Origin of the sequence: Bacillus sp. RHFS10 (assembly GCF_016757475.1) — a bacterium.
GTDB lineage: Bacteria > Bacillota > Bacilli > Bacillales > Bacillaceae > Bacillus > Bacillus subtilis_G.
This window is the reverse complement of record NZ_JAESPO010000002.1, coordinates 918,582-1,033,924: the sequence shown is the minus strand read 5'-3', so window position 1 is coordinate 1,033,924 and position 115,343 is coordinate 918,582. Positions and strand designations below refer to the sequence as shown.

The 115,343-nt window shown below is 45.3% G+C and carries 114 protein-coding genes and 4 pseudogenes (1 of these 118 only partly in view); 38 read left to right on the top strand and 80 right to left on the bottom strand.

Translation table 11 applies throughout. The features are described from left to right. Window positions 1–5 precede the first annotated feature (5 nt). The 3 genes from maeL to maeN all read left to right on the top strand — a co-directional run bounded on the left by maeL (window position 6) and on the right by maeN (window position 3,953). Window positions 6–1,607, top strand: coding sequence for a two-component system sensor histidine kinase MaeL (gene maeL / locus JMN17_RS11920; protein ID WP_087993396.1), 1,602 nt, complete (start codon window positions 6–8; stop codon window positions 1,605–1,607). Further along, window positions 1,600–2,307 (top strand): two-component system response regulator MaeM, encoded by a 708-nt coding sequence (gene maeM, locus JMN17_RS11915; protein WP_087993397.1) that lies wholly within the window; start codon window positions 1,600–1,602, stop codon window positions 2,305–2,307. Before maeL ends, maeM begins: the two co-directional genes overlap by 8 nt. Window positions 2,308–2,606: 299 nt before the next feature. After that, window positions 2,607–3,953 carry a sodium/malate symporter MaeN gene (gene maeN, locus JMN17_RS11910; protein WP_202328146.1) on the top strand — a complete coding sequence of 449 codons (1,347 nt, stop codon included), beginning with the start codon at window positions 2,607–2,609 and terminating at the stop codon, window positions 3,951–3,953. A 37-nt stretch (window positions 3,954–3,990) separates the two neighbouring features. Here maeN and JMN17_RS11905 read toward each other — a convergent pair whose 3' ends face one another. Further along, entirely contained in the window at window positions 3,991–4,206 is a 216-nt protein-coding gene (locus tag JMN17_RS11905) for a hypothetical protein (protein ID WP_087993399.1), read from the bottom strand. Window positions 4,207–4,435: 229 nt separating this feature from the next. On the opposite strand from JMN17_RS11905, the gene JMN17_RS11900 reads away from it, so the two are divergent. From JMN17_RS11900 to mnhG, 7 genes are read left to right on the top strand one after another with little or no spacing between them, the layout of a single operon-like run. After that, a complete protein-coding gene (locus JMN17_RS11900) occupies window positions 4,436–6,841 on the top strand; it encodes a Na+/H+ antiporter subunit A (RefSeq protein WP_202328145.1) in 2,406 nt (801 codons plus the stop codon). Beyond that, complete coding sequence (locus JMN17_RS11895) at window positions 6,834–7,265, top strand: Na(+)/H(+) antiporter subunit B (RefSeq protein ID WP_148963957.1); 432 nt, start codon at window positions 6,834–6,836, stop codon at window positions 7,263–7,265. The genes JMN17_RS11900 and JMN17_RS11895 overlap by 8 nt, the downstream gene beginning before the upstream one ends. After that, a complete protein-coding gene (locus JMN17_RS11890; protein ID WP_010329900.1) occupies window positions 7,265–7,606 on the top strand; it encodes a Na(+)/H(+) antiporter subunit C in 342 nt (113 codons plus the stop codon). Before JMN17_RS11895 ends, JMN17_RS11890 begins: the two co-directional genes overlap by 1 nt. Next, on the top strand, window positions 7,599–9,080 hold the full coding sequence (locus JMN17_RS11885; protein ID WP_087993402.1) for a Na+/H+ antiporter subunit D: 1,482 nt from the start codon (window positions 7,599–7,601) through the stop codon (window positions 9,078–9,080). Before JMN17_RS11890 ends, JMN17_RS11885 begins: the two co-directional genes overlap by 8 nt. 5 nt (window positions 9,081–9,085) lie before the next feature. Continuing rightward, window positions 9,086–9,562: a Na+/H+ antiporter subunit E gene (locus JMN17_RS11880; protein WP_087993403.1), complete on the top strand. Its 477-nt coding sequence runs from the start codon at window positions 9,086–9,088 to the stop codon at window positions 9,560–9,562. Beyond that, the gene (locus JMN17_RS11875; protein ID WP_087993404.1) at window positions 9,562–9,846 is read left to right on the top strand and encodes a Na(+)/H(+) antiporter subunit F1; all 285 of its coding nucleotides are present in this window, start codon (window positions 9,562–9,564) and stop codon (window positions 9,844–9,846) included. Before JMN17_RS11880 ends, JMN17_RS11875 begins: the two co-directional genes overlap by 1 nt. Then, window positions 9,830–10,204 carry a monovalent cation/H(+) antiporter subunit G gene (gene mnhG / locus JMN17_RS11870; protein ID WP_087993405.1) on the top strand — a complete coding sequence of 125 codons (375 nt, stop codon included), beginning with the start codon at window positions 9,830–9,832 and terminating at the stop codon, window positions 10,202–10,204. The genes JMN17_RS11875 and mnhG overlap by 17 nt, the downstream gene beginning before the upstream one ends. 39 nt (window positions 10,205–10,243) lie before the next feature. Here the strand turns inward: mnhG and JMN17_RS11865 are convergent, their stop codons facing one another. The 7 genes from JMN17_RS11865 to JMN17_RS11835 all read right to left on the bottom strand — a co-directional run bounded on the left by JMN17_RS11865 (window position 10,244) and on the right by JMN17_RS11835 (window position 15,461). Further along, window positions 10,244–10,624 (bottom strand): hotdog fold thioesterase, encoded by a 381-nt coding sequence (locus JMN17_RS11865; protein ID WP_087993406.1) that lies wholly within the window; start codon window positions 10,622–10,624, stop codon window positions 10,244–10,246. Window positions 10,625–10,642: 18 nt separating this feature from the next. After that, entirely contained in the window at window positions 10,643–11,287 is a 645-nt protein-coding gene (gene comA / locus JMN17_RS11860) for a two-component system response regulator ComA (protein WP_202328144.1), read from the bottom strand. 80 nt (window positions 11,288–11,367) lie between these two features. After that, entirely contained in the window at window positions 11,368–13,665 is a 2,298-nt protein-coding gene (locus JMN17_RS11855; RefSeq protein WP_202328143.1) for a histidine kinase, read from the bottom strand. A 7-nt stretch (window positions 13,666–13,672) separates the two neighbouring features. Further along, window positions 13,673–13,834 carry a competence pheromone ComX gene (comX, locus tag JMN17_RS11850; protein WP_003241045.1) on the bottom strand — a complete coding sequence of 54 codons (162 nt, stop codon included), beginning with the start codon at window positions 13,832–13,834 and terminating at the stop codon, window positions 13,673–13,675. 14 nt (window positions 13,835–13,848) lie between these two features. Beyond that, the gene (locus JMN17_RS11845) at window positions 13,849–14,709 is read right to left on the bottom strand and encodes a polyprenyl synthetase family protein (RefSeq protein WP_087993340.1); all 861 of its coding nucleotides are present in this window, start codon (window positions 14,707–14,709) and stop codon (window positions 13,849–13,851) included. A gap of 184 nt (window positions 14,710–14,893) precedes the next feature. Continuing rightward, window positions 14,894–15,034, bottom strand: coding sequence for a degradation enzyme regulation protein DegQ (gene degQ / locus JMN17_RS11840; RefSeq protein WP_003220708.1), 141 nt, complete (start codon window positions 15,032–15,034; stop codon window positions 14,894–14,896). Between the two features lie 289 nt (window positions 15,035–15,323). Continuing rightward, on the bottom strand, window positions 15,324–15,461 hold the full coding sequence (locus JMN17_RS11835) for a hypothetical protein (protein WP_176365307.1): 138 nt from the start codon (window positions 15,459–15,461) through the stop codon (window positions 15,324–15,326). A 32-nt stretch (window positions 15,462–15,493) separates the two neighbouring features. Between JMN17_RS11835 and JMN17_RS11830 the strand changes: the two genes are divergently transcribed. Next, complete coding sequence (locus JMN17_RS11830; protein ID WP_087993278.1) at window positions 15,494–15,859, top strand: hypothetical protein; 366 nt, start codon at window positions 15,494–15,496, stop codon at window positions 15,857–15,859. On the opposite strand, the gene pdeH is transcribed toward JMN17_RS11830, so the two are convergent. The 7 genes from pdeH to JMN17_RS11795 all read right to left on the bottom strand — a co-directional run bounded on the left by pdeH (window position 15,838) and on the right by JMN17_RS11795 (window position 21,521). After that, window positions 15,838–17,067 (bottom strand): cyclic di-GMP phosphodiesterase, encoded by a 1,230-nt coding sequence (gene pdeH / locus JMN17_RS11825; RefSeq protein WP_087993279.1) that lies wholly within the window; start codon window positions 17,065–17,067, stop codon window positions 15,838–15,840. The two genes, JMN17_RS11830 and pdeH, sit on opposite strands and share 22 nt — an antisense overlap. 136 nt (window positions 17,068–17,203) lie before the next feature. After that, a complete protein-coding gene (locus tag JMN17_RS11820; RefSeq protein WP_202328142.1) occupies window positions 17,204–18,676 on the bottom strand; it encodes a nicotinate phosphoribosyltransferase in 1,473 nt (490 codons plus the stop codon). 15 nt (window positions 18,677–18,691) lie between these two features. Then, window positions 18,692–19,243 (bottom strand): cysteine hydrolase family protein, encoded by a 552-nt coding sequence (locus JMN17_RS11815; protein WP_202328141.1) that lies wholly within the window; start codon window positions 19,241–19,243, stop codon window positions 18,692–18,694. 96 nt (window positions 19,244–19,339) lie between these two features. Then, a complete protein-coding gene (locus tag JMN17_RS11810; protein ID WP_202328140.1) occupies window positions 19,340–19,738 on the bottom strand; it encodes a YueI family protein in 399 nt (132 codons plus the stop codon). A 71-nt stretch (window positions 19,739–19,809) separates the two neighbouring features. Further along, window positions 19,810–20,058, bottom strand: coding sequence for a YueH family protein (locus JMN17_RS11805; protein WP_202328139.1), 249 nt, complete (start codon window positions 20,056–20,058; stop codon window positions 19,810–19,812). Window positions 20,059–20,130: 72 nt separating this feature from the next. Next, a complete protein-coding gene (locus JMN17_RS11800; RefSeq protein ID WP_087993284.1) occupies window positions 20,131–20,352 on the bottom strand; it encodes a spore germination protein in 222 nt (73 codons plus the stop codon). Window positions 20,353–20,411: 59 nt separating this feature from the next. Then, on the bottom strand, window positions 20,412–21,521 hold the full coding sequence (locus JMN17_RS11795; RefSeq protein WP_148963972.1) for an AI-2E family transporter: 1,110 nt from the start codon (window positions 21,519–21,521) through the stop codon (window positions 20,412–20,414). A gap of 113 nt (window positions 21,522–21,634) precedes the next feature. On the opposite strand from JMN17_RS11795, the gene JMN17_RS11790 reads away from it, so the two are divergent. Continuing rightward, the gene (locus tag JMN17_RS11790; RefSeq protein ID WP_202328138.1) at window positions 21,635–22,024 is read left to right on the top strand and encodes a DUF2283 domain-containing protein; all 390 of its coding nucleotides are present in this window, start codon (window positions 21,635–21,637) and stop codon (window positions 22,022–22,024) included. Between the two features lie 40 nt (window positions 22,025–22,064). On the opposite strand, the gene JMN17_RS11785 is transcribed toward JMN17_RS11790, so the two are convergent. From JMN17_RS11785 to JMN17_RS11745, 9 genes are all read right to left on the bottom strand, one after another. Next, entirely contained in the window at window positions 22,065–22,301 is a 237-nt protein-coding gene (locus JMN17_RS11785; RefSeq protein WP_087993285.1) for a YuzF family protein, read from the bottom strand. Window positions 22,302–22,491: 190 nt separating this feature from the next. Next, on the bottom strand, window positions 22,492–23,022 hold the full coding sequence (locus JMN17_RS11780) for an HD domain-containing protein (protein ID WP_202328137.1): 531 nt from the start codon (window positions 23,020–23,022) through the stop codon (window positions 22,492–22,494). A 196-nt stretch (window positions 23,023–23,218) separates the two neighbouring features. Further along, complete coding sequence (locus tag JMN17_RS11775) at window positions 23,219–23,950, bottom strand: (S)-benzoin forming benzil reductase (RefSeq protein ID WP_087993287.1); 732 nt, start codon at window positions 23,948–23,950, stop codon at window positions 23,219–23,221. A gap of 63 nt (window positions 23,951–24,013) precedes the next feature. Continuing rightward, window positions 24,014–24,469, bottom strand: coding sequence for a type VII secretion protein EssA (gene essA, locus JMN17_RS11770; RefSeq protein WP_087993288.1), 456 nt, complete (start codon window positions 24,467–24,469; stop codon window positions 24,014–24,016). 31 nt (window positions 24,470–24,500) lie between these two features. Continuing rightward, window positions 24,501–27,743: a type VII secretion protein EsaA gene (gene esaA / locus JMN17_RS11765; protein WP_202328136.1), complete on the bottom strand. Its 3,243-nt coding sequence runs from the start codon at window positions 27,741–27,743 to the stop codon at window positions 24,501–24,503. Continuing rightward, window positions 27,740–32,227, bottom strand: a complete 4,488-nt coding sequence (gene essC, locus JMN17_RS11760) for a type VII secretion protein EssC (RefSeq protein WP_202328135.1) — start codon at window positions 32,225–32,227, stop codon at window positions 27,740–27,742. The genes esaA and essC overlap by 4 nt, the downstream gene beginning before the upstream one ends. Window positions 32,228–32,287: 60 nt before the next feature. Then, entirely contained in the window at window positions 32,288–33,622 is a 1,335-nt protein-coding gene (gene essB / locus JMN17_RS11755; RefSeq protein WP_202328134.1) for a type VII secretion protein EssB, read from the bottom strand. Window positions 33,623–33,636: 14 nt separating this feature from the next. Continuing rightward, window positions 33,637–33,876 carry an ESX secretion system protein YukD gene (gene yukD, locus JMN17_RS11750; RefSeq protein WP_010329928.1) on the bottom strand — a complete coding sequence of 80 codons (240 nt, stop codon included), beginning with the start codon at window positions 33,874–33,876 and terminating at the stop codon, window positions 33,637–33,639. Window positions 33,877–33,946: 70 nt separating this feature from the next. Next, on the bottom strand, window positions 33,947–34,240 hold the full coding sequence (locus JMN17_RS11745; protein WP_003220661.1) for a WXG100 family type VII secretion target: 294 nt from the start codon (window positions 34,238–34,240) through the stop codon (window positions 33,947–33,949). Window positions 34,241–34,794: 554 nt separating this feature from the next. On the opposite strand from JMN17_RS11745, the gene JMN17_RS11740 reads away from it, so the two are divergent. From JMN17_RS11740 to JMN17_RS11730, 3 genes are all read left to right on the top strand, one after another. Further along, complete coding sequence (locus JMN17_RS11740; RefSeq protein WP_202328133.1) at window positions 34,795–36,018, top strand: helix-turn-helix domain-containing protein; 1,224 nt, start codon at window positions 34,795–34,797, stop codon at window positions 36,016–36,018. A gap of 101 nt (window positions 36,019–36,119) precedes the next feature. After that, entirely contained in the window at window positions 36,120–37,256 is a 1,137-nt protein-coding gene (ald, locus tag JMN17_RS11735) for an alanine dehydrogenase (protein WP_202328132.1), read from the top strand. A gap of 112 nt (window positions 37,257–37,368) precedes the next feature. Continuing rightward, complete coding sequence (locus tag JMN17_RS11730) at window positions 37,369–38,046, top strand: YukJ family protein (protein WP_202328131.1); 678 nt, start codon at window positions 37,369–37,371, stop codon at window positions 38,044–38,046. A 158-nt stretch (window positions 38,047–38,204) separates the two neighbouring features. On the opposite strand, the gene JMN17_RS11725 is transcribed toward JMN17_RS11730, so the two are convergent. From JMN17_RS11725 to JMN17_RS11690, 8 genes are all read right to left on the bottom strand, one after another. Beyond that, a complete protein-coding gene (locus JMN17_RS11725) occupies window positions 38,205–38,414 on the bottom strand; it encodes an MbtH family protein (RefSeq protein WP_202328130.1) in 210 nt (69 codons plus the stop codon). 15 nt (window positions 38,415–38,429) lie between these two features. After that, window positions 38,430–45,566 carry an amino acid adenylation domain-containing protein gene (locus tag JMN17_RS11720; RefSeq protein WP_202328129.1) on the bottom strand — a complete coding sequence of 2,379 codons (7,137 nt, stop codon included), beginning with the start codon at window positions 45,564–45,566 and terminating at the stop codon, window positions 38,430–38,432. Between the two features lie 19 nt (window positions 45,567–45,585). Next, window positions 45,586–46,521 (bottom strand): isochorismatase, encoded by a 936-nt coding sequence (locus JMN17_RS11715; protein ID WP_202328128.1) that lies wholly within the window; start codon window positions 46,519–46,521, stop codon window positions 45,586–45,588. A 31-nt stretch (window positions 46,522–46,552) separates the two neighbouring features. Then, complete coding sequence (locus JMN17_RS11710) at window positions 46,553–48,172, bottom strand: (2,3-dihydroxybenzoyl)adenylate synthase (protein WP_202328127.1); 1,620 nt, start codon at window positions 48,170–48,172, stop codon at window positions 46,553–46,555. Window positions 48,173–48,200: 28 nt separating this feature from the next. Further along, a complete protein-coding gene (dhbC, locus tag JMN17_RS11705; protein ID WP_202328126.1) occupies window positions 48,201–49,397 on the bottom strand; it encodes an isochorismate synthase DhbC in 1,197 nt (398 codons plus the stop codon). A gap of 25 nt (window positions 49,398–49,422) precedes the next feature. Continuing rightward, window positions 49,423–50,208: a 2,3-dihydro-2,3-dihydroxybenzoate dehydrogenase gene (locus tag JMN17_RS11700; protein WP_087993299.1), complete on the bottom strand. Its 786-nt coding sequence runs from the start codon at window positions 50,206–50,208 to the stop codon at window positions 49,423–49,425. A gap of 198 nt (window positions 50,209–50,406) precedes the next feature. Next, window positions 50,407–51,276, bottom strand: coding sequence for a ferri-bacillibactin esterase BesA (gene besA, locus JMN17_RS11695; protein WP_087993300.1), 870 nt, complete (start codon window positions 51,274–51,276; stop codon window positions 50,407–50,409). Between the two features lie 213 nt (window positions 51,277–51,489). Beyond that, window positions 51,490–52,086, bottom strand: a complete 597-nt coding sequence (locus JMN17_RS11690; RefSeq protein ID WP_087993301.1) for a sulfite oxidase-like oxidoreductase — start codon at window positions 52,084–52,086, stop codon at window positions 51,490–51,492. A 102-nt stretch (window positions 52,087–52,188) separates the two neighbouring features. Here JMN17_RS11690 and JMN17_RS11685 point away from each other — a divergent pair, with 102 nt between their 5' ends. After that, entirely contained in the window at window positions 52,189–52,791 is a 603-nt protein-coding gene (locus JMN17_RS11685) for a biotin transporter BioY (protein WP_087993302.1), read from the top strand. Window positions 52,792–52,861: 70 nt separating this feature from the next. On the opposite strand, the gene JMN17_RS11680 is transcribed toward JMN17_RS11685, so the two are convergent. Together JMN17_RS11680 and JMN17_RS11675 are read right to left on the bottom strand one after the other, a co-directional pair. Next, a complete protein-coding gene (locus JMN17_RS11680; protein WP_087993303.1) occupies window positions 52,862–54,190 on the bottom strand; it encodes a Na+/H+ antiporter family protein in 1,329 nt (442 codons plus the stop codon). A gap of 145 nt (window positions 54,191–54,335) precedes the next feature. After that, window positions 54,336–55,838: a leucyl aminopeptidase gene (locus JMN17_RS11675; protein ID WP_087993304.1), complete on the bottom strand. Its 1,503-nt coding sequence runs from the start codon at window positions 55,836–55,838 to the stop codon at window positions 54,336–54,338. A gap of 157 nt (window positions 55,839–55,995) precedes the next feature. Between JMN17_RS11675 and JMN17_RS11670 the strand changes: the two genes are divergently transcribed. Beyond that, window positions 55,996–56,472 carry a divergent PAP2 family protein gene (locus JMN17_RS11670; RefSeq protein ID WP_087993305.1) on the top strand — a complete coding sequence of 159 codons (477 nt, stop codon included), beginning with the start codon at window positions 55,996–55,998 and terminating at the stop codon, window positions 56,470–56,472. Window positions 56,473–56,500: 28 nt separating this feature from the next. Here the strand turns inward: JMN17_RS11670 and spsC are convergent, their stop codons facing one another. From spsC to JMN17_RS11650, 4 genes are all read right to left on the bottom strand, one after another. After that, on the bottom strand, window positions 56,501–57,157 hold the full coding sequence (gene spsC / locus JMN17_RS11665) for a stationary phase survival protein SpsC (protein ID WP_087993306.1): 657 nt from the start codon (window positions 57,155–57,157) through the stop codon (window positions 56,501–56,503). A gap of 103 nt (window positions 57,158–57,260) precedes the next feature. Continuing rightward, window positions 57,261–57,581: a YuiB family protein gene (locus JMN17_RS11660; protein ID WP_148963995.1), complete on the bottom strand. Its 321-nt coding sequence runs from the start codon at window positions 57,579–57,581 to the stop codon at window positions 57,261–57,263. Window positions 57,582–57,634: 53 nt separating this feature from the next. After that, a complete protein-coding gene (locus JMN17_RS11655) occupies window positions 57,635–57,778 on the bottom strand; it encodes a YuiA family protein (RefSeq protein ID WP_003243733.1) in 144 nt (47 codons plus the stop codon). A gap of 172 nt (window positions 57,779–57,950) precedes the next feature. Further along, window positions 57,951–59,171: an NAD(P)/FAD-dependent oxidoreductase gene (locus JMN17_RS11650; RefSeq protein WP_202328125.1), complete on the bottom strand. Its 1,221-nt coding sequence runs from the start codon at window positions 59,169–59,171 to the stop codon at window positions 57,951–57,953. A 330-nt stretch (window positions 59,172–59,501) separates the two neighbouring features. On the opposite strand from JMN17_RS11650, the gene yumC reads away from it, so the two are divergent. Continuing rightward, a complete protein-coding gene (gene yumC / locus JMN17_RS11645; RefSeq protein ID WP_087993309.1) occupies window positions 59,502–60,500 on the top strand; it encodes a ferredoxin--NADP reductase 2 in 999 nt (332 codons plus the stop codon). A gap of 38 nt (window positions 60,501–60,538) precedes the next feature. Here yumC and JMN17_RS11640 read toward each other — a convergent pair whose 3' ends face one another. Continuing rightward, the gene (locus JMN17_RS11640; RefSeq protein WP_087993310.1) at window positions 60,539–60,679 is read right to left on the bottom strand and encodes a hypothetical protein; all 141 of its coding nucleotides are present in this window, start codon (window positions 60,677–60,679) and stop codon (window positions 60,539–60,541) included. A 277-nt stretch (window positions 60,680–60,956) separates the two neighbouring features. Here JMN17_RS11640 and guaC point away from each other — a divergent pair, with 277 nt between their 5' ends. Further along, a complete protein-coding gene (gene guaC / locus JMN17_RS11635) occupies window positions 60,957–61,937 on the top strand; it encodes a GMP reductase (RefSeq protein ID WP_148963998.1) in 981 nt (326 codons plus the stop codon). A 53-nt stretch (window positions 61,938–61,990) separates the two neighbouring features. On the opposite strand, the gene JMN17_RS11630 is transcribed toward guaC, so the two are convergent. From JMN17_RS11630 to JMN17_RS11615, 4 genes are all read right to left on the bottom strand, one after another. After that, window positions 61,991–62,353 carry a HesB/IscA family protein gene (locus JMN17_RS11630; RefSeq protein ID WP_087993342.1) on the bottom strand — a complete coding sequence of 121 codons (363 nt, stop codon included), beginning with the start codon at window positions 62,351–62,353 and terminating at the stop codon, window positions 61,991–61,993. A 78-nt stretch (window positions 62,354–62,431) separates the two neighbouring features. Then, window positions 62,432–63,286 carry a diaminopimelate epimerase gene (gene dapF, locus JMN17_RS11625; RefSeq protein WP_087993315.1) on the bottom strand — a complete coding sequence of 285 codons (855 nt, stop codon included), beginning with the start codon at window positions 63,284–63,286 and terminating at the stop codon, window positions 62,432–62,434. 121 nt (window positions 63,287–63,407) lie between these two features. Continuing rightward, window positions 63,408–64,622, bottom strand: a complete 1,215-nt coding sequence (locus JMN17_RS11620) for a NupC/NupG family nucleoside CNT transporter (RefSeq protein WP_148964001.1) — start codon at window positions 64,620–64,622, stop codon at window positions 63,408–63,410. A 134-nt stretch (window positions 64,623–64,756) separates the two neighbouring features. Further along, the gene (locus tag JMN17_RS11615; RefSeq protein ID WP_087993317.1) at window positions 64,757–64,993 is read right to left on the bottom strand and encodes a YuzB family protein; all 237 of its coding nucleotides are present in this window, start codon (window positions 64,991–64,993) and stop codon (window positions 64,757–64,759) included. 262 nt (window positions 64,994–65,255) lie between these two features. On the opposite strand from JMN17_RS11615, the gene JMN17_RS11610 reads away from it, so the two are divergent. After that, window positions 65,256–66,323 (top strand): NAD(P)/FAD-dependent oxidoreductase, encoded by a 1,068-nt coding sequence (locus JMN17_RS11610; RefSeq protein ID WP_087993318.1) that lies wholly within the window; start codon window positions 65,256–65,258, stop codon window positions 66,321–66,323. A 223-nt stretch (window positions 66,324–66,546) separates the two neighbouring features. Here JMN17_RS11610 and JMN17_RS11605 read toward each other — a convergent pair whose 3' ends face one another. After that, window positions 66,547–66,873, bottom strand: coding sequence for a YuzD family protein (locus JMN17_RS11605; RefSeq protein WP_087993319.1), 327 nt, complete (start codon window positions 66,871–66,873; stop codon window positions 66,547–66,549). 136 nt (window positions 66,874–67,009) lie between these two features. Here JMN17_RS11605 and JMN17_RS11600 point away from each other — a divergent pair, with 136 nt between their 5' ends. Next, window positions 67,010–67,306, top strand: a complete 297-nt coding sequence (locus tag JMN17_RS11600; protein ID WP_250621913.1) for a NifU family protein — start codon at window positions 67,010–67,012, stop codon at window positions 67,304–67,306. Window positions 67,307–67,347: 41 nt separating this feature from the next. On the opposite strand, the gene JMN17_RS11595 is transcribed toward JMN17_RS11600, so the two are convergent. The 5 genes from JMN17_RS11595 to cotNH all read right to left on the bottom strand — a co-directional run bounded on the left by JMN17_RS11595 (window position 67,348) and on the right by cotNH (window position 73,935). After that, window positions 67,348–69,321, bottom strand: coding sequence for a S9 family peptidase (locus JMN17_RS11595; protein ID WP_202328124.1), 1,974 nt, complete (start codon window positions 69,319–69,321; stop codon window positions 67,348–67,350). Window positions 69,322–69,429: 108 nt separating this feature from the next. Next, window positions 69,430–70,359 (bottom strand): homoserine kinase, encoded by a 930-nt coding sequence (gene thrB / locus JMN17_RS11590; RefSeq protein WP_087993321.1) that lies wholly within the window; start codon window positions 70,357–70,359, stop codon window positions 69,430–69,432. Next, entirely contained in the window at window positions 70,356–71,414 is a 1,059-nt protein-coding gene (gene thrC / locus JMN17_RS11585; protein ID WP_087993343.1) for a threonine synthase, read from the bottom strand. The genes thrB and thrC overlap by 4 nt, the downstream gene beginning before the upstream one ends. Beyond that, window positions 71,414–72,715: a homoserine dehydrogenase gene (locus JMN17_RS11580; protein ID WP_202328123.1), complete on the bottom strand. Its 1,302-nt coding sequence runs from the start codon at window positions 72,713–72,715 to the stop codon at window positions 71,414–71,416. The genes thrC and JMN17_RS11580 overlap by 1 nt, the downstream gene beginning before the upstream one ends. Before the next feature lie 200 nt (window positions 72,716–72,915). After that, window positions 72,916–73,935 carry a spore coat-associated protein CotNH gene (gene cotNH, locus JMN17_RS11575; RefSeq protein ID WP_202328122.1) on the bottom strand — a complete coding sequence of 340 codons (1,020 nt, stop codon included), beginning with the start codon at window positions 73,933–73,935 and terminating at the stop codon, window positions 72,916–72,918. Window positions 73,936–74,087: 152 nt separating this feature from the next. Between cotNH and JMN17_RS11570 the strand changes: the two genes are divergently transcribed. Beyond that, window positions 74,088–74,588 carry a phosphatidylglycerophosphatase A family protein gene (locus JMN17_RS11570; RefSeq protein ID WP_087993324.1) on the top strand — a complete coding sequence of 167 codons (501 nt, stop codon included), beginning with the start codon at window positions 74,088–74,090 and terminating at the stop codon, window positions 74,586–74,588. Between the two features lie 25 nt (window positions 74,589–74,613). On the opposite strand, the gene nucF is transcribed toward JMN17_RS11570, so the two are convergent. Genes nucF through JMN17_RS11555 form a run of 3 tightly spaced genes read right to left on the bottom strand, consistent with a single transcriptional unit; the run spans window position 74,614 to window position 76,146 of the window. Then, window positions 74,614–75,384, bottom strand: a complete 771-nt coding sequence (gene nucF, locus JMN17_RS11565) for a 5' nucleotidase NucF (RefSeq protein WP_087993325.1) — start codon at window positions 75,382–75,384, stop codon at window positions 74,614–74,616. Window positions 75,385–75,412: 28 nt separating this feature from the next. Next, window positions 75,413–75,847, bottom strand: a complete 435-nt coding sequence (locus JMN17_RS11560; RefSeq protein WP_087993326.1) for a DUF86 domain-containing protein — start codon at window positions 75,845–75,847, stop codon at window positions 75,413–75,415. A gap of 23 nt (window positions 75,848–75,870) precedes the next feature. Then, a complete protein-coding gene (locus JMN17_RS11555; protein ID WP_087993327.1) occupies window positions 75,871–76,146 on the bottom strand; it encodes a YutD family protein in 276 nt (91 codons plus the stop codon). A gap of 113 nt (window positions 76,147–76,259) precedes the next feature. Between JMN17_RS11555 and JMN17_RS11550 the strand changes: the two genes are divergently transcribed. Further along, the gene (locus JMN17_RS11550) at window positions 76,260–76,895 is read left to right on the top strand and encodes a YhcN/YlaJ family sporulation lipoprotein (RefSeq protein ID WP_202328121.1); all 636 of its coding nucleotides are present in this window, start codon (window positions 76,260–76,262) and stop codon (window positions 76,893–76,895) included. A gap of 15 nt (window positions 76,896–76,910) precedes the next feature. Here the strand turns inward: JMN17_RS11550 and lipA are convergent, their stop codons facing one another. Continuing rightward, window positions 76,911–77,807: a lipoyl synthase gene (lipA, locus tag JMN17_RS11545; protein WP_087993329.1), complete on the bottom strand. Its 897-nt coding sequence runs from the start codon at window positions 77,805–77,807 to the stop codon at window positions 76,911–76,913. Between the two features lie 236 nt (window positions 77,808–78,043). On the opposite strand from lipA, the gene lytH reads away from it, so the two are divergent. Beyond that, on the top strand, window positions 78,044–79,024 hold the full coding sequence (gene lytH / locus JMN17_RS11540) for an L-Ala--D-Glu endopeptidase (protein WP_087993330.1): 981 nt from the start codon (window positions 78,044–78,046) through the stop codon (window positions 79,022–79,024). Between the two features lie 27 nt (window positions 79,025–79,051). Here lytH and yunB read toward each other — a convergent pair whose 3' ends face one another. From yunB to JMN17_RS11510, 6 genes are all read right to left on the bottom strand, one after another. Then, on the bottom strand, window positions 79,052–79,819 hold the full coding sequence (yunB, locus tag JMN17_RS11535) for a sporulation protein YunB (protein WP_202328120.1): 768 nt from the start codon (window positions 79,817–79,819) through the stop codon (window positions 79,052–79,054). A 71-nt stretch (window positions 79,820–79,890) separates the two neighbouring features. Continuing rightward, complete coding sequence (locus JMN17_RS11530; RefSeq protein ID WP_003240935.1) at window positions 79,891–80,196, bottom strand: YunC family protein; 306 nt, start codon at window positions 80,194–80,196, stop codon at window positions 79,891–79,893. 64 nt (window positions 80,197–80,260) lie between these two features. Continuing rightward, the gene (locus JMN17_RS11525) at window positions 80,261–81,649 is read right to left on the bottom strand and encodes a bifunctional metallophosphatase/5'-nucleotidase (RefSeq protein ID WP_202328119.1); all 1,389 of its coding nucleotides are present in this window, start codon (window positions 81,647–81,649) and stop codon (window positions 80,261–80,263) included. A 19-nt stretch (window positions 81,650–81,668) separates the two neighbouring features. Next, entirely contained in the window at window positions 81,669–82,490 is an 822-nt protein-coding gene (locus JMN17_RS11520) for a sulfite exporter TauE/SafE family protein (protein WP_087993333.1), read from the bottom strand. A 17-nt stretch (window positions 82,491–82,507) separates the two neighbouring features. Beyond that, on the bottom strand, window positions 82,508–83,356 hold the full coding sequence (locus tag JMN17_RS11515) for a DUF72 domain-containing protein (protein WP_202328237.1): 849 nt from the start codon (window positions 83,354–83,356) through the stop codon (window positions 82,508–82,510). 37 nt (window positions 83,357–83,393) lie between these two features. Next, window positions 83,394–83,741 carry a YunG family protein gene (locus tag JMN17_RS11510; RefSeq protein WP_202328118.1) on the bottom strand — a complete coding sequence of 116 codons (348 nt, stop codon included), beginning with the start codon at window positions 83,739–83,741 and terminating at the stop codon, window positions 83,394–83,396. A gap of 108 nt (window positions 83,742–83,849) precedes the next feature. Here JMN17_RS11510 and JMN17_RS11505 point away from each other — a divergent pair, with 108 nt between their 5' ends. Continuing rightward, entirely contained in the window at window positions 83,850–85,118 is a 1,269-nt protein-coding gene (locus JMN17_RS11505) for a glycosyltransferase (protein ID WP_202328117.1), read from the top strand. 16 nt (window positions 85,119–85,134) lie between these two features. On the opposite strand, the gene JMN17_RS11500 is transcribed toward JMN17_RS11505, so the two are convergent. Then, a complete protein-coding gene (locus JMN17_RS11500) occupies window positions 85,135–86,478 on the bottom strand; it encodes an allantoinase (RefSeq protein WP_202328116.1) in 1,344 nt (447 codons plus the stop codon). Window positions 86,479–86,652: 174 nt separating this feature from the next. Here JMN17_RS11500 and pucR point away from each other — a divergent pair, with 174 nt between their 5' ends. The 3 genes and pseudogenes from pucR to JMN17_RS11485 form a co-directional block, all read left to right on the top strand. Next, complete coding sequence (pucR, locus tag JMN17_RS11495) at window positions 86,653–88,248, top strand: purine catabolism transcriptional regulator PucR (RefSeq protein WP_202328115.1); 1,596 nt, start codon at window positions 86,653–86,655, stop codon at window positions 88,246–88,248. Window positions 88,249–88,394: 146 nt separating this feature from the next. Beyond that, a pseudogene (locus tag JMN17_RS11490) lies at window positions 88,395–88,622 on the top strand (solute carrier family 23 protein); the annotation flags it as partial. Next, window positions 88,619–88,804 (top strand): annotated as a pseudogene (locus JMN17_RS11485) (hydroxyisourate hydrolase); the annotation flags it as partial. The pseudogenes JMN17_RS11490 and JMN17_RS11485, both read left to right, overlap by 4 nt. Window positions 88,805–89,000: 196 nt before the next feature. Here JMN17_RS11485 and JMN17_RS11480 read toward each other — a convergent pair. After that, window positions 89,001–89,693, bottom strand: a complete 693-nt coding sequence (locus tag JMN17_RS11480; RefSeq protein ID WP_087993337.1) for an aspartate/glutamate racemase family protein — start codon at window positions 89,691–89,693, stop codon at window positions 89,001–89,003. Between the two features lie 293 nt (window positions 89,694–89,986). On the opposite strand from JMN17_RS11480, the gene JMN17_RS11475 reads away from it, so the two are divergent. Next, a complete protein-coding gene (locus tag JMN17_RS11475; RefSeq protein WP_032732263.1) occupies window positions 89,987–90,085 on the top strand; it encodes a YjcZ family sporulation protein in 99 nt (32 codons plus the stop codon). Between the two features lie 320 nt (window positions 90,086–90,405). Here the strand turns inward: JMN17_RS11475 and JMN17_RS11470 are convergent, their stop codons facing one another. From JMN17_RS11470 to allC, 4 genes and pseudogenes are all read right to left on the bottom strand, one after another. Further along, a complete protein-coding gene (locus JMN17_RS11470) occupies window positions 90,406–91,533 on the bottom strand; it encodes a Rap family tetratricopeptide repeat protein (RefSeq protein ID WP_087993338.1) in 1,128 nt (375 codons plus the stop codon). 619 nt (window positions 91,534–92,152) lie between these two features. Continuing rightward, window positions 92,153–92,644 (bottom strand): annotated as a pseudogene (locus JMN17_RS11465) (XdhC family protein); the annotation flags it as partial. A gap of 228 nt (window positions 92,645–92,872) precedes the next feature. After that, window positions 92,873–94,123: a (S)-ureidoglycine--glyoxylate transaminase gene (gene pucG, locus JMN17_RS11460; RefSeq protein ID WP_202328113.1), complete on the bottom strand. Its 1,251-nt coding sequence runs from the start codon at window positions 94,121–94,123 to the stop codon at window positions 92,873–92,875. A 17-nt stretch (window positions 94,124–94,140) separates the two neighbouring features. Beyond that, window positions 94,141–95,379 carry an allantoate deiminase gene (allC, locus tag JMN17_RS11455; protein WP_202328112.1) on the bottom strand — a complete coding sequence of 413 codons (1,239 nt, stop codon included), beginning with the start codon at window positions 95,377–95,379 and terminating at the stop codon, window positions 94,141–94,143. Window positions 95,380–95,585: 206 nt separating this feature from the next. Here allC and JMN17_RS21740 point away from each other — a divergent pair. Beyond that, window positions 95,586–95,657: pseudogene (locus JMN17_RS21740) on the top strand (hypothetical protein); the annotation flags it as partial. Window positions 95,658–95,738: 81 nt separating this feature from the next. Continuing rightward, window positions 95,739–96,605: an endonuclease I family protein gene (locus tag JMN17_RS11450; RefSeq protein ID WP_202328111.1), complete on the top strand. Its 867-nt coding sequence runs from the start codon at window positions 95,739–95,741 to the stop codon at window positions 96,603–96,605. A 32-nt stretch (window positions 96,606–96,637) separates the two neighbouring features. On the opposite strand, the gene JMN17_RS11445 is transcribed toward JMN17_RS11450, so the two are convergent. After that, window positions 96,638–97,741, bottom strand: coding sequence for an ABC transporter ATP-binding protein (locus tag JMN17_RS11445; protein ID WP_202328110.1), 1,104 nt, complete (start codon window positions 97,739–97,741; stop codon window positions 96,638–96,640). A 180-nt stretch (window positions 97,742–97,921) separates the two neighbouring features. Here JMN17_RS11445 and frlR point away from each other — a divergent pair, with 180 nt between their 5' ends. Beyond that, entirely contained in the window at window positions 97,922–98,650 is a 729-nt protein-coding gene (frlR, locus tag JMN17_RS11440) for a transcriptional regulator FrlR (RefSeq protein WP_148964033.1), read from the top strand. Window positions 98,651–98,674: 24 nt separating this feature from the next. Here the strand turns inward: frlR and JMN17_RS11435 are convergent, their stop codons facing one another. From JMN17_RS11435 to JMN17_RS11405, 7 genes are all read right to left on the bottom strand, one after another. Beyond that, entirely contained in the window at window positions 98,675–99,529 is an 855-nt protein-coding gene (locus JMN17_RS11435; protein ID WP_087991054.1) for a fructoselysine 6-kinase, read from the bottom strand. 13 nt (window positions 99,530–99,542) lie between these two features. Beyond that, window positions 99,543–100,445, bottom strand: coding sequence for a carbohydrate ABC transporter permease (locus tag JMN17_RS11430; RefSeq protein WP_202328109.1), 903 nt, complete (start codon window positions 100,443–100,445; stop codon window positions 99,543–99,545). A 3-nt stretch (window positions 100,446–100,448) separates the two neighbouring features. Further along, window positions 100,449–101,327, bottom strand: a complete 879-nt coding sequence (locus JMN17_RS11425; RefSeq protein WP_087991056.1) for a carbohydrate ABC transporter permease — start codon at window positions 101,325–101,327, stop codon at window positions 100,449–100,451. 57 nt (window positions 101,328–101,384) lie between these two features. Then, window positions 101,385–102,653, bottom strand: coding sequence for an ABC transporter substrate-binding protein (locus JMN17_RS11420; RefSeq protein ID WP_202328108.1), 1,269 nt, complete (start codon window positions 102,651–102,653; stop codon window positions 101,385–101,387). Window positions 102,654–102,733: 80 nt separating this feature from the next. Further along, entirely contained in the window at window positions 102,734–103,720 is a 987-nt protein-coding gene (gene frlB, locus JMN17_RS11415) for a fructosamine deglycase FrlB (protein WP_202328107.1), read from the bottom strand. Window positions 103,721–103,920: 200 nt separating this feature from the next. Beyond that, window positions 103,921–104,295, bottom strand: a complete 375-nt coding sequence (locus JMN17_RS11410; protein WP_087991059.1) for a nucleotide excision repair endonuclease — start codon at window positions 104,293–104,295, stop codon at window positions 103,921–103,923. Between the two features lie 95 nt (window positions 104,296–104,390). Further along, on the bottom strand, window positions 104,391–105,515 hold the full coding sequence (locus JMN17_RS11405) for an NAD(P)/FAD-dependent oxidoreductase (protein ID WP_087991060.1): 1,125 nt from the start codon (window positions 105,513–105,515) through the stop codon (window positions 104,391–104,393). Window positions 105,516–105,673: 158 nt separating this feature from the next. On the opposite strand from JMN17_RS11405, the gene JMN17_RS11400 reads away from it, so the two are divergent. The 6 genes from JMN17_RS11400 to JMN17_RS11380 all read left to right on the top strand — a co-directional run bounded on the left by JMN17_RS11400 (window position 105,674) and on the right by JMN17_RS11380 (window position 107,799). Continuing rightward, window positions 105,674–105,814, top strand: a complete 141-nt coding sequence (locus JMN17_RS11400) for a spore protein (protein ID WP_202328106.1) — start codon at window positions 105,674–105,676, stop codon at window positions 105,812–105,814. Continuing rightward, the gene (locus JMN17_RS11395; RefSeq protein ID WP_087991062.1) at window positions 105,814–106,086 is read left to right on the top strand and encodes a hypothetical protein; all 273 of its coding nucleotides are present in this window, start codon (window positions 105,814–105,816) and stop codon (window positions 106,084–106,086) included. Before JMN17_RS11400 ends, JMN17_RS11395 begins: the two co-directional genes overlap by 1 nt. Window positions 106,087–106,379: 293 nt before the next feature. Beyond that, window positions 106,380–106,532 (top strand): hypothetical protein, encoded by a 153-nt coding sequence (locus JMN17_RS11390; protein WP_202328105.1) that lies wholly within the window; start codon window positions 106,380–106,382, stop codon window positions 106,530–106,532. A gap of 110 nt (window positions 106,533–106,642) precedes the next feature. Beyond that, window positions 106,643–106,831, top strand: a complete 189-nt coding sequence (locus JMN17_RS21735; protein ID WP_242519897.1) for a hypothetical protein — start codon at window positions 106,643–106,645, stop codon at window positions 106,829–106,831. Window positions 106,832–107,037: 206 nt separating this feature from the next. Continuing rightward, the gene (locus JMN17_RS11385; protein WP_202328104.1) at window positions 107,038–107,175 is read left to right on the top strand and encodes a hypothetical protein; all 138 of its coding nucleotides are present in this window, start codon (window positions 107,038–107,040) and stop codon (window positions 107,173–107,175) included. Between the two features lie 66 nt (window positions 107,176–107,241). Continuing rightward, window positions 107,242–107,799, top strand: a complete 558-nt coding sequence (locus JMN17_RS11380; protein WP_202328103.1) for a hypothetical protein — start codon at window positions 107,242–107,244, stop codon at window positions 107,797–107,799. 67 nt (window positions 107,800–107,866) lie between these two features. On the opposite strand, the gene JMN17_RS11375 is transcribed toward JMN17_RS11380, so the two are convergent. The 7 genes in view from JMN17_RS11375 to JMN17_RS11345 are tightly spaced (at most 50 nt apart) and all read right to left on the bottom strand, a layout consistent with a single transcriptional unit that may run on beyond the window. Continuing rightward, window positions 107,867–108,832: an N-acetylmuramoyl-L-alanine amidase gene (locus tag JMN17_RS11375; protein WP_202328102.1), complete on the bottom strand. Its 966-nt coding sequence runs from the start codon at window positions 108,830–108,832 to the stop codon at window positions 107,867–107,869. A 43-nt stretch (window positions 108,833–108,875) separates the two neighbouring features. Continuing rightward, window positions 108,876–109,298, bottom strand: a complete 423-nt coding sequence (locus tag JMN17_RS11370) for a phage holin family protein (RefSeq protein ID WP_046160686.1) — start codon at window positions 109,296–109,298, stop codon at window positions 108,876–108,878. Window positions 109,299–109,348: 50 nt separating this feature from the next. Continuing rightward, complete coding sequence (locus JMN17_RS11365) at window positions 109,349–109,558, bottom strand: XkdX family protein (RefSeq protein WP_202328101.1); 210 nt, start codon at window positions 109,556–109,558, stop codon at window positions 109,349–109,351. After that, complete coding sequence (locus JMN17_RS11360; RefSeq protein ID WP_202328100.1) at window positions 109,559–109,948, bottom strand: hypothetical protein; 390 nt, start codon at window positions 109,946–109,948, stop codon at window positions 109,559–109,561. It abuts the gene before it with no gap. An 11-nt stretch (window positions 109,949–109,959) separates the two neighbouring features. Then, entirely contained in the window at window positions 109,960–111,729 is a 1,770-nt protein-coding gene (locus JMN17_RS11355; RefSeq protein ID WP_202328099.1) for a phage baseplate upper protein, read from the bottom strand. A 12-nt stretch (window positions 111,730–111,741) separates the two neighbouring features. Beyond that, window positions 111,742–113,637 (bottom strand): phage baseplate protein, encoded by a 1,896-nt coding sequence (locus JMN17_RS11350; RefSeq protein WP_202328098.1) that lies wholly within the window; start codon window positions 113,635–113,637, stop codon window positions 111,742–111,744. Between the two features lie 10 nt (window positions 113,638–113,647). Further along, window positions 113,648–115,343: the 3' portion of a prophage endopeptidase tail family protein gene (locus JMN17_RS11345; RefSeq protein ID WP_242519896.1), read on the bottom strand. The gene runs 170 nt beyond the window's last position; only the last 1,696 of its 1,866 coding nucleotides appear in the window; the start codon falls outside the window, past its right edge — the gene reads right to left on this strand; its stop codon occupies window positions 113,648–113,650.

The window sequence follows — 115,343 nt, the reverse complement described above, 5'->3', positions numbered from 1 at the left end:
TTTATATGAAAAAAACATTAAAATTGCAAACCAGACTCACCATATTTGTTTGTATCGTTGTGTTAATCGCACTGCTCATTACATTTTTCACAGTCGGTGCCCAAACCACCCAACGGGTTAGAGATGAAGAAAAAACCACAGCGCTGCAGACTGCTGAAATGGTGGCCGAAGCGCCGATTACAGCCGTATCTTTAGAGAGCGGAGAAAAACAGAAGGAACTACAAAGCTACACAAAACGGGTTCAGAACATCACCGGCACGGAATTTGTTGTCGTCATGGATATGAACGGCATTCGCAAAACCCATCCTGACACGAGCAAAATTGGAAAAAAATTCATGGGCGGCGATGAATCCGAAGCATTAAAAGGACATGTTCATATCAGCACGGCCTCTGGCACGCTCGGGAAATCACAGAGGGCATTCGTCCCTGTCTACGCGGGGAATGGAAAACAAGTCGGTGCAGTCGCGGTCGGCATCACCGTAAATGAAATTGATGAAGTGATCAGCCATAGCTTACGTCCGCTCTACTTTATTATCTGCGTCAGCATTTTCGTCGGTGTGATCGGAGCTGTTATCGTTGCCCGTACGGTGAAAAATATCATGTACGGTCTTGAACCTTATGAAATTGCGACTCTTCTCGAAGAACGAAGTGCGATGCTGGAATCGACAAAGGAAGGAATACTCGCTGTCGATGAACACGGCAAAATTAAACTTGCCAATGCGGAAGCAAAGCGCCTATTCGTGAAAATGGGCATCAACACAAATCCTTTCGATCAGGATGTCAATGACATTCTGCCGAAAAGCCGCCTGAAAAAGGTCATTGAGACAAAAAAACCTCTTCAAGACAGAGACATCCGCATTAACGGACTGGAGCTTGTGTTTAATGAAGTTCCCATCCAGCTGAAAGGACAAACCGTCGGAGCGATTGCGACATTTCGTGACAAAACCGAGGTAAAACACTTAGCTGAACAGCTTTCCGGTGTTAAAATGTATGCAAACGCACTGAGAGCGCAGTCTCATGAATTTATGAACAAACTGCATGTCATATTAGGTCTCGTCCAGCTGAAAGAGTATGACGACCTTGAAGATTATATAAAAGATATTGCCATTCAGCAAAAGTCAGAAACAAGCGAAATTATAAATGATATCAAAAGCTCCGTGCTGGCCGGTTTTCTGCTTGGAAAACAGAGCTTCATACGGGAGCAGGGCGCAAATCTTGATATTGAATGCAGCGGTGTCATCCCGAACGCGGCAGACCCTTCAGTCATTCATGAACTCATTACAATCATCGGAAATCTCATCAACAACGGGCTGGACGCCGTTGCCAATATGCCGAAAAAACAAATCACCATGTCCATGCGTTTTCATAACAGCATACTGGACATTGAAATTACCGATACAGGTGCAGGCATGTCTGAAGAAGATCAAGCCAAAGTGTTTGAACAAGGCTATTCAACAAAGGGCAAGAACCGGGGATTCGGCCTTTCTTTTACACAGCAAAGCATCGAAAATTTAAAGGGCCAAATGATTCTCACAAGCGAAAAGAATGAAGGAACGACATTCAGTCTTCGCGTCCCGTACGAACCGAAGGAGGAAAATCATGATTAATGTACTAATAGTTGAAGATGACCCCATGGTGGGTGAATTAAATAAAAGATACTTAAGCCAAATAGAAGGCTTTCAGCTGAAAGGCATCGCCTCTTCCTTTCAAAGCGCTCTGCATATTTTAGGAGAGCATCACATCGACCTCATTTTGCTCGATATTTATATGCCGGGTAAAAACGGGCTGGAACTGCTAACGGAACTGAGAGCACAAAATGAAGCAGTTGACGTGATTGTGATCTCGGCGGCCAGTGAGCTTGACGTGATCAAGAAAACACTTCGTTACGGCGCTGTCGATTATTTAATCAAACCGTTTGAATTTGAACGTTTCCAAACAGCCCTGTCTGATTACAGGCGGAAACAAAAGGTTTATTCAACCCATCGCAACATGAGCCAAAAAGAACTGGACGCCGAGCTTTTTCAAAAGAAAGAAGCAACAGAAAAAGTACAGCTTCCTAAAGGCCTGACAAAAAGCACGCTGAATCTGATTTGGTCCAGTATCCAATCATTTGAAAATGAATCTTTTACGACAGAAGACTTAGCAAAGCATACAGAAATCTCTCAAGTATCCATACGAAAATACTTGAAATTTCTTGAAGATATACAGGTTCTGAATGTAGAAATGGCGTACGGAACAATCGGAAGACCTGTGTTTCAGTACAACGTCAACACAGGAAACTTTAACGGAATTAAGCAATATCTATAAGAAAACGCACTGTTCACTCTGAAGCGCCGTTAACTAAACCGTTATAAAAGCAACGGCTCACTCTAAAGACATATCTATGACTCTGATCTCTTAACAATTCTCGCTTGGCTAATGCCGGGCGTGCCTCGCATAAAAGGAAAACGATAAAACATTCTCCCTGGGAAGACGCTTCTCAGGGATTTTTTCTAATCCAAACGTCCTCATTAATTTAATTGTTTATCAGTTTTTTAACTTAAAAAAATATGAAGTGTTAACGCTTTCTTGTAGACTGTAACAAACAATACATGGGGGTGTATGACATGGGAGCAATTCCAAAATCAGGGGTAAATTCACCTGAACAAAAAGACCTACAGGAGAAAAACCTGTTTCAAAAAATATGGACTTGGGAAATCGGTGTGATTCCTTTGCCATTATACACAGTATTAGCTGTTATTATTATTCTTTCAGCGTATTACAATGAGCTGCCCGCAAATATGCTTGGCGGGTTTGCCATCATCATGATTCTGGGTGTGTTTCTTGGAGACATCGGCCAGCGCATTCCGATATTGAAGGATATTGGCGGCCCTGCCATTTTATCTTTGTTTGTCCCTTCATTTTTAGTCTTTTACAATGTGCTGAATCCAACATCTATAGACGCTGTAACCAATTTGATGAAAACGTCTAACTTCCTTTATTTTTATATCGCTTGTCTTGTTGTGGGAAGTATTCTCGGAATGAACAGAACTGTTTTAATACAAGGTTTTATCAGAATGTTCGTTCCACTGGTTGCGGGAACGACCGCGGCGGTTACAGCCGGCATACTTGTCGGATTTATTTTTGGCTACAGCGCCTATGATTCCTTTTTCTTTGTCGTTGTTCCGATTATTGCCGGGGGAATAGGTGAAGGCATTTTACCGCTTTCGATCGCCTATTCACAAATACTCGGTTCATCCGCTGATGTGTATGTGTCTCAGCTGGTTCCCGCCGCTATTATCGGAAACGTTTTTGCTATCATCTGTGCAGCTTTAATGAAAAAGCTTGGCGATAAGCGTCCAGATCTAAATGGAAACGGACGGCTTGTCAAATCTAAAAAAGCAAATGAGATTTTCAATCAAAAAGAAGCCGAAGCAAAAATTGATTTTAAACTGATGGGAGCCGGTGTTCTGCTCGCGTGTACATTCTTTATTTTCGGCGGGTTATTGGAGAAATTTATCTTCATCCCGGGCGCGATCTTGATGATTATTTCAGCTGCGGCTGTCAAGTATGCGAATATTCTTCCGAAAAAAATGGAAGATGGCGCCTACCAGCTTTATAAATTTGTTTCGTCCAGCTTTACATGGCCGCTGATGGTCGGTCTCGGGGTCCTCTTTATTCCGTTAGATGACGTGGCGGCTGTGATTTCTATTCCGTTTGTCATCATATGTATTTCAGTTGTTGTCGCAATGATTGCTTCTGGATATTTTGTGGGCAAGCTGATGAACATGTACCCGGTTGAATCCGCAATCGTGACCTGCTGCCACAGCGGTCTCGGGGGAACTGGTGATGTTGCGATTTTATCAGCGTCAGGAAGAATGGGCCTTATGCCGTTCGCCCAAATTTCCACCCGTCTCGGCGGTGCAGGCACAGTCATTTGCGCGACAGTTCTGCTTCGTTTTTTCACTTCATAAACAGTGAAAGAGTTCCGTTCTATGCGGAACTCTTTTTTTATCTGTTCACAATCCGAATATACTCTCGGGGAGCAAACGGCATATCCTTTGATTCCATCTCACTCATTCTGGCTGACAGGTGGTGCTCCAGTAAATACAGCTCCCACTCATCACTAGCCGCCGTACCGCTGCGCCCGTCATATTGATTTAAAATGAATGCACCCGTAAATACTGTGCAGAATAAACCCGAACATATCAAAACCTTTCTCTTCACATGACCAGCTCCTTACATTCAGCTTGAGCAGGAATGATTTTAAATATACAAATAGGTTTATTTTTGTTAGACTTATTTTAAGGTCAAAAGAACTCATAAAATCCTATTTTACAGTTCGAAGCATGGCGGCTTGCAGAAAAGTGCGATATAATTTGGACTAGGTCGTTTGACCGTATATTGATACATAGCGCATTTTTTAATTGAGAACAAGAAAAAGGAGGTCTTATCTTTGCAGCTCTTACATTTTGCTATTTTATCGCCTTTTTTATTTGCTCTTTTCATTCCCATCTTGGCAAAATACGCAAAAAGAGTGCACACGGGCTGGTTTGTGTTGATCCTGCCCGTCTTGCTGTTTATATACTTTCTCCCAATGATCAGGATGACACAATCGGGAGAAACATTGCGGTCGGTATTGGAGTGGATTCCTTCACTTGGCATTAATTTCACCGTTTATATAGACGGTCTCGGATTGTTATTCGCCTTGCTGATCACAGGCATCGGCTCTTTGGTCACTCTTTACAGCATTTTTTATTTATCAAAAGAAAAAGAACAGCTTGGGCCCTTTTATGTCTATTTATTGATGTTCATGGGCGCTATGCTTGGTGTCGTTCTTGTAGACAATGTCATGGTTCTCTATATGTTTTGGGAGCTTACCAGCCTTTCATCCTTTTTGCTGATCGGCTATTGGTATAAGCGTGAAAAGTCGCGCTACGGCGCAGCCAAATCACTTTTGATTACGGTCAGCGGCGGGCTGTGCATGCTCGGCGGATTTATTCTCCTCTATCTGATAACGAATTCCTTCAGTATTAGAGAGATGATCCATCAAGTTCAATTAATTGCCGGCCACGACTTGTTTATTCCGGCGATGATTCTCATTTTATTAGGGGCATTTACGAAATCCGCGCAATTCCCTTTTTATATCTGGCTGCCTGACGCAATGGAAGCTCCGACGCCTGTCAGCGCTTATCTTCATTCAGCTACGATGGTGAAAGCCGGCATTTATATCATTGCGAGGTTCAGTCCTATTTTCGCCTTTTCAGCCCAATGGTTTTGGATCGTTTCCCTCGTCGGGCTCATTACGATGGTCTGGAGTTCTTTCCAAGCCGTGAAACAAACCGATTTAAAATCGATTTTGGCGTTTTCAACCGTCAGCCAGCTCGGCATGATCATCTCCATGCTTGGTGCCAGTGCCGCGGCCCTTCATTACGGCCATACAGAATATTATACAGTTGCCGCCATGGCTGCCATTTTCCATTTAATCAACCACGCTACCTTTAAAGGAAGCTTGTTTATGGCAGTCGGCATTATCGATCACGAAACAGGCACACGGGATATCCGGAAGCTCGGCGGCTTGATGGCGATTATGCCGATTACGTTTACCATTTCCTTAATCGGGACATTTTCAATGGCCGGCCTTCCTCCGTTTAACGGATTTTTGAGTAAAGAAATGTTTTTCACAAGCATGCTTCGCGTGACACATTTCGATCTGTTCAACGTGCAGACATGGGGCATTCTATTCCCTGTTCTCGCCTGGGTCGGAAGCGTCTTTACATTTATCTACAGCATGAAATTGCTGTTTAAAACGTTCAGGGGAAATTACCAGCCTGAGCAGCTTAAAAAACAGGCTCACGAAGCGCCTGCGGGCATGCTCATAGCACCTGTCATTCTTGCCGCTTTGGTTGTCAGTCTCTTCTTTTTCCCGAATATATTGTCGTACAGCTTGATTGAGCCGGCGATGAACTCAATCTATCCGACGCTGCTGGACAGCCACGAGAAATTCCATGTGCACATTACACAATGGCATGGGCCGACAACAGAATTGAAAATGACAGCCGGCATCATTATTCTCGGCATCCTTGGATATGTGACATTGAATAAGTGGAAAGGATTCTATAAACTGTTTCCTTCGAAACTGACACTCAATCGGTTATACGATAAGCTTCTGGCCGTCATGGAAAAAGGCTCTTACCGAGTCACTAGACAATATATGACCGGGTTTTTAAGGGATTATTTGCTGTATATCTTCGCTGGTTTCATCATTTTGATGGGCGGAGCTATGATGATCAAAGGCGGATTTTCATTTACAACAGAAGGAATGGCTGAAATCGGCGGATACGAAATGATTCTGACGCTTGTCATGATCAGCGCCACAGCGGCCACTGTTTTTGCCCGTTCAAGATTGACAGCGATTATCTCTCTTGGTGTGGTCGGTTATACGCTCGCATTGTTTTTTGTGATTTTCAGAGCGCCGGACTTAGCATTGACTCAGCTTGTCATTGAAACCATTTCTGTGGCGCTGTTCCTGCTTTGTTTCTACCATCTGCCGCAATTGAGACTGAAAAGGAAAACGAGAACGTTCCGATTGACGAACTTTATCATTGCTTTAGGAGTCGGCATTATCGTTACCCTGCTTGGCATCGCATCTTCAAGCCAGCGGACAAAAGACAGCATTTCATCCTTCTTCTTAAAACACAGCCATGATCTCGGCGGAGGGGATAATGTTGTCAACGTCATCCTCGTTGATTTCAGGGGCTTTGATACAATGTTTGAAATAACGGTGCTGGCTGTTGCCGCTCTCGGCATCTACAGCATGATTAAAACAAAAGTAAAAGAGGAGGGGAGAAGCGGTGAATGAACAAAAAACAAATGACTTAATTCTTCAAACCGTGACAAAACTTGTATCCTTTATCATTTTGCTTTTCTCTTTCTATTTATTTTTATCAGGACACAACGCGCCTGGAGGAGGCTTTGTCGGCGGGCTGATCACATCCGCTTCCATCGTTCTGTTGCTCCTGGCATATGATTTAAAAACCGTCCGTGCGATTTTGCCGGTTAATTTCATTTACGTGGCGGGAGCCGGGCTTCTGCTCGCTGTATTAACCGGCGTTGGTTCCTTTGTATTCGGGGCTCCATTTTTAAGCCATACATTCGGGCACTTTCATCTGCTGATATTTGGAGAAACGGAGCTCGCCACGGCGACGATATTTGATTTAGGGGTTTATCTTGTTGTCGTAGGCATTACGATGACCATTATTCAAACGATTGGAGAGGAAGAATAATGGAAATCTTGATGTCTGTTTTAGCCGGTATTATCTTTATGGCTGCCACGTATTTACTGCTTTCGAAAAGCCTGCTTCGCGTTATTATCGGAACAGCACTTTTGAGCCATGGCGTTCATTTAATGCTTTTGACTATGGGAGGATTAAAGGAAGGCGCCGCTCCGATTTTAAGCAAGCATGTCAAATCATTTGTCGATCCGCTTCCGCAAGCCCTGATTTTGACAGCCATTGTCATTTCATTTGGCGTTACATCATTCCTTCTCGTCATGGCCTTCCGCGCTTATCAGGAATTGAAAACGGACGATATGGATCAAATGAGGGGAAATGATCAACATGAATAATTTTGTTATTTTGCCAATCCTGATCCCGCTCCTGTCGGCCATTCTGCTGATTTTCATGACGAAGAATCTTATGCTCATGCGGATCTTCAGCACTGCGGCATCGGCAATCGGGATTGTGATCAGTTGCATACTCGTACAGACTGTCTTTACAAATGGCATCCAGACACTCAGTTTGGGCGGCTGGAAAGCGCCGTACGGCATTGTGCTGGCAGCAGACCAGTTCGCCAGCCTGCTCGTTCTCACAACAGCGGTCGTCGGTTTATTGGTTGTCCTTTATTCCTTCCGTTCTGTCGGTGAAAAACGGGAGCGTTCCTTTTATTACTCCGGTGTTCAGTTTTTGCTTGCCGGTGTCAGCGGAGCGTTTTTAACAGGCGATTTATTCAACATGTACGTATTTTTTGAGCTTCTGCTTATCGCTTCCTATATGCTGATCGTATTAGGCGGCACAAAAATTCAGCTGCGGGAGTCCCTTAAATATATTGTGTTTAATATCGTATCGTCTGCCCTGTTTGTCATTGGCGTCGGCTATTTATACGCTGTAACCGGAACGTTAAACATGGCGGATCTAAGTGTGAAAATCAGCGAATCAGGACAAACCGGGCTGATCACTGTAATTGGTGTCCTGCTGCTTTTAGTATTCGGCATGAAGGGCGGAATCTTCCCCCTCTACTTTTGGCTTCCAGGCTCTTATTACGCGCCTCCGGCGGCAATCTCCGCGTTGTTCGGCGCTTTGCTGACAAAAGTCGGTTTATATGCGATTACTAGGGTTTTCACATTAATTTTTATTCATGACGCAGCCTTTACCCATCAGCTGATGATTTGGCTGGCGGCGCTGACTGTGACTTTCGGTGTGATCGGTTCACTCGCTTATGCGGATGTCATGAAAATTGTGATCTACAACATTATTACAGCTGTCGGCGTGATTTTGTTCGGTGTGGCAGTTCATACCCCCGCATCCATTCAAGGCGCGATTTATTATCTGATTCACGATATGCTGATTAAAGGCGCTTTATTTATGCTGGCGGGCACGCTGATTGCGTTGACTGGAACAGCGAGCCTGCACAAAATGGGCGGGCTGATCAAACGTTATCCACTTCTTGGATGGATGTTTTTCATTTCAGCGATTTCTCTCGCGGGCATCCCGCCTCTCAGCGGATTTATCGGCAAGTTCAAAATTGCGGAGGGCGGCTTCGCAGAAGGTGAATTTACGATTTCCATGCTGATTCTGCTTTCGAGTCTGCTCGTACTGTACTCTGTACTGAGGATCTTTATGCATGCGTTTTGGGGCGAAGAAAAAGAAACACCGAAACCAAATCATAAAACAGCTAAAGGACTTCTTTATCCGGCAGCTTTTTTTCTCTTACTATCTCTTCTCTTCGGGTTGGGTACAGAGTGGGTGTCACCTTACGTTGATCAAGCGGCCGAGACATTGCTGAATCCGGAAAAATATATTGAAGCTGTTTTGAAGGAGTAGATCGCATGGCATTTCAAATTTTATTAAATGTGTTTCTCGCTTTTTGCTGGATGTTCTTGAGCAATAGTCCAAGCGCCGCAGGGTTTATCACAGGCTATATTCTGGGAATGCTCTCTCTGTTTTTCTTCCGGCGCTTTTTTACTCGCCAGTTTTATCTATGGAAACTGATCTCTATCATCAAACTCTTTTTGATTTTTTTAAAGGAACTATACCTTGCCAACGTCAGTGTATTGAAATCCATTTTATCGCCAAAAATGAATATCAAACCGGGCATTTTCGCTTTTAAGACTGAACTGACGAAGGATTGGGAAATTACCCTACTTTCCCTGCTCATTACATTAACGCCCGGAACCTTGGTGATGGATATTTCCGATGACCAGACAATACTTTATATTCATGCGATGGATATTGAGGATGCGGAAAAAGCCATTTTTGATATTCGTGAGTCATTTGAAAAAGCCATACAGGAGGTGAGCCGCTGATGTTTACACTGATCCTGCAACTCGCGCTCGGCATTATGGCAGTGTCTACCTTTTTGTATGTCATTCGTGTCATTAAAGGGCCGACTGTGCCTGACCGGGTAGTGGCTCTGGATGCAATCGGCATCAACCTGATTGCGATCACGGCACTCGTCTCCATTTTGCTGAATACAAACGCGTTTCTGGATATTATTTTACTGCTGGGCATTTTAGCATTTATCGGAACAATTGCATTTTCCAAATTCCTGGAGAAAGGAGAGATTATCGAAAATGATCGAAATCGCTAAGGTCGTTGTGGCTGTATTCATTTTGCTTGGCGCTCTTGTATGCCTTGTTGCTTCATTTGGGATACTTCGCCTTCCCGATGTGTTTACACGCTCTCATGCTGCTTCTAAAGGCTCAACGTTGGGCGTCAATATGATTCTGCTCGGTGTCTTCTTCTATTTGTGGTTTGTGACGGGGAACATTTCCGCTAAAATCCTGCTCGGGATTCTGTTTATCTTTATTACGTCTCCTGTCGGGGGGCACTTGATTTGCCGTGCAGCGTACAACTCCGGCGTCAAGCTTGATAAGAGAAGTGTACAGGATGACTATAACGGAATCAGAAACTTTGTGATTAAACGAAAAGAGGATTCTTACCTATAAAAAATAAGCAGCCGGACAGGCAGAGTTCCGGCTGTTTTTTTATTTCTTGATGACAGCCAGCGTGCATCTGGATATACAGATCAGCCTCTCTTGCTCGTCATAAATGTGAATGTGATAGACAATCGTCGTTCTGCCTGTATGAACGGGTTCGGCTACAGCCTTTACCGTTCCTTCCTTTACGGATTTTAAATGATTGGCGTTAATCTCCAAACCGACACAAGCTTGTGCAGTGTGATCAATCAGATTTTGCGCGCCTGCGCTCGCCGCGGTCTCTGCCAGCGCCACTGAAGCGCCTCCATGCAAATAGCCGAACGGCTGCACCGTCCGATGATCCACCGGCATGACCGCAACGCATCGTTCCGCTGTGTTTTCAACAATCTTAATTCCAAGCGCTTCAAGCAATGTGTGTTTCGTGTCCATTCTATCCAACTCCCTTATTTAAAGTACACCGTCTGATTTCGCAATCAAAACCGCTTCCGTTCGGGAACCGACATTCAGCTTATTGAAAATCGATGTCAAGCTGTATTCGATGGACCGCTTGCTCAAATGAAGCGCATCTGCGATTTCTTGGTTTGTAAACCCCTTTTCAACTTCTTGAAGAATCAGGCATTCTCTGGGTGTGAGCACATCTTGTTCTTTTTGAGAGGAAGGAGCCGGCTTTGTTTTTTGCTGAGTCATCAGCTGTTTAAAGTAAGCAAAATCGACTAAAATTTCTCCGTTGAGTACGTGGTATATGTATTGGGTGATCTTTTCTTTAGATTCCGTTTTGCTGATGGCACCGTGCAGACCCGCACGAATCGCTTCCTCAAAATAATCCTCAACCTCGTAACCGGTATACACGATAATTTTACAATGAGGATTCTCTTGTAAAATCTGTTTAGAAAGCTCCATCCCATTGATCTCGCCGCCTAAATTCAGATCCATTAAAATGAGATCATATGACGAGAAATCATGCTGTTTGATAAACTGTTCGCTCGGTTCAGGACTGAGACAATCAACAGACAGATTCGAATCCGTTTCCAAAATTGTCTTGGTGCCTTCCATGACAGCCGGATGGTCATCAATCACTAGTATCTTTTTCATGTTTTCCTCCCTTTTACTCACTCTTTTCCATTTTATAAAAAAGACTTGGCTTGTGCCAAGTCGTTTCCGTTATAAAACCATTACAATTCGATTTCAATATCAGCCTTAAAGCCCTTTCCTTCACTTGTTTCAATCCGAAGGCGTCCATCTAAAGCCCTGACTCTCTCTTTAATGCCGGAAAGCCCCATACTCATGGAATGCTCATTATTTTTCTCTTGATCAAATCCTACACCATCGTCCTCATAATGCAGAACGATCCTGTTTTGAATACTGATGAGCATAATCAGCACATCCGTCGCCTGAGAGTGCTTGACCGCATTAGACAGAAACTCTTGAATGATCCGGTACAAATTCAGCTGCGAATCCAGATCAAGCGAAGCCGTAAATCTGCCGGTATTTAAACGGATATGAAACGGAACCCGTTCCTGCTGCTGAGCCACCAGCTTGGACAGCGCCTTCACAAGCCCAAGATCATACAGAAGCTGCGGCCGCAGTTCATGACACGTCTCCCTCGTCATCGAAATCACATCAGACATCTGCTCATTCATCTGTACAAGCTTGTCCTGCACATCTTCCCGGCACGGACTATCATCCTTCTTAAAATCAGCCAAAAACAGCTCGCACTGACGTTTTAATGAAATCAAATCCTGTAGAACCGAGTCGTGGAGATCGCGGGCGAGATCAGAGCGTTGTTTTTCTTCGATGGTGTACATGAGTTTTTTGAGCCAAACTGGGTTTGATTCTTGTTGTTTTATTTCTTCTAAATGACTCATCAGCTCTTCGATTTTCATAACGTTTTCGATCGATACGTTTGTATAAAACGCCAAGGTTTTCAGCCAAGAAAGTTCTTCAAGTGTGAGACGGGGCGTATTCATTTTAGATAAACAAAGGATCACAAATGATTTTCCGCCGCGTTCACCTATTTTCATGACAAAACCTTTATTGAATTCAACTATTTTCCCTATTTCGGATGTTACTTTTCTAAATTCTTTTTGATAGACTTTTTCGAATGAATTTACGGTCTCATCATCATATAGCTTAATACTTCCGTCTGCTGAAACTTCATATACATATGCTCGGCTAACTAGAGAGACCTCAAGTATAGTATTTTTCAGTTCTTCAAATACTTGAGTCAGGAATGTTGAATCTCTAATCAGCTGCGTAAATTTATATATACTATCTTGATAATTGAATTTTTCTGAGACCCTTTTTAATCTAAACCTGAAATCAAGTACTTCTTTATAATAAAAGACCGCCAACATGATAATATAAATTAAAAATGTTAGTTTAACACTATAAAAATCACTATCAGGACTACTAATTAATTCAATTGTAGTGATTAGAATAATTGTTGGCGTTAAAGCTAAAAAGCCATAATATCTTAATCTGCTTAAAATAAAATCCACATTATAGATTTTATTTGTCATAAATTGAAATACCAAGGAGAAAGGTATTAACATCATAAAAGAAGCTGCTAAAAAGGAAGAAACATAGTGCGCATTTAGAAACACATAAGGTATCAAATATAAACACAAAAAAGGTGCAAAAGAAAAGATATTAATAACTGTGAGGACCTTAATAATATGCGCTTGTTCAGTATCTTTATTTTTAATTAAAATGATACAGAAATAAATCACTACTATTATAAATAAAAAGAAAAAAGATAGTAAACTTAATTTAGGCACATAATCACGAAAGAAAAGATGTGAACGAAACATTTCACACACTACATTTATGATCGGTACTAAATATAAAATGAAAACTTTTTTATCAAATAAGGTAGTGCCTAACTCTCTAAAATAATGATAAAGAAATAGAAGGTAGTTTAGCGGTACAGATATTAATGTTACCACCATAATACATCTGCATAGTAGATCGCCTTTAACAGAAACTCCTGCGCTTATATAAGCAATAGCAGCAGATAACAAAAATATAATTAAAACTAAAGCAGATAGTAAATCCTTCGATTCATTTATTTTTAATATAAATAGGCAACAAAATAAACAAACAATATAAAACATTAACGGTATTAAGTAAGTAGAAAAATTTTTATCATTAAATAAGGTCAGCTTTAGCTCAACATCCTTGCCATTTCTCTCAACAACCATTGAACTTACATTTTTAAGCTTATTCATTTTTATTTCTTTAGTGTTTATCTTTTGATTATTAATACTCTTTACGATATCCCCTTTTTCTATTCCGCTGTATGATGCCATTGAATATTCATCTACATTGGTAATTACAACGTCCCCGTTATTCCCTTTCGAAACAGCTGCTCCAACTAACAAATTATTATTGCTTATATAGGTCAAATAAATAACATATAACAGACTTATTACAACTAACAATACAGAAATTTTATTGGTTCTAGACTTCATTTAACCCTCAATAGTGCCAATCCATCATTGAATAAATTTCTAATCCTTTAAAACCATTTATTATACATTCAGATTGATCTTTATCAACACCCAATAAACAAGCATTACCTTCCATTACTTCCCTTAAAACATTTGGGTATTTAATTAAGTATCCTACCATTTCTTGCATAATACATCCCCTCCTTATTTAATCATAACAGACAATAATTTTTCAGTTTTATCATCTTCTAATTTTAATTGTGACATTTCTTTTTTTATTTTCTGGAGAGATAAATGTTTCATCACCAGCAAATATTGTATAACGCCTGCTTCTGTTAATTTTTGTTTCAAAGCCTTCGTATTAATAGAAACAAATTCCTCGGGTTTTTGATATAAACTTAGTAGCTCAACTGAAGCATCATTAAATTGTTTTTTTAAGTATAAGTATGCCAATGTATTTTTTTTCTGAACAAAATCGTTATTTAAGTAAAACAAACCTTTATAATCATTATCGATCTGCGACATAATCCCAAGTTCATAAGAATAAGAAGCAACGATGGGATGGTATTTGCCGGTTGCCAGCATTACCCCCATCACACACGGCAGTGCTGTTAGCGCTCCTGATTTATTTTTAATCATTTCCAGACAGGCTTCTTCAGTTTTCGGCGCATTCACAATATCATCGTGCTGGCCTTGAATTGATTGTAATGCAAAATTCAATATCTTTTGTGAAAATTCTGGTTCATGACTAGCTTGGCACATCACTTGTATACTTAGGGTGTATAGAGCTGTAACTGCATTTAAAGCGATAGACGAGTCAATCTTCATCCATACAGCATTTCTATTATCTTTATCCTCTAAGTCATCATAAATATCGAATGAGAGTATAAGCAATTCAATTCCGGCAGCTAGCAATTCGATTGCTTTTTTGTCCTGACCGTTAAAAGCTAAATAATGATGAAGGGCCAAATCGGCAAACTCAAAAGTATCCTTAGACTCAATAAAATTCTGAAGATATCGTTCCAAGTCATGATTCATTATTTTTTGGCTAACAATCTCCTTCATTTTCTCCTTGATCCGGACAGAATCTAAACATATCTGCTCAATAACGACTTCCCCCCTCCCCTTCCATTTTACTAAATGGGCTATCCAAAGGACAGCAGGTTTTTCGTTTTTTAACAATCATATAATACTTTATCCTTTATTTGTATATGTAGAACGAAAAAAAAGACTTGTTTCCAAGTCTTTTTCACGAAATTTTCATTGCATAATTGTATTTATCGAGCTGATCAATGCTTTTGTTAATGTTTCGTAATGAATCTGTCGTTTCTTTAATATCAAGTTCGAGTCGGAATAACAATTGTTTTACTTCTTCAAGTTTCTTTTCCATCGTTTCCACACTCCTTTTTTTGAAAGATCAATGAATTGTGTATGGTGAACGAGTCCTAGGTATTTGATCTGTTACTAATAGTGTATCTGCTTTCAGGTTATTTTTCACCGAAAAGTATGCAAAAAAGTCCTGCGTGACACCGCAAATATCAATAGGTCTTTATGCTCTAATGAATCACAACGAGAACGGGACTTTATTTCTATGTGAAGGAGCGTATATTTCTGCTGGAATTGAGAAAGATTCTTACTTCCCTTGATTTGAACGCATTTCGCATTTTAACTAAGTAAGACTATAGTCCTCCGTACTGTATTTTCAAAATTGAATACGCGATTCTTGCCGTATCCTGACCGACAAACACCGAAAAGACCGCAACACTAAAGTTGTGGCCTTTCGCTTTGTCATATTCGGCGATTAGAAATCTATACATATAGAAACATCCCTTTTGAGTGAGGTGCTCCCATGAAATATCACTATCCTTGGTTTTACGCCTATCCTTATGAGATACGCCGCCCGCCTGCTCCTGACGGCAATACAGATACCTTTATCCGTTCAGCGAAGCAGGCCGCAGGAATGTTCGCGGATGCCCAGCTCGTTCTCAGCCGCATTGCGGGCTCGCGGGAGCTCTCACGCCGCATCCTGACCGCAGCCGAGCAGTCAGATAAACAATCTGTAAAGCGCCTGATCAAACAAATGGGCGTCCGGCATGAAGTGGATGCGGTCTTTAATCCCGACGGCATTTACATCAGCCTTATCGGGACGCAAAGCCGAATGATTCTTGCTTTGCGGTGGTCAGAAGACCGCAATCATTTTGCGTCCATCAGATGATGACACCACTCCAGAGCCTCAAGATAACACTCATACGCTTCTTCTTTATCCAGTTCTTTGCCTAATTCTGTATGAGTGTCCCAGTTGTTGCTTTCAATACATTTCACAAGCTCAAGCATGTGGTAGTAGTCGTTTTGATGGCCTAATAACGCTTTTCCGACTTCATCTTTTAAAGGCAATTCTTGAATAATCTCTTCTATTTCTCTATGCAGCAGAGTGTCTATGAGAGAAAACATTCCGATCAGCATATAAGAAGCAGGCTGCGGCCGGGCTGTTTTTCTCGCCAGCAGTTCACAAAGCTTTGCTCTCATCAAAGAAATCTTAATGATTTCGTGCTTGCTGGAATGCCCTTTTCTGCTTAAATCCTTAAAGGAAAGAATGTATATCCACCGTTTGATTTCATTAAATCCCAGCAGCATAATAGCCTGCTGAATGCTCTCAATTTTCTGGCTCAAACGGCTGTGGGATGAGTTTAAAAATTTTAAGATTTGATAGGACAGTGATAAATCCCGCTCTATGTACTCTGTCACACGCTTTATGTTAGGCTGCTCTTTGCTCAATTCGTTAAGCAGTTCATAGTATGAATAGAAATGAGTCGACAAATCATGCCCGCTGATGATGCGCGGCTCGCTGAAAAAATAGCCCTGAAATAATTGAAAGCCGTCTTGGGCCGCCTGTTTATATTCTTTTCTGGTCTCAACTTTTTCCGCTAAAAAGATCAAGCCTCTGCAGCCGTAGGTTTGCAAAATTTTTCTGCGTTCCATTCGGGTTGTTTTAAGAAAATCAATTTTCAATATATCAATATAGCTCATGAGCTTTTCCAGTAAGTCTTCATTTTGCGGGTTTATTGCATAAAAATCATCGAGCGCCAGCATATACCCCATTTTTTTCAGTTCTTTGCATCTTGAGATGAGGGCCGGCGTGATTGGTATATCTTCAAGGATTTCAATGACAAGCTGCTTCGGATTAAAGGAGGTGGGAAGATTCGAAAACATCAGGCTTTCCGTAAAATTAACAAAACAGCGTTTCCCTTCCGTCAGCTTCTCAATTCCGATGTTTAAAAAGCTGTTAATCACCAAATCTGCTGTTGCCTGGTCGCCGTCTTTAGCGCTATAGACATTCTCTTCGCTTTCTCTATACAGCAGTTCATAAGCAACAACCTGTTCTTTTCTATTAAAAATAGGCTGTCTTGCAACAAACACCCTCATTGATTTATCCCCCTTACACTACGCGCGGCGTTCACTCTTAAGTATATCAAATAATTTGACGAAAATTGTCTAAACATGAAAAATAATATATTCATAAAGAAAACTGGCCTCTTCGCGAACGAAAGGCCAGTTTTCTTTATTTTTCTTCAAGTTCTTCATCAAGTCTGCTTTTCACTTCGTGAATCCGTTGCATTTTATTACTCCAGCAGTCCTCGCTTAAATCAACCGGATATTCTTCCGGCTTGCTGATTCTTTTATATTCCTCCCACAGCAGGCTGAGGTTATCCTGTACATACTGCTGTATGTCTGATATCTCAGGGTTTTGGTAACAAAGAATACCCTTTTCAAAAATCAGCTCATGAAGATCCTTCGCATAAAAATTGGTGACAAATTTGCTGATGAATGTATGAACCGGGTGGAACATTCTGAGCCGCTTCTGATCATTCACCTGCTCATCATAAAGCGCAATATAGTCACCTTCAGAATGATGATTGGACTGATTGATAATACGGTACACTTTCTTTCTGCCCGGTGTCGTCACTTTTTCAGGATTAGACGAAATTTTGATCGTATCGACCAGTTCCCCGTCTTCTTCAATGGCTACAAGCTTGTAAACCGCGCCGAGAGCCGGCTGGTCATAGGCTGTAATCAGCTTCGTACCGACACCCCAGACATCAATGCGCGCTCCCTGAGCCTTTAAATTCATAATGGTATGCTCATCCAAGTCACTTGACGCAATGACTTTCGCGTCTGTAAATCCTGCTTCATCGAGCATTTTCCGGGCTTTTTTTGACAGGTACGCCAAATCGCCGCTGTCAAGGCGGATGCCAATAAAGTTGATGCGGTCTCCGAATTCCTTGGCAACCTTAATCGCATTCGGCATGCCTGAACGAAGCGTGTCATACGTGTCTACTAAGAAGACGCAATCTTTATGCGTTTCCGCGTATTTTTTGAAAGCTGTATATTCATCGCGGTAGGCCTGCACAAGCGCATGCGCATGAGTGCCGGAGACCGGGATATTAAAGCGCTTTCCGGCTCTTACATTGCTTGTCGCGCTGAAGCCGCCGATTAAGGCTGCTCTCGCTCCCCACATGGCCGCATCCATTTCATGCGCCCGTCTTGTTCCAAATTCAAGCGCGACTTCATCGCCGATGACGCCTTTAATCCGGGCAGCCTTTGTTGCGATTAATGTTTGGTAGTTCACAATGTTGAGCAAAGCCGTTTCAATCAGCTGCGCTTCTACAAGGGGGGCTTCCACCCTCATAATCGGCTCATTGTTAAAAACGAGTTCTCCTTCTTTCATGGAATAAAGTGAACCTGTAAAAGTTAAACCGCGCAAATATTCAATAAAGTCTTCATGATACCCGAGTTCTTCCTGTAAATAATTCAGGTCGCTATCCGTAAACTTGAAATTTTCCAAGTATTCGATGGCTTTTTCCAAGCCCGCAAATACCGCATAGCCATTTTCAAACGGAAGCCTTCTGAAAAAAAGCTCAAAAATTGCTTTCTTTTCATGAATGCCGTCCCTCCAGTAGGTTTCGGCCATATTGATTTGATAAAGGTCTGTATGTAATGACAGGCTGTCATCTTTAAATCCATACTCTAACACTGTTTTTCCCCTTCCTTACTCTGCCACTTGCGCTCCGATGCTGTTTGCAAAATGGGAAAGAGCCCACGTGTGCCCCTCCTGATTAAAGCTGGCAACAGCCTGTTTATGCACAACAATCCGGAACCCTTTGTTGTATGCGTCAACCGCTGTATGCAACACACAAATATCTGTGCAGACGCCGGCAAGATGCAGTTCGCCAATCTGCCGCTCTCTGAGTTTAAGCTCTAAATCAGTACCCGCAAAAGCAGAATATCTCGTTTTTTCCATGTAGTATACGTTTGGTTCATGTTCATGTTTCTGATATAGAGGCAAAAGCTTTCCGTACAGATCTTTTCCATCCGTGCCTTTAATATTATGCGGAGGAAAAAGACGGGTTTCAGGGTGATATTGATCCCCTTCATGATGAGAATCTACTGCAAATACGGCATAATCACCGTTTGTGATGAAGTCTTCAGTCAAATTGACGATCGCCTCTTCTATCATTCTGCCAGGCGCTCCGCAAGTCAATTTTCCGTCACTCGCCACAAAATCATTCGTATAATCTATACAAATAAGTGCTTTTTTCATAGCTGGCCTCCCCGCCATCAGTATGAGAACATTATATCTTATCTCCAGTTGTAAGGGAATTGCCATGAATAAAAAGACAAACGATCCGTTTGTCTCTTAAGGTTTCAGCACTGACCGGTTAAAAATGTCGTCCTGAATATATATCAATTCACGATTCACAGCGGTGTCAGCCGCAATGACAAGGCCTAGAGGCGTATGAAACTGAAGATCCGATACGATCTTGAAGTGTACTCCGTTCCGGTTCGCCATTTGGATATAAGGAGAGTAAGACTGATACTGAAGCTCTCCATTAATCAAAAGGGTGATGTTTTTGCTGTTTTTGAGCGCACGCTCCGCTTCTTCATACGGTTTGCTTCTGAGCACCTGTCCTTTCGTCAGTGCCAAAAGCGTTCTTTCCCTTAATGAGCCTAAAAACAAGTGGCGCTCGTCAGGCTTTGTTTCCAAGGGCCCATACATTCCTTGCTGCAAATAGAGATCCATTTTATCATCACTCAAAAGCTCGTCCTCCCGTCTTGTTTGTCTTCATTATCACCTGATCAGGCAGGAGTTAAACTTTCAAGGGCCGCTTACATTTCTGTTACCCAATGCATGATTTTTTTGGCCAGCTCACCTGCCGTATCTTCCTCTGTATGCCGGCGCAAAGAAGCTTCCAGCCGTTCAGGCAGAGCTGCTTTATCTTCTTCATAAGAAATGATCGTGCTCCACTCCAGCTGCGGAACCGCTACAAGCGTGTGCAGTTCTTTTCTGTTTTCATGCAGATACACGTCTGTGATCATTCCGGTTTGCGTATTGATATTCGCTTTTCTTATTTTCATAACATGACCTCTCTATTCAAAGACTACCCATATTATACAATAAAAAAGAAACAGCCTCCCCTGAAAAGGCTGTTACCCGTTAAACGAAACTGTTTCATCAATGATATCGGCATCTTTGAAGAGCGTTTTACTCGTTTGGTTATTGATGCTCACAAAATCACCGAGCTGAAACGCCCCCGAGCCCACGCCTGAGTGATCGACGCTTTTCGGCGAAATCGCAAACACATCTCCAAAACTGGCCGCCGCATCACCTGATATTGACATAATATAAATCGGACCTACAATCGCAGGCATTTCCCCACCTCCGCATTGATTTACAGCATCATATGCAAAGAGGCGCAAATGGTGCCCGCCTATTCAGCGGGCTTCGCGTTTTCTTCAAGGCGTGACCGCTGGCGCAGTTTGATGAGGCGGACAATATTCAGGAAGAATGCCTTCACTACCGCGTACACCGGCACCGCTAAAATCATGCCGAGAATGCCGCCGAAGCTCCCCGCTCCGATCAACAGTAAAATAATCGTAAGCGGATGCGTATTGAGCCGCTTTCCGATCACGAGAGGAGACAGCAGGTTCCCGTCGAGCTGCTGAACGACGACCACCACAATAATCGCGAACAGCGCTTTGGCCGGCGAGTCCATAAAACCGACAATGACAGCCGGCGCAGCACCGAGAAAAGGTCCGACATAAGGAATGATGTTGGTAATCGCCATGACAATCCCAAGAATCAGGGCGTATGGCACACCGGCGATTAAGTAGCCGATAAAACACGCTGTTCCGACAAAAAGACAGATTAACAGCTGTCCCTGAAAATAAGCCGCAAGCGTATCGGATAAATCTTTAAAAATCTTTAAGCCTTCTGTCCGATAAGAAGCCGGAAGAATTTTCACTGCCAGGTGCGGAAAGCGGTGTCCGTCTTTCAGCATATAAAAAAGGATAAATGGAACCGTGATAATAACAAGCGTGATATTTGTCACGACGCCAAAAACTGCAGATAAACTGGACGTGATATTTTGCGGCAGGTTTTGGAGAAAGCTTGTCAACGACTGTTCAATTTTTGATATTGATACATAATCCTGGTTCATCATCCAGGTAAACCATTGGGAATGGGACAAATCGTTTGTCAGCGACTGAATCTGTTTTATATAATCAGGAAGATTGTTAAACAGCCCGGTGACTTGCGACGTAATGACAGGTCCGACTGCCGCGGAAACGAAGGCCAGCAAACCGATAAATAGTAAATAGATCAATAGAATGGATAAGGTCCGCGGAATTTTTTTTTCAAGCAGGCGGACGACCGGATTAAAAATAAAATACAAAATTCCCGCTATCAGCATCGGGAAAAACAGTGTCGAGATAAAAACAATAAACGGCTGAAACACAAATGAAACCTTTGTTGCGACATAAATAATCAGCAAAACAAATAAAATCTGCAATGTCCAAAAATGGACTTTTGATTTCAACAAGCTTTGTTCCTCCTAGTTTTTCTTTGTTTGTCAGATAAAAGGGCTTATACCCATCATTGTAACAAAAATGAACTCATATCAGAACTCTTAATGTGATGAAAGGAGTGTTGGTGATGAAGGCCGTGACATACGATAAAGAGTCAGAACTGGCGTATATCCGCCTTCTTCCTCCGAATATGCGCGGGAATGTACAGTCGGAGGAGCTTAAAGTCAATGATTGTATCCTGCTGGATATCGGCCTAGACGGCAATATTGCCGGATTCGAATGTTTTGGTGAGGCAGCTTTGCTCTGTTCCCCGTTTGCCGGAACATCCCGGATATATGTAAAAGATGCAGACGGCTATCATTTTCGTGTCCGTCAACATGCTTCAGTACGTTCCAATTATACAGTGTACGGCGTTACTTTTTGTTTTTCAGATGCCCGCTATCAGGAATTTGCCGGATTTGATCTTGACGAAACGATGGACCACAGTGCGTTTTTGCAGCGCTTAACTGAAAAATAGGACGTCACGGTGTACGCCTATTTTTCATGCGCAAGCACTGTTAAACCCGCTCACTGTAATCTGGCGTGACGGAAATCATGTGCTGAATTCTGATCAAACAAACGGAATTTCGGGCTCCTTCAATTGTGATATGGTCAGGTTTTACATCGATCAGTCTGCCTCTGACCGTATCTCGTACTGTCTGTATAATGAACCTTGAGCCGATGAGCTTTTTAATGGTCTGATAGACATAAGGATCGACTAAAGAGACCAGTTGCGGACTACCTTGGTTGACCATACTTCAATCCCCTTTTTATGTTTTATCTCAGCTTATGCCGTTATTATGGATAATGACACAGGTTTTCCTGATAAAACCAAGGGGTGCGGAGACTATAGGAGAAGATGTTTGGAAGCGGGTGTAAAGGAAATGGCGGTGAAGCGGAGACAGCGAAGAAAGCTGGCGCTGTTCCGTGTATAACAAGCGGGACTTATACAGACTTTATCGTCGATGCCTGAGTTTGGTCGATTAATTGATCCAGCTTTTCTATTTTTTTACGTGCCGTTGAAGAATCAATCTGGCGGTAATGATGTCGGCCGCCCGGCTCTTCATCAAGTTCGTCCGCTTTTTTGACAATCTGCTGCAGCGTGTTTTTATCTAATTCGCCTTCAGGCAAATAGGAATCTGTATGAAGCAAAATGGCAAGAGCAATCTCTTTTGCCGCTTTCGGTTCCTCGCCAAGCCGAATCAGAAGCTTATGCGCCCGTTCCGCCCCTTTAATGGCATGAATGTCATTTCTTTTGTATTTCTCATAATCCCACTTGCCGTCTGTATACCATTCATAATGGCCGATGTCATGCAGCAGCGCCGCTTTCGCAGCTAAATCAGGGCTGATGTCAGCTTTTATAGACAGCCTGTACGCATGGTAAGCGCAGGCAATCGCATGTGCCACACCGGAGCGTTGCATATATTTTTGTGCAATTGGATGGGTGAAAACATCCATTAATGTAACCTTTCTCATGGAAACCCCTCCTTTAGATATTTTTAGAATCCTAACATAATTTGCAGAGAAACTCAATTCTTATGTCACATCATTTTGTCTGCTTATCATCATTGTTATACCCTAAAAGCAGCGTTTCAGTCAGTATATGCGGCTGCTCAACAAAACGCGCGGGCGATTGCCTTTTTAATCAAAAAAAGAGCAGAAAATGTCTGCTCTACAAAAACTCTTTTATATCGTAAATGCGTCCGTTTTCCGTCCCTTTTTCTAATAAAGAAAGAAGCGTGCCGGCAATAAAGGCCGGACTGCGAAGGCTTCCTGTTTCATTTAACTTCCGGAATCGTTCAATGTCGTGGAAATCCTTTTTAGATGAAGAACGGATGACGGCTTGCATCTCAGTGTCCATCACACCTGGTGAGAAAGAAATCATGTTCACCGGCAGTTCTCCATCCTCTTGTTCAAATCCGAATGTCCTCGTAAACATGTCAAGCCCGGCTTTTGAGCTGCAATACGCGCTCCATCCTTTGTATGGATTTTTGGCGGCGCCTGACGTAATGTTGACAACCGTCTTTTTGCCGCTGTATAAAGCAAACCGTTTTGTAAACAGCTGACTCAAAAGCACGGGCGCTGTCAGGTTCAGCTGATAATGGCGCTGCAGCTCGTCACGAGACGCTTCGCCGGCGCGTTTGATCGGCGTTACCATTCCGGCGTTATTGATCAGCGTAATACCTGAATAACGATCTGGATTGATGGATGAAAGCAATGTTTCAAATTGCTGTTCAGCTTCTTCAAGATTGATGAGGTCTATTTGATGCTGCGTCAGTTTATCATGAGAGATATCAGCTTTTGTTCTGGATAAGGCATGGACTTCATGGCCCTTCTCTAAAGCCTGTAATGCAATGGCTTTTCCCAGTCCTTTTGACGCTCCGGTGATGATATAAAGTTCCATTGGAAACCTCCTCCTCCCGTTCCTATTGTACGGTACCGCTTTTGCACAACACAAGCACGCGGCCTACACCTTTTTGTTCTCCTGCGCTGTGACTTTTGGGATGAGGAACACAATCCCTGCAATTCCGAGCAGAATCAGCACGACATACAGAATCGGAAGCAGCAGTGAAGATGTTGCTTCTTCTTCCTTTGTTTCCGTGGATGACGTCTTTGTGATCGGTTTTTCAGCAAACGTAATCCCGAGCTGTTTCGACTGGGCCGCAATCGTGTTGGATTCTTCGGCATCTGTTGATGTAAACAAACCTTTAATCAGCTCGGCGTCCTTGTCCTCCGGCTTATCAAAGGTAATATCCTTCTGTTCCTCAGGCAGTTCTGTTTTCTCTTCATAGTAGGAATCTTCATGCAAATAATTCGTATCGATTTCGATGTCTTTTTTCTCATATTGGTTTGGCGCGACATCTGTATTTTCTTCAGTTTCGGCAGCGGCGGCAGAGGGTATGAAAAGGGAAAAGGAGAGCATACAAATCATGATCCCCTTTTCCATACTGCGATTACGCTTCATATGTTTCATCGCTTTCTGCTGTTTTTTCCGCCATCAGCCGGATCACAAGCGGCAGAGCCGCGGCAATCACCGTAATGACCAGCAGAACCGTTATTCCCATTGTAAACAAGTGCCCTGTGCCGTACTGGATGTCGATAAATACTTTCGAAACAGGATCTTCAAATGTAAAGTTCGGCATAATCAAATCAATAAGCGGTGCGACGTAGAATAGAATCATCGCCGCTGAAGCAACCCATCCAGAAATTGATCCGAATCTGAATGCCGCCCGGATGAAGGCAGAGCTTGCAACCAGCAATAGAATCGTAAATACAGACCACTTGATCGTCTGATCGTCCGGCAGCGAATAAATATTCAAACCGAACAAGCTGATCATGAGTCCGACAAGGATGTTCAGAATGCCGAATAACGCTCCTTTGACGAGAAGCGGCGCGTTTTGGTAATACGAGCTGAAATAGCCGATTAACAAACTGCTGATCAATACAATGACTAGAATGACAACCGGCGGCACCGTCTGCGTTTTTTCTTCCGGAACCTCTCCGCTGATTTTAAGCGGATTCGCCAAGTAATCATATACATAGCCGTTGTTTTGCCCGTCTACTAATGTATTTCCCAGTATGCCATATACGTCACTGCGGACAAGCTTTGTGGAGGCGACATTTTTCCCCCAGTTATTGTTTAATGTGTCAGCTTTCGCCTGAACATCATTCACGCTTTGCTGCATGTTGGTTGTGTAATCAATAATGCCTGACTGGCGATCAGACAATGACCCCATCATGTCTGACATTTGCAGCACTTCCTGGCCGACCGTATCTTGGACACTCAGTGCCATTGTGCCAGACAGCCCGTCGTTACTGAACGTCGCTGCTTCTTGCGTTGTGCCTGTTACCAGCTGTTCTGACGCTTTGGCGGCGCTGTCAGAGATTTTCGTCAGTTCGTCGAGAACACCTGCTTGAGAGTCACGGATAAAGCCGCTGTACTCGTCCGCAAATTTGGTCATGCCGTCGATGAAGCTGTTAATGTCTTCATCCGTTTGCATCATATTGTTTTTGAGGTCTTCCCAGCTGGCTGATTCTTCCGGTGTGAGAGCCAGAAGTGATTTGACATTGCCCTGCTGGCCGTCAATGGCATTCGTTTTTGCCGTGCTGTCTATGGTTCCGGATAATACCGAATCATATACAGATAGATATTTATAATATCTCATTAAATCGTAGATGCTCTCTGTATTAATTTCTCCGGAGAATTGAAGCTGATCTTTATTTTCCAGCTCTCGAATTGCGCGGTAAATCCCTTCGAATTCCCGCTCCCGTTTCGCTTCGAGTCTTTTGAGTTTATCATCGAGCGTTTTCACTTGGTCTTTGAGATCATCTATTTCATCATTGAGACCGTCCATTTGCTCTTTTAGTTCTTCTAATTTCTTTTTCAGCTCTTCATTATGAGCAGTTTCTTTTTCTTTGAGCTCTTCTTCAATTTGCTTAATTCGCTCAGACGCTTTGCTAAGCTGTTCTTTTGCTTTTGCGATATCTGAAACCTCATCGTTTCCTGTTTGATCTTCGTCCTCAGGCTGCGTCGTCCCGCCGTCGCCTTCGGTATCGCCTGAATCTCCGGTTCCGTCTTCATTTGCCAGCTGGATCATTTGAAGGGCTGAGTCAGATGAAGCAGTCTGTTCGGCAGATGTGTCCGTTTCGGTTTGTCCGCTGTCTGACTCGCCGTTAGAGGCATCGCCGTTCTGCTCCTGACCATCTGTTCCCTGCTGGTCTTGATCCTGAGTATTGCCGTCCGTTTGACCGTCTGTTCCGGTATCACTATTGTTATCATCGTTTCCGGTGTCTCCCTGTGTATCGTCGGGAGTTGTGTTGGTTCCGTCATCAGGATTTTCCGGAACGTCAGTGGACGGTTCGTCAGTTCCTGGATTTTCAGTTCCCGGGTCCTCTGGCGTCGGCTCTTCTTTTTCAGGTTCCTTTAGATTATCTGAAATGTCCTGAATGTCAGCGGCGATGCTTTTCAGTTCTTCACGCTGTTTTTCAAGATCGATTTTCAGTTCTTCAGGATCCTCTTCCTTCGGTTCTTTATCTTGATCATCATTGTCAGAGCCATCGTCTACGACTGGGTCGTCCCCTTTTGCAACTGTCAGTGCCTGACGCGCTGGTACAAGCAGCTCATAAACCTGGTTTAATGCTGTCTGTCTTGATGCGATCTGGTATTGATTAATTAAATCACTTTGTATCTTCGCCATGCCAAACTCCTGCTGAGGAACTTGCCCCTCCCTAAGTTGCTGGGCATTTGCCAACACTGTACTTGTTTGTGCAAGCTGTGTTTTCGCTTGGCTGATTCCTGTTGCCAGTCCGCTCATGCGTTCGCTGAACTGATTGGCCTTTTGCTGCGCTGAAATGGCATCCAGGCCTGTCTGGATTTGCTGGTGAGTAGAATCCTGGGCTGCCAAAAGCAGCTTTTTCTGATTTTCTTGATATTCTTTGTATCTTTCAACGGTATCAACGAAATCTTTCAGCGTGTTTTTGGCTTCTTCCGCTGTTGAAGCTTTTTCTTTTGTTGTGCCTTGCGCTTCATTCATTGATTTTTTCAGCTCATCGATTAAGTCTTTTTGCTGTTTGATTTCACCTGCTAAATCATTTGAGCTAGGTTTGTAAAAGTTGTACATGACATTTTGAAATTCAGATTCTTTATTGACGATATTGTCAAATTCTCCTCTGATGTTGTCCACTTTTTGTGAAACAAAATTCCAATATAAAGCCGACATTTTTTTATTCATTGTCTTTTGCGCATCTTCAAGCTCGCGCTGCACTTTTTCTTTGTTGACCGCATTCAGGTTATCTTGAATGCTGAATTCGAGTGTTGCTTTTTGAGGATGATCTTTGTCATAACTCAAAATGTTTTTTGAGAAATCTGAGGGAATGTAGACGATCGCATCGTATTTCTTTGATGCGAGACCTGTCTCGGCCGCGCTTCGGTTTAGGACCGTCCACGAATAATCAGGGCGTTCTCCCAGAACGGCAGCTACTTCTTTGCCGAACTGGGCGGAACTGTCCTCTTCATCAGACTTCACCTCTTCACTCAATACGCCTGTGTCTTCGTTCACCACCGCGATTTGCCGCGTTGAATTGGCTACTTTTTTCGCCGGGTCTTCTCCGATAAAACGGAAAAACAAAACCGGCAGCAGCAAAACGATGATGACGGCGGATATTAACTTGATCAAGCTTTTTCGTTGTTCTGTCATCTAGCACTCTCCCTTTCAGCAGAACATAAAGGAATTTGAACTTTTTGCTCCTTCCCGTTTTCCACAACATATCCGAAGCCCGGCTGAATCTCAGGCTCCTGTCTTTGGTACGGGAGAGGAATGACATTTTGTTCAGATTTTTTCATCAGCAGAATGGCGTGGCGGATTTGCTTCATCTCTGTCGTCAAGGAGTCATAGCCTTTTGAGAATTCACTGTGATTTCCGCCCGGGATAAAGCTGAAGCCAAGATGCGCGTATGATTTCATGAAGTTTGCCAGACGGTCTTGTATTCTCGTATCAATCGTCTGTTGGAATCTCGTAATTCCGTCAATCATCAGCACCACTTGTGAGAATTGCAGATTTTGCGCGTCTCCCTGACGGACGGCTTCTACATACATGGCTTCTCTTGTTTTGAAAATGCCTTCTGCTGTTTCGATCCACTGTTCAATATCTTCTTTCGTTTCCAAGTATGAGACATCCGATTCCTTCGCATAATGGGATAAGCCGCGGTCAATCGAGTCAAACAGGCCGATCATTTCGGTTTCATCATCAATCAGATGTTCAAGCATAACTTTTAAGACGTTTGTTTTCCCGCGCTGGGTCTGGCCTAAAATCATGCAGTGCTTATGCTTGCCCAAATCAAAATAGACTGGGCTGACTGTTTCTTCATGAAGCCCGATCGGTACAGATAACGGCTTGCGTTCCAGCTTGAAGCGGAGAGAAAATTCTTTCGTCGACAGGCTCTCAGGCAGCATCGGAATTGGTGCCGGCTGCTCCAGTGAAGCAAAACGGTCCTGAAGATTCTGAACGTCTGCTTTCAGCCCGTTGAACATGCCGATATCATCGTCCGCTTCAACAGGGAGGAACATTTGTGCGAAATAAAGCTCTTCCTTTTGGATGATGACGCGTCCCGGAATCGGTTCAAGATTGAACTTCGGCCGTCCATAAATCGAATATCCCTCAGATTGATCCATGAGATAATGGACAACCTTGGTTTTCAGGTTATTTAACAATGACTGGCGGACAGCATTAACCCGCGTTGCTGTCATCATGAAGTAAATGCCTAAGCTCTGTCCGTCTCTGGAAAGCTGGACAAACTCCGCTTCAAGCTCATGCATTTCATCCTTGACGATGTCAAAGTTATCAATGGTGATGAAAATGAACGGAAGCTCTTCTTCGCTCAGCGCATTGTACATTTTAATGTGGCTGATTTCTTTTTCCCTGAACAGACGTTTACGGCGGTCAATTTCTTCCTTGATTCGAATCATGAACTTTTCAATTTTTCGTGATTGGTCCATCAGGAAGTAATCCGCGGTATGCGGCAGCTTCGCTAATGGCAGAAGCGTTCCGTTTCCGAAATCAAAGATATAGACATGAAGCTCTTCAGGTGTGTATACGTCCGCAAAGCTCATCAGGAACGTTGCGGCTGCAATCGATTTTCCGTAGCCGGAAGAGCCAAATATGCCGATATTTCCGTCTTCCATCATCTTATAAGCAATTGGCGCCTGTCTTTGCAGATCAGGTTCATCAACATACGCAAAGTGGAAATGATCTTTTTCGTCTGAAGGGAAAAGAGTGCGCGGGATACGTTCCGCGAGCGGCGGCAGCCATGGACTTGACAGCTTCTCGATTCCCATTTCATCTTGGATGCGTTCAATTTCATCAACTATAGCTTCGATTTCTGTTTGAACGTCTTTTTTCGCGATATCTTCGGTATCCACTTCAGAAAGCGGGATCAGACCCGTATCCGTGACGATCGCGATTTCGTCCTCTGTGCCGTAGACTTCCTCTAAGTAAGGCGCGCCGCTCCAAGCGGATTGGAACAGCTCATACACTTCATTGTTGCCGACCTGCAAATACCCGCGTCCTGTAACGGTAATGTTTGCGGCATCGCTGTTTTTCAAAATTTCTTTACTGTCGGTGGCATCCTGAACCTTCAGCGCTACTTTAAAACGCGAGTTACTCCAGATCTGGTCATCAATGATGCCGCCCGGCTTCTGTGTCGCCAAAATCAAATGAACGCCGAGACTTCGCCCGATACGCGCGGCACTGACAAGCTCCCTGATAAAATCAGGCTCCTCGCTTTTCAGCTCGGCGAACTCATCAGAAATTAAGAACAAGTGAGGCATTGCCACTTCTGCTTTCCCCTGCTTGTACAGCTTTGTATAGTCATTGATGTGATTGACTTGATACTGATCAAACAGGCGCTGTCTTTTTTTCAGCTCGCTTTTAATCGAAGCGAGCGCACGCATACTGAAGTTTTTGCTTCCTTCAATATTCGTGATGGTGCCGAGCAAATGAGGAATGTTGCGAAACGGCTGCGCCATTCCTCCGCCCTTATAGTCAATTAATAAAAAAGCCGCTTCATGCGGGTGAAAATGCACCGCAAGTGACAAAATGTAGGTCTGGAGAAATTCACTTTTTCCTGACCCCGTTGTCCCCGCAAGCAGCCCGTGCGGACCGTGGGCTTTTTCGTGAAGGTTCAGATACACAATGTCATCTTTCCCCTTATAGCCGATCGGCACTGACAGCGACTTCGCCGATTCACTCGTCTGCCATTTTTGCTGAATGCCGACTTCCTTTACTTCCTTCGCATGGAAAAGCTCCAGGAACGATACCGTTTCCGGAATGGAATTCGTAATGCCGACCTGGTGATTCAGCGTCCGCAGCGTGCGTGAGAACCGTTCGTTGTCCCCGCGCTGATGATGATCGAGGCGGAACGGAATCCTTACCGCTTTTTTCTTTTGTATTAAAATGTCCCCTTCATGCTCATTGATGTAGCGGACAAGAGTCGTAATATTTTCCGACAAGCTTTCCTTTGTTTCCGCGGCAACAATTGTAGAGATGCCCAGATGTTCATGCTGTCCTTCTAAATATTCGAGAATGACGTGCTCTGAGATCAGCTGCTGATTCGTGATGACAAATACAAAATGCGGTTTGAACTGCAATTTTTCTTTGTCATCTTCGAGATCGCGCTCTCTGATCAATTCATAAAGTGAAGACAGGAGCTGATCTCGGGTTTGCTCATTATAAATAAATCCTTTCGCATAAATATGGGGCATTTGAAATTGCGGCAGCCACTTCATCCACTCCCAGTCTTTATACTCTTCTTCATGAAAAATAAATACGAAACGCAAATCGTGATAGCTGTTGAAGAACGACAATTGTCCGATCAGCTGGTGAATCTCATTTTTCACAATTTGTGCTTTACCGACAAGCCCCATCGGACCTTCCGCCAAATCGACCGTAACCGGCGCATTGCGAATATCCTTATAGATACGCTGCATGTGCTGCGATTTCTCCATGAGGTCGTCGATATCACGATTGGCCAAGTCTCCGCCGCTCATATTGATTTCATAGCTTGAAGGGACTGTTCCCGTCCCAATCCGCAGCTGGAGATAATCCTTGCTTTCAAGTGATTTTTCCCAGATCCGGTCACTGATTTCACTTGTTAAGTATTTCATTTGTTCAAACGAAGGGAAATGAAACTCAAGAACCTGCTTTTGCTTTTCAGAAAGCGCCTGAAGTTCTTTCCGCTTGTTGTCTAAGTAAAGCTTATACACACGTTCCCGTTTTTCCTCGCGTTTTTTCCGTTGGTTTTTATCGCGGAAATATTGCACCGTCGAGGTAATGAGGGTCATCATAAACATCGCCAGAGAAACGAGGATGAATATGCCGCGCGGCTGGATGATGGCGACAACGCCCATCACGATCAGCATCACAAGCGGCGGCAGGATGACAAGCCACAGACCTCTGTTGGTTTGATCGCTCTCTTGAGAGGGAAAACTGAAGGACACGCGGTCATCCGGCAGGTCGTACACCATTCGCGGCGTTCTTCTGTACTGCGGATATTTTTTCTGCATCTCTGTGCTCGGTTTGACCGTTTCTGTTAATGCTGTTTCAAACGGTGCAAAATGAACAACTTCTAAAAGGTCTTGTTCCGTCACTCTCATTTGCGTAAAGTTCCAGAAGATTTCATCTCCCGGCTGGAGCGGTGTATTGGTGTTAATCTTCTCTCCGTTCAAGAAGACCGTCCCGCTATCAGGTTGAACCGACCAGCTTTGACCGACACGAAGCAACGAAAACGTGCTTTGTTCTGCAAAAGCAAAATCTTGCGGATTCAGATAAATATCTGCATTCGGGTTTTCTAAAGAACATATGATTTCATCCCGATTCCCCGTAAAATAAACGGTTTTCTCCGGCTCATTGCCCGTCAAGATCAAGCGTATATCCTGCTGATCCGTTTGAAGAGAAAATGATGTATCCGGCTCAATCACGCCGAGACCATCATTTCCCAGAAAAACTTCGTATTGGCCTTCAGATTCCTTTCTTTGAAGAGAAATCACTCCGCTTTCAAACGGAATGGTGCCGATCGTAATGGAATCCTTCACATCAGGCCCAATGGTCGCCGGATGGGACGACGGGAGGTCAGACAGTTTCAGTTTTTGAACGTTATTTTGGTAAAAAACCCATAATAGACTCAAATGGCGAACCCCCTAACGGCCAAACGGCAGCATCCGATGACCCGCGCTTCATGTCTCACGTTATTTGTCATCTTTTTTCTCATCTTTCTTTTCTGTTTCTTTTTCTTTCTTCGCTTGTTCTTCTTTTGTCGCTTTTTCTTCTGCCGCTTTCTCTTCAGCTTGTTGTTTTTCTTTGTCTGTTTGTGTTTGTTGTTCGGTTGTACCAGTTGTTGAAGACTCAGTGTTCGATTCTTTTTTCTGTTCAGCGTTAGCTTTATTCACTTTATCAAGTTCGCTGTCTACAGAATCAAGTTCTTTTTGAGTTGCTTCATCATTACTATCCTCAGCTAAGAGCTGCTGTTTATATTTATAAAGGCCAAGCCAAATGTATGGGTTATACTCGAGCTTATGTCCAATACTGATCGCTTCTTTATAATCCCCTCTGCCAATATCAATCCAATAAAGGAAATGCTGCGGTTCAGATTGCAATGTCACCAGCTTCTCAATATTATCTCGTTGATAATCTAAAAGCTGTTTTTCAATTTCTACATAGGAATAAGCAAGCTGATACTGCACCGATTCCGGCAGGCTTTCCGCATCGTACTTCGACAGCGTGCTGATCACCTCACTGTACTGCTTGTTTAAGAAAGCACGGTTGCTGTCCACTATCGCCTGGTGCTTTGGCTGCGCGAAAAATAAGGCGTACATCGAATAAATAAGAGCCGGTACCAGCAAAACAATGAGTCCCAGGCCGATGTATCGCTGGATGTTCCACTTCTTTCTCGGGATATGTATGTATGTTTTCGCTTTGGCTTCGAGCTCATCGATATGGGTTTGAATCAGCTCGAGCAGGTCATCATAGGACGCCGCATCCAATATCGCCTTAGCCTCTGCGGAGAACGTCAGCGTTTCATTGAATTTCAGGTATTCTTCAAATGCAAAAGCGCCGTCAACTGCCAAAGCCGCTGCCGCTTTCAGCTCCCGCCACACTCTTTCCTCATCATGCTCGTAAGGAGGAATGCTTTCTTTTACTCCATAATGGAGAAAATAAGGCGTCAGCCCTTTATCGAATACAATGTTTTCAGGAGCGACAATCACATTCAGCCTCGACAGATTGTGCTGCTGTATAGCTTGGACAAGCTGATAGGCAAACTGCCATTTGCTTTTTTTATCTTTAGCTTTCATGAAGCGGAATGCTTTATAGGAGGGAGGAGGTTGGATTGTGATGATTACTTCATCATCCGTCACATCGATCTCTTTATGAAAAAATGGATTTACATCTTTGATCACGTTGGCTTCGAGACCGTCCAGAAGCTTTATTGTTTCCCGCTGAAAGGTAAATGTATAGCCGGCATCTGTTTTCTCGGCAACAGCTTCTAATTGGTTTTCTAAATATGATTTTTGTTTACCTGACATTCAACCAGATCCTTTCATAATATTTCAAGCCGGTCTCCGTTTGTAATGCCGCAATCAGACAGCTTGCATTCTCCGGAAAACACCGTATCCTTATTAACCACTCTGATCCAGTGCCCTTCGCGCGGAGGTATAGCTACGCTTTGAGCCTGCCAAGCAATATCAATTACTTTTTTCACCGGGTGGTAATCTGACAATCTGAGATCAAAGACACTGCCGTTATAATGTTTCAAATCTATTGTAATATCAATATACATTTTAGGATCACCCTTACATAGAAAGAGCGCCGTCTTCTGGTGAATCAGGCGCTCCTTCCCTTTCATACTGTTATCCGCGGATTTGATTTGCGATGTCTTGGTCAGTAGACTCAAGTGTATTTGCTGTTTGATCAAGCTGCTGATTCACATCTTGAAGCAAATCTGACATTTTGATAAATGAAGGTTTGAGCTGCTCGTATTGATCTGCGAACGCTTCGCTTGAAGCACCTTCCCACATGCTTTTCAAATCAGAGATCATACGGTTTAAACGATCAACCTGATTTAATACTTCTTGGCTTTCGACGCCGTATTGCTTCGCCATCGCTCTTAGCTCTTCGGGTGTGACACGAATTAATCCTGCCATATTCCTCATTACCTCCTGTGCCATCAGCCTAAATATGGGCTAATTCACTTATTTTTAGAACGTCATTATTATAAAAACAGTTTTTCGGCACAGTCAAACAAATATGTTTTAATTTTACAAAATGAGTCCAATGGTTTATCCCGGATCACTTAAAAATGACATATATTGTTAAACAAGTAGGTTCATTTTCTTAATCTTCTCTTCATTCTTCGAATAATCCAAAAGACCCAAATGATTCTCCAACTCCCAAAAAAAACCTTTCAGAAAATTTGATGCTACAGCACCATTTCTGAAAGGTTGAGTTTTTTCTTTCCTTAATCCTCGCCTCCGATGACCTTCTTAAAAGAATAAACTTTCACATCATATAAGGCGCAAAACTGCAGGCGATTACTCTGCCAATCATATATAAGACGTTTCTCTAGTATGCCTTTTACTTTATTGTTTGGCTTCCGCTCTTTGTTGTTGATTTTCACAAACAACAACAATCATAATAAAAGGTAGATAATGAGATGTCAAAGAGAAATCAAGCATGAAAAGTAGGGAGATTTGTGACCATGCCGAATGATCCGTTTAAATACAGTTTTGACAGACTTGAAGATGTGGCTGATCATATCAGCGACGTGCTGCGGTGCCCGATCACCATAGAGGATGTTAACCACAAGCTTCTTGCCTACAGCACACACAGCGACTGCACAGACCCTGCCCGGACGTCTACTATCATTGGCAGAAGAGTACCTGAGAAGGTCATTAATAAGTTGTGGAAAGACGGGACGATTCCAGCTCTCTTAAAAACGGACCAGCCGATCAGAGTAAAGCAAATAGATGATGTCGGGCTAAGCAATCGTGTTGCCATTTCGATTTGGAAAAACAGCCAAGTGCTTGGCTTCATATGGGCGCTTGAGATCCAAAAAACATTGTCTGACGATGATCTGATGACGTTGCAAATGGCGGCAAAAGCAGTGAGAAACAAGCTTCTCAAGCTCCAAATCAGAAAAACGAAAAATGAAGAACGAAGCCAAGAGTTTTTCTGGAAAATGCTGACCGGACACATTCATCAGGAACATGACATGGCGGATGGATTTCACAAGCTTGGAATGGTTGCCCCTTCTGAGTTTTCCGTGATGATCATCCGGATAAACAGCGAACTGACGGAAAAAATCGAACAGCAGCTGCAATATTTGCAGGAAACGACCCAGCAGGTTCACGTGCTGCTGACGACCGTAGATTCCAATGAACTCATTATTTTAACCGCTCCCAAAACAGAACACCCTTTTCAAGATTTAAAACAGTTTGCTTTGAGTACACAAAAACAGCTGAAGGAACGTTATAAAATAGAAGGCGCTTCTATCGCTATTGGCGGAATATACAACTCTATTTCATTTGTCTCCCGCTCGTATCTGGAAGCATTGTCCGTTCTAAAAGCGAAGGAACGGTTCGCAGAAGAGACCCAACATTTTTTCAGCTTTTCTGAGCTAGGCATTTATCAATACTTGGATGTCTTAGATGAGAAACGGAAGCAGACGGGATATTTTAATTATTCGCTATCCAAACTGGAACAGTATGACCGGAATCACCAGTCAAATATGGTAGAAACGCTCGAACGTTTTATTGAAGCTGACAGCAACGTGAATACCGCTGCCAAGGTGTTAAATATACATGTTAATACATTGAATTACCGCCTCAAGCGTATCAGCCAGATCGCTGAAATCGATTTGAAAAATGTAAATCAAAAATTCACCATCTATTTAGATATTAAGCTTCGGCACATGGATTTGTGAAATTTCACAAATCCATGTTTTTTTATTTTCTTATTCAAACAAAGAATTTTCTAAAGAATCATTCTACACTAAAAACATCACGTATACAGGAGGAGACAGATATGATCATAGGGGTTCCTAAAGAGATAAAAAACAATGAAAACCGTGTCGCACTAACACCTGGAGGCGTTTCCCAGCTTATTTCAAACGGCCACCGGGTGCTGGTTGAAACAGGCGCGGGCCTTGGAAGCGGATTTGAAAATGAAGCCTATGAATCAGCAGGAGCGGAAATCATTGCCGAGCCGAAACAGGTGTGGGACGCCGAAATGGTCATGAAGGTAAAAGAACCGCTGCCGGAAGAATATGTCTACTTCCGCAAAGGACTTGTACTGTTTACGTACCTTCATTTAGCCGCCGAGCCTAAGCTTGCGCAAGCCTTGAAAGATAAAGGCGTTACGGCGATCGCATATGAAACAGTTAGTGACGGCCGGACATTGCCGCTTCTGACGCCAATGTCAGAGGTCGCAGGCAGAATGGCAGCGCAAATCGGAGCTCAATTCTTAGAGAAACCTAAGGGCGGAAAAGGCATTTTGCTTGCAGGAGTGCCAGGCGTTTCCCGCGGAAAAGTAACGATTATCGGAGGAGGCGCTGTCGGCACAAACGCGGCGAAAATGGCTGTCGGCCTTGGTGCAGACGTGACCATCATCGACTTAAACGCAGACCGCCTGCGCCAGCTTGATGACATTTTCGGCCATCAGATGAAAACGTTAATGTCTAACCCGGTCAATATTGCAGATGCTGTGGCAGAAGCGGATCTTCTCATTTGCGCGGTCTTAATTCCGGGGGCTAAAGCTCCGACTCTTGTCACCGAGGAAATGGTAAAACAAATGAAACCTGGTTCAGTGATTGTCGATGTTGCGATCGACCAAGGCGGCATCGTCGAAACTGTCGACCATATTACCACGCATGATCAGCCGACATATGAAAAACACGGCGTTGTCCACTACGCTGTGGCGAACATGCCGGGCGCTGTCCCTCGCACATCAACAATCGCGCTGACGAACGTTACTGTTCCATACGCGCTGCAAATCGCGAACAAAGGAGCAGCAAAAGCGCTCGCAGACAATGCGGCACTGAGAGCTGGTTTAAACACAGCAAACGGACACGTGACCTACGAGGCTGTGGCAAAGGATTTAGGATACGAGTATGTGCCTGCCGAGAAAGCTTTACAGGATGAGTCATCTGTAGCGGGTGCTTAATTCACATTAAGCTTGCAGAAAGATTTTCTGCAGGCTTTTTTTATTTTTAAAAGGAAAAGAGGAACCATTTCACGAACTAAAACGATGAACTTGATCATAAAGGAGGATTCATATGGCTGTTCAACAATATGGCGTTTTAAAAGGCATTGTCTTAGACATGAAGCGGGAAACAGATGATGACAGTCCCCATTTCCAAGTCAAAGTGCTCGGTGAAGAGAATACGTATTACAGGTGCGCCATCAATGTGATGTCCAGCTCTGAGGAATCTGAAGTATTGTATATGGCTGACGATCAGTTTGATTCAAGCTCGATCACCATCCTTCCGAACATGCCGTATGGATATACAAAGATCAATGAGGCAAACCGTGAAGTGGCGCTCGATTATGTGCGGGGCAATTTGTTTGATCCGCGGGGAATGAAACCTTTGCCTCATGAAATCACAGGGCCTGATAATGATTTAAATGATTTTATTGAAACGTATATGAAAAAAGCGCAAGAAGAGAAAGCGCCGGTTTATATATTCGGTTCAAAATTTGGGCCGGAGCAGGCTGCGGATAAAATATTCGGCTTTACTCCGACCAACGGCATGCACAATATCCATATGAATCAAGGGAATGCAATGGATAGCCGCTGGAAAAAAGACAACGGCGCTTGGCATGACGGAGGCATTCTGATACAATTTGCCGATCAATGGGCCGCTGTGTTTTTAGCATTTTTATCCCAATCTTGGTGTACGGATGAAAACGGAAACCCGGTCAAAGATTGTGATCATACCGAAACGTCTGCGTAAGATAGAAAAAGAGACTGCAGCGGCAGTCTCTTTCAGATTGCAGACAAAGTCCTAAAACGGTTTTTGTTTTAGGATTTTGTCATCTTTTCAGCGTGATTGAAAACCCTTGAAGTCTAGAAGCAAAAGAGACTGCGGCAAGCAGTCTCTTTTTTATACTATTACACATTTCCAACAGGCTTTAAGCTGTTTGGCCTCATATCACTCCAATGCGATTGGATATAGTCCAGACAAGCTTCACGCCCTTTTTGCTCATGAACGACTGTCCAGCCGCTCGGCACATCTATAAATCCGGGCCATAGGGAATATTGGCCCTCTTCATTGATCAGCACCAAATATGTGCCATCCGGATTTTCAAAAGGATTTGCCATCTCTTTCTTCCCCCCTTATTTATTCATCTCTTCCAGTTTGACAGCGAGCACCTTGCCGATTTGAGCGAGCGGTGCCGGCTGACAAAGATCTTTATGGCGGCAGTCGATGTCGATTTGTTCAATGTGTCCGTTAATATAAGGCTTCCACGAATCCGGTTCAATCGGATCAAACCATTCAGGTATGATTGTTGATCTGAAAAACAAGACATTTCCACGGAAGGTTTTCGGCTTATATGAGCCTAAAATGCCGACAGAATTGACATACGTATTCTTCAGATTTAAAATGACCGATTCATCCAGACTCGCAAGCGCGCTGCCGTCACGGCGAAGAATCTCAATCGCCGTTTCAAAATCAAGCGGTTTGTCCCCTAAGCTGTCTGGATCGTACCCGCCTAACGCCAGAAGAGCAATAAGCGCTTCCTCATCATCCGGCGCCTCTTTTATGGGAAGGAAGTGGTTCGGATAGGCGTCCAGCATCACTAGTAGAGATACTTCTTCTCCATGATTTTGCAGCTGGGTGGCCATAGCTTGAACAACATTCCCGCCAAGGGACCAGCCCAGCAGATGATACGGGCCTTTCGGCTGGACCGTTCGGATTTGTTCAATATAATCGGCAGCCATGTCATCAAGCGATTTCGGAAGCTCCTCCCGCTCCCCGATTCCGCGTGCTTGCAAGCCGTAGATCGGATAATCTGTTCCTAAATTGGTCATCAAACCAGCATAGCACCAGCTGAGTCCGCCTGCCGGATGTACACAGAATAAAGGAAGCTTGTCTCCGCTTGTTCGGAGCGGCAGCAGAACATCGAGTGCGCTTTGGCTTGTGCCCATCTCAAGTCTTTCAGCAAGCCCGGCCACAGTCGGTGCTTCAAATAGGTTGCCGATGCTGAGTTCAACACCGAGCGCTTCACGAATGCGGCTCATCAGCTGAACAGCAAGCAAGGAATGTCCGCCTAAATCGAAGAAACGGTCATCAATACCGACACGCGGCAAGTGAAGCACTTCCATAAACAGGTCACAGAGGATTTCTTCCTGCGGTGTTCTCGGTCCGCGTCCTGTCACCGCCGCTGCGAAATCCGGAGCGGGCAGCGCTTTACGGTCAAGCTTTCCGTTCGGTGTCAGCGGCAATTCTTTCATCGTCACAAAGGCGGAAGGCACCATGTAATCCGGCAGTCTATCAGCAGCATATTTGCGCAGTTCCGCTGTATCAAACGTTTCTTTCGAAGGGATAACATAAGCTGCCAAACGTTTATCTCCCGGCTGATCCTCACGAACGATCACTGCCGCATCTTCAAGCTGTGAATGCTGAACTAGCGCGGCTTCAATTTCTCCAAGTTCAATCCGGAAACCTCGAATTTTCACTTGGTGATCGGCACGGCCGACATAGTCGAGAGAACCGTCAGCGCGGAGGCGGGCCACATCCCCAGTGCGATACATCCGAGTGCCCGGAGGACCGAATGGATCAGCTATGAAGCGTTCCGCTGTTAAACCAGCCCGTCCCAGATAGCCTCGTGCTAATCCCGCTCCTGATACATACAGCTCTCCGGCAACACCCGGCGGAACCGGCTGCAAGCGCTCGTCCAGCACATATACACCAAGATCGGGAATCCCGCAGCCGATCAAACTGTTTGCCCGTAAAGCTGCAATGCTTCGGTCTAATTCGATATAGCTCACATGCACAGTCGTTTCAGTAATCCCATACATATTGATCAGCTTCGGTCTATTTTCAGGGTGGCGATTATACCAATCCTCTAAACGGCTGAGTTCCAGCGCTTCTCCGCCAAAAATGACATAGCGCAGACTGAGCGCCTGTCCGAAATCCGCCTGCTCCCGTTCCGCCTGCATCAATTGATAGAAAGCAGATGGTGTCTGATTCAGAACGGTCACACCTTCTTTGACAAGCAGGCGCAGAAACGCTTCCGGCGATCTGCTGACATGATGGGGCACGATCACAAGACGTCCGCCGTGCAGCAAAGGACCCCAAATCTCCCACACCGAAAAGTCAAACGCATAGGAATGGAACATGGTCCAGATATCGTCCGAGCTGAAATGGAACCAGTGGTCGGTCGCTGCAAATAAACGCGTTACGTTTTGATGAGGAATCATCACACCTTTTGGAACTCCCGTTGAACCGGATGTATAAATGACATACGCCGTATTCAAAGGAGAAAGCGGCTGAATCCGATCCGTATTATTCGGATTCTCAGCAGAGTATGTGTTTAGTTTCTCTTCCAGTCCCGGATCATCCAACACGATTTTCGGCACGTTTTCCGCTGACGGAATATGCTCCGCAACTTTTGTGTTCGTCATAATAAACGCGGGCTGTGCATCTTTCAGCATAAAAGCGATTCGGTCAGCCGGATAGTCCGGATCGAGAGGCAGATAAGCCGCTCCGGCTTTCAGCACCGCTAATAGCCCGACAGCCATCTCCAGTGATCGGGGCAGTGCTAATGCCACAAATTGCTCCGGCCCGACGCCTTCGCTGATCAGCATTCGGGCAAGCCGATTTGCTCGTTCATTCAGCTCTGCATAGCTTAGCGCCTGATCTTCATAAACAACAGCAATGGCATCTGGACTTAAAGCTGCCTGTTTCTCAAACTGCTCCGGCAAACTTGCGTGCGGAATCTTTTCAGAAACACTTCTCCAATCTGTCACCATGCTGCTGTGCTCCTCCGGTGCAAGAATGTCCAGATTTCCGATTTGCTGGTCCGGATCAGACTCGGCAGCCTCCAGCAGGCGCATCAGACGGTCAGCAAGAGCCTGAGCGGTTTCCCGCTTGAAAAGATCAGTGCTGTACTCGAGCAGTCCCTCCAATCCGTTTGGTGTCCCGTCAGCAAGCCGGTTTTCACTGATTTCCAGCGTCACATCAAACTTGGCAGAACCGACACTGTGGATCCGCAGGCTGCTTTCCATGTCAGGAAGATGCAGTTCAGCGTCTGGTGTGTTTTGGAACGCAAGCATGATTTGGAATAAAGGATGCGTCGCCCGCGAACGAGCCGGATTGAGCACCTCTACAAGTCTCTCAAACGGCAGGTCCTGATTTTCATAAGCTGCCAGATTCACTTCCCGCACTCTGTCAAGAAGCTGACGGAAGCTGGGGTCACCGGACGTATCGGTTCTGAGCACCAATGTATTGATAAACAGCCCCACAAGATCGCCCAGCGCATCATCATTCCGCCCCGCGATCGGACTGCCGATCGGGATATCAGTGCCCGCCCCGAGCCTTGTCAATAAAGCGGCCAGGCCGGATTGAAGCACCATAAACAGGCTCACCCTATTTGTACGAGCCAGCTCCTGCAATCGCTTGTGAAGCTCAGGCTCAATGCGAAAATGAATCGTATCCCCATCATGACTCGGCTCAGCCGGACGTGAATAATCGGTTGGCAGTTCAAGCTGATCAGGCAAATTCTTCAGGGTTTCTTTCCAGAAATCAAGCTGTCCGGCAATCAAACTATTTGGATCATCCCCGCTTCCAAGCAGTTCTTGCTGCCAAAGCGCATAGTCTGCATACTGCACAGCAAGGGGCGCCCATTCGGGATCTCTTCCGTGACAGCGAGCCGCATAAGCCGCCCCAAGATCGCGGGTCAGCGGCGTTAAGGACCAGCCGTCCCCGACAATATGATGTACGAGGAGAAGCAGCACGTACTCGTCAGGACCGATGACAAAAAGCTCTGCACGAAAAGCAGGTTCAGCTGCAAGATCAAAACTGTAGCGCACAGCTTCGGCAAGCCGCTCAGAAAGCTCCTTCTCAGCAATTTCAGTAACATGTAAATCAGGCCGTGCTTGATCAGCCTCCAAAATATGCTGATAGGATGTCCCTTGTGTTTCAGGGAAAATCGTCCGAAGGCTTTCATGGCGGCAGACGAGATCACATAGTGCCGCTTTCAGCACTTCTTGGTCCAGCTCACCCGACAGACGGACAGCAACCGGAATATTATAAGTAGGGTTCGGTCCTTCCAGACAATGGAGGAACCATAGCCGTCGCTGAGCAAAAGAAAGCGGGATATTATCAGGCCGCTCGGCTCTCTGCAATGCGGGCCGTGCACTCTGCGCCTGATCGAGATGTACAGCAAGTCCGGCGACTGTCGGTTCGTCAAAGAGCTTTGCGATACCGAGTTCGGCCCCCATTACCTCGCGAATACGGCTCATCAAACGGGCCGCAAGAAGAGAGTGACCGCCCATCTCAAAGAAATTGTCATCAATGCCGACACGGGCCAAACCAAGAACCTCGGCAAACAAGTCACACAATATCTCTTCCTGAGGGGTCCGCGGTCCCCGATCGCTGACAGATGTGCTAAAATCAGGCGCTGGCAGTGCTTTTCGATCGAGCTTGCCATTCGGTGTTAATGGCAGTTCGTCCATCTCCACAAACGCCGCCGGCACCATATAATCAGGAAGACTGGCACCCACATAACGGCGAAGCTCGGCAATGTCAATAGCAGAAGCAGCGACTATATATGCGACTAACCGTTTGTCTCCCGGCTGATCTTCCCGAACGACAACAGCGGCCTGTTCGATGTCCGGATGCTTGGCAAGCACGGCATCAATTTCTCCAAGTTCAATTCGGAATCCGCGAATTTTGATTTGATGATCAGCCCGTCCGATATAATCCAAAGACCCATCAGCTCGCCAGCGGGCCTGATCTCCGGTTCGATACATCCGAGTCCCCGGCGGTCCGTATGGATCTGCGACAAAACGTTCGGCCGTTAAATCAGGCCGGCGGAAGTAACCTCTAGCCAAGCCGTCTCCTGCAATATAAAGCTCTCCGACAACGCCCGGCGGCACCGGCTGCAAGCCGTTATCCAGCACATACACCTGCGTATTCCAAATCGGTTTGCCAATCGGCGGAACGCCCTTCACCCCTTTTTCAAGAAAAGCTGCGGCAGACCAAATTGTTGTTTCAGTAGGGCCGTATAAGTTCGTGACTGGACACTGAAGCTCTTGAAGCGCCTGCAAAAGACCGCTCGGCAGCGCTTCGCCTCCGACAAGCACTCTGAGCCCCCAAAGTTTCTCTGGTTCATTCGTCACTAAAGCATGCCATAGTGTCGGTGTCGCCTGCATGATATTGATATCAAAATATTCAATCATCTGAGCTAATGCCTGCGGCTCACGGATCGTTTCTTTCTTCGCGATCACGATTTGCGCCCCGCTGATAAGCGGAAGAAATAACTCCAATGCCGAAATATCAAAAGCGACAGTTGTCACAGCCAACAGTCTGTCTTCTTCTCCCAGAGAAAAAGCCTCCTGCATGGACAGCAGAAAATTGCTTAAGCTTTTCAGCGTAACAACGACACCCTTCGGCCTTCCTGTTGATCCTGAGGTATAGATGATATACGCAGGATGGGCAAGAGGAACCGATATATTCGGATTGTCAGGCGAATAGCGTTTAACGGCCTCCTGTGTAACAGCCTGATCAAGCACAAGCTGCGGTACTGCCATGTCATCAGGGAGACGGGCTGCTATTTCCTCAGTCGTTATGATGCATGAAGGTTTCGCATCCTCGAGCATGTAAGAAATTCGGTCGGCTGGAAACTCCGGATCAAGCGGAAGATACGCCGCACCAGTCTTTAGTACAGCTAGCATCGAAGCTACCATCTCCGGAGAACGCGGCAGCGCCAAAGCGACAAATTGCTCCGGACCAAGACCTTTTTCAATTAAAAGGTGCGCAAGGCGGTTTGCCTCCTCATTCAGCTCTTGATAGTTTACTTGAACGTCATCACATAGGAGAGCGATACGCTTTGGCGTAAGGATTGCCTGCTTCTCAAACATGTCCTGGAGGCTGAGCAGCTTCTCGGATTTTCCTGTCTCATTCCATTCACGAATGACTTGTTCTTTCTCCTCTGGTAATAGAAGCTCCATTTGCCCAATCAGCATATCCTCCCCGGCTGAAGCCGTTTGCAGCAGCTGCAGGATACGCTGCTGATGAAGTTGAATATCAAACTCGCTGTACACCTCTGGATTCGCATCAACATCAATCCGCAACCCGCTGCCGTCCGTTCTGTCATAGACATTGATTGATAGATCATCAACAGGACCGGCTGAAAGGTTATGCGTTGTTCCTCGGGCCCCGGCAAAGTCAAGACCGTAATCAAATGGCATGAGATTGATTTGCGGGCCAAATAATCTATGGTTTTCTCCTATCAATTTCAGATCGCGCCGAAGCTCTTCATGGCGATACTTATGATGTCGCCGGATACTGCGGATTTCCCGGGAAATTTGCTGAATAAGCTCTGAAAAGCTCATCGAAGAGCTGACAGACAGCCGGAGTGGGAGAAGATTCATCACCATAGCCGGCACATTCAGCGATGCGGACCCTATCCGTCCCATCATGGGCAGACCGAGCACAATATCCTCAGAGCCGGTCATACGGTGTACATAAACAGCCGACACTGCAACCACGACTTCATGCCAGCTTCCTGAGAAATAGCGCGCCGCTTCTTTTAACGCGTTTACATCAGATAGAGGCAAATACGCCGTATGACGAAGAAAGCTGTTAGATGTTCTTGGGGCCCGATCAGCCAAACTCACAACTTCAGGGCCATCAGCAAAACGATCCAGCCAGAATTGACGATCCTTCTCATACTGCTCTGATCCGCGATAATCTGCATCCTCCTCCAATATGGCCTGGAGAGCCCCAAAGGAACGGCCATCAGTTGATTGTCCTTTCATAAGTGCGGCATACGTACTTGCCACGCGCTGGGCAATCAGGGAAAAGCCGAAGCCGTCGATCGCAATATGGTGAATGCGCTGATACCAAAAGAAACGATCAGGCCCGGCTATAAACAGAGCTTCATTGAACAAAGGGTCATATCCTAAATCGATCGGCTTTGCCAAATCTGTCTTCATCCAGTTTAATGCTGTTTTTTCCGGATCAGGCTCAGAGCTGACGTCAATGATGTGCAGCTGTACATCCGGAGACGGGTTTATCTTTTGCCAAGGCCCATCCATCTTTTCACCGAAGCGGACATGCAGCGATTCCGCTTCCTTTATCACGTGCCGCAAAGCTTCTTCAAAAAGAGCAATATTGATTGGTCCATTGATTTCTATATATTCCGCTGTATTGTAGATTGGATTGTCCGGATCAAGCTGCTGAGCAAACCATATGCCGGTTTGCGCTCCGGTCAAAGAATATTGAAGGTCTTTTGTATCAGGCATCCGTTTGTTTACCCTCCCTTTATAAATAATCCGCGTTTGGCAGCACTTGCTGGCTGCGGGTTGTGAGCAATTTTTGCCATTCTTCGATCGTCGGGCGTTCAGCCAGTTCCACGAATGTCACCTCGGCTCCTTCGCGGCGCCATTGTTCTACTAATGTCATGATCCTTACCGAATCAAGCCCACGGTCGAGCAAATCCTCTTGATCTGCAATATCTTCAGGTGTTTCTTGAAGAAGCTCAGCGATTTGTTTACGGATATTCTCACATGTAAACACTGCTTTGCCAGTCGTCACTGACGTTTTCTGAGCAGGTTCAGGCGCATTCTTCAGCTGATCGAGAAGACTGTCGGTCATCACGGTAAACGCGCAGCGCCCAGCCGCATAGTCCAGCGCCATTTGATGTTTTTCTAATGAAAAATCAGCAACTGCATCTCCCACAAAAAATGCTTCGATATCCTCCATAAATGCTTCACATGCTGTAACGAGACAGCCAATATGGGCGTAAATCCCGGAAATGATCAGCTGATCGCGCCCCTCTTTTCGCATAATCTCAAGCAGATTCGTTCTCTTAAACGCGCTGTATCTCCATTTTGTCAGCACGATATCAGCATCATCCGGTGACAGCTCGTTTACAATTTTCTCCTCATAAGGGCCGCTGTTTAATCCCGGACCCCAAAAGTCTGTCAGCAGCGCCCGATCAGCCGGATTTTGGCTTCCCGGCTGCGCGGTATAGACAACAGGAATCCCCAGCTGGGCACATTGGTCCTTCAGCTTGCGTATATTCGCTGAAAGCTCTGTTACCGGAGACGCTCCCGCTGTGAAAGCATCGACAAAATAGTTTTGCATATCGTGTATTAACAAAACTGCACGATTTGGATCAGGCACCCATGAAACTTTGTTTTGTGGCATATCAGACGCTGTCGGCATTTGATACGGCTGAATGGCAGGTATAGCCATTTGAACACTTCCTCTCAACTTGTTGTTTGTTTTATTTTTTTGATCCTGCAAGAAGCTTCTCGGCAATGGCTTCACGAAGCGCTTTTTTGCTGACTTTTCCTACCCCTGTCTGCGGGAAGGATTCGACAAATTCAATACGGTCGGGGATTTTGTATGCAGCCAATCCGCGCTCTCTCAAAAAGGCTTTAAGCTCTGCGGCTTTCAGCCCTTCATCCCGGGGAATAATGAACACACAAGATCTTTCGCCAAGAAATTGGTCAGGCATTGAGACCATTGCGGCATCATGGACAGCCGGATGTGCCAGAAGATGATTTTCAACTTCTTCAGCCGCCACTTTTTCTCCCCCGCGGTTAATTTGATCCTTCGCTCTGCCTTCAACGACAATATAGCCGTCTGCTGTCAGCCTGACGATATCACCCGTGCGGTAAAAACCGTCCTCAGTAAAAGAAGCGGCATTATGCTCTTCTGCCTTATAGTAACCCCGAATCGTATACGGCCCCCGCGTCAGCAGATGCCCTGTTTCACCAGGTTTCACGTCACGATCCTGATCATCCCAAACACGAACTTCGTCATATGGGGACATCGGTTTTCCCTGGGTGGTGACAATGACTTCCTCAGGGTCATCCAATCTCGTATAATTGACGAGACCCTCTGCCATTCCGAACACCTGCTGAAGCGTGCAGCCGAAAACAGCTTTAACCTTGCGCGCAGCTTCAGCACTGAACTTGGCGCCGCCGACCTGCAGCACTTGAAGGCTGGATAAATCGTCATCGCGTGAAGATGCGGCATCCATCCATACCATTGCAAGGGGCGGAACAAGAGCGGTAATCGTGACTTGTTCCCGTTCAATCAAAGGAAACGCGTCATCAGGACTTGGAGAAGGAGATAATACCACTCTTCCTCCGGCATACAACACGCCGAGAACCCCGGGAGAGCTCAGCGGGTAATTGTGCGCCATCGGCAATGCTGCCAAGTACACCGTACTGTGATCGAGCCAGCAGACCTCTGCACTCCGCCGCAGACTGTATATGTAGTCATCGTGAGTCCGCGGGATCAGTTTTGATAAGCCGGTGCTTCCTCCAGAAAGCTGAAGGAACGCCACATCCGAAGAGCTGACTTCAGGCCGTTTCACAGGTTCTGTATGCAAACCCTTCAGCGGCAAAAATTCCTCTGCTTCACCTGCGACAATGACGTGTTTCAAAGACGGCAGCTTGCTTTGAACCTGTCTGGCAAGTGAACGGTAGTCAAAACCGGAATAAGAGTCTGGAATGATGTAAGCAGCCGCTTCAGCAAACTCGCAAAAATATGTAATTTCACTGCTTCGATGAGAAGGCAGTGCAAAGACTGGGAGCGCCCCCAAACGGAAGAGCGCGAAAATGACCTCAAAAAACTCTGCGATATTCGGGAGCTGCACTACGACACGATCCATCTGTTGAATGCCGAGCTTTTGAAATCCGGCAGCCAGACGATCAACCCTTGTGTCAAGCTCTTGATAGCTCCAATGGGTGTTTCCGCATGTAATGGCAATGCGATCACCATGTTTGGCAGCCCTGTCCCTTAACAGATCTCCAAACGTCTCGCCGGCCCAGCAGCCATTCTTCCGATATGTCTCAGCTACCCCATCAGGCCAAGGAGTAAATCCATTCAGCATGTTGTATCCCTCCAGCAATTCATTCTGATCATATATGATTCACGCCCATTGCCCGCAGCATTGTCTGAAACTTCGCGGATGTCTCCTGAAGCTCGTCCTCTGGTTTTGATCCGGCAACAACACCTGCTCCTGCATACAGGCGAAGTGAGCGTTCTTCTGCCTCTGCGCAACGAATCGTAACGATCCATTCTCCGTCACCCGCGTCATCACACCAGCCGACCATGCCGGTAAAGAAACCGCGGTCAAACGGTTCAATGCTGAGAATCGCTTCTCTTGCTAGATCAGTCGGTGTTCCGCAGACGGCCGGCGTCGGGTGGAGCGCCGCTGCCAATTCCAGTGCGGTCACCGACGGATCAGACAGCTCTCCCTTAATCACGCTGGACAAATGCCACATCGTCTCCGTTTTGATCAGTGAAGGTTTCTCCGGAACATCCAGCGTCCGGCAGAAAGGCCGGAGCGCTGCCGCAACCGCGTCAGCCACAACCGCATGCTCATGGAGATCCTTAGCGGAAGAAAGCAATTCGGCAGCCCGGCGCTGGTCTTCAGCCGGATCATCACTGCGAGGCCTTGAGCCGGCTAATGGATTGGAAACGACCTGAGTTCCCCTTCTTGAAACGAGAAGCTCCGGACTTGCACCGAGCAAAGTTCGGCTCGACGACGTTTCCGCTTGTCTGGACACGTCTGCGGCAAACGTGTAGCCATGCGTATTATGCTGCGCCAGATGTCTAAGCAGTTCATCCGTCTGAATCGGTTCAGACGATGTCAAATGCAGCGATCTGGACAGGACAATCTTGCTGAGTGTCCCATCGGCAATGCGCGCCAGTCCTTGTTCGACACCATTTTTATACCCTTCCGGTGCAGGAACAGGCTCTATGTGGTATGTATGCTCAGGCTGCTGCTCCTTCTCCGCATAATCAAATTGAAGCGGTCCAGACCAGCGCACTTCTTCAGGAACAACAAGCCGAGCTGCTTTTACATGATCAAAAGGAACGGCTCCGACAACAAGCGGACGGCTTTGCCCCGACTGCTTTGCTTGACGCAGCGTCTCTGCAATACGGCCGGAAAGGGTTTCTATTTGGTTGTGCCCTTCTGCCTCCGGTACGATTTCACTAATGCCTTTCGCTAACAGCACGCGATGGGGAGAAGCTAAGAAAAAAGAACCCGGCTGATACTCATGAAGCAAATGCTCCGCTTTTGTTCCTGGTACAACGTTTTGTTCCAACATTCTCATGAACCTCCTTTAAAATGAGTTATACGCCTAAGGTCGCGCCGCCATCTACACATAAATTATGCATCGTAATATGCCCCGCCTGGTCAGAAACCAAAAAGAGCACGGCATCCGCAATATCCGAAGGCTGAGCCATTTTTTTGAGCGGGATTCCCGTCTTAAATGTCTCAAGTGATCCTTTTATGACTTGCTCAGCTCCATTTTCATCGGCCCATAATGACCACTGCATGTCTGTTTCGGTTGATCCGGGAGATACAATATTGCAGCGGATATGATATTCTGCAAGCTCAAGGCCAAGACATTTCGTAAACATCACAGCAGCAGCCTTTGAAGAGGCATATGCCGCCATTGATGTCCTCGGCACACTGGCAGCATTCGATCCGACCGTTACAATCGAACCCGATCTCCGGTCCATCATATATTTGCTGACTGAACGCGAGACGTTAAACACGCCGGTCGAATTCACTGAGAACGTGGCCTCCCATTCCTCATCACTGAGTGTATGGATTAGTCCCGGGCGAAGGACACCCGCTACATTCACCAAAATATCGATCGGCCCCATTTCACGTTCGATGCGGGCCGTGATGTCGTCAATCGCCGCGCTGTCTCTCACATCCGCGGGAAAGGCTTCCGCATGGCAGCCATCTGCTTTAAGACTGTCCACAACCTTTTGCAGCTTTTCAGGATGATAATCAACTGCCGCAATGTGTGCGCCTTGACTGGCAAGCGTCCTAGCAACAGCTTCACCTATCCCTTGGGCAGCTCCTGTTATCAAAGCAATTTTGCCCTCTATACCCTTTGCATTCATGTCATCAATTCCTTTCTTCGCTTATGCCGGACGGACATCCAGCGAAAAAAACTGCTGTGCCTTGAAAAGAAAAGCACAATTTAGTGATAATGATTATCATTATCAATTATAAAAATAATCATATCCAATTGTCATGTGACAGTCAAATATAATTTCAATGACGAATATTTTATATGTAGAAGCGAGGCTGAGAATGTCTCAGCCCATTGACATATGCGGTCCGTCAGGATGAAGCGCAAAACGCAGCGCCCTGCTGACCAAAACAGGAAGAACCGAAATATGCCCTTCTCCTGAAAACTCGCAAAACTCTGCCCGCATGCCTTGTTCAGATAAAGCGGCCAGCCGTTCGTAAAGCTCCCTCGCATTATCGTTTATCCGGCTTTTATGATGCTGCTCCAATTCACCTGCAGCAAGCAGGATATTGATAGGCTGATTGTTGTTCTTGAAGCGGGAGGCGAAATGGCCCGTTTTCTCGAGAATAAATGGCTTATTCCAATGAATAGACGGACTTCCCGCGACATACGTTTGAAACGCATCCGGCGCTGTTAACAGCACCTGCAGCACGAACAGACCGCCAAGCGAGTGGCCAAAGATCGTTTGTCTGTTTCTGTCAATCTGGTAATCTCGTTCTATCTCCGGTTTTAGATCCTCCTCAATAAATCTGAAAAAGCCCTCTGCCCCGCCATGCTCCGGCCATTCTTTGCCGTCGGGTCTTTCCGGCAGCTTCGATTGAGCCGTCGGCATTGTAAAATCCCGGTGACGCGCTGAGGAGAACGGTTCTGCTGTCTCATAGCCAATGCCGACGATCACAGCAGGGATCACTCCGGTTTTTTCAGGACGGCGCCCCTGTATTCGAACAGCTTCCGCCATCGTTCCAAAGACAGAATTGGCATCCAGCAGATAAATAACCGGATAACCAGCGGGCGGCGGCGGGGTACTCGGTTTCGAAATGAAAATTTGGTAGGCACGGTTTTCATTGCGTGAAGATATCATACGCACTTCCGTCCCAGGAATGGTAAATGCGTTTTGCGTCCCGCCTTTCACTCTGTCTGTTGTTTTCTCATTCATGCAGTACGACATTCCTCTCCTTAAACTAAATCGCAATATATGATAATGATTTTCACTATCAACTAGACAACTCAAATAATAGGTTTTCTTCCAAAGAAAGTCAACTTTTTTCCAATTAAAAAAGGCACCTTCATCAAATAAGGTACCTAAAGGCTATTTATATGGAAATAAAAACCGGATAAAGATGCAGATTGTCCTACCTAAAATAGAACCTTAATCCCATGTAAATCTTTGATTTTGCCAAGGATCGCCTCTCATGTGATAGCCGTTCTGCTCCCAAAAGCCAGGGTGATTCTCTTTCGTAAATTGGATGCCGCGCAGCCACTTGGCGCTTTTCCAAAAATACAGATGCGGAAATACGCCCCGCAGCGGGAAGCCGTGTTCAGGCGTTAAAGGCTCGCCATTATGCGCATAAGCCAGGAGCGATGTTTCAGCCATGAAATCATCAAGCGGGAGATTGGTCGTCCAGCCCTCTTCCGCATGTAAAATGACGTAGCCCGCTTCTTCTTTAACACCCGCTTTTTCCGCTATATCTCGAGCCCGCACGCCTTGCCACACATTATCAAGCCTTGACCAGCCAGTGACACAGTGAATGTCATTTTTCGATTCGTACTGAGAAAAGGCCTTAACATCTTCGAAACTCAACAGCATCGGCTGGTCAACCAATCCATATACTTGCAGATTCCATTTGGTCATATCTTCGTAATATGGGACATTTCCAGTATGAAGCACAGGAAATGAGGTTGTGACGTTTTGATTTGGCGGCACTCTCCCAGATTGGTCAGTCTGTTTTGTTTTTCCAAAATACATATAGAGCCCTCCTTTTTGTTAACCTTATTTCAATTTATGTTGACAATATATCCGTTCTTTATTACTCTATGATTGTGTATGTCAACCTAAGGGGGAGCAACAATGAAACAACAAAAACTTCGTGCTGGAGATATGGCGCTGATCGGCATGTTCGCCGCACTTATGGCTGTCGGCGCCAACATTACATCAGTGGCACCCTTTTTACAAGTAGCCGGCATTCCGCTTTCAATGCAGCCATTCTTCTGTATTTTGGCGGGTTTGTTGCTCGGCAGCAAACGAGCAGGGATCGCCATGATTGTATATGCGCTTGTCGGATTGGCCGGAGCGCCTGTGTTTGCTCAATTTTCAGCGGGCTTCGCACCGTTTGCCGGAAAAAGCGGCGGATTTATTCTCTCATACATCCCAGCGGCGTATGCAGCTGGATGGTTTTTAGAACGCAAAATACAGCCGAGCAACATCCGATTTTTGATGGCTTCTCTTATCGGAACCGCCATCATGTATATCATCGGGACTACCTATATGTATCTTGCGCTGAAGCTGTGGATTCATACGCCAGTGAGCTACGGCACGGCTTGGGGCTTTATGACTTGGTTTATGGTCAAAGACACGGCGCTGGCTGTGGTGCTGGCGTTTATCGCACCTGCGATCTACCGCTCTATTCAAAAAGCAACCGGCTTTAATAGAAATCACATATCGTCCACGTAAAAAATCATTCTCTTGGACGGTTTTTTTATCATAACGAAAAAAGGCTCCCCAGTAAAGGAGAGCCTTTTTCCTATAAAACAATCGCCGCAATCCAGCCAAAGATGATAAGCGGAATATTATAAAATAAAAATGTAGGCACACAAGTGTCCCAAATGTGGTGATGCTGGCCGTCCGCACTCAAACCTGAAGTCGGTCCAAGTGTACTGTCGCTGGCAGGTGATCCGGCATCACCGAGCGCAGCAGCCGTTCCGATAATCGCAACCGTTGCCATCGGGCTGAAGCCGAGCTGCATGCAAAGAGGCACAAAGATCGTTGTGATAACTGGAATCGTCGCAAAAGAAGAACCGATTCCCATTGTAATGAACAAACCGACAATCAGCATCAGCAATGCGCCCACTAACTGGCTGTTCCCCATAATGCCAGCTGCTGTTTTAACCAGTGACTCTACATCTCCGGTTTTCGTCAATACATTTGAAAACCCGGCTGCAACGAGCATGACAAAACCGATAAAAGCCATTAAAACCATTCCGTCAGTAATCAGTGAGTCCGCTTCATCACGCTTCATCACACCGCTGACAAACAGAATGATCAGACCTGCCAGCGCCCCCATAATCATCCCTTCTACTCCCAAAGTCTGAGATAAATAGAGCTGGACGCCGAGTGACACTGCGATGGCAAGAACCGCGATGGCCAGGCTTTTTTTTGTATATGGAGAAGCATTCGTACTAGATATTTCTTTTGTTTCGTATGTTTTCGGTTTACGGAAGACGATGATTGAGATAATCAAACCTACAACCATACCCGCAACCGGGATCATTAAAGCGTAAGGAATATCACCGAGAGATACGTTTAATCCGGCAGCTTCTGCATTATCCTTGAGCATGCCTTGGAAGATTTGGCCGAAACCGACCGGCACTAAGATATAAGGCGCCGTTAAACCGAATGTAATCACACACGCAATCAGACGGCGGTCCATTTCAAGTTCATTAAAGATTTTCAACAGCGGCGGAATCAGCACCGGGATAAATGCGATGTGAACCGGAACCACGTTTTGCGAAAAGCAAGATATGATTAAAATAATCAGAACAATCAGCACTTTGGACAGTGCTTTTTTGCGGGTGTCTTCTTTATTTCCGATCAATTTAACGGAGGCTTCCACCATTGCGTCCGGAAGACCTGTTTTCGTTAAAGCCGCAGCAAACGCGCCAAGCATGGCGTAGCTGACTGCAACGGTGGCATTTCCGCCGAGCCCGTCTGTAAAAGCTTTAACCGTTTCTCCAAGCCCGAGCCCGCCTGTTAACCCGCCGGCAAGGGCCCCTATGATTAATGCGATAACGATATTGACACGCAGCAGGCTTAAAACAAGCATAAGCAGCACTGCGATGACGACTGCATTCATGATAACCCTCCATAAAAATCCTTTAGTTTGCTAATGTAGTAGATAAATAAAGTACGAACGTATCGTATCATAATCGCTACACTTTAGTCAACTAAAGATTTTGGAAGAAAAAATCCCCGCCGCATTCCGCAGCAGGGGTCCATCATTATTCGCTTTTATCTTCTTCCAATGTAAATCGCTCCGCCAGTGTGGCAAGTGTTCTGGCCATAACGCCGGTAGCCCCGGACGGCCCGAAGCAGGTTGCTTTATTTGAAGTCGCCGTGCCCGCAATATCAAGATGCACCCAAGGCGTTGCTTCGGCAAATTCACCAAGAAACGTTCCTGCCATAATCGCATGTCCTTCGCGTCCCGGCGAATTGCTGAGATCCGCCATTTGGCTGCTTTTCACACGTTTTTTATCCTTCTCTGTTATCGGCAGCTGCCAGATCGCCTCTCCGCATTCTTCCGCAGCATCAGCTACCTGCTGATAAAAGCTGTGATCATTTGTCATAGCTCCTGTCGTTTCTGTCCCTAATGCCACAACAACGCCGCCGGTTAACGTAGCTACATCCACAAGAACTGATGCCCCATGCTGTTTCGCATATGTAATGCCATCTGCAAGCACAAGCCTTCCTTCAGCATCCGTATTGAGGATTTCAATGGTTTTTCCGCTTAATGATACGATCACATCATCGGGCTTCATCGCCCCGCCGGAGATCATGTTATCGGTTGACGGAATGACAGCCAGCACGTTTTGCTCGGGACGAAGCTCTCCGATCGTTTCCATTGCGCCAAGAACCGCAGCTGCTCCTCCCATATCAGATTTCATGCCGACAATTCCAGATTTCGTTTTAATGGAGTAGCCGCCTGTGTCAAAGGTAATCCCTTTTCCGACAAGTCCGACGACATCTTCCCATTCCTTTTTGCCCTGATACTTCAAAACAAGCATTTTCGGGGGTTCGGCCGAGCCTTGGTTTACAGCAAGTATTCCGCCCATACCGAGCTCTTCCATCTCTGATTTCTCCAATATCTCACACTCAAAATCATATTTCGCCGCAAGCTCTTCTGCATAAGAAGCGAGGTCAGTCGCTGTCAGCATGTTTCCCGGCATATTCACTAGCGTTCTAGCCGAATTTGCCCCTTGCCCGTATGCCTGGCCGACGCGAAGTCCCGCCTGCACTTCTTGTGTGTCTTCATCTGTGACGGCGTACACGGCTTCGATTTGTTTGTCCGGCTCATTTGATTTGTGCTTATAATCCTGCACCTCATAGGATGCAAGCAGGCAGCTCTCAGCTAAAGCATGCGCGGCATCGGCTGCAGGCACGTCTTCCGAAATAAACGTGTCAAGCAGGACAGCCGCTTCTTGTTTCCGGTCTTTATGAATCGCTTGAAAAACATGGGCAAAACATTCCTTCGCCTGTTCAAACGAATAATTGGCTTCTCTCCCCAGACCAACGAAATAAATTCGTTTCATACCCGCAGAGGATGGAGGGAATACTTTTGATACTTGATTTGGTTTCGAAGAGACATCACCATCTTTCAAAAGCTGTGTCAGATGCCCTTCCAGCATTTCATCCATTTCCAGCGCTTTGCCTGACAGCTGGCTTTTTTGAAAAAGTCCAACCACAAGGGTTTCCGTATGCTCTAATTGCTGAATCGCATAAAACATATGCTTACACTCCTAACGTAATGGGTATTTGTTATGAACAATGGTATAATAGGAAAAACATTCTTTCCATTACACTTATTTTATCAAACAACAGTCTAAGACTTGTTTTTTTCTTTTGAAACACGAAGGATTTTTTCAAATAGAAAGGATGTCGCCAATGGAACTTTTAACAAATTTCCCTTTATTATCAAGCCTGGCCGCGATTGTTTTTGCTCAGGTCATCAAAGTGCCCATACAGTTTATCGCATCCAGAAAACTGGACTGGACGCTGGTAACAAGCACAGGCGGCATGCCGAGCTCCCACTCCGCAGCGGTTACCGCGCTTTCTACAGCCGTAGCCTTGGAGCATGGACTAAGCTCCTCTCTATTTGCAGTTTCCGCTATATTCGCCGTCATTACCATGTTTGACGCAACTGGCGTCAGACGGCATGCCGGTGAGCAGGCAACAGTCATCAATAAGCTTGTCATTGATTTTAACCGCTTCGTGAATGAAGCAAAGGACTTCCCGAAAGCCAAAGAAAAAGAAAAGCAAAAAAAGCTGAAGGAGCTTCTCGGACACCAGCCGATCGAGGTTTTTTTCGGAGGTTTAACAGGTATCTTACTAACATTGATACTCGCTTACTTATTTATGTAAAAAACGCTCCAGCGGTGGCTGGAGCGTTTTATTCTTTCACTGTTTTATATTGATTTCTGAATACTTGCAAAGATTTCGTTTCATTGAGCTTATCAAGCTCATCCTCAGTGACCTTTCCCGTTCCCTTTTTAATCACATATACATCAAGGGTTTTTTTGCCCCATTCATTGTACACATCTTTGACGGTTTCAAAGTACAAATCAAGGCGGTTTCCCTTAATAGCCGATCCTGTGTCTGCCACAACTCCAAGACCGTAGTTCGGAATGAATAAAATCGTGCCGATCGGGAAAACGGACGGATCAGCGGCAACCGTGGAGTATAAATCCCGTTTTACTTTCACACCTGAATATGTAAGCCCGTATAATGGGTCACCGGGCTTTTTTCCCGTCGATTCAGCTCCTGCCGTGTAGCCTGTTGCTGTTACTTTTTGGACCGGATACTCGTTCCAATCAAAAGCTTCTTCTAACGGTTTTGTTTTATCCTTGTCCGCGGACATGGTTTGTGTTTTTTTCAGCTGCAATGCTTTTAATGTCAGTCCTGCATGCTTCAAGTGCTTTTCTTGATGTTCCTGCACCCATTTCGACAAGTCCTTCGCTTCGATTCCTGACACTGATAAAAGTGTCGTGCCAAATGCAAGCAGAAATAAACAGGTCATCAGCAAACGTCTGATCATATTCAACATCATCCACCTCTCCTCCGAATCATTGTTCCCAATTGGAGAGAGCAATATTCAATATGGTGAATGAGCAAAGCACAAAAAAAAGCTTTCTTTAGGAAGAAAGCGGCATTTAAAACATTTGATATCCTCTTTTTCTAAGCATGTTGATCGCGATACCGGATACGACGGCGCCAGCCAAACCGCTGGCTAAAATCAGCACATCGGCAGCCGCTAATGACACGATACGATGAAACAGGCCAGCAAATGATTCTCCCGGCGACTGGATATAGCTGATCAGCTTTTCCTTGCTGATAATGAAAAGGCATACAATTGGATATATCACAGCCATAATCCAAGACATCCTCAGCAGCATGTTTAATAAGAAACCGATTCCAAAAAACAAAACAAAAAACAGAACAATTGAGATGATGACGACTGGCAGACTAATCAACCTATTCCACCCCCCTGCGTTGTTTTTAGTGTAACGCGGGGGCTGAAATAAAGTCAACGGCTGGAAAAAGAATGACTGTCTTTTCCTGTCCCCTGGCAAGATGGGCAAGTCTCTGAACCGCCGAGAATCAATTGAAAGTACCCTTTCCCTGAGCAAAATGGGCATGCATGTGAAGCGGTTGTCGTTGCAGTTTTCATCTGATCATCACCCTTTTTCTTAATTTTCTGATAATATAACATATTAGGCTGTCAACAATAAAGTTAGATCATGTGACAAATCTTTTCATGTAAGCGGAAACATATTCATTTTCCTCTTATTATCTTTTTATTTTGCCGTTTTTTAATAAAGAAAACCCGCGGAAGCGGGTTTTTAGAAAAATTTAAACTTGCCTTTTTTCAACGTCAGTCCAAGTCCGCCGATCAAAAACAGCGAGCGGTTATCGATGACTTTTTTCATAAACGAAGCCGGCGTGCCTTTCAGCTTTCTGCCATACACGACCCCAACCGCGTTATGCTCGCCAAGAGAAGCAACCGTTCCCTTAATGTCCGGTTTGAATTCCTCAAGATCTCCGCCTTTAATGAGCCTGCCAAGGTTTTTAGCAACCGTTATTCCCTGCTGCATCGCAATTTGCGCAGTCGGCGGATACGGGCGCTCTGTATCTTCATTCATAAACAGCGAGCTGTCACCGAGAATAAAGACATTGTCATGTCCGGGTGCGCGAAGATCAGGATTGACTTTGACCCGGCCGCGCATATTTTCAAAACCGGCTTCCTCTACAATCGGATGGCCGCGGACACCTGCCGCCCATACAACGGTTTGCGATTTGATTTGCTCTGGTTCGTCATCTTTTTTCCCGACTCTGACTCCTTCCGGTGTACATTCTTGCACAGCGGTGCCGATCTTAAACTCAACTCCGTTTTCCTCAAGATAATGGACGGCATAATCAACAAGCTCAGGATCAAAGCCCGGCAAAACGGTCGGCGCGGCTTCCACACATACGATTCGCACGAGGCTTCTGTCAATGTCATACTCCTTGCAGAGCTCCGGCACGCGGGCCGCCAGCTCGCCGAGAAATTCAATCCCCGTAAATCCGGCTCCGCCTACAACAATCGTTAACCTGTCCGGCCGTTTTTCCGCTTCCGTATTGTAAGTCGCAAACTGCAGCTCAATATGTTCCCGCAGCAGGCGCGACGTGTTGATGTTAGCGATCGGAAACGCATATTCTTTCAAACCTTTAATACCGAACGTCTCGGGCACCGCTCCGAGTCCGATGACTACATAATCGTACTTTAGCTCTCCATTCGCAAGCACAACTTTTTTCTCATCAATTTTGATTGCTTTTACGGTATCCTGTACAAAATTGACCCGCGACTGGTTGATTACATCTTTTATCTGATAACGGCAGCGGTCATGATGAAGCGTACCCGCGCTCGCTTCATGCATCCATGTCGTTTCATAATGATAATTGTGTTTATTGACAAGCGTAATATCAGCATCATTCGGTCCGACAAACTTTGTCAGCCTAGTTACCGTCATCAATCCGCCATATCCTGCACCTAAAATCACGATTTTGGGCTTATTCAATGCCATCACATCCACCTTCTCTTTTTTGCTTTTGTTAGACGCATAATAAAATCATCATTTGTGTTAGCTTCAGCTTATTGGCGGGATTTTATGAAATATATTGAAAAGTTTTTTGTGAAGTCCTTACGCATAGAACTACTATCATACTTATCCGACTGGCCCAAGAAACATTCAGAAAAAGATCAATTCATTTGGTTATCATCGTATCGGCCTACGGAAAATTTTTCAAGAATGAATGCGCACTTTATACACTTACGATTTTTTCTGCTGACTCGTCAATTTGAACGGCAATATGGTATAATTAATAACAATTTTCATTTAGGAGGCCATTTTCGTATGCGAGAGGATACAACGGTTTATGATATTACCATTATAGGCGGGGGACCGGTCGGCTTATTCACCGCTTTTTACGGAGGAATGAGACAGGCAAGCGTCAAAATTATCGAAAGCCTGCCTCAACTCGGCGGACAGCTTAGCGCCCTATACCCTGAAAAGTATATATATGATGTAGCGGGGTTCCCGAAAATCCGCGCACAAGAACTTATCAATAACCTAAAAGAGCAAATGGCGAAATTCGACCAAACCATTTGTCTGGAGCAAGCGGTTGAATCTGTTGAAAAACAAGCGGACGGCGTGTTTAAGCTTGTGACAAATGAAGAAATCCACTACTCCAAAACAGTGATCATCACTGCAGGAAACGGCGCATTCAAACCGAGAAAGCTGGAACTTGAAAATGCAGAGCAGTATGAAGGCAAAAACCTTCACTACTTCGTTGACGATTTGCAAAAATTCGCCGGCAGACGGGTTGCGATCCTTGGCGGCGGAGATTCAGCGGTTGACTGGGCGCTTATGCTTGAGCCAATCGCAAAAGAAGTATCCATCATTCACCGCCGCGATAAGTTCCGCGCGCACGAGCACAGTGTGGAAAACCTTCATGCGTCGAAGGTTAATGTCCTGACACCATTCGTCCCTGCGGAGCTGATCGGGGAAGACAAAATTGAACAGCTAGTGCTTGAAGAAGTGAAAGGCGATCGCAAAGAGATTTTAGAAATTGATGACTTAATCGTCAACTACGGTTTCGTTTCATCTCTTGGACCGATTAAAAACTGGGGTCTGGACATCGAGAAAAATTCTATTGTCGTCAAATCAACAATGGAAACAAACATCGAAGGCTTCTTTGCCGCAGGTGACATTTGCACATACGAAGGAAAAGTCAACCTGATCGCAAGCGGCTTCGGCGAGGCGCCGACAGCAGTGAACAACGCCAAAGCTTACATGGATCCAAAAGCCCGTGTACAGCCTCTTCACTCAACAAGTCTTTTTGAAAACAAATAATAAAAAAAGGAGTTTGTGTCAGCGACACAGCTCCTTTTTTATTTGAAGATATTGATGTAATTCATCGCAGTTCCAATAACCAGCGCAATCACAAGGGCTGCGACGATCCAGATCATTGCCATGATAATGCGATCTTGGATCTTTTGCGACTTCGGTGTTTTTCCTTCATTTTGAGTCATCTGATTCGCTCCTTTCACACGTTCATGTCATAAAGAAAGCCTGGTGCTGAACGACCAAGCTTTGCTGAACGTATATGATTCGCGTTTTGATCCGCTCCCTAAGACCATTCGTTAAAACTATCATACCCAAACTCACTGTGCATGACAAGCATCGGCGCTTGCCCACACCTGTAAGCAAATAAAAACGTTTGACATCCTAAATAAAACAGAGTACATTATACAAGGCGAACATTTCATTTATTATTCTTTTAAATATTCGTTTTTAGGAGTGAAAAACATGGAAAACGTATTTGATTACGAAGATATTCAGCTAATTCCTGCAAAATGCATTGTGAACAGCCGTTCAGAATGCGATACATCCGTACGTTTAGGCGGACGCACATTTAAATTGCCCGTCGTTCCTGCCAATATGCAGACGATTATAGATGAAAAGCTAGCCATTCAATTAGCCGAAAATGGCTACTTTTATGTGATGCACCGATTTGAGCCTGAAACACGAATTGATTTTATGAAAGATATGAACGCACGCGGATTATTCTCTTCTATCAGCGTGGGCGTCAAAGATGAGGAGTATGAATTTGTCCGCCAGCTGGCAGAAGAAAACCTGACTCCCGATTACGTGACAATTGACATTGCGCACGGTCATTCAAATGCCGTTATCGAAATGATCCAGCATCTCAAAAAACATTTGCCGGACAGCTTTGTCATTGCCGGCAATGTCGGAACGCCGGAAGCGGTCAGAGAGCTTGAAAATGCGGGAGCGGATGCCACTAAGGTCGGCATCGGTCCGGGAAAAGTATGTATTACGAAAATCAAAACCGGCTTCGGCACAGGTGGCTGGCAGTTAGCGGCGCTGCGCTGGTGCGCCAAAGCAGCCAGCAAACCGATTATCGCAGATGGCGGCATCCGCACACATGGCGATATCGCAAAATCAATCAGATTTGGCGCAACGATGGTCATGATCGGTTCACTATTTGCCGGACATGAAGAATCACCAGGCCAAACGATCGAAAAAGACGGAGAGCTCTACAAAGAGTACTTCGGCTCAGCCTCTGAATTCCAAAAAGGCGAAAAGAAAAATGTAGAAGGCAAAAAAATGCACGTGGCGCATAAAGGCTCTATCAAGGATACACTGATTGAAATGGAACAGGATCTGCAATCTTCTATTTCTTATGCAGGTGGAACGAAGCTTGACGCGATCCGCAATGTGGATTATGTGATTGTGAAGAATTCGATTTTTAATGGGGATAAGTATTAAAAATAAAAAACGCCAAGTCAGCGGTTCGCCGCTTGACTTGGCGTTTTCTGTTATTAGCACTCTTCAGGCTTACCAGCATTCGTCGCTGTTCTAAACGAAGAACCGCAGCCGCATGAGGCGATGGCATTTGGGTTGTCGATGGTGAAACCGCCGCCAAGCATGGATTGTTTAAAATCAATGATGGTGCCGTTCATGATATCAAGGCTGTCCTTGTCAACGAGAACAGTGATGCCATGTTCCTCAAATACACTGTCTTTTTCACCTTTTTCATGTTCAAAGCCCATACCGTATGAAAGGCCGCTGCAGCCGCCGCCTTTTACGCCTACTCGTAAAAGCGCGTTTTCTTCTTCATGCTCTTTCATCATATCTTTTATATGCAAAGCAGCTGCTTCTGTAATTGTTACCGGGTTGCTCATCATTATGAACCTCCTTTTAAAAACCGGATGTTGTCTTTTATTATAAACATGATTCGTTCAATTCTCAAACGAGGTGTTTTACAAAAAATAGACACCCTCGCAAACGGTCTCAGCCGGCCCTGTCATCATCACATGGCCGTTGTCTTTCCAGTTAATCACCAAATCTCCGCCTGCTAAATGCACCGTGATGTCCTGATTTCGTTTTGATACACCGTTTAACACAGATGCAACCGCAGCTGCACATGCTCCTGTCCCGCATGCCTGAGTAATACCTGATCCCCGTTCCCAGACGCGGAAATGCAACTCATGATCATTCACGGTTTCGACGAATTCCACATTGACGCCTTCCGGAAATCTCGGATCTTTTTCAATCACCGGTCCTAGTGTCGTCAGAGGTGCCTGTTCAATGTCAGCGATCGGAAAAACGATATGGGGATTTCCCATTGAAACGGCAGTGCCTGTTAGTTCAACTTCACCAAATGCCATCGTTTCATTGATCGTGTGCTCTTCCCCGCCGTCAAGCATCGGAAGCTCCGCTTTTGTCAGGCGCGGTTCGCCCATATCGACAGTAACCACATTCACTTTCCCATTTTCAACTTGAACCTCCGCTCTCACAAGCCCGGAGAGGGTTTCAATCAGAAAAGATGTTTCCTCAACCAGCTTATGCTCATACGCGTATTTTGCGACGCAACGCAAACCATTGCCGCAATTTTTCCCTTCAGACCCGTCATTATTAAAAATCCGCATTTTAACAGGCGCTTGATCTGAAGGGCATATCAGGATCATTCCGTCGGAACCGATCCCTGTATAAACAGAAGAAACCTGAATTGCAATCTCAGACAGTTTTTCTTCCGGGAGCTGCTCTTCAAATTGATTCACATAGATATAGCTGTTACCCAGACCGTGCATTTTGGTAAATCGAAATGAATTCATAGGTGCCTCCAACTTTTTTTCTTTTTCTTAGTATAAAAGCTATTATAAACGGACACAATATAATTATCCCCCGTTTTTCATACATAAAAGCTCCTTGCAAATCGCAAGGAGCTTTTATCGTTTATATAAACATGCCGGCAATGGCTGCGCTGAGCAGATTGGCTAATGTTCCCGCAAGAACAGCCTTCAGGCCGAGGCGCGCGATATCCGAACGGCGGCTAGGCGCTAAACCGCCAAGCGTACCAAGCATAATCGCAATTGATGAAAAATTGGCGAATCCGCATAACGCGAAGCTGATAATCGTAGCGGTTTTCTTAGAAAACTCACCGATGTGCGGACCGAAGTTAGAATAAGCGACAAACTCATTCAGCACCAATTTCTGGCCGATATAACTTCCTGCCTGCAACGCTTCATGCCAAGGAACGCCAATTAAAAAGGCGATTGGAGAAAACACATAGCCGAGAATGGATTCTAATGTGACACCTTTTAAGCCGAACAAGCCGAATACTCCGCCAAGAACACCGTTTACTACGGCGATTAATGCAACGAACGCAAGCAGCATCGCTCCGACGTTTAAGGCAATTTGCAGTCCGGTTGACGCTCCCTTTGCAGCTGCGTCAATGACATTGGCTGCGCCTTCTCCTTCATCCATTTTGAAATCGCTTTTTACGGTTTGCGGCTTTTCTGTTTCGGGTATAATCAATTTACCAAAGACAAGGCCAGCCGGAGCAGCCATAAAGCTGGCCGCAAGCAAGTATTCAATCGGGATACCGAGAAGCGCGTATCCAAACAAGGTTGAACCCGCAACAGCCGATAGACCGCTCGTCATAATCGTGAACAATTCAGAGCGCGTCAGACCGGCAATCAGGGGCCTGATCACTAATGGAGATTCGGATTGTCCCACAAAAATATTAGCAGAAGCCGCAAGAGATTCCGTTTTGCTTGTCCCAAGAAGCTTCGACAATCCGCCCCCGATGACACGGAAAACGAGCTGCATGATTTTCAAGTGATATAAAACGGCAATCAGTGCTGAGAAGAAAATGATAACGGGCAGTACACTTAAGGCAAATGCCGGACTGTCGCCGACTTTTAGAAGCGGTCCAAAAATAAAGCTGATGCCTTCATTCGCATAATCAATCAGAAGCTGTACACGGCTTGAAAACCATAAAAAAACAGCGCGTCCCGCTTCCCATTTTAACACGATGTATCCAAACGCCACCTGTATGCATAAACCAACGATGACGGTTCTTATTTTAATATTGCTTTTCTTTTCTGAAAATAAAAACGCGATAGCAATGATCGCAACTGCGCCCAGCAGTCCCCAGAGAACACTCATGAATACACCTACACCTCTTAACATTTATTTAAAACAAATCTTTTATACGATAACAATAATCGTTTTTGATGTCTACACATTTTTTTAGTTCTTTTGGACGACAAAATAAAAAGGGCCTGTCCAGGCCCTTTTCTTCAAAACATTGGGTTTTCTTCAATAAATGTATATATATTCTCAACAAGCTCAGCAGGCGTTTCACCCATGACGACTTCTCCGTTTACAAGAGCGAAAAGCGACTCCATGCATTTCCCGCAGTAGCTTAAGCAGCCGTATTCGAGGACATCCAGGTTTGGATCTTTCTCCAAAATCGCCCGGGCTTCCTGAGAGCCGTGAGCCAGATTGCTGACACAAAATTCAATCATTGGATTCATGCGGTTTCACCTCACATATGTCCATTATCGCGAATTTTTCACCATTCGTCAAAGACAATGGATTCTTCAAAATTTATTATCGCAACATATCATTTCCAGAATAACGTTTTACTAATTTGCGCTTTCAGGCTAATTTGTAGGTTATTTTCAAACTATTATTGTGATTTTAGATCAAATTCGATATAATTCTAGATGTTATTTTACATAGTTCGTATTTTCTTCAATGTGTCTATCATACTCTTCGGATTAAAGGGGAATTCAAATGAAAAAATTGGTCTTGATCGGCGGAGGTTACGGGAATATGCGTGTTCTTCATCGCTTATTGCCAAACCAGCTGCCTGATGATGTTTTAATCACGTTAATTGACAGAAATCCTTATCACTGCTTGAAAACAGAATATTATGCCCTTGCCGCAGGCACAATTTCTGACCATCATATCAGAGTGTCATTCCCAGAGCACCCTCGCCTGGATGTCCAATACGGAGATATCTCATCAATTGATATTGCACAAAAACAAGTGCTGTTCCATGATCGTGAACCGATTTCTTACGATGACGCCGTGATCGGGCTCGGCTGTGAGGATAAATATCACAACGTGCCGGGAGCGCCTGAATTCACCTATAGCATTCAAACCATCGACCAGTCCCGAGAAACTTATCAAAAGCTGAATAACCTGAGCGCTAATGCCACTGTCGCCATTGTCGGCGCGGGCTTAAGCGGCGTTGAGCTTGCAAGTGAATTGAGGGAAAGCCGTGACGACCTGAACATTATTTTGTTTGACCGCGGCGATCTCATTTTATCAAGCTTTCCCGAGCGTTTGAGCAAATATGTGCAAAAATGGTTCGAAGAGCACGGTGTCCGCATTATTAACAGGGCAAATATCACCAAAGTAGAAGAAGGCGTTGTGTATAACCACGATGATCCGATTTCTGCGGACGCCATCGTATGGACCGCTGGCATACAGCCGAACAAAGTCGTCAGGAATTTAGATGTGGAGAAGGATGCACAAGGGCGTATCGTATTAACGCCGCATCACAATCTTCCCGGTGATGAACATTTGTACGTTGTCGGTGATTGCGCCAGCCTTCCTCATGCACCGAGCGCTCAGCTTGCAGAGGCTCAAGCAGAGCAGATTGTCCAAATCTTGCAAAAACGCTGGAATGGAGAAGCCCTTCCAGAGTCAATGCCGCAGTTTAAGCTGAAAGGCGTTCTTGGCTCACTTGGAAAAAAATCCGGCTTCGGCCTTGTTGCTGACCGTCCGCTGATCGGCCGTGTTCCGCGCATGCTGAAATCCGGCTTGCTGTGGATGTATAAACACCATAACGGTTAATGATAGAGAAGAACCGCTGATCTTGTCAGCGGTTTTAATGATTACAGACGGCTGAAACGGTTTTAGTTTTAGCCGGTTTCATCTTTTCAGCGTGTTTGAAAACCCTTGAAGTCTAGGAAAGGCGAGCATTGGAGCGGAGCGAATGTTTTAATTCGTGAGCACCAACGCACAAGCTTGACAACGAATACGAGGGTTTGTCCACACGCTGGAACCGCTGATCTTGTCAGCGGTTTTCTGTATACCCATACTTCTCCATTTCCTTATAGACGTCTTTTAATGTCGGATTGCCTTCACCGACAATTTTGTCTTCTACGAGAACAAGAGGATAAAAATACTCATCATTTCTGATTTTTTCCGCAAGCTCTTTCTCTTGTTTATTGTCAGGCGGCTCATAAATATCGATATATTGCATCGCAAAAGGCTGATTTGGATATTTTCTTTTCAGCGCAGCCTCAAGCCACTCGTACGTATCTTTGGCTGTCGGCATATTGACACAGCTTGCACAAATGGTTTCTGCGCCGTAGACGCTGAGCATGACTGGTTTTGTCACTGATAAACGCCCCCTTCTCCCTGTAGTCCTTTCTTTTCAGTATACAGAGCCAAAAGACGTTTTGATAGAAAAAAACCGTTTTTGTGTTCAAGTCTGAATGTGCTATAATAGGGAAAGCAACTTTTCAAACTAAACAATAGATTTTTATTGTTACACTGAATATAATGGTTTTATGATGACGAAAGGAGCGAATGTCATGACTGAAGTTGAAATGAAAGAACAGGTGCAGGAAGTACTGGACAAACTTCGTCCGTTTTTACTTCGTGACGGCGGTGACTGTGAGCTTGTAGACATAGATGAAGGTATCGTTAAGCTTCGTCTTCTAGGCGCATGCGGCAGCTGTCCAAGTTCAACAATTACGCTGAAAGCCGGAATTGAACGCGCTCTTCTTGAAGAAGTGCCGGGTGTCGTTGAAGTAGAACAAGTCTTTTAATAAAGCAGCCAGGCTGATATTTGATCAGCCTGGCTTTTTTATTAGAGATATTGATCAAACCATGAGCTGATATAATTTAGGCGCTTGATCCGCTGCCCCGGGTGTCCGCTGCGTGACAAATTGTGCGACGCTTTTGGAAAACGGACGAGCATGGTGTCCTTGCCCATTTTTTTCAAGGCGATAAATAGTTGCTCCGCCTGCTCAATCGGGCACCGGTCATCTCGCTCGCCATGCAGAATCAATAGCGGTGTCTCCACGTTTGCTGCGTATTTTAAAGGGGAACGGTCCCAGAGCTTTTCTGTGTCTGCAAACATGTCATGCTCAAGCTGCCAGTCTGTGAAGAAATAGCCGATATCACTGACGCCGTGAAAGCTGACCCAATTTGATATCGAACGCTGGGTGACGGCGGCTTTAAAGCGATTCGTCTGTCCAACGATCCAGTTGGTCATAAAGCCTCCATAGCTTCCGCCCGTGACACCTACCCGCTCAGGATCAAGCTGCGGATCTCGTTTGATGGCCTCATCCACTGCCTGCATCACATCCTCATAATCCTTTCCTCCATAATCTCCTCTGACGGCATTCACGAATTCCTGGCCGTAGCCGTGGCTTCCTCTCGGATTGATATACACTACCGCGTATCCTTTCGCCGCCAGCACTTGAAATTCATGAAAATATGTATGCCCGTACATCATGTGCGGACCGCCGTGTATGTTGAGAATAAGAGGATATGATGTTTCCTCTTCAGTCTGTGCAGGCTTCATCAGCCAGCCGTTCACCGTCACGCCGTCTTCTGTGACATATTGAATATCTTCAGGTATTGACATCGTATGCTCGCCGACAAACTTGTCATTCACGCCAGTCAGGCGTTTCTCTTTCTGCCCAAGCGGGATGCTGTAAAGCTCACTCGGTCTGTCCGGCGTTGTCACACTCGCAATAAAGTGTTGTTCGTCAGGTGAAATGGAAAAACTATTGATGTACTCTTTTTCGATACGAATCGGATACACAAGGCCTTCAATAGATATATAGTAGATTCCCGTACTGCCTTGATCTGTGCCGATGACATAAAACCCTTGGCTGTCTTTTGTCCAAACCGGGCGCTGCTCGGCACCTCCGATCAATGAATCTCCAATGAGCGCATCCGCTAAATGAACGTCAAGCATTTCAGTCAGACATGTAAGGCAGTCTTGTTCGAGATCATAAAGCCACGCCTTTTCGAGCGTTGCATTCTGATATTCCTGTTCATGCCCAAGCAAAGCAAGATACCTTCCGTCCGGTGAAAATGAGCTTGGTCCGAATGAGCCGCGATGAGACGTAATCACCTTGAAATCCCCAGTCTCGAGCGACATCATGCAGACGTCATGCGGCTTGCTGGCATCATCCGCTTCCGTCAGATCAGCTGAGAAAACAAGCGATTTGCCATCAGGAGAAAAAGCAGGATCACCGTGATCAGCTTTGCGGTTTGTCAGCTGCTTTACCTCGCCACTCTTCAAGTTGACAAGCACTAGTTGGGCATACGCACCTCTTGTCAGCCCTTTACCGTCCCGTTTATAGGAAAGGCCTTGCACTTCCACAGGTTCAAAGCTGTCCGGCTCTTTTTTCTCTTGATCATCAATCCTTTCCTCCCCTCCCAAACTGACAGTGACAAGCACCGACTCGCCATCCGGGGACCATACCGGCTTTGACACGCCATACGGTATATTCGTCAGCTTTCTCGCTTCTCCGCCTTCAGCGCTCATGAGATAGAGCTGTGCTGTATCGTCTTCACGATCAGAAATAAAGGCAAGCGTACGCCCGTCCGGAGACCATCTTGGGTCCGTACTCTGCTTTTCTCCATATGTCCAAGGAACAGACCTGCCGGTTTTCGTTTCATAGACCCATATATTTGATGTATACGAATCTTTCTCTTGATTCACTTGCGACTGCACGTATGCGGCACGGCTGCCGTCTGGGGCGTATTGAGGATCGGTCACAGAGACAATCGCTGTGATGTCTTCTGCGGTTATCAGCTTTTTCATATTCATCTCCTCCTTTTTACATGTATTTCGTTTTTCTAAATAAAAACTCCTTTATCTCCAGCAGAAAAAAAGCGTCCTCCGCTGACGCTGAGGAACGCTTGGCATATTCTATACACTTTTTACTTGATATAAAGGATTTCGCTCTATTATACTTCCCTCTTTTGGAACGGTCAAAGCGTCTACTTCGCAATGAGGGAAATGAAGCGTGAGCTGCTCTTTCAGCTTTGCTCCCTTTCCTTTTTCAGTCATCACGAGAATCGTCGGGCCTGCTCCGCTGAGAGCCGTTCCATATGCGCCCTTCATCTCGGCGACGTGTTCTACTTTTGACAATTCGGGGACAAGCATCGCCCTGTACGGCTGATGGAACATATCCTTCTTCATGATTTTCCCGACAAGCGGCCAATCCTTGGACATGATCGCAGCAACGAGCAAATTGCTGACGGCACTTGCTTTTACAGCGTCCGCATACGGAAACTCTTTCGGAAGCACGTCTCTTGCGTCCCTTGTCAGCACCTCGTAAAAAGGAATAACAACGACAATGTCAATGTCAGCATCCGGGACACGGATCATTTGTGTCTCGTCATCTTCATGCAGGCCGATGACAAGCCCGCCAACGAGAGAAGCGCCCGCATTATCCGGGTGTCCTTCTTCAAGGCTGGCTAAATGCAGCTTGTCCGCTTCAGACAGCTTTAAGCCGCATAATTCATCAGCCAGTTCAATGGCCGCTACAATCGCCGCGGCGCTGCTGCCAAGGCCGCGGGCGAGCGGGATATCGCTCCATACCTTCACATGGACAGGCGGCATTTCTTTTCCGTACAAATCTGCTGTCCGTTTTGCCACTTGATAGATCAGATTATCTGTACCCGCCGGAATTCCGGCGACTGTTTCTGTTTCAGCTTCAAAAGACCATTTGTCGCTTCCAAAGACGGTCAGCTTCAAATACCTGCTGAGCGCCATTCCGACTGAATCAAAACCCGGGCCTAGGTTAGCCGTGCTTCCGGGAACAGTGACCGTGAACAGCATGCCGGCTTCGTTCATACACGGGCCGCTCCTTTTAAATATTCAAGAATGCTGTCTTCATCAGTCGGCAATGTGACCGGCTTGATTTCTGAAATGTCGACCGCTGTGTTCGGATCTTTCAGTCCGTTTCCTGTTAAAACAGCGACGACCTTGCTGCCTTTCGGAATGTCTCCGGACTTCACCTGTTTCAACACTCCTGCGATAGACGCGCAAGAACCCGGTTCTGCAAACACACCTTCTTCACGGGCGATCAGCTGATACGCGTGAAGGATTTCATCATCAGTGACTTCGTCAATTTTCCCGTTGGATTCCTCAGCTGCCTTTACAGCTTTGTCCCAGCTTGCAGGGTTTCCGATACGAATGGCTGTCGCTATTGTTTCCGGATTTTCAATTACTTCATTGCGCACAATTGCCGCCGCGCCTTCCGCTTCAAATCCGCGCATTTTCGGAAGGCCAGTGCCGTTTTTCTCATGATATTCCTTGAATCCCTTCCAGTATGCCGTAATGTTTCCTGCGTTTCCGACCGGGATGGCCAAAACATCCGGCGCTTCTCCCAGCTGTTCGCACACTTCGAAGGCAGCTGTTTTTTGGCCTTCAATACGGTAAGGATTAACTGAGTTGACAAGGGCAATCGGTGATTTCTCACAGATGGAGCGGACAATTTTAAGCGCATCGTCAAAGTTTCCGTCAATAGCGATAATTTCAGCTCCGTACATGACAGCTTGAGCCAGTTTTCCAAACGCGATTTTGCCGTTCGGGATGATCACGATGCATTTCATGTTAGCGCGGGCTGCATATGCAGCCGCAGCAGCGGAAGTGTTTCCTGTAGACGCGCACATAATCGTGTCGTTGCCTTCTTCTTTTGCTTTCGCCACAGCCATGACCATTCCGCGGTCTTTAAATGACCCTGTAGGATTGATGCCTTCCGTTTTGACATGAAGTTCAATTCCCAGCTGTTCAGACAGCTTCGGCAGGTAAATAAGAGGTGTGTTTCCTTCATGTAAAGTAAGCGCCGGTGTTTGATCTGTTACAGGTAAAAATTCTTTATATTGATGGATTAGTCCTTTCCACATTAACTCCAACCGTTCCCTTCTACACGATATGTGCTTTTGACTTCTTGAACGACTTCCAAATCATTTAGGTTTTGCAGGATATCACTGAAATCAGCTTCTGATGTATGGTGCGTGACAATCACGATTTCTGCTAACTCATCATGGCCTTTAATCGGCAGCTGAAGGATCTTTTCAAAGCTCACGCCCCGTTCTGAGAAGACAGACGTAATTTTCGAGAATGAACCGACCTGATCTTTAACATGAATTCTTAAAAATTGCTGCGCGTAAATGTCTGACGGAGACTTCATGTTTTTCTCGTATTGCGGCCCAACAAAGCTGTTGCCGGTTACGCCGAGGCGCATATTTTTCATGACGGCGACAAGATCAGAAACAACGGATGTCGCAGTCGGCATGCTTCCGGCTCCCGGTCCGTAGAACATCGTCTCACCGACAGCCTCGCCGTATACGTAAACGGCGTTAAACTCATTATGCACAGCAGAAAGCGGATGGTGGTCAGGAAGCAGTGTCGGCTGTACGCTGACTTCAATTTTGCTGCCGTCACGCTGCGCAATCCCGATCAGCTTCATCGTATAGCCGAGGCGTTTGCTGAAGCTGATGTCCTCGTCTGTAATTTGGGAGATTCCCTTTACTTTGACGTCGTCGAGATCCACGTTCATCGAGAAGCCGAGGCGCGCCAATATCGCCATTTTTCTTGCGGCGTCAAGCCCTTCCACGTCTGAAGTCGGATCAGCTTCGGCAAAACCGAGATCCTGCGCTTCCTTGAGCACTTCCTCGTAAGGGCTTTTTTCTTTGATCATTTTTGTTAAGATAAAGTTCGTTGTTCCGTTCACGATCCCCATCATTTTTGTAATCCGGTCTGATGAGAGGCCTTCCTCTAACGTGCGCAGAATCGGAATCCCGCCGGCAACACTGCCTTCAAAGTAGATGTCACAGCCATTTTCCTTCGCTTCCGCAAGCAGCTCGGAACCGTACACAGCCATTAAATCCTTGTTTGCTGTGACAACATGCTTTTTGGATCTGAGCGCATCGACCAAATATTGTTTTGTCTGCTCCACTCCGCCAATTACCTCGATAACGACATCAACATCTGGATCATCGATGACATCATACACTTCTGTCGTGAGCACTTCCTTCGGCAAGTCTACTTCTCTCTTTTTCTCTAGATCTTTTACAAGCACTTTTTTTATCGTAACCGGACAGCCGACTTGATGCATCAGCTTATCCTGATGGTCTTGAATAATTTTAACGACACCGCTTCCGACGGTACCTAAACCTAAAAGCCCTACACGAATCGCTTTCAAAAAAACTCCACCTTTCGTTTAATTGTCCTCTCAAAAAAGACAATTGTTAACTCAACACAGACATATAAGTTACAAACATTATATAAGCCCGCTCTTGTTTTGACAAGATAGCAATAGGCTGAATTTTACGAATGTAAACGCTTAACCTACTGATATGACAAGATTCTTTATTTTCTAATTATTTTTGTCAGATTTTCTCCTCATCCGCGGCTTCCTTTGCCGAGCCAGCTTACGCGGGGAACAAATGGCTTCTGCGCCCGCATATTCATGAATTCCTGTGCTGTATTAAGAAATTGTTCATAGCGTCCGCAATCATTCAGAATGAAGTCAAGCTGCTCTTCATAATAATGCTTTTCTGATTCTGATGACATGTAGTAGCTCTCCACGATTTCAAAATAATGAAGCGGAAAGAGCAGACGGCTGTACAGGAGACGTTTTGAAAACGAAGACAGCGGTGTGATTTTCTCGTATTCCTGTAAAAAGAGAAAGCCCTGCTGATTAAAATCTTGTCTGTGATGCAAAAACGTATGCCTCATATACTCAGCCAAATCGCGTGAAGCGTGGTCAAATACCCAATCCGCAGGAATCCTGATCAAAGATTCGGATGACCACGTATGTCTTTCCATCCGCTGATGGCATATCGTTCCAGAATCAGCGGCTTGGGGTTTGTCATCCAGCTCAGTGTCCACTAAATATTGTATCGCGTTTTCTGACAGTCCTAAATAATATGGAAATGATTCGATCATTTTTTTGTCGAATGGCTCGTGCGGAGGAGTTTGAACCTTTCGCTGCCAAAACACTTCCAGCTGATCAATGCGTTTTCCCCACAAATCTTTCCACTGGCCGATTCTTCCGGCTGCTTTCACTTCATACGGGTACCCTCTGCCTTTTCGGTGAAATTCAGCCAGTTCCGCCCCAATGGAGAACGCCCGGTTTGAATAAGGTGGTGCCGCTTTTAGCAGAGCGTACGTTTTTCCCTCATGTTCAAATGTCAGCTCACCTTGTTTTGTAAAGATAAAAATCGGAACGTATGGGTCACTTTGTTCTTGTAAATACTGACTCATGTAATAAAGCTCCGCCAACTCTGTATCTGAGAATTGGGAAACGGGGACAATCAGAAAGAATGAATTCGGTGTCTGAAAGCATTGATATGTGTGTTGATACATGGAAAGCTGTCTGATATGAATACCATATTTTTCTTTTATTGTGCCTTTCACCATGATCACCTGCCTATTGAATTAGGGCTCATCACATCGTAGTCATACACGTCCGGAATTATGAATACATATTTTAATCCGACGAAGACGCAAGAAAAAGTCGTAAACATCTCAAATATTTTGTATAAACTAGTAAAAAAGATTGGGTGAAACTGATGTCAGAAAACGAACAAATCAGCCAGATGGAAGCAAAAGCAAGAGCACGGATGAAGGAGCGCGGCGTTGAGGTGTCAGACATTGCCGAGCTAGTCTTTTTCCTGCAAAAAAAATATCATCCGGATTTACACATTGATGAATGCACGTTGAACGTCAATCGCGTTCTCGCAAAACGCGAGGTGCAAAACGCGATTTTAACGGGCATTGAATTGGATGTTCTTGCTGAGCAGAAAAAACTGTCTGAACCAGTGCAAACGATGCTGGAAACAGATGAAAGTTTATATGGAGTGGATGAAGTTCTGGCATTTTCCATCGTGAATATTTACGGATCAATCGGGTTTACGAACTACGGTTACATCGATAAAGAAAAACCCGGAATCCTTAAACATTTGAATGATAAATCAACCGGCGAATGCCATACCTTTCTAGATGACATCGTCGGAGCGATTTCCGCGGCGGCCTCAAGCAGGCTCGCACACCGCGCGCGGCACACAGAATAAGGGCACCCTTTTGGGGCGCCCTTTTTTAAATGTATGGAATCCATTCAGTCAGTGAGTCAATGGCGTAAGCCGGTTTTTCCAAATCGTCTGTCATATGCTCTCTTTTTGTTACGCCTGTGTGCACAAGCAGCGTATCCATACCGGCGTTAATGCCGGCCATAATGTCCGTCGCGTAGTTGTCGCCGACCATGAGTGTTTCGGACACATCCGTTCCGAGAACGCGCATCGCCTGCTCCATAATGATGGATTCCGGCTTGCCGATAAATACCGGCTGTACGCCTGTGGATACGGTTAATACAGATGTCAGCGAACCGTTTCCAGGCAGGAGGCCTCTTTCGGTGGGGATCGCAATATCTCCGTTTGTGGAAATAAAGCGGGCGCCATTTCTGATGGCCAGGCAGCCGACAGCAAATTTTTCGTATGTAATGGAACGGTCAATACCAACAACGACAAAATCCGCGTTTTCCCCGCCAAACGTCAGGCCGTTTTCTTCAATCGCCTGACGGATTCCTTCTTCCCCGATCACATACACAGACGCGTCTTTTTTCTGCTGGGCGATATGCTGGGCAGTCGCCATGCTGGTCGTGAAGACCTGCTCTTCCGTTGCAGGAATATCAAAAGACACGAGCTTGTCCGCCACCTGCTTCGGTGTGCGCGAAGAGTTGTTTGTCACGAAAAGATAAGGAACGCCGCGCGCTTTCAGCGTTCTGACAAATTCACACGCTTCCTCGATTTTTTCCGTGCCATTGTACATTGTTCCGTCTAAATCAATTAAATACCCTTTATATGTTTTCATGTCCAACACTCCTGTGGCTTTCCAGTTGTTATTTAAACGCGGAAACAGGGCCAAGCTCTGTTTCCAAGTAGCTTCTGATCCGTTTCGGGAAGTCTTGAAGAGCTGTCTGATGCGCCGTGATCAGCCTGTAAAGCTCGGCGCTGTCAGCGAGCAGGTACTGCTGAACCAATGTTTTGCGGTAGGCGATCAATTTCTTGAGCTCAGTTCCCTCTTTTTCCGTGACAACTTTTTCATCAACAAGTATGTCCATAATGTCATTATAGCTGCCCGGGTCCCGCATAATAAAACCGTCAATCATGTCATTGCCTGTATCCAGAATGCACTCGATTAAGAGATGGCCTATACGATCAAGCGCCAGTCTCTCGATTTCAGACTGCCAATCTCTTTGTGAGTTAAAAAGCGCCAGCTGGTGCTCAAAGAACCCGAGTGTTTGCTCGATCTTGTTTCTGTCAACAAAATACATGACAGCATCCCCTTTGTGTATGTTTATTTTCTGATCCGTTTCAAGACAAAATACGCACAGCCGAAATTGCAGTATTCGTAAATGTATTCATCTAGTGTGCTGATTTTCGTTTCGAAGGTTGCCTTTTGATTCTGGTCGTCAAAGAAGCCCTTGAGCCTGAGCTGACCGTACCCCCAGTCTCCCACAATATAATCGTATTTATTTAAAATATCGGAGTAGCGGGCTTTAAAAGCCTCTTCGTTGAAGCCTTCTTTGAAATTGTGCACCAATTCAAATTCGGCATTTTGAATAAGAATCATGATCTCACCTCTTTTTCACTCATTCCTATCATAATTCATTGCCCCGTCCCCATCAATTGCTAAAGAATAAATCATGCGATTTGGCTACCCTACATATGAGGAGGGATTTATATATGAAACGAACTGCTGTCAGTCTCTGCCTGTTGACTGGGCTTTTATCCGGGTGCGGAGGCGCAGGATTTGATAATGCCGAGCAAAACGCCCAAAATCAGACGCAGAATCAAACCAGACCCATTCATGTGTCTGACCGCAACGAGGCTTTTAACCGGCATGATAAGAACGAACAATTTGGCTATGTCCGCTATCAAAAAGAACAATTCGATGGCGAACAGCAGCAAGCACCGGTGATGAACCGGAAAGAAACCGCTCACATGATATCAAGTTTAACGGTTCAGCTCCCCCATATTCAAGAGGCTGCAACGCTGGTGACCGATCAAGAAGCGCTTGTCGTATACAAAACCGATTCCAAAAACCGCGTGCTGACGGCCGATCAGGTGAAAAAAACAGCCGCTTCAGTGATTCCGCGATACTATCATGTGTATATTTCCGATAACCCAAACCATATGCAGTCCATCGAAAATGACAGCCATATCGGCTCCGGTTCCAGAAATATCAGAGAGAACATGTCGAGGACGATTGAAGAAATGAAAACCTCTCCGCAAGGAAGCCCTGTCTCAGAGAATGAAAATGCCAACGGAGAAACCCGCCAGGACATGAAAATCAATAGGAATGACAAAAACGCCAGATGATCTGGCGTTTTGGCATTATGCTTGTGCTTGGCGCTTTTTAGATGCTTCGTTCACCTGTTCATCGGCATGGTAAGATGAACGGACAAGCGGACCGGCTTCACAGTGGCTGAAGCCTTTTTGCATCGCGATTTCCTTTAATTCTGCAAATTCGTCAGGGTGATAGTATTTTTGGACTTTCAAGTGTTTCTTCGTCGGCTGCAGATATTGGCCGATTGCCATAATATCCACGTTGTTTGCCAAGAGGTCGTCCATAACTTCAATAATTTCCTCTTTCGTTTCACCGAGTCCGATCATGATGCTTGATTTTGTCGGAATATCAGGCTGCATTTCTTTCGCACGGCGCAAAAATTCCAGTGAACGGTCGTACGTCGCGCGCGCGCGGATTCTTGGCGTCAGGCGGCGAACCGTTTCGATATTGTGATTCAGGATGTCTGGGCGTGTATCCATCAAGGTTTTCAGGTTATCGTAGTTTCCGCCCATATCAGACGGGAGCACCTCAATTGTCGTGAACGGGCTTTTTCTGCGGATCGCACGGACCGTTTCCGCGAAAATGCCAGCTCCGCCGTCTTTCTGGTCGTCACGCGCAACAGCCGTAATGACCGCGTGTTTCAGATTCATAAGGGCGACAGAATCCGCTACGCGTTCCGGCTCTTGCAGATCAAGCTCAGTTGGAAGGCCCGTTTTGACAGCACAAAAACGGCATGCTCTTGTGCAAACAGAACCTAAAATCATAAATGTCGCTGTACGTCTGACCGCCCAGCATTCATGAATATTCGGACATTTAGCTTCTTCGCATACGGTATGCAGGTTGTTTTCCCGCATGAGTTTTTTGAGCCCTGTATAGTTTTCATTTGTATTTAATTTGATTTTGAGCCATTCGGGCTTTCTGAGGTGTTCGTCTTTCTTTGCCAATTCCCATCATCTCCAATATCCAATATACTCAAATTTCTGGCACGAAACATTCTGAAAACGAGAAAGGTGCAGGTTTTTTTTCTGCAGCATAAATCATGTTTTTCTAACTAAAGAAAGTCTTTTCTTTAGACACTTTAACATAGGAAAAATTTCTCGACAAGGGAAGATGATTACTGACATTTTTAAGCCGGCTTGCCGCAAACTATGTGTATTCAATATGAAAGGAGATTATTTTTGTGAAAGTTTTGTTATCCGCTCTTCTTCTCCTTTTGTTTGCGTTTGAGCCTTCTGCGTTTGCAAAAAAGCTTTCTGATTCAGTGCTGTCGAAACGGATGGAATTATATCATAAAGTCGAGGCTGTGACGCAAATTCCTTGGTATGCGCTCGCCGCAGTAGATCAATACGAGGAAAATGTGCGAAGCAACCGAAAAGACCTGCCTGACAAAGCGGGAATTATCAGCATCTATATACCCGATGAAATCTGGAGCGGACCTGAAAACCCGAATCCGAAAGACGATGCGCCGTTGAGCATTAAAGTGTTTGACGGAATCGGTATGGATGGTGACGGTGACGGGAAAGCCGAGGTCAGCAATGATGACGATATTTTGTATACATTCAGCCAATACTTGCTGTCGTATGGCACAGATGAAAACAACATCCGCATCGGGCTTTGGAATTATTACCGGCGTGACCAGACGGTGGGGATCATCTCTGAATTCATGAAGCTGTTTAAAACTTACGGGCATATTGATCTGGACGAGCATGCGTTTCCGCTTCCGATCAGAACCGATTACAGCTATCGAAGCACGTGGGGAGATGCACGCGGCTTCGGAGGGAGACGGATTCATGAAGGCACGGATATTTTTGCCCGTTACGGCCTTCCGGTCAGATCCACCTGTTACGGCGTAGTTGAAATGAAAGGCTGGAACCGCTTTGGCGGATGGAGAATCGGCATCAGAGACATTAACAATACGTATCATTATTTTGCCCATCTTAATGGCTTTGCCAAAGGGATAAAAGCAGGGCAAATCGTTGAGCCCGGCCAAGTGATCGGGTCAGTCGGCAGCTCAGGATACGGCCCGCCGGGAACCGCCGGGAAGTTCCCGCCGCACCTTCACTACGGCATGTATAAAGATAACGGAAAAACCGAATGGTCGTTTGATCCATACCCGCATTTGAGAGCGTGGGAGCGTTATGAGTACAAAAAAAAGAAATAACGAAAAGCCGCCTCTAAAACAGGCGGCTTATTGACTGCCTTTTTCACTTTTCGAATCGGCACCGTCCTCTTCTTCGCTGCTTGGAAGCTGGACAGAAGGGGTGACACCTGAGCCGCCGCTTCCGTTATAAAACTGCGGCACTTCGCCCTGTACTGCTTTAATCGATACAGGAACGTTATTTGTGATGACAGCGGTTTTGCTTGCAAACGGAATGATAACCTTCACTTTAATTTCGACAAAGATGCTGATATCAATAAGTGCATTATTAATGCCATACGGCTTGATTTTGGTTTTGACATCTGTAAAAGCGTCACCGATTAAATTGAACCGGACCGGTATTTTTGGCCCCAGGTTTCCGAGGAGACTGTTGCCTGTTACCTGTCCCAGCGGAATGTTGATCATTATATTCTCACTGGCCCCGCTGTGCCCGGTGTGGGTTTCCATCTCTTTCAAATGAGCCTGAAGCTGCTTTGTCACTTTTGTTTTCACACTGTTTATAACCTGTGTATTAAAATCGATTGTCGTTAATTTTCCGTTTTCATCAGAATTCATTTGAAACATATCTTTCATATTTTCACTGTCAGACATATAATCCTCAATTGAATCCTGAATCACCTCTGTCGCTATACGCTTCGTTTCCATCTCGCCGATGCTCATTAAAACAGGTTTAATCGAGCCATTGATCATCCAGAGGCTGACTGTTGTCGAAAGGATAAAAAAGGCAACCGACAAGAGCAGCACGTACCGGAAAGGCAAAGGTCCTCTCTTGCGAAAAGGGCCGCGATATCTTGGCAAGAAAATCCCCCCTTACATATCACAATGTATGCTTGTAAGAGGGGACATAGTAATAGCCGGGCCAAATTATTTTATTTCACCATTTTTAAAAGCGCTTCTCTGCCGCTCATGCCGGCATGGATGCCGAGATCTTCCGCGGCGTACGTGACGGATTCTAAAGGTGCGTCTAACAGCTGGTCAATGGTGCGTACCCCAACTGCGCGCCCCGCCACAATGCCCCGCTCCTTTAATTTTTCATTCAGCAGCGCCACATCAAGCGCCCCGCACATAATGTATCCATGGTCATTAGTGACCGCCATAAAATTTGTTTTTGGAAGCTTCACTGTCACAGCTGTAAAAGGCTGTCCTTCTATCATGATTGGTGTCAGATTTACCACGTCAACCTCTCCCTTCATTCATCACTTTATGATGAAGGGCAGAGCTTGTTGTGGGCTGACCTCCTTATTGCGCGAGCTTCCATGCGAGCAGATCCCGCAAAAACTCCGGCATAAAATATTCTTTTTCTGGGGCGTCGCGGATGATCGGGAACAGTCTGCCGAGCGTAAACATGTCAAGCACGGCAACGGAGTATTGTTTATGTTTATCAATCTCTTCCCCGTTCAGCGTGACGCGTGTGACATGCGTGATCCCGTCATCCAGCCGTTTCGTTTCTACATCAACACCCGCGTATACCATTTTCCCCATTACTTCTCCGCGGAAACCGAGCCCTTTGATCCGGAGCTGCTCCATTTGTTCGGAAGCCGCATGGACAATGGTCTCTTTCAGTTCTTCTCCCGTCAGGCGGACAGCCACCGGGTTGATCGGATGGGGACAGATGCGGTGCAGATCCAGCTTCGTCACAGGGCCCTCTCTCAGCGGACCGAGAATGACACCGGAATTCACCATACTCATGTCCGTCCCGCACCATTCCTTTAGCGCGAATGCCAAAAGCAAAGGCAGCTCTGATTCTTCAAACCACTTCACCTCAGCATCTTGCGCAAGCTCCGCAACGGCGTCGGACAACTTATCTTCGGCTTCACGTTCTTTTTCATGAAGAAACGCTTTTGTTTCTTCGGATTCTCCTGTCCATTCCGCCATGTTCTGCACAGACGCTGTTTTGCTGATGATGCTTCGCTGTACGCTGTCGACTGTGATTTCTACACAGCCGACATAATGTCCGTATTTCTCGGCGCTGGCAAGCAATACGCCGTTTACCACTTGTCCATCTTCAAGCAAATGATGGGTGTGCGATTCGAGGATCACATCAATCTCTGGGACCGCTTCAGCCACTTTCTGATCATCAAGAATGCCTAAATGCGACAGCAGAACGATGATGTCAGCCTGCCCTCTCACTTCCCGTATGGTTTCCTTTACGCTTTCAAGGGCATCGGTTACTGTCCATCCCAGCTTGTCATAGACAGGATAATACGGCACAGTTACGCCTAAGATAGCAATGGACATACCGTTTTTTAATGATTTGATATGGTAAGGAACCGCCCAGGATGGACGGTTTCCATTTTTGTCATACAGATTGGAGACGATAACGGGAAATTCAGCATGATGATATAAGGCAGCGAGCTCTTCATGCGGAAGCGTGATCCCTTCGTTATTGCCGATCGTCGCTCCATCAATATGAAGACGGTTTAAGAGATCGACATTCGCTTTTCCGAAAGTCGCCTCTGTCACGAAATGAAAACGATCAAGATGATCGCCAATATCAAAAACGAGCGTCTCTCCGCTGTCTGATTGACGCTCTTTTCTTTTCTGCTCGATATAATCTACAATTTTCGGCCAGTTTTCAAAATGGCTGTGCAAATCATTGGTATGATATAAGCGGAGCTTCTCTTTCATATTATCTCTCCCTAATCGTTCAGCTGAAAATGCCTTCATAAATGAGCTGGCAGCCGATCAAAATCAACACGATCCGCATGATCATCACGATCGTTTTCGTCTTCATTTTTCTGTTGATGGCGGCGCCAAGCTTTCCGCCGATCCAAGCGCCGGGCACAAGCGCGAGGGCGTACAGCCAATTGACGTGCCCGGAAATAATATGTGAAACAGACCCTGTCATTGAGGACAGGAATATAATAAACATGGACGTTGCCACCGCAACCTTCGGCGGAAACAGGAATAACAGCATCATCGCCGGAACCATGAGCGATCCGCCGCCTATTCCGAAAAGCCCGCCTAAAAAGCCGACAACAAAAGCAATCGCAATGCCGACAGGGGCCTGATATGAATACGTATAAGGCTCACCAGCCTCATCCTGAAATGTCCGAATCATTCCTTTATGAGCTTTGTTGACCGGCCGGGCTTTCGCTTTCAGCATTAAGGTTAATGAAATAAGAATCATAAAAATGCCAAACCAAATGGAAAACGAGTTTGAATTGAACAGCTTTGACACGTAAGCCCCGAGAATACTGCCGGGCCCTGAACCGATAAAAAATATGAGCCCGCTTTTATAATCAACGGTTTTATATTTAATATAAGCCAAAGTTGAAGAAAGACCCGTAAAAATAATGACCAAAAGCGAAGTTCCAATCGCAACCTGCGGCGTCACATCTTGATACAGCGGCGTCACTGTGCTCAAAAACATCAGAGACGGAACGATGACAATTCCGCCGCCAAGCCCAATCAGGCTTCCTACCGTACCTGCAACTAATCCCAGTACGGCCAAAATCACAAACGACATCAAACAAAACCTCTTTTCTAAAATAAATCGAGCTGTCTCGGAGCAAGTCCGCTATACTCGATATCAAGCAGTTCAAGCATCTGCTTGCCGTTATCCGCGGCGTCTCCGCCGGAATTGTTATTGAACAGGACAAAAACATCCTTACATTGCTGCTGTAATTCATTCAGATGGTTTTTCCAATCCGCAAGCTCCTGTTGATTGTAGCGGTATAAGTACCGGACCTCCCGCCAGTTTTTCCCGCCATCAGGCTTCATCCAGCCCTGCTTGTTGCGTCCGTGAAACCTGACAAGCGTTTTGTTTTCATCGGTCACGCGCAGCACAGTCGGCACGCTGCCTTCTCCGATTTGCGGTTCATCACAGACACTGTGAATCCAGCCTTCCGCTTTCATAAATGAAAGCGTCTGCTCATAAAATGGCGGCGAGAACCAGGAGCGGTTTCTGAATTCAAGCGCGCATGGGATATCGCCCATTTGGTGCTTGCACCATCTCAAATAAGCGACATTCTCCTTCTTGCAGTCAAACCACGGCGGAAATTGAAACAGCACCATGGCGAGCTTATTGCTATGTAAATATGGCGTTAAAGACACCTTAAACGCGTCAAACATCTCCTCTTTTGAGTCAAAGGGAATGTCGCCGCGCTGATGCCCCGTCATGCCCTGATACGCTTTCACGATAAATTGGAAGGTTTCCGGCGTTTCCTTCACCCACTTTTCATTATTTCGCGCCGGCTGAATCGCGTAAAAGCTCGCGTCTAATTCAACGATCGGAAAATGGGAGGAATAGGCCTGCAATTTTTTCTGGCTGGCCGTTTTCGGCGGATAGATGCTGTCATGATCCCCCCATCCCGTCAGTCCGATATAAATCACAATCATTCACCTCTCTTCCAGTTTATCACACGTGTTTTCAGGTTTCCTCGGAAATGCTATTCATGTAGCGGGAAAACGCTGAACAAAGATGCTGATATTGTTCCTCATTCGTATCTAAGAACGCCTCTTCCCTTGAGGAAGGAATATGCTGATAGTTAATAGGCGCCTGGAACTGTTCACTCGTAAAGTCATACACCACGCCGTTGATGCAGTTATAAAAATGCCAGCTCTCACCGACTTTTGTTTTGAAAATGTCGCCGCCGAATTGATCCTGAATCACCAATGCCGTCACACCGCATTGGCCGGACGACGGGCATTCTTCCGTCCATTTAGAGCTCGTATGACGCGACCATGATTGCTTGAGTATGTATTTGATATGTTCCATTGCCTCCGCCTCCTTCAAAAAAGATACCACGTTGATTGCATTTTAAAAACTGATAGGTGCTTATGTATGATAAATTAGTGGTAATGAATGACATTCCGGAGGCGAATCATGAAAATCAACCTACTTACGATCGGGACGAGGGGCGATGTACAGCCTTTTATCGCATTGGGAAAAGAATTATCAAGACGCGGTCATCATGTGACGATTTGCACTGAAGACGCATTCAAAGACCTAGCGGAGAAAAACAGGCTCTCCTTTTCAGCCATCAGAGCCGATTACGCAGATTTGACGCAATCAGAAGAAGGGAAAAACATGCTGAAAGGAAATCCGATATCAATCGTCAGACAACTGAAAACCGTCATTTACCCAATGATGGAACAAATGTTAGACGATATTTGGACGGTCGCTCAAGATGCCGATGCAATCATTTATCATCCTAAAGTATTTGGCGGTTATGATCTTGCCGAAGCCCTGCACATCCCCGCCTTTATCGCTCACCCCGTTCCTGTTATAGCTCCCACCCGCCATTTTACAAATCCCGTCTTACCGTTTGTCATGCGGAGCGGAACGCTTAACAGGGCCAGTTTTAAAATCAATCGATTATTAACCGCATCATTTTTTTCGCTGGTTAACAAGTGGAGACAGGAGACACTCGGCCTGTCTGGTAAACGTTCTGTTTTTAAGGATGATTCCGTACTGAATGGAAAGCATATTCCTGTTCTGTATGGATGCAGCCCTTCCATCATTCCCTTTGACCAACAATGGGAAGGTCGTGTTTCAATGAAGGGATTCTGGTTTGTAGACGAAGATGCCTGGACCCCTCCACCTGAGCTGTTGCATTTTTTAGAAGCGGGGCCGCCTCCTTTTACCGTTAGTTTTAGCAGTATGCCATTACGAAACCCGGATCACATACTGAACATGCTTCAGCAAGCATTCAAAGAAACCGGACAGCGCGCCATTTTGCTGACGGGCTCGAGCGGGATCAACCGGACAACAGATTCACCTCATATTTTCACAGCAGGGTCCATGCCTCACAGCTGGATTTTTCCTCAATCACGAGCAGTCATTCATCATGGTGGCGCCGGGACTACGGCCGCGGCATTGAAAGCTGGCAAACCAATGATAATATGCCCATTCTCTGGGGATCAGCCTTTTTGGGCAAGAAAAATGCGAGACATCGGAGTGGCTGCTGCCCCTCTGAAAGAAAAAAAGATGTCAGTTGAAGCCTTCGTTTCCAGAATCCACGAACTGGTTTCCAACCATACGTATTCTCAACGGGCTTCTGAAGCTGCAGCTCTTATTAAAAAAGAAGATGGAGTAAGACATACTACGGACTTTATTGAAGAAAAACTAGAGGAAAAAACCCCGGCAACATAAAATCTGCCGGGGTTTTTTACGATGGAACGACCAGGGCTCCGTCAATTGCTCTTTCTGCTTTGTCCCTGCCGCTGTACACGCATCGGCCTTTACTGTATGTGGCCGAAATGCGGCAGGGAAATGTATGTCCTTCGTAAAGGCTTAGCTTATGCTTTGCAAACATCGATTCTCTCGTGACAGTGTACGGCTCCATGCCGACGAGGACAAAATCCGCATCACATCCCTCTTCAAGCCGCCCTTTTTGCTGCAGGCCGAATCGTCTCGCAGGGGCTGCCGCTGTCCATTCAGCGATGGTTTCAAACGGAATCTGATGCTCAAGCGCCAGTTCCAGCATTCCTAATAAAGTGAACTGCCCGCCGCTGATTCCGCCCCATGATAAAAACAAATTATCCTCCCGCTTTAAGGACGGACGGCAAGGAGAATGGTCAGAGGAGACCATGTCAATATGCCCCGCAATGATCGCCTCGATCAGCGCCTCCTTTGATTGCGGTGAACGGAGCGGGGGCGCGCATTTTGCGGCAGAGCCCTTTTCACGTAAATCATCGTGGCTGAACAAGAGATAATGCGGGCATGTTTCGACCGAAACATCAAGGCCTTCCTGTTTCGCCTCCCTGATCAGCCGAACCGCTTTCGCCGTGCTGATATGGACAAAATGAACCGGACACCCCGTCGCCTTCGCATACTGTATCGTGCGATACACCGCTTCAGCTTCGGCTTCCTCCGGGCGGGAGGCGGCGTACGCATCCGCATCCACCCTTCCTTTATTGGCCAAAACCATCTGCAAATAGCTTGTGATCGCGTCACTCTCCGCGTGAAGAGCGAGAATTTTTCCTGCAGCCGCGATTTCTGCCATGCCTTTGAGCAATGTCCGTTCATCAACAGAGGTGAACTCGTCTGTGCCTGATTTTGATAAAAACGCTTTAAACCCGATCGCTCCCGCCTCGGCCATTGGGCGGATGTCCTCGATATGGCCGGGCACGAGGCCGCCCCATAGCGCAAAATCCACGGCTGATTTTTGCCTGCCGAGTTCTGCTTTTGCGAGAAGATGTTCTGCCGTCACGGTTGATGGAATGCAATTGAGCGGCATATCAAAATAAGTGGTGCAGCCGCCTGCGGCCATCATTTGAGAACCTGTTTCAATCCCCTCCCAGTCCTCTCTGCCCGGTTCATTGAAATGAACATGGCAGTCTACCGCACCCGGAAACACATATTGTCCGCTGGCCTGTACAACAGCTGTCCCGCCTGCTTCAATGGCAGATCCAATCTCGGCAATGATGCCGTTTCGCACTGCAATATCAGCTTCTTTCACGCCACTTGGCGTAACTGCTTTCGCACCTTTTATCACCATATCGTAATTCATACTGATCCCCCCATGTCAGGATGACGATTTTTTATGTCAGTTTATGTCACACAACCCGTTCTATTTTGAATAGTTTACTGCTACTATGATCGTATTACATCAGCAAAACCGCTAGAATTTCTATTGAAAATTATTCATCTTAACTAATGTTTTTATAGAAAAGGAGAATGCGCTATGAATATTTTAGATGTGATGAAAATACCGGCTTATGAAAACGCCCATTTAATCGCGGGAAAAGCAGGAGGAGAAAGAGAGGTTCAGCATGTCAATATGATGGATGCTCCGGATATCGCAGACTTTCTGCATAAAAATGAATTGCTCGTCACCACCGCCTATCACCTGAAAGATCATCCGCACCAGTTATCAAAACTGATTCAGCAAATGGCAAAACGCGGCTGCGCGGGCCTAGGCATTAAAACAAAACGCTACCTAGAGGATATCCCGAAGGAAATTATCGAGCTGGCCGATTCATACGCGTTCCCGATTATTGAGCTTCCCGAACACATCCGCCTCGGCGATATTGTGAATGCCACACTCAGCCATATTCTCGATATGCGTTCTAACGAGCTGCGGCAAGCCATTTACGCGCACAAAAAATTCACAAACCACATTATGAGCGGCAAAGGGCTGCAATCTCTCCTCAAAAAGGTGTCAGACCTCCTTCAGCTTCCCGTACTGCTGCTTGACCAGCATGCTAAAATGCTGTCTGCTTCCCATCAGATTTCATTTGAAACCGAAAAGCTGAAAGGAACCCTGAATACCATATCAGGGCCGTTTTTCACTTGTTTCTCTGCGGTCTCGGACCAGAAAACCTATTCTGTCCTTCCTATTTATAATCACGAAAAAAACTGCGGCTACCTGCTGATACTTGACGTGGTGCAGGCCGGCGACAAAGGATTGGTTCTCACGATTGAACAAGCGGCCAACGTGATTTCTTTTGAACTGCTGAAGGAAAATGCGCTGAAGCAATACGGGCGGCGGGCGCGCAATGAGTTTTTCAGCAATTTTATTGAACGGTCATTTTCTTCAGACGAGGAAATCAAAAACCGGGCGAAGGAATTTAAGCTGCGCTGGGATCAAAAATATATGTGCATCGCCGGAAAACTCGACCGAAATGACGAATCGATCAGCTTTACAGAAAATCAGCTCGCCTCCGACAGCGTATTCGAGTTTCTTGAAGGCGAATTATCGGCCTTCCCGTTTCCGCCCCATCTCTTTATTAAAGGAAATGTCGGCATTATTCTGATCGAAGCGACAGACAGCTGGAGTGAAATGCACGCCTCAGTGATCAGCTTTTTAGAGCAGTTCCAAACACAAGTCAAAGCTCAATTTAAACGGACTGTGTCCTTTGGCATCAGCAATATATGCCAAAAGCTCATTGATATTCCCGACGCTTTCACAGAGGCATCTGATGCCCTGCAATCAGGGCATTTGTCAAGAAGCACGGCGTTTATTCAGGTGTATCACGCCAAAGATGTGCCTGAGCTTCTTCGCCTGCTCCCGGTTGAGGATTTGAAGAAATTTTATCACTCGACACTTCAAAGCCTCGCTGAAAAACAGCAGGAGGATCAAAGCCTGCTTCATACGCTGTCCGTCTATTTAGAGACACACTGCCAAATTTCCGAGACGGCAAAGCGTCTGTACGTTCACCGGAATACGGTCATCTACCGCCTTGAAAAATGTGAGGAACTGCTGGGCAAAAGCTTAAAAGACCCTGACACGACGATGCGTTTGCGGCTTGCCTTGCGGATGCAGCGGCTGATCAGCTAACACCCGTCATATTTTCTTACAAACTAAATCGATTTTCGTCACTTTCAGCAATAACACCTGTCTTTTTCGGCTACTGTATCCAAGGACACCCGACAATCGGCACGCTATCATGTTACTAAAGTTCACATATAAAAGAAGGGACTATGGTGAAACAAAAATCGTTTGCGGTTTTTTCTCTTGGCCTGCAGCATGTGCTGGCCATGTATGCAGGTGCGATTATGGCGCCCCTGCTTGTCGGCAGGGCGCTGAACTTAACAACAGAACAACTTTCTTACTTGTTGGCGATTGACCTGTTAACATGCGGCGCCGCGACGCTTTTGCAAACCTTGCGCGGCGCATACATCGGCATCGGGCTTCCCGTCATGCTCGGCAGTCTGGTGAGTATGTGATGGAGTTCCATGCACGGGATTATTTTGCGAGTCAAAAAGTGAGCATGGCAGACCAGCCGTTTTTAACCATTGTCACCGTCCGATTTCAACTTGCAGATCCAGACGCTGATTATCACATCCGGCTTTTGCTGTCGCCGTTTGGTTATCAGGTGTATAAGAGGAGTTAGAAAAGGAAGTCCGCCGATGAGGCGGGCTTCTATATGAACTTTATAAACTTTTCACGTTTGATTACGGTCAAGTGAAACAACATCAAAAATAATGATTACGCCTTTTTAAATTCATACAGGCATTCTCCTCTTTGAATTTGTTTTTGCGTTTCAATCATTGTTTGATGACACTTTTTTCACTTGACAACACACACAGCTAAATCGAAAGAGATGTATTCACTGCTGTTTGAGCATGGATGAAAGCCGTATCAAATAATGGCACTTTAGAATCCTCTGCCTTTACTAATAAACCAATTTCAGTGCATCCGAGAATAATCCCTTCTGCTCCCCGATCTACCAAATGATTGATCATCTTCTTATACATGTTTCTGGACGACTGTTTGATTTCCCCCAAACATAGTTCCTGATAAATAATATGATTGATTAATTCTCTTTCCTCATCACTAGGCACAATGACATTGATATCGTGAGACTCAATACGTGATCTATAAAAATCTTGTTCCATCGTATACTTAGTACCAAGTAATCCTACCGAACGAATACCTTGTCTAGTGATTTGATCGGCAGTTGCATCTGCAATATGTAAAATAGGGATAGTGATCATTTCTTGGATATAGCCAATTACTTTATGCATGGTATTTGTACATATTACTATAAAATCTGCACCGGCTTTTTCTAATGATCTCGCAGCTTCCCCTAAAGCTGCACCGGCTTGATCCCAAGCCCCTTCGGACTGATAGTGTTCAATCTCCTTAAAATCAACACTGTATAAAAGGCATTTCGCCGAATGCAGTCCCCCTAATTTCTTTTTTATTTCCTCATTAATGATTCGATAATATTCAGCTGAAGATTCCCAACTCATCCCGCCAATAAGACCAATCGTTTTCATATAACCACCCCTGATAAAATTTTCAGAATATAATTAGTCATTCTAAAGTATAGGTCAATCTGATACAATCATTAATTTTTCAGGCGAATGGCCTGCGAGAAAAAGCAGACAGATGCTGAATTTCCTCAAACAAATGATTTGAGGGCAATAGCTGCATGTTTAATAGTTATTGATTATGCGTTCTCTCTTACACCTTTAGACAAAATATTCATTTTCTCTTTTTTAGACTTAAATCTATGTCGAAAATGATCGTTTGACATATCTTATACTATCCTCACTAAGGAGGTGGCAATATGGGTTACTCAAATGGATATGGCAGCTCCTTCGCTTTGATCGTGGTGCTATTCATTTTGTTAATCATTGTTGGAACTTCTTTCTTCGGTGGTTATTAAGTGTAACTTTGCCTAACTCCTCCGTGTGTGAGCACCTCCTGTTCGACAGACGCCATAAGAAGTTTTTATGGCGTTTTTGCTGTGTAATTACGACTCATACCTGAGAACGTTTCTGAACTAGGAAAATATGTATTAAATTCGTGTTTAGACATAAAAAAAGACCCTCCGTTTTGAAGGGATTATAGGAATCATCGTTTTTCAGGTTTGAAAACGATCTGAAGCAATATGAAATGTGTTTTAGGTTTGATTCTCTGTAAAGTCAGTACCGAAACCACATACTAAAACAAGTAATAACCTCAGGGATAAGGCATACCTTCTTTTTAAAAGTCATACAGGCATTCTCCCCTTTGAATTTGTGTTTGAGTCTGAAACATTTTCTGATGATATACATAGGATGTTTCAAATTCTTTTGAGTTTGCGTAAGCAGCTGCAGTCTCAAAAGCAATATCTTCAACATACGAATAGTTCTTATTCTTTTCTAAGTACTCTATGGTTTGATTCACTCCATGTTGATCTACTGCATCGACATAAAGAGCTTTTAAATATTTCTGTAATTTCGCAAACAGTTCATCACCTTGATAAAGAGCTGCCGACAACCCTTTCTTACTTATTTGGATAGCTTCATTCATTTTCCCTTGTTTAAAAAGGATTTTCGCATAGGAAAATAAAGAATGTTGCAAGTTTGAGAGCTTTTCTTTTTCTGTTATCTCCACAGCTTGCTTCATGAATACTTCCGCTTGCTCGTAATCGCCACTGTCCGCAAAATTCGTGCCTAAATTATATAGCGCAGAACTAATCAACCTCTTGTTATTCAATTCCTTAGATAACTCTAATGCCTTTTCAAGATGCGGCTGGCTTTTCTCATAACGTTTAAAATCAGTATAATTCCCTGAGATCACAAACATACACTGAACTTTTCGCACCTTATAAAGTTCATATTGATTATAAATATCCAACGCTTGTTTAACGTGATGCATAGACACATGACTTTGCTTCATACCATAATATGCTTCAGCTAACTTAAAATGAAACTCTGCTCTTTCGATCTCATCAGGGACATGTATAAGCTGCTTCTCCGCTTCTCTATAATAGTAGATAGCTTTCATGTATTGTTTTTTATCAAACTCGTACATTCCTCGGAAAAACAAAGAATAATACGACAACAGGCCAGATATGCCTTTATTTGAAACCTCAATTTTTTCAAGAAGTTCGTCAATAGTTGGTCTTATACGTGTTGTTACGGGTTCCAAATAATCTAGCATGAGTTGATGCCGAAATTTCATAAGAGAGAAGTAAATAAGCAAATACTCATTTTCTTCCATCTGATTGATCTCCTGCTCCACCTCAGCCTTTAAAATCTCTGCATCCGGGACACTAAATTGACGTATCATTTTATACCATTCATTGATCTTAACGCCAACTTCTGACGATGATAAAACCGGATTCACAAGACCCCTCCTTATATACTCTCTTATGTAATATTCTAACATTTCCAAAAATATGTATGACCGCAAAAAAACCGCAAACTTTTTCATGCTGCTCCTCTTATCAAACTCTTTGTAACAACGTCATAATCTATAGTTGAAAAAACATAATAAAGACACTTGAAATCTATATCTGTTTATCGATTACACTAGAGGAAAGCTTAAAAAGAAAGGTTGATGGGTTTGAATTTATTATATTTAGTAACAGCACTTGTCATATCAGTATTGTTAAATGTAATTTTATGTACTCAGCTAGGAAAGTTCAGAACAAGCCGAACTTCCAAATGGAAAGAAGGTATGGGAATTCCTTGCTATAACTATTGTTTTGAGTCTTATAGGCTTATTAGCTGGTGTTAGTAATCGATAAAAGGAGGAAATAAAGGAATAATTCGAGATACTTTAAAAAATATCGCCGGTAGCTAGATACGTTTCATAGACCTCTAAGTGATATGGCTGATTTAGAAAAAAATGATTGCCGGATACAGAGTCTAGTATTGGAGTCGGGAAGGTAAATGAATGCCCTTGATCATCTTACAATTGTAAAAATCAATTTTTCACACGAATGAATTCCAGCTTTTAAAAAATGAAGCGTTGAAGCGGTACGTTGAATGTCTTGCAGAGGCGCGTCCGGCCAGTTCCCGAAATGCGTGTTCTCAGACAAAAATAAATAATGGGAGGAGTCAAGCTGCGTAACGGCTGTGACAGCTTTGCCTGAATGAAGGCAGTCCCTCACTCTATCAAAGTGCCGTCTTTTTTCCTGAGTGATTCGCTCCGCATGAATATGAATTACGCCGTTGCATCCGGCTCCCATGCCCCAGGACATATCGTCCTCCGCCCGCATGTCATAGGGAATCAGCACTGACGTCAGCTGATCTCCCAGCTCACTGATTCTGTGGCGTAAATCTTCTTCCACACACCCGCCGCTCAGCAGGCCGACCCGTTCCCCATTTTTCTTAAAGAGCATAGAGGCACCTGCTTTTCGATATGCGGAGCCTTCAACTTGAACAATTGTCGCCAGCACAGCCTCATCCCGATCTTCCCGGAGCGCATCTAATATTATCTGCAAATTTCCCAATGCTGCATCCTCCTCTCAAAAATCGCTGTAAGAAACAACAAGTTCAGCGTGATTTTATAGGTAACTTGTATAAAGGATAGCTGATGGAAGATAAAATGACTCATGCTTCGTCAGAAAATACAACATGGAGAAAGAGGATTTGTAAAAAGAGTCAAACGAAGAAAACAGATTGGAGAAAAAGCGAAATCTTATCGCTAAAAAAGCTTGCGGTATTCCGCAAGCTTTTCTTTATACCGCTGTCTGACGGCCAGCATTTTCATACACATCAAGCGCCGCTTGGAGCGCTTTTCCTGCTTCGATCCCTGCGCCATGCCTCAGCAGCACAGCCTCTAACCCGGCAAGCACGAACAGCACGTTTTCTTTTCTGCAGCTGTAGCCCATCGTGCCGATTCTCCAGATTTTTCCCGCCAGCGGACCGAATGAGCTGGCGATTTCGATGCCGAATTGTGCCAAAAGCATATGCCGGACAGACTCGCCGTCAATGCCACTGGGGATTTCTACACAGGTGACAACAGGCATTTTGCAGCTGTCATCTCCAAACAGCTTCAGCCCCATTGCCTTAATCCCTGCTGCTAATGCAGCCTCATGGTGGCGATGCCGCTCAAAGCGGGCTTCAAGACCTTCTTCAAGCGTCAGCCTGACACCCTCACGCAAGGCGTACAGCATCGTCGTTGCTTCAGTATGATGATTGAGCCGTCTTTCGCTCCAATAATCCTCAAGCTGGCTCAAATCAAAATAATTGCTTGTGATCGGCCGGTTCCCCGAAAGCGTTGCCCTGTCAGCTTGTGTCGCAATCCCGCGCTCCACCTTTTTTCGAGCCGCAATCACATCTGCTACCCGCTCATTATATGTAATTGGTGCCATTCCCGATGGAACAGACAAGCACTTTTGCGTGCCGCCGATGGCCGCGTCAATCTTCCAATCATCGACTTTGACCTCGCAGCCGCCAATCGTCGCAACTGCATCGACGATGAACAATGCATCCTGGGCCCGGCAGGCTTCGCCGATTGCTTCCAGCGGGTGAACCCGCCCTGTCGATGTTTCCCCATGCACCATCGCCACGATTTTCGGTTTCACTTTTTTCATTTCCCGTATGATGTCCTGCGGGTCAAAAACCGTTCCCCACTCACACTCAAGCGTATGAACATTTGCTCCATACCGCTCGGCAATTTCAGTCAGCAAATAACCGAAGCGCCCGTAAATGGGGATGAGCACATCATCTTCCGGCTCAATCACACTCGCCAGCACCGCTTCGATTCCCGCCCGTGAAGTGCCGTCAATCGGGTATGCCCAGCGGTTTTTCGTTTGAAACAGCTCCCGGAGCATTTCCATCGTTTCATTCATGATACCTGTAAACGCTGGATCGAATTGGCCGACAATCGGGGTGCTCATCACTCTTAAGACACGCGGATCTACCTCCACAGGTCCCGGAGTCATAATCGTTCTTAACGGGGTGCATAATTCTTTTCTGCGTGACACAGCCATTCCTCCCTTTATCAGTAAGCCAGTTTGTATAATAAATCAGCCAATGCGCGGACGCCGATCTCAAGCTGTCTGGCTGAGGTATACTCCTTCGGTGAGTGGCTGATGCCGCCGCGGCTTGGCACGAACAGCATACAAGCCGGATAGCGTCTTCCGATCATTTGCGCGTCATGCCCTGCTCCGCTCACCATTTCTTCACAGCTGAGACCGTTTTCTGCCGCTGATTCAAGAGCCGCAGCCTTCAGCCTTTCGTCCATTGGCACAGGCTCTATCCGCATATATTCATCATTTATGGCACGAATCCCTTTTTGATGGCAAATGCCGTTGATCAAAGCAGCCATGTCATTATGAAATTGCTCCAGCACGTGCTGATGCTGATGGCGAATATCGATTGAAAACTGCACGCGGCCCGGTATGACATTGGCCACATTGGGCTCCGCCGTAATTTTTCCGCATGTCAGACGGAGCTCATCCGGCTGCTCCTCCGACCGCAGCAGCAGCTCATGAATGATACGGCTGCTGGCTGCAAGGGGGTCTTTGCGCCATTTCATAGAGGTCGTTCCCGCGTGATTGCATTCCCCCTCCAGCGTGACGAGATATCGCCTCTGCCCCGCAATACTTGTCACAATGCCGAGATCCCCGCCTGACATTTCCAATGTCTGACCCTGTTCAATATGAAGCTCGACAAAGGCGCTGATATCTGTCCTGCAGGCCGCCTGATACTCACCTTTACCAAAACCGCACTCATACATCGCTGTTTGCAGAGAAACACCTGATTCGTCTCTCGGTTCTTCTGCATCCTGTACAGAAAAAACACCAGTCATATTCCCCGATCCCCAATAGGTCATTGGAAAACGGCTGCCCTCCTCCTCACATAAGGAGACAGCTTCGAGTGTTTTTTTCGGTGCTCCGTACGTTTCTTTGAGCTGCTTGATCGCGAGCATTGCCGCAAGAACGCCATAGGCACCGTCATACTTTCCTCCATTGAGGACGGTATCGATATGTGAACCGGTTAAAATGACCTCATCCGGAGACTGGGTGCCCGAAAGCCTTCCAAACACATTGCCGACATCGTCGAATCTTGTTTCAAGCCCGAATGCCGACATTTCCGTCTTCACGGCAAGCTGCGCATCCATCCATTCGTTTGTATACAAAAGCCTCGTCACGCCGCCGTCCGCGGATGTGCCGTATTGGGCGAGCCATTCAATATAATCTGTGATGCTGTTTTTGACTGAAAGCTTCTGCTTTTCCATGTACTCCCCCCTCTGGCCGTTATGGTGACTTCATTATAGAAGGAGGAACACGGATAGTTCATTGGCAGATTAACCAAAAAAACGTTTATTTTTTAGTCACAGTATCTATCCAGCAGCACAGCATAACGGCCAGAAAACACTCTACCTCTCAGGGCTGTCTTCATGTAAAGTCAAAAGAAAACACGGTAAGGGAGAGAGCCAATATGCAAAAACGGGGCCTAAAGATATTGGAACAGTGGATATCCGCCTCCTCCAAAGGGACTAATTTACAATTTTAATGAAAAATATACAAAATAACACTTCTATCCTTTATTTCAATTTTAGATAATAGACATGATCTGATAAAAGGAGGGCAAGTGATGACCAAAATAGCAAGGTTTCTGCCGCTCGTCTTTGTATTACTGATTTCCGGATGGTTTGCGCCCGCCGCCTCAGCAAGTACGCAAACCGCACTGAGCCTGAATGAACGATTGGCTTCTTCCTATTCAGAAACCGGGGGGCTTCTCTCATTAGCCGCTCCCGCTGCACCCTACGCTGACACAGATACCTATTATGAAGGGGCTGAAGGAAAGTCAGGTGAATCGCTAAAAAGCACCCTGCACCACATCATCAGCGGACACACGACGCTGTCATACAGCGAAGTATGGAACGCGCTGAAAGAAACCGATGAAGACCCAAAAAACCCAAATAACGTCATCCTGCTCTATACGAATGAATCGCGGTCGAAAAACCTGAATGGCGGCAATGTCGGCGATTGGAACCGCGAGCACGTTTGGGCGAAATCCCATGGTAATTTTGGCACAAGCAAGGGGCCTGGCACCGACATTCACCATTTGCGCCCGGCTGATGTCCAAGTCAACAGCGCCAGAGGAAATATGGATTTTGACAACGGCGGCACAGAACATGCCAAAGCACCCGGAAATTATTATGACGGAGACTCATGGGAGCCCCGCGATGATGTGAAAGGCGATGTCGCCCGCATGCTGTTTTACATGGCAGTCCGTTACGAAGGTGATGACGGGTACCCTGATCTTGAACTGAATGATAAAACAGGCAACGGCTCAGCCCCTTATCACGGAAAACAATCTGTCCTCCTCGAATGGAATAGGCAGGATCCGGTTGACGACCGCGAGCGGAAAAGAAATGAAATCATTTATGAGAAATATCAGCACAACCGCAATCCTTTTATCGACCATCCTGAATGGGCCGACGACATTTGGCCGTAAGAAAAAGGTGCTCCTCAACAGGAGCACCTTTCTTAATACACAGCTTTTTCCGTTTCCGCATCGAAAAAGACGACGTGATCCATTTTCACCGCCAGCTGGATCGAATCGCCTGCGGCGATTCGCGTGTTTCCGTCCATGTGGACCGTGAGCCGCTCGTCCCCAGCCGTGACATGCACAATCAGCTCCGCTCCCAAGTTTTCATTCACTTCCGCCTTCGCTTTAAACACTGCATCAAACAACTGATCATGTCCCGTCGATTGTGTCATATGTTCCGGCCTTACGCCGGCAATCATCTGTTCTCCGGCATATCCCTTTTCCTTAAGCCGCTTCGCTTTTTCTTCAGGAATATGAAGCCGGATCGAAGGGTTTATGAAAAACAGCTCGCCATGCCGCTCTTCTATCACGCCTTTCAGAAAGTTCATTCCCGGGGAGCCGATGAAGCCTGCGACAAACAGATTCGCCGGGTAATGATAAATGTCATGAGGTTTCGCCACTTGCTGGATTTCCCCTTCATTCATCACCACAATCCGATCGCCCATCGTCATCGCTTCGGTCTGGTCATGCGTGACATAAATGACGGTTGCCTCTAAACGCTGGTGCAGCTTGCTGATTTCTGTCCGCATTGTCACTCTCAGCTTTGCGTCCAGATTCGAAAGCGGCTCATCCATTAAAAAGACCTTCGGCTCCCTCACAATCGATCTGCCAAGCGCCACCCTTTGCCGCTGCCCGCCGGAGAGTGCCTTCGGTTTTCTCTTCAGCAAATGTTCAATCTCTAAAATTCTGGCTGCCGCATGAACCCGCTCTGTAATTTCCTGTTTCGGCATCTTTCTGAGCTTTAATCCAAACGCCATATTATCAAAAACCGTCATATGCGGATAAAGCGCGTAGTTTTGGAATACCATCGCAATATCACGTTCTTTCGGCGGAAGATCATTGACCCGTTCCCCATCAATGAGGAGGTGGCCTTCAGAGATGCTCTCCAGTCCCGCCACCATCCGCAGCGTGGTCGATTTTCCGCATCCTGACGGCCCCACCAGCACCAAAAGCTCCTTATCCTTTACATCTAAATCAAAGTCCTTCACCGTTAATTGAGAGTGATATACTTTTTTGACATGCTCAAATGTTAATGAAGCCATCAGACATTCCCCCTATCTTTTGATCTGTTATTTCGTCACTGGAAACAACCCAGTCTTTCTGTTATTTTTAGAGTAATCGATTCCCATTTTTGCTATATTTCTAAAATAAAAAATGTAAATTTGTATTATAACGTCATAATACATTATAATATGAATAATAGGTTCAAAGGAGGCTACCTTTTGTTAAACAACGGAAGTTCTACACCTTTATACATTCAGCTAAAACAAATCATCACCGATGACATCAAAAAGGGCGTATATTCCCCAACCGCCAAGCTGCCTACCGAAAGCGAGCTTTGCAGCAAATATCATGTCAGCCGCATTACCGTCAGGAAAGCCATTCTCGATTTAGTCGAAGAAGGCTATCTTATCAGGCAGCAAGGAAAGGGAACGTTCGTTAAAAGCCCTAAATTAAAACGGGAGCTAATCGCAGTAAACGGCTACTCGGAATTTATGGAATCAACCGGCAAAAAACCGAAGCATCAGGTGCTGTCCCATGAAATCATTCCGGCGGCAAAACCCATTGCCGAAAAGCTGCAAATCAATCCCGAGAGCCCTGTCGTTGAATTAAAACGGATTTTATATAACGATGACCAGCCGCTCACCTTTGAAGTGACGCATTATCCGCTCGATTTGTTTCCCGGCATTGATACCTTTATAGCTGACGGCGTGTCCATGCATGATATTTTAAAGCAGCAGTATCAAGTCGTTCCTGCTCACAATACGAAACTATTAAACGTTGTATATGCCCAGCAGGAGGAAAGCAAATACCTGGATTGCGATATCGGGGATGCGCTGTTTGAAATCGATAAAACAGCTTTTACATCAAACGACCAACCAATCTACTGCTCACTGTTTTTGATGCACACAAACCGTGTCACTTTTACCATCAACAGCCCCTACACATAATCGGCATAAAAAACGAGACACTGCTTATAGTATTCTCGTTTTTTCACTGCTTCCCCCATCCTCCAAGCGAAAAGGATGGCCGTAGCCGAATGCCCCGTACACGCCGCATGTTCTCGCAGCCGTTTCCGCCGCTTGGCGCAAAGCGTGCGTGATGTCCCGCTTCTCGCAAAAAGCAGTCAAAAAGCCCGCTATAAAAGAATCTCCCGCTCCAAGTGTATCTATTATATCAGTTTCAACAATCGGCTGATGATAGATTCGGTCTCCCGCAGACAAGATCGCTCCTTGGCCCCCGCGGGTCATACAAACGATTTTAGCTCCGTACCCATGAGCTGCTTTGGCAAGCTCACCGCACTCCGACTCACTCAAATCACTTCCTGAAAAAAACGCATGCGTCACATAAGGACAAACCTTCCTCAAATAATCATCCTCCCGATTGGTTGAAAAATCAAAGGAGACCGGGATCAGGCCGCACAGCTGCGGAAGGTCGTTCTCAAGCTTGCTGTACACACTTGTATGCAGCAGATCATGCCCGCTGACAAAGGCTAGATCTTTCTCCTGAAACACAAGACGGAGCCGGGACTGAATGCCGCCTTTATTTGATCTGACAAAGATCCGTTCCCCCTGTTCATCAAGGGTGACAATCGCCATGCCGTTTTCTCCGTGCGCCTGGCGGATATAATCCGCGTTGACCTGCTCCAATTTCAGTACATTCAACAGATGCGCCGCGGCTTCATCATTGCCGACGATTCCGATATAGGAAGCCTCATGCCCGAGCCGTTTGGCAAGCACAGCGACGTTCAAGGCATTTCCTCCCGGGTAGAACGTTTCTTGGTCCTGATAGTAATCGACAACATTATCTCCAACCGCAATCAATTTCATTGTGCTTCCTCCTTTATCCTTTTACACTTCCGCTTGCAATCCCGCGGACAAAATATTTTTGCATCAATAAAAATAGAATCACAATCGGCGCGGCTGAAATCGTTAATCCCGCCAACAGGACGCCCCAATCCGTCTGCAGCGCGTCTCTGAACTGCATCAGCCCCGCTGGAATGGTCCGCAAATTCTCATCATCTATGAAAATAATCGCAAACATAAACTCATTCCACGTATGGTAAGCCGTCAAAATGCCGGATGTCACCAAAATCGGCACACTCATCGGTAAGAAAATTCTGAAAAATACACCGAAACTCGTACACCCATCTAAATAAGCCGCCTCCTCCAATTCTTTAGAAATAGAAAGAAAATAAGAGCGGATCAAAATGATGGTGAACGGGATCCGATAAGCCGCATACGGCAAGATCAAAGCCCAATACGTGTTGTAAAGCCCCAGCGACTGAATAATAGAATAAAGCGGCACAAGACTGACCTGCGGCGTCAGCATCAAACCGCCAAGACAAAGCACCAAAAAGAATCCTTTTCCTTTAAACTCAAACCGGGAAAGACCGTACGCCGCCCATGCACTGATCAAGACAGTGATTACACACGTAAGCGCCGTGACGATGACACTGTTCATAAAATAAGAAGAAATCCCCTGATTCCAGGCGGACACAAAATTTTCCGGATGCCACGAAGACGGCAGCGACCAGCTGTGCTCAAAAATATCGTCCGAGTTTTTAAAAGCACTCATCACCATCCATAAAAGCGGATAGGCAATCGCAATCAGATAAAGAAACAGGAAAATCCATACAGACGTTTCTCCGATGTACCATTTCCGTCTAGGTTTTCTTTTCGTCTCAATATGCCGGTCAGGCACAGGCTCCAATCTGAACGAATCTGTCTTCTTCTGAGACAGCATCTCTTACTCCTCCTTCCCGGTTTTAAAGAGCTTCATTTGCATGAGCGACAATGTGAGTGTAATGATTAACACCACGGTGGCAATCGCTGATGCATAGCCCATCATATCCTTTGTAAAGGCGCTTTTATATAAAAACGTGCTTAAGACTTCAGAAGCGTTTCCCGGCCCGCCGCCTGTCAATATGTACGGTTCATTAAATACCGTAAAGGCGCCGGTCAGCGTCATGACCACCGCAACAAAAGACATCTCTTTCGTCTGGGGAATGGTAATGTGAAAAAACTGCTGAATTTTTCCCGCGCCGTCAAGACGCGCCGCTTCATACAGTTCATCCGGTATTTTTTGAATCGACACAATGTACAGCATCGCAATATAACCGACAGATTGCCATTGAGACACAAAAATGACAGACAGCATAGCCGTATTGTTATCACCGAGCCAAGCCCTCGTCAGCTGATCAAGACCGACCGCCTGAAGCAGCTGATTCAAAAGCCCCGTCTCAGGGTTGTAAATAAAATCAAACAAAAGCGCGATCACCGTCATTGAGATGACAACCGGCAAAAAGAAAACGGTGCGAAAAAACGGCGACCATTTTCTGACCAGCTTATCCTCAAGCACCGCCGCCAAAATCAAACCGCCAAATACCTGGCATACAATAGAAATCACTGCGTAAAGCACATTGTTGGTAAGTGCCTGATAGAAGACAGGATCATGAAATAATTCAACATAGTTTTTCAATCCGATAAACGTTTTTTCCGGAGAAAAAGAGCTCCATTGAAACAGGCTGAGGAAGACATTCTCAAAAATCGGGATATAAACGAAAAGTAAAAAAACGAGAGCAGGCACCAAAAACAAATAGGGGATTATTTTATTCTGATTGACCAAGGATATCTCATCTCCTTTATAAAAAGAAAAGGTGCGAAGTTTCACCTTTTCTTTGATTTATTCAGCTGACGCCCTCACTTGCTTCGCTGCTTTTTGAACGGCTTTCATCACCTGCTCCGGTGTCATGTCGCCGCCGAGCATTTGCTGGACGCTCGTTAAGTACGCATCTGCGATTTCAACATCGACATCCATATCAAACCATGGCACCATTGATTTGGCATCAACAATTTGCCGAACCGCTTCACGCTGAATGGCTGTAGAATTTTCTTCAGTAGCCGTTCCTTGCACCGCACTGTATTTGCCGGCGTCTTTGACGAGCTTTTCACCCATTTTTTTCGACGTCAGAAACTGCAAAAATGCCACTGCTTCCTTCGGATGTTTTGTTTTCGAGGCAATCATGAACCCTTCCGGCGCTCCCGTTAACGCTTCTGATGATCCTTTTTGCCCGCTGATATCAGGGAATGGGAACATCCCCAGATTCACTGGTTCAACCAGCTTGATTTCCGCTGTTTCCGCATATATCATCGCCGACTTTCCACTCTTAAATTGCTGTCTCACATATTCGTGGTCAACGGAGTTTACATGTTTATTGAAGTAAGGCATCAGCTCCTGAAGCTTTTCAAGTGCTTTTACATAGCCTTCATCAGTAAATTCACCCGTTTTGGCGTTATAGTCCTTTTCTCGCGTTTTTTCATCAACCATCCGCTGATTGAGCGTACCGATATAGTGCGAGATTGTCCAAGTCGCCTTTGTTCCGAAGCTGATCGGTGTGTAGCCACCTTCTTGCAGCTTCTTTGATACATCGATGAATTCGTCCCATGTCTTCGGGGGATCAAGGTTCAGCTTTTGAAAAATGTCTTTATTATAGAAGAATGATTTAGCGTCCATTTGCCAAGGCACGCCATATTGCTTGTTTTCATAAGTAAATGGTGTAACTTGCGAATGAACGAGCTGTGATGACCAATCTGTATCGTTTTTGTAGTAGGACGAAAGATCAAGTGCCTTATTGCCTCTGATGAATTTAAAAGCAAATTCGTCACTCCAAGAGAAGTAAATGTCAGGAGGGCTGGTGGTTCCCAGCATAACCTTAATTTTATCTTTATAAGAGTCATTCAAAACAGCTTCAATTTGTATGTCGATATCCGGATGTTCTTTTTCAAATGCCTTAACAACCTCTTCAAAATAACTTTTTTCCGGTTCCTTCGGCCATCTGTGGAAAAATTTCAATGTCACCTTTCCGTCCGCTGAACTGCCCTGGCTCGAACAGCCCGCAATAGTGAGCATACTGACAGCTGCAATGATCAAAAACAACAACATTTTCTTCAAAGGGTTGGCCTCCTCTGGACATTAGACTATAATGTTATATAACATTATAGTCTAATGCATAATGGTTCCGCATGTTCAGATCAATACTCAACTTTCCACATGTATCTTCTATGAGATAAAGGATGATGTCTCGCCTCTGCCAGCGCGTCCGCATAGCTTCTCAGCACACGGTTGAGAACGAGCGGCGCAAGATAGCCTTTAACTGAATCGTCAATTGCAGTGAAATCGTAAGATGCAGCATCAAGCACAGTGAGCTTTTTGCCATACTTTTTCGAGAAGGTAAGCGCCCGCTCTTCAAGAGGTCTAGTTTCATCTAAACCGAGCAGGATGATAAACGGCACGGATTCATCAATAATTTCAAACGGTCCGTGAAAATATTCTCCGGCATGAATGGCGTGGGAATGAATCCATTGCATTTCCATGAGAATGCAGATGCTGTAGGAGTAAGCGACACCGTAGTTTGCACCGCTTGCCATTGTATAAATAATGCTTTCTTTTTCATGAGCTTTTGCGAATTGCTGCGCGTTGTCAGCTTCCTGCTTCAGGGCTTCATCATACACAGCCTGTAATTGATCTAAGCCTTCAATTGCTTGTTCAAAGATCGTATTGTTTTCTAATACTTGCAGGGTGCCGAAAACGATTTGGTACAGAACGCCATAGTTCGTATTAATCGCCAGTGCCTCATCACCCCATTCGTACTGGGCAACATATTGCGCTTTCTGCGCTAAAGGAGACTCCGGCTTATACGTCATCGCAATCGTAAGTGCGCCTTTGCTCCTCGCAAACGCAGCAGCTTTGACTGTTTCCGGGGTATTTCCCGAGTGTGAACACAAAATGACAAGAGACTTTTCACCAAGCTGAACGGGGTTGCGTTGAATAAATTCGTTCGAGCTGTAAAGGTCGGAGTTGATTGATTTTGACTCTCTGTCAAACACATATTTACTCGGATACATAATGGCCGAAGAGCCTCCGCATGCGACAAAAAATACATGGTCAATGGTTTTCCCTTTCAAATCCTGCAAGAAAGCTTGAACCTCACGATTTACTTTTGCTGTGGCCTGACTCAAATCCTTCACTCCCTATTTTTATTATATAACGTTATATAACATTATATATTGTTATATTAAAGTCCGGAGTTAGGATTGTCAATATTATTTTCTGAAATTTCTCAATAATTTAATTAGATATAATATGGAAAAATGTCCAAATCAAAAGCCAGAACTTAACATAAGCTCTGGCTTCGTTGTGCAATCCGCAGACTGACGTCTTATTTAAAAAATACCTTGTCTATATTGTACTTCGAGTGCTGTGTATTGATGATATACGTTTCGTAAATTTCTCTATCCATAGGTTCTTCGACGACACATACTTCAATTTTATATACTTCGTCTCTGTGCTTTTTAATTGGTGATACAGTGTCTTCAAAATGTTTCTTGATTCTTTGTCTTAACTTTCTAGCCTTGCCGACAAAAAGCAGCTCATCGTGAATGTTATAAAACATGAAGATGCCGCCTTTATCTCTTGGTATCTGGTGAAAGTCGATGAATCCGTAAATCGCCTTTATTTTCGGCTCGTTATCATTAGCTGACTGCTGTCGTTCGGTGATGGTGACATTCGGTGCGGGTATATCAATTTTTATCAAAATCAGTTCACGTCCTCTTTTTCATTAAAGATAAATGCTAACACAGACAGAAAAGAAAAGCTAGAACAGCTTTATACGATTTGTTTGTTATGCTTTTACTTATTATGCAACGCTCCGGCTGGATTATAAGGGCTAAGGTCTATTTCTGTCTGCTTTCCGAGAACTAGCTTTGCGAGCTCTGAACCCAAGAAAGGCCCCATCGTTAATCCCGAAGCGCCTAAACCATTAGCGGCGTAAAGCCCTTGAACATCCGGCACAGCGCCGACAACCGGGAGAAATCCCGGTGTAAACGGCCTGAAGCCCACTCTTGTTTCCGTAGTAGTACTGTCAGCAAGGCCCGGCGCTACTGCAAGCGCTTTGCTTAAGACTTCATGCTGTCCTCCGGCTGTTACACGCAGATCATCTAGATCGGCCTCATTTTCATGGGTGGCGCCTGCTACAATTCTGCCGTCCTCAAACGAAAGAATATACTGATCATTCGGCGGCATCACCACCGGCCACGATCCGGTATCGGCACCCGGGATTTCAAAGTGCATAATCTGCGCTTTCTGAAAGGACACTTGAAAATAAATGCCCAGAGGCTTCATCAATTCATTGGCCCATGCCCCCGCCGCCACAATCACAGCGTCAGCCGCAAACTGCTGTGTGTCTGTTTGCACGCCGGTGACCGTTCCGTTTTCAAAAAGCAGGGACGCATTTCCTTTGATGATCTTTGCGCCGCGTTTCTCTGCAGCGCTTAAAAGTGACCGGCACAGCGCTCTCCCGTTCACACGGGCGGCACCGCTGATATGAACCGATTCATAGCCATCAGCTAAAAGCGGAAACAGCTTTTTCGTTTCACTTGCGGACAAGCGGGTAATGCCGCCGATCTCCGGCGCATCCTCCCGTCTCTTATACGCCCGCTCCTCCATCTTATCAAGCTTTGACGCATCAGTATGAATACTGATGGCACCGACACGCTTATATCCTGTGTCCGTTTCTCCGTCTTCCTCCAATTGATGGATTAAATCTTTATAGTAACGTGCTCCTCCCTTAGCAAGCCGATACCAATCCTGATTGCGGCGCTGTGAGAGCCAAGGACAGACGATCCCGGCCGCCGCATCAGTCGCTTGTCCAGGTTCCTTCCGGTCAATCACCGTGACCCGGGCACCCAATTTGACAAGATGATAAGCAGCCGACGCGCCGAGAATCCCTGCGCCGACGATGATGTACGATTTCATATGCAAACACCTTTTCTATTATAATCTCTATTCATTTTACCAAATCGAGTGCTTTCCTTCGACCTTTTGCCCTAATGGGGAAAAACCGCGAAGTCCGTCCAATCTCTTTACTCTCCTATCGAATATCCTGTCACTATCAATAGAGAAAGGATGATACCATGAGCGAAAATCGTCATGAAAATGAGGAAAACAGACGCGATGCAGCTGTTGCAAACGTCCAAAACAGCGGTAATGCAAAAGTCGTGGTCAACGTGAATACTGATCAGGATCAGGCGCAGGCACAAGACGGGGATGAGTAATGAACGAAAATATTATTCCAATCAACAGACATGCTCAAGACATGCCCGCTACTGAATCCGCGATCAAAAATAGCGGCAACTCAGAGGTTCATATCGATATTCACATTGATACAATGCCGATCGCCTTTGCCCTTTTATGCTCTGCATTAGCGGCTAAGCAGATGTCAAAAGAGGAATTTGACACGGCTTATAATCAATTACGAGAGATGAACAATGGATCTCACAACGGTACATCTGTAAAGCAAGTCATCAATCAGGAGAATGAAGAGTAGAAACCGCGCGGCCCCTCGGCCTGCGGTTTTCTTCTGCATACAAAAAGGACGCAACTGAAAACCAGTCACGCCCTTTTTCATGAAACAATTAACCGATTGAACCTTCCATTTCGACTATGATTACGCGCAAGAAAAACGCAAACGCGCATAAAATAAGGGTTTTCGCTGTTTTGCGTTACCGTTTTTTTTAGAGTTTTAGTGAAAAAGTTTATTTTTCGGTATCAAAAGTGGTATCACGTTTATCTGTAACAAAAGTTAGAAAGCTTATATAATGATTTTAAAGGGGGATGCTCATGAACATAAACAAAATAAGGTCTGCTTTGTATAAATCAGCTAAAGTTTTAGGTGACGTAAATGCCGCTAAGAACGGGACACTCGGGAAACGACTTGCTCGCCGTGCCGCAGGCAGAGAAACCAACAAACTTATGAGAAACTTATTCAAATAAAGGAGCTGAGATTTTTGAAGAAAGACAAACTTGATCCTCCAGTTGGTACATACTATGATCCGCCTGTCGGTATGTGTTGTGAATAAAATTGGCAGGTAACACAGATGAACATGACAGATTTCGAGCGCAAGTTATATCAGATTTTTGTTAACATGAGGCTTTACGGAAAGAACCCGACTCTTCCCGAACTGAAAAGAAAGACCGGGAAAAGCGAACAAGAAATACGTGAAGCAATAAAAAGCTTGATACGTAAAGGCGCTCTTTCATGGGATAAAGAAAAGAAAATATGGATTATTTAGAAAAGCCCTTCTCATGTGTGAGTTGGGCTTTATTGGGTGTTTATAAAGTCCTGCTTAATGAGTAGGACTTTCACTGTTTTTCATGTGAGTTTCTTTATATTCCGGTTCTATTCGGACCATTTTGCAAGAGAGTATTTTTAGCCTATGGAATATAATATCTGATTGCTTCAAACTTGTGGGAGATTATTCTTTATGGGAGTGATAACATGACTAGCGAAGAAATTAAAGGTTTTATCATTGCCGGGTTAGTTTTATTAGGAATTGCTGTTGTTGCAATTTTGATTTCATTACTTTGTATTTTTAAAATAATTAAGATTGTTAAAAAAGAAAATACGAAACATTGAGCCGTTGACAATATTTGTATATTCATTTAGAATCGGTTTGTAAAAAATTACAAGGAGGAGAGACGAATGAGAAAATCAAGGTTTGTAACTATGATTTTAGGTATCTCTGTATTAACTCTTGTATTTGCGACTATATTTATGGGGACTAACGCTCCTGAAGCTTCTGCAAAAGAAGTCAGCCCGAATGGAAATATCTTTGTCAATTCTGCTGTGGAAAATTTGAACCCTGATGACGTTAAACAGACCTTAAAGACAATTAAAGAGTCGATCATCTTAAAAAATGGTAAATATTCTTTCGATGAATCAAAAGCAAAAAAATTAGGGCTTGAGCAAGATGTTATTAATAACGTTAAGGGTTTAGACTCTAATATCTTGGAACAATTCTATAACCTTAAAGATAGTGAAATTGAAAAAGGCGCAAATCAATTGCAAGAAGATTTTAGTGTCCTTAAAGAAAAAGACCCAATGGCCAGAACTCTTTATTTAGCCTTAGTTGCTTTTATAGGGTTAAATTTTGCTAATAACGTACTTAATGATATTTATAGATTGGGTGCAATTGGTTGGTGCCACGCTACTCAAAATGGAGTTGCAAGAATGGTTTGTAAAAGTCTAGGGTATCTCTAATTTACATACCCTGCTTCTAAACAAACAAAAAAACATCCCCTTGAAATTATTCAAGGGGATTCTTTATTTACTTCAATTTCTCTTCAATTTTCGCTTTTGTCTTAGGCCCATAAATGCCGTCAGCAGTCAAGCCATTTACTGACTGGAACCGTTTGACTGCATTTGCTGTTTTCGGACCATACACACCGTCAATACCGTTATTCTTCGCCCCTTTGTCTGGGTAGAAATAAAGAGCCGCCAGAGCATTTTGCACCTGTCTTACTTTCCTGCCTTTCGTCATCGGACTTGTCACTTTAATAACTCCGGAAGGCAGCGCATATGACGTTTTTCTACTGCTTGGTTTAGGGCTTGAAGTGCTTGAACCTGTGAGCTTTAATACTTGTCCGACCTTGATCAAATTCGGGTTTTTGATACCGTTTAAGCTTTGCAGGGTTGCCACACTCACCCCGTGCTCTTTTGCAATTACGGAAAGAGTATCGCCTTTTTTGACTGTGTAAGTGGATCTTGAAGAACTGCTAGAAGAACTAGAAGTCTTCCCGCCCAGGGTCTTCAGTTCTTTTTCGATGGCCGCCTTTACGTCATCCCATCTGCCCTCATCTAAAATACGGTGCGGGCAATACTTCCCGTTCCAGTCTTGATGCTTGCGGACTCGATCAATACCCCAGCCTCGCTCTTTAAGCAGCTGCGCCACAAACTTAATTGCCAGCTTTTCTGCTGCCTTATATCTAGCGCCTCCTGACTTGCTGTAGCAGATTTCAACGCCGATAGATTTACGGTTCCCGGTTCCGTTTTTGCCGTCTCCTGTATGCCACGCGTTACGATTTGTAGGGATGCCCTGCCGTACCTCTTTGTCATCGACCGCAAAGTGAAAGCTCGTTGAACTGGTGTTTCCAATCATGTAGCTTACTTCGTTCGCAGCTGGTGCATCATTGTACGTGTTGTGGATGGTGATGTATTCAGCATCCATGTGATTAGGGCATTTCAAAGCGTATTTAGCTTCTGATACAAGATTCTTTTTCACTGTGATTGTCATAAGTGTTCTCTCCTTTATTTTTGATATAGAAAAAGCCACCGGGTTATCCAGCAGCCTGTTCATCCTTTTCTTTTGTTTGTTCGTTGTCATTTTCGATTACGTGAAGCCGGTCAGTGATGGCAGCCGGAATCTTAACGCCGATCTGTGCAAGGTTCTCCGTAATGGAAAGCCCCTCATTGGCGATATAAAAAAGAACGGTTCCAAATGTCAGGACGCCGTTCAGATTGAGAATTGTATCTATGATGTTTGCCACGATAACCACAAGAAAACTGAGCATCTTACGCACATAACCGAACCATGCGCTACGGCTGCGGAGCTCCTTAAACTTCCACGCTTTCACCACACCGGTAAGGATATCAATGATATTTAGCACCAGCATTAAATCAAGATATTTCACACCCCCAAACAGATAAACTCTCGCTAAATCCAATGTTTCAAAATTAATAAACACCGTTGTCTCCTCCATTTCTTGTTATCACCTCCTTAGAGGCAAAAATAAAAACGCCTATTAAGCGTTTATCCTTCTTTATTCAATTCAACCCCAGTAGGCTCGTCAGTCTCCCCAGAAGGGACGTCGCTGGGAGAAGGGTAATCCTTTCCGGTAATTTCTTTGTATTGTTCTGTGGTAATCCATTCAATCTCAACATATTCCTGCACCTTTTCGTCTGTATAGCATTTCCATTCATAAAACTGCTTAATGTCCGCTACTTCTGGATACCGAGCCATTTAATTTGCCCCCTTCAATTCTTCAATTTGTTTTTGCATCTGTGCAATGACTAAAGCCTGTTCTGCTTCCCTCATACGTCTTTCCTCGTTTTCCTTCTCTGACTTTGCAATCTGTAAGGAAAGTGCTGCATTCTGCTGCTTCAAAAGGTCAACTACTGAGATTTCTTTGCCGCCTGAATTTAAAATAGCCTCGATCTCTTCTTGTGTGGCAGTCTCTAACCATTCCTGATTCTCTGGATCAAACTTAGGTTTGAAAAAGGAAGGTGAATCCGGCAGCGCCACGGTCGTGCAGTCTGCTGGGATGATATAATCGCCTTTTTCGTCTATTTCTGTGACCAATACCGGTTCAACATATTCTAAATTCTCATCATATCTATAAACCTGTAACATTCTTATCCTCCTTAATCTAACGGAATCGGGTTAACATCCATATAATAGCCGGTGACTGCGTTGTTATCATTGGACATTAAACCAGTCAATTTTAAATCTCCTGTACCATAAACAATGAGTTTACAAAAACCAGTTATTCCGGTCGTTGACGCGAGAACAACCGCACCGTTACTTGGAACCACAGAGGAAGGTATTGAACCAATCACGACTTCCCGCGGTGCTGTGATCTGTCCTCTGAACAAAAGCAATTTGCCCCACTTAGCATACTGGAATGGCCTGTCTCCATTAGCTGCGCCGTTTTTTAGTGTGACGTTTTGCCAAGTGATACCCTCGTAATCGGCGTCTGTTATAAGCTTTTTCCATCCTTTAAAAACGCTGTTAGTGTGGACCGTAGCGTGCCACAGGGTATTATCGTAACTTCTCCAAGCTAAGATTGATTTTCTCCCGGAATCCCCGTCTATAACGTCATAATTGAACCACGAGCTATCATTTGAAACGGGATTGTTTTTCACTAGATTTCCTGAAGCAAAATAAAATCCAGAACTCAACGAAAGAACATCAGCCCCATCAGCTAATTGAGTTCGTTTCCCGTCATCTTTTGTCAGCTTCGCCAGTTGGCCGCCGTTCCACTTATCCCTCTCAATTTGTGTAATGTGACGAGTGGAATTATAATTATGGCCGTCAAATTCCTGTTTTGTAGCCTGTTGTACATTCTCCACTTTGTCTAATCCGACTTGTGCTTTTGTAACGTTGTGCGGGTTATCCTTTCTATTTGCGTGAGCATCTACTTTTGATTGGGCACCTGTGATGGACTCTGCAGGAATCCAATTGATCTTCGTGTGATTCGAATTGTAATAGAACCACCAAGCATTCCCGTTCACGTCAACGGCGTATCCCATGCCAATCCCTGGCTGTCCTACAAGCTGCAGACCGCGCAAGCTTGATGATGATGGGTTATCAGTAACAGCATTTGTCCCATAAAAAGAGACAGTCCCGACATCTTTAAGCGAATCATAAAAAGAGCCCTCTGTAAGGTTGTATTTCTGCGTTCCGTTCTCTGCTGTTATCCTAAAAGTTTGACCATTATTCCACTTGGTTCTCTCACTAGAAGAAATATGTTTGGTTGCATCCGATACATGAAGGTCAAAATCTTGTTTAGGAGCTTGCTGCACATTGTCCACATTGCCCAATCCTATTTGGCTTTTCGTCACCCCGTGAGGGTTCGACTTATTCCTTGTGTGATTGTCCAGATTCGCCTGGACAGCGTCAGCTTTCTCCTGTGCGCCTGCCTTTGTCTCAACATTATCCAAGTCTTTAAATTTCTCCTGGAGGTCCGCCACTATCGCCTCAACTGACTGCCTCAATGTCTCAAAATCTTCAATGTAATACTCAGCAATTGGCACAATATCCGAGTCAATGAGGTCTTTGTCTATCTGAAAAGTAAACTGCGTGACGCCAAGTGACTGTTTATTGTCGTAATACAGATTAAGAGACGCTTGAACCTTGCCGTAATGCTTGATTTCCTCACTTGTCAAAACGTATTCAGCAATGCCGTTCAACTTATCGACGATTGTAATATTCTTGATGAACTTACTGCCGTCGGCCATCACCATAGCAAGTTTCCCGGTCACCGCGGACAAAGGTAAAGGGACGCCATCTTTGAACACTTTAAATGTCAATTTGGCCGTCCCTATGTCTTGCGTACTAAAATGTATGTTTGTTGTCCTGTTGCTTGAGCTAGTGCCTACATTGGCACTTATCGCAGCATCTTTATAGATCACGAATCCTCCTCCTTACCCTATTGGAAAGCTGGCATTGACGTATGTGTAAGTGACCGCGTCCACACTGTTTACCGCGAATCCATAGGCAACAACTTCCCCGTTTGCACGCACGTCTATTTTGCGCTGTCCTGTTGTTCCAGCGACCTGACAGCCATCATACCAAGCTTTACTTGGTCTAGCTCCTGCCGGTAAAACTGCAAATATTACCCCGTCTGTCACTGGAATTTTAACCCTTCCGCGCAAATGAACGAGTCCGCCGTTTATGGCATATTGCAATTTATCATTAGAATCAGGATTCGAAGCCCCGTTTTTCAAGGGAAGATTCGTCCAATCCAAATCCTGACTGGACATAAGCTCCGCCCATTCCCCGGCAACCCCCGAGCCAGTTACAACCCGAGTGAAAATTTTAATTGACCGCCCTGTGGAATTTCGTGTAAGCGTCTGAATAACAGAACCGGAACCGTCGGCCGGTGCAACTTGAAGCCACCATCCCGCATCGCCGCCGGCCGGATGATCCGTCATCTTGTTTGCTTCTGCTGTTTTCATGTAATAGTAACCCACTTGGCGAAAGTCTTTGAGTTTTGTCAGTCCATCGGGCAGGCTCTTTGCGAATCCATTGTTTTTGGTCAATGGATAGCCTTGAAACCCTTGTGATAAGTCTGTGGCAAATGTAGCCGCATTATCTTTGGAATGATACGCATAGACTTTTGCCAGGCGCTTTCCCACTGTACCGGTTGCAATCGCAGCGAATAGCGACTTCTTCCCCGTCATTGGGTCCTTATAAAGAAAAACGGATTCAGGCTCCCGAAAATCCCCCTCATATTTCCCGTCAGGACCTCGGCCAAAATCACACGTAATACGTTTTTTAAGCTTCCCATCTTTGAAGCTGAACAAAGACAATTCTGCTGGGTATGTGACGTTGTTTGTATCTCCTGTGTACCAATACAAGTCGTATCCGTCGATAGTGAAGCCCTGCAGGTAATGCAAATCGTTCGGAACTGTCACTTGTCCCAGCAGATTATCAATACCGTTTTTCACATCATTCAATTTACGCAGCTGCACAACGCTGTCATCGTTGCTGTCTTTTAAACGTAAAGCAATTAAGCCATTTTGCTGATCAATTACAGGGATAGCATACAACTCAGTGAACTTGTTGAATCGTTTAATCCCACCGTTTCCGCCGTTGATCGTCGCCCCAGCTGTGTATGGGAAACGAACCAGGTCATGACCAATCGTGCTGCCGTTTGAATCGACAACATCATAATTTGACCAGATATACATTCTGTCGTTTTCTCGTTCAAGCCCGATTGTGGTGCCGTGCCCCCCATGAACGACTGTCATGCTATCAAGCATTACGCCATTTTTATTCATCCGGGTAATGACATAGTTTTGACTTTGATCTGTGTTACCACTGCCCACTTGAGTCGCGTATATATCGCCTGTTTTCTCGTCGATTACGAAACACTGCAGCACCGTTTTATCCGCAAGGTTCAAACTCGTGTGATAAACGGGCGGGATTGTCGTGTAATCGAATCCGTATTCTTTTTGAACAGAGGCATCAAGGTCAGAGAGTGATTTCTCAATCTCCACAACACGCTCATTTGCTGTGTCAAATTCTTTACCTTCACGATTTATACGGAGGTCCAGAACCTCTTTTACATTCGTGCCATCTGCTTTGGCAATCATGTTGGCGAAACGCTTTTTCATCGTTTCTAGTTCTGTAGAGACAGAAAGACCGCCATGATCAATTTGACTTGATTTGTGGGCGGTCCGTGAACTTTCATGATATTTAAGTTTGCTGTTTATCAGATTGACTTCTGTCTCCGTTGCCTTGGCGTTGTCATCCAACTGAGTGAACAGTTTGGCATTCGGTGCATCCCCATGCCTCTTATTAAGATAAAGCGTCATGTTTTCACCTCTATTTCTGTCCTACTATAAGGATTTTTACTTTTGAACCTTCAGGAACACCCAGGGGATCACTTATTTTTCCGTCTTTATAAAAGGTTATATTAATGATGTTTGTTTCCACATCTTCTGTGTACAACATATAACCCGCCTCTTTCAAAATGGAATTGGCGTCTCCGGTCACATACTGGATTGCATAATCATCATCCGTATTCAAAGAAAGGATGCCCGCTGCCAATGAAGCAAAACCATCGCCAGAAGATACAGACCATTCACCGTTTAAAAATTGCAAAGAGAAAGTATATGTGGTCTGCTGTGAAGCCTGCGTATTTGCTAGACTTTGCTTTATTTGATTGATCTCAGCAAGCCCAGAAGCCAGTTGATTTTGATAATTCTTGATGGCCTGTTCTTGATTCTTCGCACGCTTTTTCTCTTCGATTTCCATGTCTACACGGCTTTTTCGTTTTCCGTCAATTGTCAGGTCAGAGGGCTGTTCTGGTCTCAAAGGGTTATATGAGGCCCCTGTTGCTCTCAGTTTCCCATCAAAAGTGATTCCGTTTAGAGGCGTATCAGCATATACACGAATAGTGTCACCCGCCATAACCGGTTCTTCGATGTCAGCCAGGGCCTGATCTAGCAATTCCACATAGTCGGCATCGTAGGACACTTCTGCGTAAGGATTCACTTTGGTTTTAAGTAGCTTAATCATGTCATCCTTTGTTGTGATTGAATCATCCGTGACCGGTTCCGCCCAGGATGGCTGCCCGTTAATCAGAAACTTTTTTTCTTCTGGATGAACATAGGTTACCGGAGGAAAGACATACTTTTCATCCTCATTCTTGAAAGTTCTGTACACCTCGATAATGTTGCCGCGCAGAAGGTACATAACCGGATCGGCTTTCTTTGTGCCCTTGGTATTTGGGTTATTGCTGTCCCTGCCTTTAAAGGTAGCCACTACTTTATAAGTCTTGCTGTCCAGGCCACGAATGATATCAAACTCTTTTTCTGTGGGGTCCGAATCTTTATAGACAGATATGGTTTTCGTCTGATCGCCTATTTTAAATTCCCATTTGCCGCCTAGCTTCGATACAAGTGTTTTAAATTTAAAGCCTGTCCCTGTGAAAGAGAAAGAAAACGTGGCTCCTATTTTCTTCGTATAATCAGCTTTTAATGAGCTATCATACGCCCAGGTGCCTGTTTTGGAATCGTAGGGAATGGACTGATCACCCAGGATGTCTTTATCTTCCTTGAGCTTCCCGTATCCTTTCACCCGTGTTGTCGTGTTATCCTCGCTTGTTGTAATCTGTAAAGACGTGAGATTCGAAAGGTTATCCAGCCTTTTTACAATCTCTTTGCCGGCTTTTTTGTAGATGTATAAATGCGTGTTATTCGGGATGATTTCAACACCAAAGGTAGAAATGATTTCGTCCATCAGTTCAGAGGTCTTTTTATTGCCGAAACCCTCTAGCTTTTTAGCCCCGATCCCCTTCGCATCCGGCATAATTGTAAATGTGATTTCACTGCCTTTTACTGCGTGCTTAAGGGCTTCGTTGAGAGTTTTCGTGCCCTCTATCGTCTCATGAACAACATGCTTGATCGCCCTAAAGGAATAGATATGCGTGGCTGTTATGTCTTTCGTTAGCAGAGCACCTTCCTGTTTGATCGTGGGCGTGTTAATGAAATACTGCTGCTTTTTATAACGTACCTCG

What these genes read in the sequence shown, in the direction of transcription:
- maeL (WP_087993396.1), top strand. Translation starts at nt 6, where the DNA reads ATGAAAAAAACATTAAAATTGCAAACCAGACTCACCATATTTGTTTGT.
- maeM (WP_087993397.1), top strand. Translation starts at nt 1,600, where the DNA reads ATGATTAATGTACTAATAGTTGAAGATGACCCCATGGTGGGTGAATTA.
- maeN (WP_202328146.1), top strand. Translation starts at nt 2,607, where the DNA reads ATGGGAGCAATTCCAAAATCAGGGGTAAATTCACCTGAACAAAAAGAC.
- JMN17_RS11890 (WP_010329900.1), top strand. Translation starts at nt 7,265, where the DNA reads ATGGAAATCTTGATGTCTGTTTTAGCCGGTATTATCTTTATGGCTGCC.
- JMN17_RS11885 (WP_087993402.1), top strand. Translation starts at nt 7,599, where the DNA reads ATGAATAATTTTGTTATTTTGCCAATCCTGATCCCGCTCCTGTCGGCC.
- JMN17_RS11880 (WP_087993403.1), top strand. Translation starts at nt 9,086, where the DNA reads ATGGCATTTCAAATTTTATTAAATGTGTTTCTCGCTTTTTGCTGGATG.
- JMN17_RS11875 (WP_087993404.1), top strand. Translation starts at nt 9,562, where the DNA reads ATGTTTACACTGATCCTGCAACTCGCGCTCGGCATTATGGCAGTGTCT.
- mnhG (WP_087993405.1), top strand. Translation starts at nt 9,830, where the DNA reads ATGATCGAAATCGCTAAGGTCGTTGTGGCTGTATTCATTTTGCTTGGC.
- JMN17_RS11865 (WP_087993406.1), bottom strand. Translation starts at nt 10,624, where the DNA reads ATGGACACGAAACACACATTGCTTGAAGCGCTTGGAATTAAGATTGTT.
- comA (WP_202328144.1), bottom strand. Translation starts at nt 11,287, where the DNA reads ATGAAAAAGATACTAGTGATTGATGACCATCCGGCTGTCATGGAAGGC.
- JMN17_RS11855 (WP_202328143.1), bottom strand. Translation starts at nt 13,665, where the DNA reads ATGAAGTCTAGAACCAATAAAATTTCTGTATTGTTAGTTGTAATAAGT.
- comX (WP_003241045.1), bottom strand. Translation starts at nt 13,834, where the DNA reads ATGCAAGAAATGGTAGGATACTTAATTAAATACCCAAATGTTTTAAGG.
- JMN17_RS11845 (WP_087993340.1), bottom strand. Translation starts at nt 14,709, where the DNA reads ATGAAGGAGATTGTTAGCCAAAAAATAATGAATCATGACTTGGAACGA.
- degQ (WP_003220708.1), bottom strand. Translation starts at nt 15,034, where the DNA reads ATGGAAAAGAAACTTGAAGAAGTAAAACAATTGTTATTCCGACTCGAA.
- JMN17_RS11835 (WP_176365307.1), bottom strand. Translation starts at nt 15,461, where the DNA reads ATGTATAGATTTCTAATCGCCGAATATGACAAAGCGAAAGGCCACAAC.
- JMN17_RS11830 (WP_087993278.1), top strand. Translation starts at nt 15,494, where the DNA reads ATGAAATATCACTATCCTTGGTTTTACGCCTATCCTTATGAGATACGC.
- pdeH (WP_087993279.1), bottom strand. Translation starts at nt 17,067, where the DNA reads ATGAGGGTGTTTGTTGCAAGACAGCCTATTTTTAATAGAAAAGAACAG.
- JMN17_RS11815 (WP_202328141.1), bottom strand. Translation starts at nt 19,243, where the DNA reads ATGAAAAAAGCACTTATTTGTATAGATTATACGAATGATTTTGTGGCG.
- JMN17_RS11805 (WP_202328139.1), bottom strand. Translation starts at nt 20,058, where the DNA reads ATGAAAATAAGAAAAGCGAATATCAATACGCAAACCGGAATGATCACA.
- JMN17_RS11800 (WP_087993284.1), bottom strand. Translation starts at nt 20,352, where the DNA reads ATGCCTGCGATTGTAGGTCCGATTTATATTATGTCAATATCAGGTGAT.
- JMN17_RS11790 (WP_202328138.1), top strand. Translation starts at nt 21,635, where the DNA reads ATGAAGGCCGTGACATACGATAAAGAGTCAGAACTGGCGTATATCCGC.
- JMN17_RS11785 (WP_087993285.1), bottom strand. Translation starts at nt 22,301, where the DNA reads ATGGTCAACCAAGGTAGTCCGCAACTGGTCTCTTTAGTCGATCCTTAT.
- JMN17_RS11780 (WP_202328137.1), bottom strand. Translation starts at nt 23,022, where the DNA reads ATGAGAAAGGTTACATTAATGGATGTTTTCACCCATCCAATTGCACAA.
- JMN17_RS11775 (WP_087993287.1), bottom strand. Translation starts at nt 23,950, where the DNA reads ATGGAACTTTATATCATCACCGGAGCGTCAAAAGGACTGGGAAAAGCC.
- essA (WP_087993288.1), bottom strand. Translation starts at nt 24,469, where the DNA reads ATGCTCTCCTTTTCCCTTTTCATACCCTCTGCCGCCGCTGCCGAAACT.
- esaA (WP_202328136.1), bottom strand. Translation starts at nt 27,743, where the DNA reads ATGACAGAACAACGAAAAAGCTTGATCAAGTTAATATCCGCCGTCATC.
- essB (WP_202328134.1), bottom strand. Translation starts at nt 33,622, where the DNA reads ATGTCAGGTAAACAAAAATCATATTTAGAAAACCAATTAGAAGCTGTT.
- yukD (WP_010329928.1), bottom strand. Translation starts at nt 33,876, where the DNA reads ATGTATATTGATATTACAATAGATTTGAAACATTATAACGGCAGTGTC.
- JMN17_RS11745 (WP_003220661.1), bottom strand. Translation starts at nt 34,240, where the DNA reads ATGGCAGGATTAATTCGTGTCACACCCGAAGAGCTAAGAGCGATGGCG.
- JMN17_RS11740 (WP_202328133.1), top strand. Translation starts at nt 34,795, where the DNA reads ATGCCGAATGATCCGTTTAAATACAGTTTTGACAGACTTGAAGATGTG.
- ald (WP_202328132.1), top strand. Translation starts at nt 36,120, where the DNA reads ATGATCATAGGGGTTCCTAAAGAGATAAAAAACAATGAAAACCGTGTC.
- JMN17_RS11730 (WP_202328131.1), top strand. Translation starts at nt 37,369, where the DNA reads ATGGCTGTTCAACAATATGGCGTTTTAAAAGGCATTGTCTTAGACATG.
- JMN17_RS11725 (WP_202328130.1), bottom strand. Translation starts at nt 38,414, where the DNA reads ATGGCAAATCCTTTTGAAAATCCGGATGGCACATATTTGGTGCTGATC.
- JMN17_RS11720 (WP_202328129.1), bottom strand. Translation starts at nt 45,566, where the DNA reads ATGCCTGATACAAAAGACCTTCAATATTCTTTGACCGGAGCGCAAACC.
- JMN17_RS11715 (WP_202328128.1), bottom strand. Translation starts at nt 46,521, where the DNA reads ATGGCTATACCTGCCATTCAGCCGTATCAAATGCCGACAGCGTCTGAT.
- JMN17_RS11710 (WP_202328127.1), bottom strand. Translation starts at nt 48,172, where the DNA reads ATGCTGAATGGATTTACTCCTTGGCCTGATGGGGTAGCTGAGACATAT.
- dhbC (WP_202328126.1), bottom strand. Translation starts at nt 49,397, where the DNA reads ATGTTGGAACAAAACGTTGTACCAGGAACAAAAGCGGAGCATTTGCTT.
- JMN17_RS11700 (WP_087993299.1), bottom strand. Translation starts at nt 50,208, where the DNA reads ATGAATGCAAAGGGTATAGAGGGCAAAATTGCTTTGATAACAGGAGCT.
- besA (WP_087993300.1), bottom strand. Translation starts at nt 51,276, where the DNA reads ATGAATGAGAAAACAACAGACAGAGTGAAAGGCGGGACGCAAAACGCA.
- JMN17_RS11690 (WP_087993301.1), bottom strand. Translation starts at nt 52,086, where the DNA reads ATGTATTTTGGAAAAACAAAACAGACTGACCAATCTGGGAGAGTGCCG.
- JMN17_RS11685 (WP_087993302.1), top strand. Translation starts at nt 52,189, where the DNA reads ATGAAACAACAAAAACTTCGTGCTGGAGATATGGCGCTGATCGGCATG.
- JMN17_RS11680 (WP_087993303.1), bottom strand. Translation starts at nt 54,190, where the DNA reads ATGAATGCAGTCGTCATCGCAGTGCTGCTTATGCTTGTTTTAAGCCTG.
- JMN17_RS11675 (WP_087993304.1), bottom strand. Translation starts at nt 55,838, where the DNA reads ATGTTTTATGCGATTCAGCAATTAGAGCATACGGAAACCCTTGTGGTT.
- JMN17_RS11670 (WP_087993305.1), top strand. Translation starts at nt 55,996, where the DNA reads ATGGAACTTTTAACAAATTTCCCTTTATTATCAAGCCTGGCCGCGATT.
- spsC (WP_087993306.1), bottom strand. Translation starts at nt 57,157, where the DNA reads ATGATGTTGAATATGATCAGACGTTTGCTGATGACCTGTTTATTTCTG.
- JMN17_RS11655 (WP_003243733.1), bottom strand. Translation starts at nt 57,778, where the DNA reads ATGAAAACTGCAACGACAACCGCTTCACATGCATGCCCATTTTGCTCA.
- JMN17_RS11650 (WP_202328125.1), bottom strand. Translation starts at nt 59,171, where the DNA reads ATGGCATTGAATAAGCCCAAAATCGTGATTTTAGGTGCAGGATATGGC.
- yumC (WP_087993309.1), top strand. Translation starts at nt 59,502, where the DNA reads ATGCGAGAGGATACAACGGTTTATGATATTACCATTATAGGCGGGGGA.
- JMN17_RS11640 (WP_087993310.1), bottom strand. Translation starts at nt 60,679, where the DNA reads ATGACTCAAAATGAAGGAAAAACACCGAAGTCGCAAAAGATCCAAGAT.
- guaC (WP_148963998.1), top strand. Translation starts at nt 60,957, where the DNA reads ATGGAAAACGTATTTGATTACGAAGATATTCAGCTAATTCCTGCAAAA.
- JMN17_RS11630 (WP_087993342.1), bottom strand. Translation starts at nt 62,353, where the DNA reads ATGAGCAACCCGGTAACAATTACAGAAGCAGCTGCTTTGCATATAAAA.
- dapF (WP_087993315.1), bottom strand. Translation starts at nt 63,286, where the DNA reads ATGAATTCATTTCGATTTACCAAAATGCACGGTCTGGGTAACAGCTAT.
- JMN17_RS11620 (WP_148964001.1), bottom strand. Translation starts at nt 64,622, where the DNA reads ATGAGTGTTCTCTGGGGACTGCTGGGCGCAGTTGCGATCATTGCTATC.
- JMN17_RS11615 (WP_087993317.1), bottom strand. Translation starts at nt 64,993, where the DNA reads ATGAATCCAATGATTGAATTTTGTGTCAGCAATCTGGCTCACGGCTCT.
- JMN17_RS11610 (WP_087993318.1), top strand. Translation starts at nt 65,256, where the DNA reads ATGAAAAAATTGGTCTTGATCGGCGGAGGTTACGGGAATATGCGTGTT.
- JMN17_RS11595 (WP_202328124.1), bottom strand. Translation starts at nt 69,321, where the DNA reads ATGAAAAAGCTGATAACCGCAGAAGACATCACAGCGATTGTCTCTGTG.
- thrB (WP_087993321.1), bottom strand. Translation starts at nt 70,359, where the DNA reads ATGAACGAAGCCGGCATGCTGTTCACGGTCACTGTTCCCGGAAGCACG.
- thrC (WP_087993343.1), bottom strand. Translation starts at nt 71,414, where the DNA reads ATGTGGAAAGGACTAATCCATCAATATAAAGAATTTTTACCTGTAACA.
- cotNH (WP_202328122.1), bottom strand. Translation starts at nt 73,935, where the DNA reads ATGGTGAAAGGCACAATAAAAGAAAAATATGGTATTCATATCAGACAG.
- JMN17_RS11570 (WP_087993324.1), top strand. Translation starts at nt 74,088, where the DNA reads ATGTCAGAAAACGAACAAATCAGCCAGATGGAAGCAAAAGCAAGAGCA.
- nucF (WP_087993325.1), bottom strand. Translation starts at nt 75,384, where the DNA reads ATGAAAACATATAAAGGGTATTTAATTGATTTAGACGGAACAATGTAC.
- JMN17_RS11560 (WP_087993326.1), bottom strand. Translation starts at nt 75,847, where the DNA reads ATGTATTTTGTTGACAGAAACAAGATCGAGCAAACACTCGGGTTCTTT.
- JMN17_RS11555 (WP_087993327.1), bottom strand. Translation starts at nt 76,146, where the DNA reads ATGATTCTTATTCAAAATGCCGAATTTGAATTGGTGCACAATTTCAAA.
- JMN17_RS11550 (WP_202328121.1), top strand. Translation starts at nt 76,260, where the DNA reads ATGAAACGAACTGCTGTCAGTCTCTGCCTGTTGACTGGGCTTTTATCC.
- JMN17_RS11525 (WP_202328119.1), bottom strand. Translation starts at nt 81,649, where the DNA reads ATGAAAGAGAAGCTCCGCTTATATCATACCAATGATTTGCACAGCCAT.
- JMN17_RS11520 (WP_087993333.1), bottom strand. Translation starts at nt 82,490, where the DNA reads ATGTCGTTTGTGATTTTGGCCGTACTGGGATTAGTTGCAGGTACGGTA.
- JMN17_RS11510 (WP_202328118.1), bottom strand. Translation starts at nt 83,741, where the DNA reads ATGGAACATATCAAATACATACTCAAGCAATCATGGTCGCGTCATACG.
- JMN17_RS11505 (WP_202328117.1), top strand. Translation starts at nt 83,850, where the DNA reads ATGAAAATCAACCTACTTACGATCGGGACGAGGGGCGATGTACAGCCT.
- JMN17_RS11500 (WP_202328116.1), bottom strand. Translation starts at nt 86,478, where the DNA reads ATGAATTACGATATGGTGATAAAAGGTGCGAAAGCAGTTACGCCAAGT.
- pucR (WP_202328115.1), top strand. Translation starts at nt 86,653, where the DNA reads ATGAATATTTTAGATGTGATGAAAATACCGGCTTATGAAAACGCCCAT.
- JMN17_RS11480 (WP_087993337.1), bottom strand. Translation starts at nt 89,693, where the DNA reads ATGAAAACGATTGGTCTTATTGGCGGGATGAGTTGGGAATCTTCAGCT.
- JMN17_RS11475 (WP_032732263.1), top strand. Translation starts at nt 89,987, where the DNA reads ATGGGTTACTCAAATGGATATGGCAGCTCCTTCGCTTTGATCGTGGTG.
- allC (WP_202328112.1), bottom strand. Translation starts at nt 95,379, where the DNA reads ATGGAAAAGCAGAAGCTTTCAGTCAAAAACAGCATCACAGATTATATT.
- JMN17_RS11450 (WP_202328111.1), top strand. Translation starts at nt 95,739, where the DNA reads ATGACCAAAATAGCAAGGTTTCTGCCGCTCGTCTTTGTATTACTGATT.
- JMN17_RS11445 (WP_202328110.1), bottom strand. Translation starts at nt 97,741, where the DNA reads ATGGCTTCATTAACATTTGAGCATGTCAAAAAAGTATATCACTCTCAA.
- JMN17_RS11435 (WP_087991054.1), bottom strand. Translation starts at nt 99,529, where the DNA reads ATGAAATTGATTGCGGTTGGAGATAATGTTGTCGATTACTATCAGGAC.
- JMN17_RS11430 (WP_202328109.1), bottom strand. Translation starts at nt 100,445, where the DNA reads ATGCTGTCTCAGAAGAAGACAGATTCGTTCAGATTGGAGCCTGTGCCT.
- JMN17_RS11405 (WP_087991060.1), bottom strand. Translation starts at nt 105,515, where the DNA reads ATGAAATCGTACATCATCGTCGGCGCAGGGATTCTCGGCGCGTCGGCT.
- JMN17_RS11400 (WP_202328106.1), top strand. Translation starts at nt 105,674, where the DNA reads ATGAGCGAAAATCGTCATGAAAATGAGGAAAACAGACGCGATGCAGCT.
- JMN17_RS11395 (WP_087991062.1), top strand. Translation starts at nt 105,814, where the DNA reads ATGAACGAAAATATTATTCCAATCAACAGACATGCTCAAGACATGCCC.
- JMN17_RS11390 (WP_202328105.1), top strand. Translation starts at nt 106,380, where the DNA reads ATGAACATAAACAAAATAAGGTCTGCTTTGTATAAATCAGCTAAAGTT.
- JMN17_RS21735 (WP_242519897.1), top strand. Translation starts at nt 106,643, where the DNA reads ATGACAGATTTCGAGCGCAAGTTATATCAGATTTTTGTTAACATGAGG.
- JMN17_RS11385 (WP_202328104.1), top strand. Translation starts at nt 107,038, where the DNA reads ATGACTAGCGAAGAAATTAAAGGTTTTATCATTGCCGGGTTAGTTTTA.
- JMN17_RS11380 (WP_202328103.1), top strand. Translation starts at nt 107,242, where the DNA reads ATGAGAAAATCAAGGTTTGTAACTATGATTTTAGGTATCTCTGTATTA.
- JMN17_RS11375 (WP_202328102.1), bottom strand. Translation starts at nt 108,832, where the DNA reads ATGACAATCACAGTGAAAAAGAATCTTGTATCAGAAGCTAAATACGCT.
- JMN17_RS11370 (WP_046160686.1), bottom strand. Translation starts at nt 109,298, where the DNA reads ATGGAGGAGACAACGGTGTTTATTAATTTTGAAACATTGGATTTAGCG.
- JMN17_RS11365 (WP_202328101.1), bottom strand. Translation starts at nt 109,558, where the DNA reads ATGGCTCGGTATCCAGAAGTAGCGGACATTAAGCAGTTTTATGAATGG.
- JMN17_RS11360 (WP_202328100.1), bottom strand. Translation starts at nt 109,948, where the DNA reads ATGTTACAGGTTTATAGATATGATGAGAATTTAGAATATGTTGAACCG.
- JMN17_RS11350 (WP_202328098.1), bottom strand. Translation starts at nt 113,637, where the DNA reads ATGACGCTTTATCTTAATAAGAGGCATGGGGATGCACCGAATGCCAAA.